This is a genomic window from Paenibacillus sp. cl130, from assembly GCF_900116035.1.
GTDB lineage: Bacteria > Bacillota > Bacilli > Paenibacillales > Paenibacillaceae > Paenibacillus > Paenibacillus polymyxa_B.
Map to the genome: position 1 here is coordinate 1 of NZ_FOYG01000001.1, position 115,343 is coordinate 115,343.

104 protein-coding genes (1 of these 104 running past the window's edge) are annotated in these 115,343 nt (G+C 46.2%); 18 read left to right on the forward strand and 86 right to left on the reverse strand.

Going from position 1 to position 115,343, the window contains the following annotated elements; all coding sequences use genetic code 11:
- Positions 1-1,179: 1,179 nt before the first annotated feature.
- From glpX to BM358_RS00035, 7 genes are all read right to left on the reverse strand, one after another.
- Positions 1,180-2,157, reverse strand: a complete 978-nt coding sequence (glpX, locus tag BM358_RS00005) for a class II fructose-bisphosphatase (protein ID WP_028542325.1) — start codon at positions 2,155-2,157, stop codon at positions 1,180-1,182.
- 148 nt (positions 2,158-2,305) lie between these two features.
- The gene (locus tag BM358_RS00010) at positions 2,306-3,109 is read right to left on the reverse strand and encodes a pyruvate, water dikinase regulatory protein (RefSeq protein ID WP_025723337.1); all 804 of its coding nucleotides are present in this window, start codon (positions 3,107-3,109) and stop codon (positions 2,306-2,308) included.
- 13 nt (positions 3,110-3,122) lie between these two features.
- Entirely contained in the window at positions 3,123-3,737 is a 615-nt protein-coding gene (locus BM358_RS00015) for a helix-turn-helix transcriptional regulator (RefSeq protein WP_223822107.1), read from the reverse strand.
- Between the two features lie 237 nt (positions 3,738-3,974).
- Entirely contained in the window at positions 3,975-5,186 is a 1,212-nt protein-coding gene (locus tag BM358_RS00020) for an ABC transporter permease (protein WP_023988441.1), read from the reverse strand.
- Positions 5,183-5,902, reverse strand: a complete 720-nt coding sequence (locus BM358_RS00025; protein ID WP_023988440.1) for an ABC transporter ATP-binding protein — start codon at positions 5,900-5,902, stop codon at positions 5,183-5,185. The genes BM358_RS00020 and BM358_RS00025 overlap by 4 nt, the downstream gene beginning before the upstream one ends.
- A 6-nt stretch (positions 5,903-5,908) precedes the next feature.
- On the reverse strand, positions 5,909-7,369 hold the full coding sequence (locus BM358_RS00030; RefSeq protein ID WP_028542326.1) for an efflux RND transporter periplasmic adaptor subunit: 1,461 nt from the start codon (positions 7,367-7,369) through the stop codon (positions 5,909-5,911).
- Positions 7,370-7,382: 13 nt separating this feature from the next.
- Positions 7,383-8,546: a TolC family protein gene (locus tag BM358_RS00035; protein ID WP_028542327.1), complete on the reverse strand. Its 1,164-nt coding sequence runs from the start codon at positions 8,544-8,546 to the stop codon at positions 7,383-7,385.
- A gap of 319 nt (positions 8,547-8,865) precedes the next feature.
- Between BM358_RS00035 and BM358_RS00040 the strand changes: the two genes are divergently transcribed.
- Complete coding sequence (locus BM358_RS00040; RefSeq protein ID WP_013370989.1) at positions 8,866-9,054, forward strand: hypothetical protein; 189 nt, start codon at positions 8,866-8,868, stop codon at positions 9,052-9,054.
- 156 nt (positions 9,055-9,210) lie between these two features.
- On the opposite strand, the gene BM358_RS00045 is transcribed toward BM358_RS00040, so the two are convergent.
- The 3 genes from BM358_RS00045 to BM358_RS00055 form a co-directional block, all read right to left on the reverse strand.
- Positions 9,211-9,534, reverse strand: a complete 324-nt coding sequence (locus tag BM358_RS00045) for an MGMT family protein (RefSeq protein WP_023988438.1) — start codon at positions 9,532-9,534, stop codon at positions 9,211-9,213.
- Positions 9,535-9,649: 115 nt separating this feature from the next.
- Positions 9,650-10,810: a rhamnogalacturonan acetylesterase gene (locus BM358_RS00050; protein ID WP_028542328.1), complete on the reverse strand. Its 1,161-nt coding sequence runs from the start codon at positions 10,808-10,810 to the stop codon at positions 9,650-9,652.
- 231 nt (positions 10,811-11,041) lie between these two features.
- On the reverse strand, positions 11,042-11,464 hold the full coding sequence (locus tag BM358_RS00055) for a hypothetical protein (protein WP_028542329.1): 423 nt from the start codon (positions 11,462-11,464) through the stop codon (positions 11,042-11,044).
- 168 nt (positions 11,465-11,632) lie between these two features.
- Between BM358_RS00055 and BM358_RS00060 the strand changes: the two genes are divergently transcribed.
- From BM358_RS00060 to BM358_RS00075, 4 genes are all read left to right on the forward strand, one after another.
- Positions 11,633-12,058, forward strand: coding sequence for a CHRD domain-containing protein (locus tag BM358_RS00060; protein WP_023988435.1), 426 nt, complete (start codon positions 11,633-11,635; stop codon positions 12,056-12,058).
- Positions 12,059-12,377: 319 nt separating this feature from the next.
- A complete protein-coding gene (locus BM358_RS00065; protein WP_028542330.1) occupies positions 12,378-13,568 on the forward strand; it encodes an acyltransferase in 1,191 nt (396 codons plus the stop codon).
- A gap of 110 nt (positions 13,569-13,678) precedes the next feature.
- Entirely contained in the window at positions 13,679-14,380 is a 702-nt protein-coding gene (locus BM358_RS00070; RefSeq protein ID WP_023988433.1) for a response regulator transcription factor, read from the forward strand.
- 15 nt (positions 14,381-14,395) lie between these two features.
- Positions 14,396-15,502 carry a sensor histidine kinase gene (locus tag BM358_RS00075; RefSeq protein WP_028542331.1) on the forward strand — a complete coding sequence of 369 codons (1,107 nt, stop codon included), beginning with the start codon at positions 14,396-14,398 and terminating at the stop codon, positions 15,500-15,502.
- 65 nt (positions 15,503-15,567) lie between these two features.
- Here BM358_RS00075 and BM358_RS00080 read toward each other — a convergent pair whose 3' ends face one another.
- The 5 genes from BM358_RS00080 to BM358_RS00100 form a co-directional block, all read right to left on the reverse strand.
- The gene (locus tag BM358_RS00080; protein ID WP_025724228.1) at positions 15,568-17,004 is read right to left on the reverse strand and encodes a glycoside hydrolase family 1 protein; all 1,437 of its coding nucleotides are present in this window, start codon (positions 17,002-17,004) and stop codon (positions 15,568-15,570) included.
- Positions 17,005-17,023: 19 nt separating this feature from the next.
- Positions 17,024-18,913, reverse strand: coding sequence for a beta-glucoside-specific PTS transporter subunit IIABC (locus BM358_RS00085; protein WP_028542332.1), 1,890 nt, complete (start codon positions 18,911-18,913; stop codon positions 17,024-17,026).
- 116 nt (positions 18,914-19,029) lie between these two features.
- Complete coding sequence (gene licT / locus BM358_RS00090) at positions 19,030-19,872, reverse strand: BglG family transcription antiterminator LicT (RefSeq protein ID WP_023988429.1); 843 nt, start codon at positions 19,870-19,872, stop codon at positions 19,030-19,032.
- 259 nt (positions 19,873-20,131) lie between these two features.
- Entirely contained in the window at positions 20,132-20,986 is an 855-nt protein-coding gene (locus BM358_RS00095) for a DMT family transporter (protein ID WP_028542333.1), read from the reverse strand.
- 17 nt (positions 20,987-21,003) lie between these two features.
- Complete coding sequence (locus tag BM358_RS00100; protein WP_028542334.1) at positions 21,004-22,467, reverse strand: glycoside hydrolase family 1 protein; 1,464 nt, start codon at positions 22,465-22,467, stop codon at positions 21,004-21,006.
- Positions 22,468-22,621: 154 nt separating this feature from the next.
- On the opposite strand from BM358_RS00100, the gene BM358_RS00105 reads away from it, so the two are divergent.
- Positions 22,622-23,599, forward strand: coding sequence for a LacI family DNA-binding transcriptional regulator (locus BM358_RS00105; protein ID WP_028542335.1), 978 nt, complete (start codon positions 22,622-22,624; stop codon positions 23,597-23,599).
- Positions 23,600-23,611: 12 nt separating this feature from the next.
- Here the strand turns inward: BM358_RS00105 and BM358_RS00110 are convergent, their stop codons facing one another.
- From BM358_RS00110 to BM358_RS00145, 8 genes are all read right to left on the reverse strand, one after another.
- Positions 23,612-24,367: a LutC/YkgG family protein gene (locus tag BM358_RS00110; protein ID WP_028542336.1), complete on the reverse strand. Its 756-nt coding sequence runs from the start codon at positions 24,365-24,367 to the stop codon at positions 23,612-23,614.
- Positions 24,360-25,880 carry a LutB/LldF family L-lactate oxidation iron-sulfur protein gene (locus BM358_RS00115; protein ID WP_028542337.1) on the reverse strand — a complete coding sequence of 507 codons (1,521 nt, stop codon included), beginning with the start codon at positions 25,878-25,880 and terminating at the stop codon, positions 24,360-24,362. Before BM358_RS00115 ends, BM358_RS00110 begins: the two co-directional genes overlap by 8 nt.
- Positions 25,877-26,605: a (Fe-S)-binding protein gene (locus tag BM358_RS00120; protein ID WP_025724218.1), complete on the reverse strand. Its 729-nt coding sequence runs from the start codon at positions 26,603-26,605 to the stop codon at positions 25,877-25,879. The genes BM358_RS00115 and BM358_RS00120 overlap by 4 nt, the downstream gene beginning before the upstream one ends.
- A gap of 268 nt (positions 26,606-26,873) precedes the next feature.
- Positions 26,874-27,632, reverse strand: coding sequence for a DeoR/GlpR family DNA-binding transcription regulator (locus tag BM358_RS00125; RefSeq protein WP_023988422.1), 759 nt, complete (start codon positions 27,630-27,632; stop codon positions 26,874-26,876).
- A 20-nt stretch (positions 27,633-27,652) separates the two neighbouring features.
- The gene (rhaB, locus tag BM358_RS00130) at positions 27,653-29,128 is read right to left on the reverse strand and encodes a rhamnulokinase (protein ID WP_028542338.1); all 1,476 of its coding nucleotides are present in this window, start codon (positions 29,126-29,128) and stop codon (positions 27,653-27,655) included.
- Entirely contained in the window at positions 29,125-30,345 is a 1,221-nt protein-coding gene (gene rhaI, locus BM358_RS00135; RefSeq protein WP_028542339.1) for an L-rhamnose isomerase, read from the reverse strand. The genes rhaB and rhaI overlap by 4 nt, the downstream gene beginning before the upstream one ends.
- A 352-nt stretch (positions 30,346-30,697) precedes the next feature.
- Positions 30,698-32,767: a bifunctional rhamnulose-1-phosphate aldolase/short-chain dehydrogenase gene (locus BM358_RS00140; protein WP_028542340.1), complete on the reverse strand. Its 2,070-nt coding sequence runs from the start codon at positions 32,765-32,767 to the stop codon at positions 30,698-30,700.
- Positions 32,768-33,030: 263 nt separating this feature from the next.
- Positions 33,031-34,044 carry an LLM class flavin-dependent oxidoreductase gene (locus BM358_RS00145; protein ID WP_023988418.1) on the reverse strand — a complete coding sequence of 338 codons (1,014 nt, stop codon included), beginning with the start codon at positions 34,042-34,044 and terminating at the stop codon, positions 33,031-33,033.
- A 245-nt stretch (positions 34,045-34,289) separates the two neighbouring features.
- Between BM358_RS00145 and BM358_RS00150 the strand changes: the two genes are divergently transcribed.
- From BM358_RS00150 to BM358_RS00165, 4 genes are all read left to right on the forward strand, one after another.
- Positions 34,290-34,766 (forward strand): Rrf2 family transcriptional regulator, encoded by a 477-nt coding sequence (locus BM358_RS00150; RefSeq protein WP_081327414.1) that lies wholly within the window; start codon positions 34,290-34,292, stop codon positions 34,764-34,766.
- Between the two features lie 31 nt (positions 34,767-34,797).
- Complete coding sequence (gene hslO / locus BM358_RS00155; protein WP_028542342.1) at positions 34,798-35,679, forward strand: Hsp33 family molecular chaperone HslO; 882 nt, start codon at positions 34,798-34,800, stop codon at positions 35,677-35,679.
- 155 nt (positions 35,680-35,834) lie between these two features.
- Complete coding sequence (locus BM358_RS00160; protein WP_023988415.1) at positions 35,835-36,668, forward strand: class I SAM-dependent methyltransferase; 834 nt, start codon at positions 35,835-35,837, stop codon at positions 36,666-36,668.
- An 897-nt stretch (positions 36,669-37,565) separates the two neighbouring features.
- Entirely contained in the window at positions 37,566-38,435 is an 870-nt protein-coding gene (locus tag BM358_RS00165) for an aminoglycoside 6-adenylyltransferase (protein ID WP_023988413.1), read from the forward strand.
- Between the two features lie 49 nt (positions 38,436-38,484).
- Here the strand turns inward: BM358_RS00165 and BM358_RS00170 are convergent, their stop codons facing one another.
- The 15 genes from BM358_RS00170 to BM358_RS00240 form a co-directional block, all read right to left on the reverse strand.
- On the reverse strand, positions 38,485-40,353 hold the full coding sequence (locus BM358_RS00170; protein WP_028542343.1) for an alpha/beta fold hydrolase: 1,869 nt from the start codon (positions 40,351-40,353) through the stop codon (positions 38,485-38,487).
- A 60-nt stretch (positions 40,354-40,413) separates the two neighbouring features.
- Entirely contained in the window at positions 40,414-40,995 is a 582-nt protein-coding gene (locus tag BM358_RS00175; protein ID WP_226887689.1) for a TetR/AcrR family transcriptional regulator, read from the reverse strand.
- A 66-nt stretch (positions 40,996-41,061) separates the two neighbouring features.
- Positions 41,062-41,406 carry a cupin domain-containing protein gene (locus tag BM358_RS00180; RefSeq protein WP_028542344.1) on the reverse strand — a complete coding sequence of 115 codons (345 nt, stop codon included), beginning with the start codon at positions 41,404-41,406 and terminating at the stop codon, positions 41,062-41,064.
- Between the two features lie 121 nt (positions 41,407-41,527).
- Positions 41,528-41,863, reverse strand: a complete 336-nt coding sequence (locus BM358_RS00185; protein ID WP_028542345.1) for a YolD-like family protein — start codon at positions 41,861-41,863, stop codon at positions 41,528-41,530.
- 12 nt (positions 41,864-41,875) lie between these two features.
- On the reverse strand, positions 41,876-42,070 hold the full coding sequence (locus BM358_RS00190; RefSeq protein ID WP_028542346.1) for a hypothetical protein: 195 nt from the start codon (positions 42,068-42,070) through the stop codon (positions 41,876-41,878).
- A gap of 154 nt (positions 42,071-42,224) precedes the next feature.
- Positions 42,225-42,608, reverse strand: a complete 384-nt coding sequence (locus BM358_RS00195) for a VOC family protein (RefSeq protein WP_023988409.1) — start codon at positions 42,606-42,608, stop codon at positions 42,225-42,227.
- A gap of 66 nt (positions 42,609-42,674) precedes the next feature.
- Positions 42,675-43,163, reverse strand: coding sequence for a hypothetical protein (locus BM358_RS00200; RefSeq protein ID WP_028542347.1), 489 nt, complete (start codon positions 43,161-43,163; stop codon positions 42,675-42,677).
- Positions 43,164-43,248: 85 nt separating this feature from the next.
- Positions 43,249-43,611 (reverse strand): response regulator, encoded by a 363-nt coding sequence (locus BM358_RS00205; RefSeq protein WP_023988407.1) that lies wholly within the window; start codon positions 43,609-43,611, stop codon positions 43,249-43,251.
- A 333-nt stretch (positions 43,612-43,944) separates the two neighbouring features.
- Positions 43,945-44,934 (reverse strand): metal ABC transporter substrate-binding protein, encoded by a 990-nt coding sequence (locus BM358_RS00210; RefSeq protein ID WP_023988406.1) that lies wholly within the window; start codon positions 44,932-44,934, stop codon positions 43,945-43,947.
- A 52-nt stretch (positions 44,935-44,986) separates the two neighbouring features.
- Positions 44,987-45,835 (reverse strand): metal ABC transporter permease, encoded by an 849-nt coding sequence (locus tag BM358_RS00215; protein ID WP_028542348.1) that lies wholly within the window; start codon positions 45,833-45,835, stop codon positions 44,987-44,989.
- Positions 45,781-46,488, reverse strand: coding sequence for a metal ABC transporter ATP-binding protein (locus tag BM358_RS00220; protein WP_025724201.1), 708 nt, complete (start codon positions 46,486-46,488; stop codon positions 45,781-45,783). Before BM358_RS00220 ends, BM358_RS00215 begins: the two co-directional genes overlap by 55 nt.
- A gap of 216 nt (positions 46,489-46,704) precedes the next feature.
- On the reverse strand, positions 46,705-47,727 hold the full coding sequence (locus BM358_RS00225; protein ID WP_028542349.1) for an ABC transporter substrate-binding protein: 1,023 nt from the start codon (positions 47,725-47,727) through the stop codon (positions 46,705-46,707).
- A 50-nt stretch (positions 47,728-47,777) separates the two neighbouring features.
- Positions 47,778-48,581, reverse strand: coding sequence for an ABC transporter ATP-binding protein (locus tag BM358_RS00230; protein WP_028542350.1), 804 nt, complete (start codon positions 48,579-48,581; stop codon positions 47,778-47,780).
- Complete coding sequence (locus BM358_RS00235; RefSeq protein ID WP_028542351.1) at positions 48,578-49,687, reverse strand: FecCD family ABC transporter permease; 1,110 nt, start codon at positions 49,685-49,687, stop codon at positions 48,578-48,580. The genes BM358_RS00230 and BM358_RS00235 overlap by 4 nt, the downstream gene beginning before the upstream one ends.
- Positions 49,684-50,763 (reverse strand): CobW family GTP-binding protein, encoded by a 1,080-nt coding sequence (locus tag BM358_RS00240; RefSeq protein ID WP_023988400.1) that lies wholly within the window; start codon positions 50,761-50,763, stop codon positions 49,684-49,686. Before BM358_RS00240 ends, BM358_RS00235 begins: the two co-directional genes overlap by 4 nt.
- 234 nt (positions 50,764-50,997) lie before the next feature.
- On the opposite strand from BM358_RS00240, the gene BM358_RS00245 reads away from it, so the two are divergent.
- Genes BM358_RS00245 through BM358_RS00255 form a run of 3 tightly spaced genes read left to right on the forward strand, consistent with a single transcriptional unit; the run spans position 50,998 to position 54,107 of the window.
- Positions 50,998-51,999, forward strand: a complete 1,002-nt coding sequence (locus tag BM358_RS00245) for a permease (protein ID WP_028542352.1) — start codon at positions 50,998-51,000, stop codon at positions 51,997-51,999.
- Between the two features lie 8 nt (positions 52,000-52,007).
- A complete protein-coding gene (locus tag BM358_RS00250; RefSeq protein WP_028542353.1) occupies positions 52,008-52,985 on the forward strand; it encodes a TIGR03943 family putative permease subunit in 978 nt (325 codons plus the stop codon).
- An 18-nt stretch (positions 52,986-53,003) separates the two neighbouring features.
- Entirely contained in the window at positions 53,004-54,107 is a 1,104-nt protein-coding gene (locus BM358_RS00255) for a CobW family GTP-binding protein (protein ID WP_049828476.1), read from the forward strand.
- 111 nt (positions 54,108-54,218) lie between these two features.
- Here BM358_RS00255 and BM358_RS00260 read toward each other — a convergent pair whose 3' ends face one another.
- From BM358_RS00260 to BM358_RS00320, 13 genes are all read right to left on the reverse strand, one after another.
- The gene (locus BM358_RS00260; RefSeq protein ID WP_013310118.1) at positions 54,219-54,464 is read right to left on the reverse strand and encodes a type B 50S ribosomal protein L31; all 246 of its coding nucleotides are present in this window, start codon (positions 54,462-54,464) and stop codon (positions 54,219-54,221) included.
- Between the two features lie 17 nt (positions 54,465-54,481).
- A complete protein-coding gene (locus BM358_RS00265; protein ID WP_023988396.1) occupies positions 54,482-54,952 on the reverse strand; it encodes a hypothetical protein in 471 nt (156 codons plus the stop codon).
- 95 nt (positions 54,953-55,047) lie between these two features.
- On the reverse strand, positions 55,048-55,197 hold the full coding sequence (rpmG, locus tag BM358_RS00270; protein WP_007430271.1) for a 50S ribosomal protein L33: 150 nt from the start codon (positions 55,195-55,197) through the stop codon (positions 55,048-55,050).
- Between the two features lie 68 nt (positions 55,198-55,265).
- A complete protein-coding gene (locus BM358_RS00275) occupies positions 55,266-55,835 on the reverse strand; it encodes a hypothetical protein (protein WP_028542355.1) in 570 nt (189 codons plus the stop codon).
- An 80-nt stretch (positions 55,836-55,915) separates the two neighbouring features.
- A complete protein-coding gene (locus tag BM358_RS00280; protein ID WP_028542356.1) occupies positions 55,916-57,298 on the reverse strand; it encodes an MFS transporter in 1,383 nt (460 codons plus the stop codon).
- Between the two features lie 93 nt (positions 57,299-57,391).
- Positions 57,392-57,859, reverse strand: coding sequence for a MarR family winged helix-turn-helix transcriptional regulator (locus BM358_RS00285; RefSeq protein WP_013310113.1), 468 nt, complete (start codon positions 57,857-57,859; stop codon positions 57,392-57,394).
- A 231-nt stretch (positions 57,860-58,090) separates the two neighbouring features.
- Complete coding sequence (locus BM358_RS00290; RefSeq protein ID WP_028542357.1) at positions 58,091-61,099, reverse strand: GAP1-N2 domain-containing protein; 3,009 nt, start codon at positions 61,097-61,099, stop codon at positions 58,091-58,093.
- Positions 61,096-62,361, reverse strand: a complete 1,266-nt coding sequence (locus tag BM358_RS00295) for a TRAFAC clade GTPase domain-containing protein (protein WP_023988391.1) — start codon at positions 62,359-62,361, stop codon at positions 61,096-61,098. The genes BM358_RS00290 and BM358_RS00295 overlap by 4 nt, the downstream gene beginning before the upstream one ends.
- 16 nt (positions 62,362-62,377) lie before the next feature.
- A complete protein-coding gene (locus BM358_RS00300; protein WP_028542358.1) occupies positions 62,378-63,031 on the reverse strand; it encodes a hypothetical protein in 654 nt (217 codons plus the stop codon).
- An 18-nt stretch (positions 63,032-63,049) separates the two neighbouring features.
- Positions 63,050-64,339 (reverse strand): vWA domain-containing protein, encoded by a 1,290-nt coding sequence (locus tag BM358_RS00305; RefSeq protein WP_023988389.1) that lies wholly within the window; start codon positions 64,337-64,339, stop codon positions 63,050-63,052.
- Positions 64,340-64,385: 46 nt separating this feature from the next.
- Positions 64,386-66,752 (reverse strand): hypothetical protein, encoded by a 2,367-nt coding sequence (locus BM358_RS00310; protein ID WP_028542359.1) that lies wholly within the window; start codon positions 66,750-66,752, stop codon positions 64,386-64,388.
- 3 nt (positions 66,753-66,755) lie between these two features.
- On the reverse strand, positions 66,756-70,145 hold the full coding sequence (locus BM358_RS00315; protein WP_028542360.1) for a tubulin-like doman-containing protein: 3,390 nt from the start codon (positions 70,143-70,145) through the stop codon (positions 66,756-66,758).
- A 24-nt stretch (positions 70,146-70,169) separates the two neighbouring features.
- Positions 70,170-71,972: a vWA domain-containing protein gene (locus BM358_RS00320; RefSeq protein ID WP_023988386.1), complete on the reverse strand. Its 1,803-nt coding sequence runs from the start codon at positions 71,970-71,972 to the stop codon at positions 70,170-70,172.
- Between the two features lie 300 nt (positions 71,973-72,272).
- On the opposite strand from BM358_RS00320, the gene BM358_RS26335 reads away from it, so the two are divergent.
- The 3 genes from BM358_RS26335 to BM358_RS00330 all read left to right on the forward strand — a co-directional run bounded on the left by BM358_RS26335 (position 72,273) and on the right by BM358_RS00330 (position 73,669).
- On the forward strand, positions 72,273-72,425 hold the full coding sequence (locus tag BM358_RS26335) for a hypothetical protein (protein ID WP_023988385.1): 153 nt from the start codon (positions 72,273-72,275) through the stop codon (positions 72,423-72,425).
- A complete protein-coding gene (locus tag BM358_RS00325; protein WP_028542361.1) occupies positions 72,418-73,335 on the forward strand; it encodes a hypothetical protein in 918 nt (305 codons plus the stop codon). Before BM358_RS26335 ends, BM358_RS00325 begins: the two co-directional genes overlap by 8 nt.
- Positions 73,336-73,507: 172 nt before the next feature.
- The gene (locus BM358_RS00330) at positions 73,508-73,669 is read left to right on the forward strand and encodes a hypothetical protein (RefSeq protein WP_023988383.1); all 162 of its coding nucleotides are present in this window, start codon (positions 73,508-73,510) and stop codon (positions 73,667-73,669) included.
- A 181-nt stretch (positions 73,670-73,850) separates the two neighbouring features.
- On the opposite strand, the gene fabG is transcribed toward BM358_RS00330, so the two are convergent.
- The 5 genes from fabG to BM358_RS00355 form a co-directional block, all read right to left on the reverse strand.
- The gene (fabG, locus tag BM358_RS00335; RefSeq protein ID WP_028542362.1) at positions 73,851-74,606 is read right to left on the reverse strand and encodes a 3-oxoacyl-ACP reductase FabG; all 756 of its coding nucleotides are present in this window, start codon (positions 74,604-74,606) and stop codon (positions 73,851-73,853) included.
- 338 nt (positions 74,607-74,944) lie between these two features.
- Positions 74,945-77,701, reverse strand: a complete 2,757-nt coding sequence (locus BM358_RS00340) for a PHB depolymerase family esterase (RefSeq protein WP_028542363.1) — start codon at positions 77,699-77,701, stop codon at positions 74,945-74,947.
- Positions 77,702-77,974: 273 nt separating this feature from the next.
- Positions 77,975-78,313 (reverse strand): hypothetical protein, encoded by a 339-nt coding sequence (locus BM358_RS00345; RefSeq protein WP_023988379.1) that lies wholly within the window; start codon positions 78,311-78,313, stop codon positions 77,975-77,977.
- A 135-nt stretch (positions 78,314-78,448) separates the two neighbouring features.
- The gene (locus tag BM358_RS00350; RefSeq protein WP_023988378.1) at positions 78,449-79,579 is read right to left on the reverse strand and encodes a bifunctional cystathionine gamma-lyase/homocysteine desulfhydrase; all 1,131 of its coding nucleotides are present in this window, start codon (positions 79,577-79,579) and stop codon (positions 78,449-78,451) included.
- Position 79,580: 1 nt separating this feature from the next.
- Entirely contained in the window at positions 79,581-80,504 is a 924-nt protein-coding gene (locus BM358_RS00355) for a PLP-dependent cysteine synthase family protein (RefSeq protein WP_023988377.1), read from the reverse strand.
- A 255-nt stretch (positions 80,505-80,759) separates the two neighbouring features.
- On the opposite strand from BM358_RS00355, the gene BM358_RS00360 reads away from it, so the two are divergent.
- Complete coding sequence (locus BM358_RS00360; protein WP_028542364.1) at positions 80,760-81,122, forward strand: hypothetical protein; 363 nt, start codon at positions 80,760-80,762, stop codon at positions 81,120-81,122.
- Between the two features lie 119 nt (positions 81,123-81,241).
- Here the strand turns inward: BM358_RS00360 and BM358_RS00365 are convergent, their stop codons facing one another.
- The 27 genes from BM358_RS00365 to BM358_RS00495 form a co-directional block, all read right to left on the reverse strand.
- Positions 81,242-81,541, reverse strand: a complete 300-nt coding sequence (locus BM358_RS00365) for a DUF6509 family protein (protein ID WP_023988376.1) — start codon at positions 81,539-81,541, stop codon at positions 81,242-81,244.
- Positions 81,535-83,502 (reverse strand): ATP-dependent DNA helicase, encoded by a 1,968-nt coding sequence (locus BM358_RS00370; RefSeq protein ID WP_023988375.1) that lies wholly within the window; start codon positions 83,500-83,502, stop codon positions 81,535-81,537. The genes BM358_RS00365 and BM358_RS00370 overlap by 7 nt, the downstream gene beginning before the upstream one ends.
- Before the next feature lie 291 nt (positions 83,503-83,793).
- Positions 83,794-84,798: an ABC transporter substrate-binding protein gene (locus BM358_RS00375; RefSeq protein WP_023988374.1), complete on the reverse strand. Its 1,005-nt coding sequence runs from the start codon at positions 84,796-84,798 to the stop codon at positions 83,794-83,796.
- 100 nt (positions 84,799-84,898) lie between these two features.
- Positions 84,899-85,417: an RDD family protein gene (locus BM358_RS00380; protein WP_028542365.1), complete on the reverse strand. Its 519-nt coding sequence runs from the start codon at positions 85,415-85,417 to the stop codon at positions 84,899-84,901.
- 397 nt (positions 85,418-85,814) lie between these two features.
- Entirely contained in the window at positions 85,815-86,951 is a 1,137-nt protein-coding gene (locus BM358_RS00385) for a glycoside hydrolase family 88 protein (protein WP_028542366.1), read from the reverse strand.
- Between the two features lie 56 nt (positions 86,952-87,007).
- The gene (locus BM358_RS00390; RefSeq protein WP_028542367.1) at positions 87,008-88,918 is read right to left on the reverse strand and encodes a hypothetical protein; all 1,911 of its coding nucleotides are present in this window, start codon (positions 88,916-88,918) and stop codon (positions 87,008-87,010) included.
- 28 nt (positions 88,919-88,946) lie between these two features.
- Positions 88,947-90,851 (reverse strand): heparinase II/III domain-containing protein, encoded by a 1,905-nt coding sequence (locus BM358_RS00395; RefSeq protein ID WP_028542368.1) that lies wholly within the window; start codon positions 90,849-90,851, stop codon positions 88,947-88,949.
- 206 nt (positions 90,852-91,057) lie between these two features.
- The gene (locus tag BM358_RS00400) at positions 91,058-92,050 is read right to left on the reverse strand and encodes a cation diffusion facilitator family transporter (protein WP_023988369.1); all 993 of its coding nucleotides are present in this window, start codon (positions 92,048-92,050) and stop codon (positions 91,058-91,060) included.
- Between the two features lie 259 nt (positions 92,051-92,309).
- Positions 92,310-92,579 (reverse strand): 30S ribosomal protein S14, encoded by a 270-nt coding sequence (gene rpsN, locus BM358_RS00405; RefSeq protein WP_028542369.1) that lies wholly within the window; start codon positions 92,577-92,579, stop codon positions 92,310-92,312.
- Positions 92,580-92,841: 262 nt separating this feature from the next.
- Complete coding sequence (locus BM358_RS00410) at positions 92,842-93,810, reverse strand: ABC transporter ATP-binding protein (RefSeq protein ID WP_028542370.1); 969 nt, start codon at positions 93,808-93,810, stop codon at positions 92,842-92,844.
- Entirely contained in the window at positions 93,803-94,786 is a 984-nt protein-coding gene (locus BM358_RS00415; RefSeq protein ID WP_028542371.1) for an ABC transporter ATP-binding protein, read from the reverse strand. The genes BM358_RS00410 and BM358_RS00415 overlap by 8 nt, the downstream gene beginning before the upstream one ends.
- Before the next feature lie 13 nt (positions 94,787-94,799).
- Complete coding sequence (gene opp4C, locus BM358_RS00420) at positions 94,800-95,726, reverse strand: oligopeptide ABC transporter permease (protein ID WP_023988365.1); 927 nt, start codon at positions 95,724-95,726, stop codon at positions 94,800-94,802.
- Between the two features lie 15 nt (positions 95,727-95,741).
- Positions 95,742-96,695, reverse strand: a complete 954-nt coding sequence (locus BM358_RS00425) for an ABC transporter permease (protein ID WP_023988364.1) — start codon at positions 96,693-96,695, stop codon at positions 95,742-95,744.
- Positions 96,696-96,802: 107 nt separating this feature from the next.
- On the reverse strand, positions 96,803-98,524 hold the full coding sequence (locus tag BM358_RS00430) for an ABC transporter substrate-binding protein (protein ID WP_028542372.1): 1,722 nt from the start codon (positions 98,522-98,524) through the stop codon (positions 96,803-96,805).
- Between the two features lie 202 nt (positions 98,525-98,726).
- Positions 98,727-99,662 (reverse strand): ArsR family transcriptional regulator, encoded by a 936-nt coding sequence (locus BM358_RS00435; protein WP_028542373.1) that lies wholly within the window; start codon positions 99,660-99,662, stop codon positions 98,727-98,729.
- A gap of 250 nt (positions 99,663-99,912) precedes the next feature.
- Positions 99,913-101,322 (reverse strand): discoidin domain-containing protein, encoded by a 1,410-nt coding sequence (locus tag BM358_RS00440; protein WP_028542374.1) that lies wholly within the window; start codon positions 101,320-101,322, stop codon positions 99,913-99,915.
- A 371-nt stretch (positions 101,323-101,693) separates the two neighbouring features.
- Positions 101,694-102,629 (reverse strand): dockerin, encoded by a 936-nt coding sequence (locus BM358_RS00445; protein WP_023988360.1) that lies wholly within the window; start codon positions 102,627-102,629, stop codon positions 101,694-101,696.
- Between the two features lie 187 nt (positions 102,630-102,816).
- Positions 102,817-103,974 (reverse strand): amidohydrolase, encoded by a 1,158-nt coding sequence (locus BM358_RS00450; protein WP_023988359.1) that lies wholly within the window; start codon positions 103,972-103,974, stop codon positions 102,817-102,819.
- Between the two features lie 56 nt (positions 103,975-104,030).
- Positions 104,031-105,047, reverse strand: a complete 1,017-nt coding sequence (locus tag BM358_RS00455) for an LLM class flavin-dependent oxidoreductase (protein ID WP_028542375.1) — start codon at positions 105,045-105,047, stop codon at positions 104,031-104,033.
- Between the two features lie 15 nt (positions 105,048-105,062).
- Positions 105,063-105,815, reverse strand: coding sequence for an amino acid ABC transporter ATP-binding protein (locus tag BM358_RS00460; protein WP_023988357.1), 753 nt, complete (start codon positions 105,813-105,815; stop codon positions 105,063-105,065).
- Positions 105,812-106,522, reverse strand: coding sequence for an amino acid ABC transporter permease (locus BM358_RS00465; RefSeq protein WP_023988356.1), 711 nt, complete (start codon positions 106,520-106,522; stop codon positions 105,812-105,814). Before BM358_RS00465 ends, BM358_RS00460 begins: the two co-directional genes overlap by 4 nt.
- Entirely contained in the window at positions 106,519-107,298 is a 780-nt protein-coding gene (locus BM358_RS00470) for an amino acid ABC transporter permease (RefSeq protein ID WP_023988355.1), read from the reverse strand. The genes BM358_RS00465 and BM358_RS00470 overlap by 4 nt, the downstream gene beginning before the upstream one ends.
- A gap of 76 nt (positions 107,299-107,374) precedes the next feature.
- Complete coding sequence (locus BM358_RS00475; protein ID WP_028542376.1) at positions 107,375-108,226, reverse strand: transporter substrate-binding domain-containing protein; 852 nt, start codon at positions 108,224-108,226, stop codon at positions 107,375-107,377.
- A gap of 160 nt (positions 108,227-108,386) precedes the next feature.
- A complete protein-coding gene (locus BM358_RS00480; protein WP_028542377.1) occupies positions 108,387-109,277 on the reverse strand; it encodes a LysR family transcriptional regulator in 891 nt (296 codons plus the stop codon).
- 108 nt (positions 109,278-109,385) lie between these two features.
- Positions 109,386-109,916: an NADPH-dependent FMN reductase gene (gene ssuE / locus BM358_RS00485; RefSeq protein WP_028542378.1), complete on the reverse strand. Its 531-nt coding sequence runs from the start codon at positions 109,914-109,916 to the stop codon at positions 109,386-109,388.
- 17 nt (positions 109,917-109,933) lie between these two features.
- Positions 109,934-111,274, reverse strand: coding sequence for an LLM class flavin-dependent oxidoreductase (locus BM358_RS00490; RefSeq protein WP_023988352.1), 1,341 nt, complete (start codon positions 111,272-111,274; stop codon positions 109,934-109,936).
- Between the two features lie 142 nt (positions 111,275-111,416).
- Positions 111,417-111,686: a glutaredoxin family protein gene (locus BM358_RS00495; RefSeq protein WP_023988351.1), complete on the reverse strand. Its 270-nt coding sequence runs from the start codon at positions 111,684-111,686 to the stop codon at positions 111,417-111,419.
- 271 nt (positions 111,687-111,957) lie between these two features.
- On the opposite strand from BM358_RS00495, the gene BM358_RS00500 reads away from it, so the two are divergent.
- A complete protein-coding gene (locus tag BM358_RS00500) occupies positions 111,958-112,827 on the forward strand; it encodes a DUF421 domain-containing protein (protein ID WP_028542379.1) in 870 nt (289 codons plus the stop codon).
- An 87-nt stretch (positions 112,828-112,914) separates the two neighbouring features.
- Here the strand turns inward: BM358_RS00500 and BM358_RS00505 are convergent, their stop codons facing one another.
- From BM358_RS00505 to BM358_RS00515, 3 genes are all read right to left on the reverse strand, one after another.
- Positions 112,915-114,039 (reverse strand): sensor histidine kinase, encoded by a 1,125-nt coding sequence (locus BM358_RS00505; protein WP_028542380.1) that lies wholly within the window; start codon positions 114,037-114,039, stop codon positions 112,915-112,917.
- Positions 114,036-114,710, reverse strand: a complete 675-nt coding sequence (locus BM358_RS00510) for a response regulator transcription factor (RefSeq protein ID WP_023988348.1) — start codon at positions 114,708-114,710, stop codon at positions 114,036-114,038. Before BM358_RS00510 ends, BM358_RS00505 begins: the two co-directional genes overlap by 4 nt.
- Before the next feature lie 61 nt (positions 114,711-114,771).
- Positions 114,772-115,343 carry the 3' portion of an ABC transporter permease gene (locus BM358_RS00515; protein ID WP_028542381.1) on the reverse strand. It continues 244 nt past the right edge of the window, so the window shows 572 of its 816 coding nt (coding positions 245-816); its start codon lies off the right edge, out of view; it ends in the stop codon at positions 114,772-114,774.

The following is a 115,343-nucleotide window of genomic DNA, read 5'->3' on the forward strand; positions in this document are numbered from 1 at the left end:
GGTTTATAGAAAGAGCGATAAGCTCATTTTGAAACTGACGAGATAAAAATATCTCTTGTTCGCTTCCATTTTATACAGCCTGACGGCATGTACCAAAATTTCAGCGTTGGATTTTGTAAACAAAATCCATACTCACTCGTTGTTCAGTTTTCAAAGATCAAATTTTCATGCGGCTTTTTGAGCCAGAAAAATAATATAACATTTCCATCTAATTTAATCAACCTGTAAATAATTCCAGGTGAGTTATCCAAACCTTATTTAGTTAACAATCCCTTTCGGGCTGGAATAATAATATATCAATTTAAACCGATCAAGTCTACCTGTAAAAATTCCCAGCTTGTTCGAACTTATTAAAAATCTTTGATCTTGTTCTATCGGCTGGACTAGTAATTTAACACGCATACCAAATTAATTCTACTTGAAATTAATTCCTTTTGATAGACAACTATAGATAATACACCAAAGTGGTTCATAATCCTAATAGGTGGAAATTTTGCTTAAATCTACGTTATTCTAATTTCCATAAAGATTTGCTTTGTCAATTAGTTCTTAGATGTTTTCTAAGGTTGATGCATCTTGTATTTCATTTGATTTTGATGCTAGTAATACTATTTATATTCTTTTTGGATGCATTTTTCTCAGAAGAAGTTGATAATTATGAAGAAATTTATTATAAATTTAATCCTTACATTTTTCACTGGCCTCTTCGCTATTTATTTACTTACTCGAAAAGTAGAAATAGATGGTTTAAGAGTTTGCTTTATAAGCACAGGAGTAGCAGCACTAGGTTATCTGCCTGTGTGTTTAATAAAAAAAACACGTAAATGAAAACCACATTTCTAATACGGACCAAAAAACGGCAAAAATAATTATGCTTACGTCACTCAATGAAAGTGAGGTTATACTCGATGCGTATTCCATGGAGTTGATAACTTCATCTGTTCCATGACAGTTAGAATGACCCCGAAATATGAAAAACAGCGGTATCCTTGGATGAGTCCTAGATACCGTTGTTTTTTTGAACTATCGTTCCTTGTTTGTTAAACGATAAACTTAATCTCCGTATTGTGTTTACAGCATACGAAACTTCTGCTTTGAATTCACCTCTGGACGATGCAAGGTGAAGAAGAACCTTTCGCCTACTGTGGGAACAGATTTAGGAAGCCATGACTTCAATGTTCAAGAGGATGCCGCTACCGCAAGCGTACCGGAAGAATCCGCTGTATGATGAATACTCCGCACGAAGCGAATCGTTTTTGTTTCTGAGTGCATTACGACTGAATGAGTTTCCGCTCTGTGACCAGGAAGAGAACGAACCCCCTGCAACCACTCCCCAGGTGTCACACCTGTAGCCACAAACATCACGCCTTGGCGTCCGACCATATCATCCATGGAGAGCAACGCACCGGGATCAGTAATGCCCATACGCTTGCAACGCTCAATCTCTTCTTCACCATGAGGCAGCAGGCGACCCTGGATTTCTCCACCCATGCATTTCAGCGCTGCAGCGGCCAATACACCCTCAGGAGCGCCACCAGAACCGATATGCAAATCTACACCGCTATCCAGGCATGTTTCAATCGCGCCCATCACATCCCCATGGCCAAGCAGTTTGATTCGAACGCCGCTTTCCCGCAGAAGCTTGATGATCCCGGCGTGCCGTGTACGATCAAGAATGGACACGGTAAGATCAGACAAGGATTTACCGAGTACTCGTGCAGCTTTTGACAATGTAGTTGGAATTGGGTCCTCAAGTGATACCTTTCCAGCCAATGCCGGGCCAACGGCCATTTTTTGCATGTACATATCCGGAGCGTGGAGTAGACTACCACGAGGTGCAGCAGCAATGACCGACAGAGCGTTATTCAAACCATTTGCTACTGTTTCGGTTCCCTCTAGTGGATCGACAGCGATGTCCATAGCCGGTCCTCTGCGATTGCCTACTCTTTCCCCGATATACAGCATGGGAGCCTCATCCATTTCGCCTTCGCCAATGACGACCGTGCCGTCCATGGATACCGCATTAAAATGAGTGCGGATGGCTACCGTAGCCGCCTCGTCTGCGCTATTCTTATCTCCACGCCCTGTCCATTGTGCTGATTGCAGTGCCGCTGCCTCTGTTACCCGAACGAATTCCAATGCCATTTGACTCTCCATACCTATCCCTCCACCTCTCCTAAAAATTAATTGTTACCCTTAAGCAAATGAACTATTTAGGGCAACTTTGCTGCAATCTTTCTATTTATCTATTAAACTCCTGTATCCTACGATTTTAATTTTTAGTTATATGAGCAGCTACTAGGCTCTATAACATTCTGATAATTAAACCTGCCGTCTCTTCAATCGCCTTATCTGTAACATCAATAACCGGACAATTCAGCTCTTTAAACAAAGACTGTGCATACGCTATTTCCTCTTCTACCCTCATCGCTGTAGCATACTGCACATTATTAGGAAGCCCCATAACCTTTAGTCGCTCACTGCGTATTTTCAACAGTAACTCTGGCTCGATCGTTAATCCGAACACTCGACCACGCTGAACATCCTTCAACTGAACAGGCGGTGTCAGCTCCGGTACAATCGGTATGTTGACCGTTTTATAACCTTTATGCGCGAGAAACATGGATAAAGGGGTTTTGGAAATACGGGATACTCCAAGCAATACAATATCCGCTTTGAGAATGGCGCTCACATCTTTGCCATCATCATATTGAACCGCAAAATCCAAGGCCTCTACACGGCGAAAATAGTTATCGTCCAGTCGGTGCAGCAGACCAGGCTTCTCTTTGGGATCGTTATGGAACGTATCGGCAAACGCCTGCATCATCGGTCCCATAATGTCGACAGCCCGCACATTCAGCCGGACAGCCTCCTCTTTCATCGCTTCTCTCAATTCTGGCTGTACCAGCGTATAAGCTACGAAGCCTTTACGCTCGGCAACTTCCTCCATCACCCGGCTCAGTTCGTCTTCATCCCTCACGTTCATAAATCTTTTGATCTCTGTGTCCGGTAACTCAAATTGGCGCATGGTCGCCTGTACGACAGCTTCTGCCGTCTCGCCAATCGAGTCTGAACAGATCGCTATAAAATGACTGCTCACCTGAACCATTCGATTCCTCCCATTAATCCTCTGCTACCATATCGAGCAACATTTTAATAATATTCGTTTTTGTAATGCGTCCCACAACTTTCCAGTGCTCCCCTGGCTTGTCGGAGTCGGAAGGGACGACAACAGGCAGGCTGTCGATTTGACGGGCAATAATTTTGCGCGCTGCCTCTAATACCGTATCCTCTGGGGAAACGGTGACAACATTCGCCTGTCGGGTCATCACAAGGCTGACAGGAATGGTTGCTGCATTGGGATTCCCTAACGTTACCTTAAGCAAATCCTTGCGGGAAGCTACCCCTGCCAAATCTCCGTCTTCATCGGTGACGATCAAATTGCTCACATTTTCCAAAAAGAGAGCTACGACAGCTTCCTGAATCGTGGTTGTTTCTCGTACGATGACTGGAACCCCATGAAGATCGCCGACCTTCATTTGCAACAGCCGGAATTTTTCCTCCCGGTTCGGCGTGCCCCGCTTTCCAACAAAATATCCGACCTTGGGCTTTGCATCTATGTAATTCAGAATGCCCAATTTGGATAGGTCGGTCCGAATGGTCGCCTTGCTGAGATTAAGCATTTCCGCAATCTGATCCCCGGTAATCGGGGCATGCTTTTGTACGATGTTTAAAATTTCTACTTGTCTTGCCGTAAGGTCGATGATGAACGTCCCTCCTTTTTTCTTGCGATCTAATATTGAATATAATACGTCATATATAACAATAAATCAACCTTAAAAAGCATATAAAACATCACATATATAAAATTAAGGCAGTTATTCATGTCTTTTTATCATTTAAAACACTTATTTAACACAAAAAACGGGTACTTTGCACCCTGCTCTTTCGAGTAAGGCGAAGTACCCGCTCCCTTATTCGTATCTTAAAGCATCAATTGGACGCAGCTTCGACGCCTTTCGCGCCGGATATACTCCGAACAACACTCCAACCCCCATACAGCACAGAAAAGAGTAAAGCACGGGCTCTATCGAATACACAATCGGCATTTGGACGAATTTCTCGAGCAGCTTTGCACCTCCGAGACCCACCATTACGCCAACCAGTCCACCCATCAGACTGAGAAAAACAGCCTCAGCCACAAACTGCAGCATAATATCACTGCGTTGCGCACCAATCGCTTTACGAATCCCGATCTCCCTCGTACGTTCCGTGACGGACACCAGCATAATATTCATAATGCCGACACCTCCAACGCCAAGCGCAATTGCAGCTACACCGGCCAGCAGCATATTCATAATCCGATCAACCCCGGACACTGTTTTTAAGATTTCCGTCTGGGTCATGATCTGAAAGTCATCGCCCTCTGATGGCTTTAGCTCATGTCTGGCACGTAGCACCTGCCGAATTTCAGCACTTGCCTGATTAATCTTCTCCTCTGTTGTTGCAGAGGCGTTCACCTGCTGAATACTCATATTGCCTAGCCGTTCCATCCCCGTTGTAATCGGTACATATACCTGCTGACCACTGTTACTCATATTGGAATTGGAATTTGCCAGCACACCAACCACCTTAAAAGGAAGCTGTTTAATCATGATCGTCTCACCGACCGCTCTTGAGGCATCCGGACCAAAAATATTACGGGCCGCATCACTCCCAAGCACGGCCACATTCATTTGTTTATCCACTTCATAGTGGGTAAACGACCTGCCTTGAGCTAGTGACAGCTTTCTCACATGAACGAATGCCAGCGAAGTCCCCTCAATTTGCGCGCTGACCTTATTGCGACTCCACGTAATATCTGCATTGGTCATGGCACTTGGCGCTACCTCTGCTACTGCTTTTTGCTCCTCTAGCGCATCGATATCTTCCAGAGATATTCCTTTCGTCTGACTGAACGACATGGAGCTGGAGCCATCATATGGAGCATAAGGATAGATCATCAGCAGATTATTTCCCATACTGTTGATCTGAGATGTAATCGTAGCCGTTGATCCTTTACCAATGGCTACAATCATAATCACAGCGGCCACTCCGATAATAATGCCCACCATGGTCAGCAAAGATCGCAGCATATTGGTTCGCAAACTGTTGAGCGATACACGGATAATTTCCTTAAACTTCATGCCTTCACTTCCTCTGCCGCCATTCTTCGTTTCCCAACAGGCTGATCCTCTTCAATCCGCCCATCCCGAAAATGAATCAGACGCTTGGCGTATTCCGCAACCTCCTGATCATGAGTAACCAGTACAACCGTTTTCCCCTGATCATTCAGACGCTGAAAAATCCCCATTATTTCAACACTTGTTTTGGAGTCCAATGCGCCTGTCGGTTCATCCGCCAAGAGAATGACCGGATTGTTCACAAGTGCGCGCGCAATAGACACCCGCTGCTGCTGACCGCCTGACAATTCGTTTGGCCTATTGTTCATCCGATCGCCTAGACCTACGCTAGTAAGAGCCTCCATTGCCCGCAAACGACGCTCCTTGGCAGGAATACCCGCATAGATCATAGGTAGTTCCACATTCTCCAAAGCCGTTGCTCGCGGGAGCAAATGGAATTTTTGAAATACAAATCCGATTTTCTGATTACGTATAATAGCCAGTTCATCCTCGCGGGCATCTAATATCGAATAGCCATCCAAATAAAATTGTCCCGATGTAGGTAAATCCAGACAGCCGATGACATTCATCATCGTGGACTTGCCTGATCCAGACGGTCCCATGATCGCGACAAAATCACCGTCAGCAATATCAAGTTGTACCTCACGCAGGGCATGAATTTCCTGATCTCCGACCTGATACACTTTTTTCAAATCCTCAATCTGAATGACGTATCTCATACCCTTTTAAAAACCTCCCTGCATGCCGCCCATAGCAGAAGGGTCCGGCGGAGGTTCAGGAGCAGGCACAATAAGCGTGTCACCCTCCTTTACACCTGACTTGAGCTCGACTCGATCTGGCGTGTAAAATCCGAGTTCTACGGGCTTGAATGTGCGCGCCCCTTGATTCGCAGCGTTATTAGCGGAAACATACACGCCATCCTGTCCCCCTTCCGATCTCAGCGCAGTAGCAGGTACGAACAGCACATTTTTGTGTACTCCCAAAATAACAGCCACATTCATAATCATGCCCGTTTTGAGCTTGCCTTTCGGGTCATGAACAGACAATTCCATCAGATACGTCGTCATCCCTTCATCCGTAGAGGCTTCCGGTGAGACGAATTGCACCTTCCCTGGAAATGATTCACCCGGATATGCATTGGTAGTCAACACGGCTGAAAGACTCTTCTTTACTTTGACAATGTCGGTCTGACTTACCTTCACAACCACCTTAAGATCGTTGGAATCCGAGTTATTCATGACAATGAATGGAGCCGTCGGACTGGTCCCTACATCCCCGTTCACCTTCAAGATTACCCCGTCCCAAGGTGCTGTGACCTGAAGCTTGTTCAATTCATTTTTCTTCTGCTCCAGTTCCGTCGCCTGTCTTCGAACCTCTATCCGTGAGGCTTGAATATTGGATGCATCAGCCGGAACCTGAATTTTGCGAAGCTCTGCCATTGCCGTACGATATCCGATTTCAGCTTCTGAAATGGTGCGACGTTTTTGCGACATGATTTTGCGGAACTGCAGATCCAGACCATCATAGTCCGTCTGTGCTTTATCCAGTGCTTGCTCTGCCTGCTCCAATTCACTGTTGGACACCGCACCGGCATCATGTAAAAACTTTTGGTCTTCATATGCCTTTCGCGCCTGTTCCAACTGCTTTTGGGAAGTTTTCTTCTGACTTTCGGCTTCTTCCAGCTCAAATGATTCTTGCGCTGTATCAATAGCCATTTTGGCCCGAAGTACATTTGTTTTCTGAATTTCAATGTCCTCTGCCTTCGGACCTTTCTCCAATTCAGCCAGCTTGGATTTGGATATTTCCAAAGTATCAGACGCAGTCTGAATTTGCATTTTAATTTCTGAACTGTCCAGAAGAGCCAGCACCTGTCCTTTTTTCACCTTGTCCCCGGCTTTCACATTTACCACTGCCAGCTTGTTATCACCTGCACTCGTGAAGTTTAACTTCACTTCCTTGGACGCTTGCACGGTACCGGACGTGTCCAGCTTCTCACTCACATCGCCGCGCTCTACTTTAAGCGTCTCATCCTGAACCAAAGGTGCCGCCTGCTCCTTGGGCAGACTCAGATATACTGCTGTTCCGCCTCCACCTACAACCAGTAGAACAATTGCAGTCCATATCCACTTTTTTCTCCGTTTTTTCCGTAACTTGATTAAAGCATCATTTAAAACCGTTTCTGCCAACGCCTTTTCCTCCCTATGTGCTCCATGGCTTGTTCAACGTATACTCATTTTGATCCAACTCGATCGCCAGCTCTTCCATTTGCCGTTCAATCTGGTTCACTTTCAACTGATTATTTTTCAATTCCATCTCGATAATTAGACCTCTGTCCCACTTTTTGCGTGATAACTCCAAGGCCTCTTTTGCCGTACGCAAGCTTTCTTCCAGTTGTACATATTTTTTTTGGTTTTCCTTAACCGTGGCATACAAATTGCGGAGTGATTCGGCAAAATCCTTTTGACCTTTGTCGAGCTCCTCTTTAGCCGTATCGACATCCATTTTAGCTAGATCGTAAGCACCTGCTCCGCTGTTAAAATCGAAGTATCTCACATTAAGTTCCGAAGTTTTGATACTATCCTCCAGCTTCCATAAATTTGGATTCATGTCTGTCAGCTGTTGTATATGTATTTCGATATCCAGCTTCTTCGGTTCCTTGTACACGGGCCGATCAACCAATTCATAGGCTGTTCCGTTAGGCTGTCCCATGAGGAAGTTCAGAGCATCCCTAGATTTTTGCAACGCAATTTTCCCCTGCTCTACTGTTTGCTGAGCCTGGCTTCTGGTCTGTGTACTCTCGTTTTTCGCATACTCAGACAGCTTGCCGCGCGCAAATTTGGCAAGTGCAATCTTTTCCTCCGCTTGGGCAATTTCAAGCGCTTCTAGATCATTTTTCACTTGATTCTCTGCCACGAACACACTTTGATAGCTTTTCATCACATTAAAATAAATCTGGTCTTTGGCGAACTGCGCCTGCTTTTTGCTGGCTAGATAAGATAGCGTCGAAGAGTTATAACTTCTCCAAGAGGTATTATCATCAACATATTCACCGTCTATAAAATCAACAAATGCATTTCCCAGATCCTTTTCTGCATTTTTCAGTTCCATTCTGCGACGCTCTACGTCCCGTTCGGCGGTACGCGTATTGTAATTGTTCGTCTGTGCCCATTCCACGGCCTGCTTGAGTGTTAATGTAGGTAAAGCCTGACCCGTTACGGATGATGTCTTCGATGTAGCCTCAGTAGATGGACTAACCGACGTACTTGATGCTACATTTCCTGATAAACTCTCAGACTGTACAGTGGAGGCCAATCCTGATGATAAGGACAATACAAGCAGCACGACAGCCGCTTTTTGCTTCATAGATGAATCTCTCCCCTTTCGGTTCATTCCCCGAATCTTTTCCATTTTTTTCGACATAAACTTCCACGAACTCTTTGCATTCTAATTGTACTTTCAGGTTTATGTTGGTACAAGGTGTCAAAACAATACATTTTTGTAACCTTTACTTCCTGATTACTCGCTTTATACTACTTTTCGTCCAATGAGATATTGATTCAACCTATTTTTACCTGAACTTTACCTAATTTTCAGCTAATTTTAAGGAAACCAACAGCATCTATTAAGGTTTGGAACATATACTAGAGAAAGAATTACAGCCGCTCACTGGGAGGGTTAATAGATGATAAAAGAATCTCGCATGACAACCACTAACGAACCGTCTGATTTGTGGATGACCCGCTTTTTACGTGAATCAGAACAAAAAAAGAAACAACTGATCCGGGAAGCCCGGAAAAATAACGATATACCGCTGATGAACAGCATTTCTTTTCACCTTGCCCAACGGGATCAGCAGCATCTTATCGGATAAAATGACAAGTGAATCTTATGCTATAAATAACAGATTACCTCTAGTTATCCGCTTCGTATGCTAGATGAAAAAAATCCGGGACAAATCGATAATTGATTTGTCCCGGATTTTTGTGATCATCAAATCTAATATAAAACCGCATAGCTTGTTCCGTTCCTATTCTTCCATCTCCGCCTGCGGATCATAGAGATATTGATCGAGTGGAATACGCCCGCTTTCATTAAAACGTATGCCTTCCTCCTCCAAGTACAGACGCTGCAGGGATGCGGACTCATCCTCCTGCAAAGCAATCTCCCCCAAACGGTTGACTACTCTATGCCAAGGAAGTCGGTGTTTTTGGCTCAATGTATGCAAAATTCGCACCACCTGTCTGGCACCTCTTGGGCTTCCGGCCTCTGCCGCAATTTGACCGTAAGTCATTACTTTTCCCTCAGGGATCAACAGTATAATTTGAAGCACACGGGCAGTGAAAGGCTGCATGTTCTAATTCCTCCGTATTACTATTGCTTTTTCAATAATTATAGCACCCTGAACAGAGGCTAAAAACCCCTGCTCCTACGAATGTAAGAAGCAGGGGAAAACCCATCGTTTAAATTTAGAATCCGCTCAGACCCTGCCTTTTTAAATCCTGTGCTACCAATCGGGCCAGTTCCCTTGCACCTTCATAGTTTGGATGGAGTGTATCGCCGTTCATATACAAGGCCAGTGTAGCGTCTTTACCAATAGAAGTGAAATAAGCTGAGCTAAGAACATTCAGGTCGACTAAAGGCGTTTGTTCCTCTTGAGCCAGTGCCAAAATAGCGCTTCTATACCATCTATTTTCTGCGTTGTGTACATTGTTAGCATTAAAGTCAGTGGCTCGTCCTTGCGGAGTTGACAGGATTACCGTCGCCCCTTTAGCCTTAACCTGCCGAATCATATCCTTCATCCAGTCCTTAAACTCGGCTTCGCTTTCGTTATGCTTTGGATTGGTGTCATTAATGCCCAATTGGAGAATAAAATAATCCCCCGGCTTGATATATTGGACGATGGCCTCCAACTGACCGTCCTGGTGGAAGCCTCTAGCAATTTGGCCTCCTGACGCCATATTGCGAATTTGAAAAGTATTCGTGTTCACAAACTCTGGCAGCAGTTGACCCCATCCCGCCTGTACGCTGCTATCTAGCGGATAATAGTTACAAACCGTAGAATCTCCACCGATATAAATCGTTCGATTCGTAACCGGATTGCTAGATAATTGCCTGATTTCCAATGCACTGAGTGTGAAGACCGCGCCCTCTTTGCCTTCAGTAACCAGCAGATTTAGCTGTCCATCTGTCACTGGAATTTGAAAGCGATCCTTGGCCCCATTCCCTGTCATATTAATGACCTGATACACCCCTTCAGCCGCAATACTCGAACGAGAGGTATCTCCTAAAGTAACCGACACCTCATACAAACCAGGAGGAAGATCAACGTCAAAAGTATTCTCGCTTTTCGTACCTGTAGCCAGGAACCGTACCGCATCACTTGCCACTCCAGTCCCCGAAGCGCTGACATTACGCATATTCTCAGGGGTACGAAAGCCATATCCACGTGCTGAGTCATAGGACAGCGAAGCACTCACACCGGTATAACCCGTTTCGACCGTACCTCCGCCAAAATCAAACTTGTACTCACCAGCGGATGCATGTGCCGGCGTAGCTATGCCCATACCTGGTGCACCACATAAAAAAGCTGCTAAAAGCATACCAGTCAATCCTTTTTTCCATTTCATTCTTCATTCCTCCTTCAGATTTTTAATTGTACGAAGCAAAGAATATTTTATTTTTGTAAGCGCATACATAAAATTCTACCAATTGTTGCAGGGTTATGCCTATGTGATTATTATGCAAAAGAAAAGTAGTTTATTCGTTAAGCTAAAACTTGTACTTGTACACAAAAAAGCCTCGCAGTTACAACTGCGAAGCTTTATGAAGCAATATTTCTTCATATCAAAATCACTACATTAATCCGCAACCAAAATTCCGTCAAAGCTCTCTGGACCTACACGTATTGTACCCAGCAGGTTAGCAGAAACAAAAGCAGTGTACACCAGTTGTGGCGTAATCGGCGGATTGAAATCATCTGCTGAGAACGCAATAACCTGTGGAGCTAATAAACTCAAACTAAAAGTGGATGTAGCCGAATAAACAACAGGGTCAGTTACCACAGTACCTCTTACAATAGTGATAGTAATTCCTACTAAAGCAAGCGGAAGTTGAAGCGATATGGTTCCTTTAAGCAGAACCCGTGGCGTACCTGTAGCTCCCTGTGTGTTTAATCCGATCTGTCCAAACAATTGAGGTGTATTCAAAACCGTGATCGGAATGGCAATAGAGTTGGCTGTCGAAGCATTTTGGGATGTTCTTCCATCAATAAATGTCCCCATGGTTTCCCCTCCTCTCTCTACCAGATACTCATAGACTATGAAAAAGTTTGTTTTGTGCTTGGACTGAATAACTTGTAAAACACACAACTTCTGATGAATAGGCTAATGTGCAGCCCTTTCTCTGGCCCTGTGAATACACTAAACCAACACTGGGAAAGGAGGGATGTCATGTCTAATAAGTTTAGAGCCACCTTAAGGGGGGCTAATGAAGTGCCTCCTGTCAGAACAAATGCTACAGGAACAGCCGAATTTCGTTACCGTCCAACGAGCCAACAATTAAGCTTTGAACTGACTGTGCGCAATATCTCACGGGTAACCGAAGCGCATATTCATCTGGGACGAAGAGGTGAAAATGGCCCTGTTGTTGCTACACTGTTTGGTCCTTCGAAGTTTGGGATAACCGTTAGAAGAGGCGTCGTTAGCGGCGTGCTCCGTGCATGTGATCTTACCGGTCCGCTCAGAGGCAGAACCATTTATGATTTGGTGTGTCAAATTAGAGAGGGCAATGCCTACGTCAATGTCCACACCATCCGTCATCCGAACGGTGCCATTCGTGGACAAATTAGACGCGCACCTATCAAACGCTGCAAATAACGAATGATCATGAGTATAAAAAAGAACTTCCATGCCACTCATTTTGAGGCTATGGAAGTTCTTTTCTTAATTCAGGATTTTGCAAAATTCGATTCCAGTCGCTCCGAAGTGCATATATAGACGGACTAAACCATTTCAATCTATATCTTGTTCATTGGAAGTCGCTTATGGGATTTTTGCAAAATCCTCAATTCTTAACAAAAGTTAAGAAGTTCATAAGCGTTTCTTAAGCCCTTCCCTTCAGGGTTGTTAAGAACTTTATCTTTTAATAGAAAGAGTTCAACAAGATACAGTTCACTCCTGAAAGGAAATGAAGCTTATGAAGCCTAAGACCAAAGAAAAAATTCCCGAATTGCAGTTGGTCAGAGCCATGGCGATTTTAGCCGTCTTGATGGTACATGCCACTTCTTATGCAACGGTTCAGCTTACAAATTCCAGTCTTTATGTTGTATACAATGCGCTCAATGTGTTGATGAAGTATGGAACCCCCGTATTTATCGCGCTTAGCAGCATGGTACTGTTCTACAACTACAAGGATCGTCCGATGGGACGACAGCTCTTAAGCCGCTTTTATAAGCAGAGGTTGCTGTACATCCTCTTACCTTACGTCATGTTCTCTCTATTTTATTTCATCCTGTCCCTTATGGCTGGCAGCTCCGAACCATGGAATATAATCACACTTGCGAAAAGCTTTGCTCTGAAGCTGGCCACAGGCAAAGCGTATACTCATTTATATTATATTTTTATCATGATGCAATTCTATCTTGCATTTCCATTCGTACTGTGGCTGTTCCAGCGTTGTCGGCAACTTCCACAATGGTCTATTGTCCTTGGGCTGTTGGTACAGTGGTCATTTGTTATTGGAAATAAATTTCTATTTCAGGTTCAAAATAAGGGCAGTTGGGCACTGTCTTATATAGCCTGCTACATGCTGGGTGCTGCTCTCGGTTACTACTACCCACAGCTGAGAACGTGGTTTCTGATGCGTAAGGGGGAACGAAGTGTTGCCGGAGTGCTGACATGGATCGCAATTTGGGCTTTATGGCTGATTTCAGCCACCATGCATGTCTATATGTGGTACGAAAATAGAATGTACGGAATCTCGTACAATTCGCTAGTTTTTGAACTTATGTATAATATGTACAGCCTGTCTAGCACGCTGGTAATACTACAGATTTCCTTTTTAATGTACAGACGACAAGATTCCTTTGTCACTCGCAAACTGGAATGTCTGGGCACACTGTCCTTTGGTGTGTATCTGATTCATCCGTTCTTCCTGCTCCTGTATCGGCAGTTTTCACCACATATCGGTTCTCCGCAGCTTATTCATGCGTGGTATGCCGGAGGTTTTTTCTTTGCACTTCTTTGCTCTTGGCTCGTCGTGTCGATCATCTCCCGTTTCCTGCCATTTGCTTGGATCTTGTTCGGTCAACTACCAGAAATAGAAAAAAGACAATTCAAGCAAGAAAACCGTATTTCTTCAACTGAAACAGCACTATCCAAAGGCTGACGACCCCAAGCAAGCGAACTGAGATGAGTGTCCATAGCCTCCATCTTTAAAAAGGTATATAATACGCCCATATTGTATACTGCTGGAAAGAACAGAAAGGGTGCACAACCATGCATAACGGAACCATTTTATTAGTAGACGATGAACCTGAAATTATTAAGCTGATGCAAATTTATTTGGAAAATGAAGGATATCGACTGCTTATGGCACGAGACGGACTGGAAGCGCTGGAGCAAGTCAGTCGGGAATCGATAGATGTGATGGTGCTTGATGTGATGATGCCCAATATGGACGGGGTTGAAGCTTGCATGAAGATCAGAGAAACCGAGCATTTTCCGATTATTATGTTGTCTGCGAAGGGACAAGATATGGACAAAATCACAGGACTCAGCGTTGGAGCCGATGATTATGTCACTAAGCCGTTCAGCCCGTTGGAGCTGGTGGCACGCATCAAATCCCAGCTGCGCAGAGTACGGAAATATACCCACTCCTCCCCTGCATTGGAGCATGAAATGATACTGGATGAACTCTCCATTAATTCTGCTACGCATGAGGTCACTCTCGCCGGAGAATCCATTAAGCTGACCCCGCGTGAATTTGCCATTGTCGAGCTGTTGGCACGTAATCGTGGTCAAGTGCTGAGCATGGAGCAGATCTATGAAAAAGTGTGGAAGGAGCAATATCTGGAATCCAACAACACGCTGATGGTTCATGTGCGTAAAATTCGCGAGAAAATTGAGGCTGATCCGAGAAAACCTAAATACCTGAAAACGGTGTGGGGAATCGGCTACAAAATGGAAAAATTCGATTAATGGAGGATTCACGTCTTGAAGGCAAAACGATATGACACATTGGGATGGAAGCTGGCAGCCCTTAGCCTTGCCGCCTTCACTTTAACCGGACTGATTTTGATGGTGTTTTATTATGGAGCATCTTTGCTACTATGGCTGAACCCTTCCCGTTCATTTTTTGGCACTCGTCTAATTCGCTGGACCGTGAATCATATTGGGTCCCCACTCATCATGCTGATTGGAGGGCTGCCTTTATATATTTATTTCTTTTTCCTTTTTACCAAAAATACGATTGGCTATCTTCGCGAAATTACGACGGGGATGCAGGAGTTTGCTGATGGAGATCTGTCCTATACGATCCCTGTTTCTTCAGCGGACGAGCTGGGTACCTTGGCGAAAAATATGAACACCATGGCGGACAAGCTCCGTCTCTCACTGGAAGAAGAACGGGCTTCCGCCAAAGCCAAAAACGACCTGATCACCGGCGTATCTCATGATCTTCGTACCCCGCTAACATCCGTGATCGGTTTTTTGGAATATATTGAAACCGACCGCTATCGGGATGAAATTGAGCTGCGCTATTATGTGAACATTGCTTATGAAAAGTCATTGACGCTTAAAAAGCTGATCGATGAGCTGTTTGAATACACGCGTGTGAGCGGTGGCAGTCTGCCACTGGAGCTGGAGCCTGTAGATCTCGGCAAATTGCTCACTCAGCTTGCTGAGGAATTTGTACCCTCGCTGGAACAGGCGGACATGTCCTACCGTGTCCGAATCGTCGAGCCTGTTCGGATTCTAGCCGATACCGACGAGCTGGTACGCCTGTATGAAAATTTGTTTTCCAACGCTATTCGATACGGAAAAGACGGCAAACGCCTCGATATCACCATAGGACGCGAAGACGACGAGGCGGTGGTAATCTGCACTAACTACGGCACCCCAATTCCTGCGGAAGATGTCCCGCACTTGTTTGAACGGTTTTACCGGGTGGACAAATCACGTTCCAAGGAAACCGGAGGCACCGGACTGGGCCTTGCGATTACAAAAAGTATTACCGAGCTGCATGATGGCCGCATTTCGGTTAGGAGCAATCGCAGACAAACAGATTTTGAAACCCGTTTTCCCCTCTACTCCTACACATAAACAAACGAACCAGCCAAAGATCGTATCTCTGGCCGGTTCGTTTCTGACTTTTATTTAATACAGGACTATATTCCTTTATTTTGTTCAAACAATACTTCCCCATTGGATTCAATAATCTTTTGGTACCAGTAGAAGCTGTTCTTTTTTCTTCTTTCCAGCGTACCCGTACCATCGTTGTTTTTGTCTACATAGATAAAGCCGTACCTTTTTTTCATTTCTCCCGTTCCCGCACTGACAATGTCGATTGGACCCCACCAGGTATAGCCGAGCACTTCGCAGCCATCCTCAATAGCTTCATGCAGCTGGATCAGATGCTTGTTCAGATAGTCTACCCGCTCGGGATCATGAATTGAACCGTCTTCCAAAATTTCATCATGACTGCCGTAGCCGTTCTCTACAACAAACAGAGGTTTCTGATATCGGTCGTACATCTCATTACACACATAGCGGAAGCCCTTCGGGTCAATTGGCCATCCCCACGGCGTTTTTTCCAAATAGGGATTGTCGAGTCCCATAATTCCCCCTGTGTTGCCCAAGATGGGCATACCTGCTTTATGTGTCGTACTTCGATAATAGCTAAATCCTAAATAATCCGCTGTATGCTCCCGCAGTAATTGTTCATCTCCGGGCTCCATTTGGACCATGATGTTATGCTCTTTCCAGATCCGTTTGGCATAGCTTGGATAATAGCCTCTAAGGATCACATCGGAATAAAATAAGGATCTTCTTCTCAGCTCATAGGCTTCAAACACATCGTCCGGATTACAGGTATTCGGATAGATCGGACTCAGGGATAACATAGCGCCCATCATCGCTCCTGGGATAATTTCATGACACAGTTTAGTAGCCAGGGCACTGGCAACGAAAACATGGTGACTAGCCTGATAAATAGTCGGCAGTTTGTGCTCATCGTCTTGAACAACAATGCCTCCTGCCGCCAAAGGAATGGTATGGAAATGGTTGATTTCGTTGAAGTTCATCCAATATTTCACTTTGTTTTTATAACGTTTGAAGACAACTTCCGCATACTTTACATAGAATCCAATCAGCTCGCGGCTTTTCCAGCCTTCGTATTTGCGAATCAGATTCAGAGGTAGCTCAAAGTGAGAAATGGTGATGACCGGCTCAATTCCATACTTCAGTAGCTCATCAAACAGATCATCGTAAAATTGCAGCCCTTTTTCATTTGGTTCGGCATCATCCCCATTCGGAAAGATTCGGGACCATGCAATGGAAGTCCGAAAGCATTTCATGCCCATTTCGGCGAACAGGGCGATATCTTCTTTATAACGATGGTAAAAATCAATCGCTTCATGGCTGGCGTAGTACTTGTTTTCATCAATCGTATCATCAAACGTCCCGCCTACTATTCCTCCCCGAAATGCATCGCTGATTGCTGGCCCTTTACCGTCCTCGTTCCATGCCCCTTCAGCCTGATTCGCTGCTATAGCACCACCCCATAGAAAATTCTCAGGAAAACTTTTGGCTATTTGTGCTGTCATAATTCATTTCCTCCTTTATTTAATGTACGGTGAGCAAAACACTTTGCAAATCAACGGATTTTTGCTGTGTCTGGGTAACCTTTTGGTAAGCAGTGCTGTTGGTAACAATAATCGGAGTGGTCAGGTCATAACCGGCTGCCTGGATTTTCGGAATATCAAATTCAAGCAGCAAATCGCCTCGTTCAATCCGTTGCCCTTGTTCTACATGCTTCGTGAAATAGTTGCCTTTCAGCTTAACCGTATCTAGTCCCACATGAATTAACAGATCCAGATGGTTATCTGAGGTGATGGCTATCGCATGGCCGGTTCGAAATACGAGCGAGACAACCCCGGAAACCGGTGAATATACCTTTCCTTCACTCGGTAGAATGGCTATTCCTTGACCCATTGCTTCTGTAGAGAACGCAGGATCAGGAACCTCATGAAGCGGAACAATTTGGCCATGGATAGGCGCATAGACATTCTCGGTGACTTCGGTATGTCCAGGTTCAGTTTGTAAGGCAGGCTCAGATTTTTCTGCTTCCGTCTTTCCTGTCTCCGCATCCGTTGCCCCGTTTCCTTCATTAAAGCCCAGAATATAAGTCAATACGGTAGTAACCACAAATGAAATGATGATACTAATCAAATAAAAAGCAATTGTATTCGTAAAGAATGCCGGAATAGTTGTTATTGCCGGGAACACATAAGCAAGCACGGTCGTTTGGAAATGTCCGGCAATGGCCCCTCCGATCATTCCCCCGATGACGGCGGCAATCATTGGTCTTTTCAGCTTCACGGACAATCCGTAAACGATAGGTTCTGTAATACCAGCGAACAGTGAAGGGAAAATAGATGACAGTGCGTAAGCTTTCAGCTTTTTGTCTTTGGCTTTCAGAAAGACCCCAAGAGCGACACCGGATTGGGCGAAGGTCGCAGAAGCCATCATAGGTCGAATCGTATCAAACCCTTTGAGGGAAAGATTGTTGATCATCGCAGGTGCAATCCCCCAGTGTAAACCAAACATCACTAGGAAGGTCCAGCCGCCTCCCAGAATGGCTCCAGTCAAGAAACCACTTTGCGTACTCAAAAATTCAATACCATCCGCAATACCTTTACCGGTGTACACTCCCAGTGGACCGATCACAATGGCGGTAAGCGGAACCATAATTAATAAGGAAACAAGCGGGACCATAAACAATTCAATGCTTTTCGGAACCACCCGCTTCAGAAACCGTTCCAGATATGAATACAGCCAAATGGCTAAAATTGCTGGAATAATGGATGTCGTATAACTCATCAGGACAACGGGAATGTGGATAAAGGAAGCAATATCCCCCGTGTTTTCCATCAGCTTGGTGAAGTTAGGCTCCAGCAGAGCGGCCATAATGGCAGCAGATACGATAGGCTGGGTCTTGAATGTTCTCGAAGCTGAAAACGCCAACATCAGTGGCAGGAAGAAAAATACGCCGTTGCCTGCGGCAGCAAGGATAGCATAGGTACTGGAGGCACTGTCCAACCACTCTAACTGTGTAAGAATAACCAGGATAGCTTTCAGCATCCCTGCACCAGCCAAAGCAGGTACAATCGGCTGGAAGATAGAGCTCATGACGGTAAAAGCACGACTGATGAAATTACCTTCCTTTGCATTATCCTCTTTCTTTTCGTTGCCGCTTTTTACCTGAAGGTTATAGTTCTTCGCAATCGTATCATAAACCTCGTTAACATGATTGCCGATCACCACCTGGTACTGCCCTCCGCTTTCTATCACGGAAATGACACTGTCGGAATTTTCCAAAGCCTGTTTATTGGCTTTTTGCTTATCCTTAAGTGTAAATCTCAGACGGGTCATACAATGGTACAGATCACGTATATTTTCTTCTCCGCCTACATTAGTTACAATGAATTTCGCTAATTCATCATGTTTGCTCATAATGCCTGCCTCCAATGCTCTCTGGTTGATATAAAAAAACCTGAGTAATCCCCGATACCAAAATGCAATTTAGTATCGAAATCACTCAGGTAATGCCCACGAATGGTAACACCCTGTTAGTTTTCAGTTCTGTTGACCAATCTGGAAATGTGAATCATAAGATACATCATTTCATCATTGGTTAATTTCTGCTCAAACTGCTTATTCACATACACCCCTATTTTTTGTACACATCTGTGCTCTTCTGGAAATTTGATTTTCAGGTCTTCGAACAAATTCATGTACTGCGGGTCTGCCGATTCGTGGGCAAAAAGCCGCTGGGCAAAAAATTTAAGATGGGTTACAAAACGGTTGTAATTCCATGAATCTTCATCAATCTCGACATTGAAGTGGTATTTTACAATATCCATAATATCCTTGATGACTTTTGACGTTTTTAGCGTCAGATCAAGCTTCTGGTTATCCAGGCGGGCGTTGACGAAATGCAGGGCAATAAACCCGGCTTCATTCTCATCGAACGTGATGTTGATCCTGTTACGAATCATCTCCAGCGCATGTTTACCGATCGCGAATTCTTCGCGATAAAACCGCTTGATCTCCCATAGAAACCGGTTTTCAATCGGTGTTCCCCGTTCATGCCGTTGGATGGCGAATGAAATGTGGTCGATCAGGGCTAGGTAAATATAGTCACTAATGTCTCCAGCCAATCTCGGTCTGGCATACTCCACGATTTCATCCGCGATTTCAATACATTCCATCTTCACATCTTTCAGCAAATCCGCCAGCTTCGCGGATAAATCCTGAGTTTTGACTACAAACAGCTTCGTGATTTTCCGCTCATCAATGGTATCCCCCGGTTTCAGGTTGAATGCGATTCCATTTCCTGTCGCAATGACCTCTTGGGCGTCCTCTTCCTCTGCTAAAACGACATTGTTGTTAAGCGCTTTCTTCAAAATCATGCGACCACCTGCTTTTATTTACTGGAAGGCCATTTTTTAAAGAGACTCTGTTAAAAAATGTGCATACACTAAAAAACCTGAACAGAATACCGCTTCATAGACGTTATCGCCCATTTACCGGAACTCCATTCAGGTTATGCCTAAAATAGTAACACCCTGAAAATTATGAAATTCATTTTTGTAATCGTTTTCTTGGCTTCATTATAATAGAGTTTCTTTTTTTCTGTCAACCCTTTATTAAAAAAAGCCTTCCATCCGCTTACTGCGGCTTCGGAGTCCCTGAACGATTCACAATCCAGATGCCCGCCAGTACTAAGAAAATGCCAAGCAAGGTAGCCGCTTTGAGCGCCTCGTGAAGAAAGATCCAGCCGGACACAACACCAATGATAGGAACCAGCAACAGCGTAACAGAAGCTTTACTAGCTTCCATTCTAGTGAGAATATGAGTCCACAGCAGGAATGCAAGAGCAGACGCCACAATGCCGGAAAATAAGATATAAAAGATCGACGCAGCGCTAAAGTTCGGCTCCCATCTCTCAAACAACAGGGAGTACAATAACAATCCGAGCGCACCGAACGCCATCTGCCAGGTCGTGAACTGGGTTTTATCGCAATGCTGGAGCTTGAGCTTGATAATCAGGTTCGAAAGTGCCCAAGCAATCGCTGAACTCACCCCAAGCAGCATGGCCCACAAATTGCCGCCCAAATGAATGTCCATAGCAAATAATAGCCCCAGGACCCCTGTAGCAATTCCAATCGTTTTGCGTGTATTCAGCCGCTCACCTGGAATCATAAAATGAGCCATAATGGATAAAAACAGCGGCATGCTGTACGTAAGCACGGAGGTTAAGCCCGCATTAATGTAGTTCAGGGATATCTGAATCGCAATATTAAAATAGGTAGTCTGGAGAATCCCGCAGAGTATATACCATTTTATCGTGTGCCTGTCAGGGTTCGGAACCCGTTTCCACATCAGAATTCCGAACAGAAGTAGCGTCCCTGTGAGAAACCGGAGAGCCGCAAATTGAACAGGTTCAAAGGCTCCATTGCCCAATTTCATGATGACAAAATTAAAGCCCCAGATCAGGCATAAGAGCAGGCTCAAGCCTTTCATGCATCATACGCCTCCGTTTAGAGCACTTCTCCGCCCGATTCAATCACTTTTTTATACCAGTCAAAGCTTTTTTTCTTGTAGCGGTTCAGTGTTCCGTTGCCCAGATCATCCTGGTCGACGTAGACGAAGCCGTATCTCTTGGATGCCTGTGAGGTCGAAGCACTGATCATGTCGATGGGACCCCAGGCGGTGTAGCCGAACAGGTCCACTCCATCCTCAATGGCTTCCCTCATTTGCTCGATATGTTTTTTCAGATAGTCGATACGGTAATCATCGTTAATGGTCCCGTCAGGATTCATTTGATCTGTCGCACCCACGCCGTTTTCTGAAATGAACAGTGGCTTTTGATAGCGGTCATACAGGTTATTCAACGCATAACGTAATCCTTTAGGATCAATCTGCCATCCCCACTCGGACTGCTCCAGGTAAGGATTCTTCACGCCACCAATCAGATTTCCGCTTGCTTTGGCATGCTGATCGGCAGTGGCACTGGCATTGTTGGACATATAGTAGCTCAGGGACACGAAGTCCACGAGGTTATCTCGCAAGATTTCATCGTCGCCAGGTTCTTTATGCAGAACAACACCCTTTTCTTTGAACATACGTGCGGTATAGGACGGATAATACCCTCTAGCTTGTACATCACTGAAAAAGAAGGACACTCGTTCTTCCTTTTGGCATTCAAGCACATCATCCGGATTGCAAGTATTCGGATAAAGCAACAGATAGCTGATCATACACCCAATCTGGGAGTTCGGTATAATCTCATGACAGGCTTTGACTGCCAGCGCGCTAGCTATAAACTGATGATGGGCAGATTGATACTTGTCCTGCTCCAGATTCGGGTGATTCTCTTCAATGATCCCCGCGCTGACAAACGGATGGTGTTTGACACAGTTCATTTCGTTAAACGTAATCCAGTACTTTACTCTATCCTTGTAACGGGTAAATACAGTCTCGGCAAAACGGACGAAAAATTCAATCAGTTTCCGGTTTTTCCAGCCACCATATTCGGTGACAAGATACAAAGGCATATCGTAATGGGTCAGCGAGATGACAGGTTCAATTCCTTTGGCCAGCAGGGCATCAAAAACCTTGTCATAGAATTGCAGCCCTTTCTCATTGGGTTCTGTCTCGTCGCCATTCGGGAAAATACGTGTCCAGGAAATGGAAGTGCGGAAGCATTTAAAACCCATTTCGGCCAGCAGATTAATATCTTCTTCATAACGGTGATAGAAATCATTTCCCCGACGTTTTGGATAATTTTTGGTGCTGTTTGGGTCCAATGCTTCCTTGACCTGCGCATGGGTCATCATATGCCACTGATCCAGCCAATGCTTTTTGTCGAGTGCTGGATCAAAGGTAAATACATCAGAAATCGAGAGTCCTCTTCCATCTACGTTGTAAGCCCCTTCAATCTGCATGGCAGCGGCTGCCCCGCCCCATAGAAAGTTCTTGGGAAAACCTTTTGCCTGTTCCATGTTGCATTCCTCCAAGTAGGTTATAATTTGTGAAGAAGTATGCGGAACCCATGTCCTTCAAATGCATCCCGGATTGCTGCATACGCTTTATGCTTTCATGCTACAATCTGGGATGCATTCCAGGTCAAGAACTAAATTTTTGGAGTTGAATGTCATGCATAATATAAAAAGAATTGCTGAAATTGCGGGGGTATCGACAAGTACCGTATCTCGAGTGCTTAATCATCATCCATATGTCAGTGAAGCAACGCGGACCAGGGTGATGGAAGTCATTCGGGAACTGGATTATATTCCGAATATTAATGCGGTGCAGTTGAAAGTAGGCCGTACCAAGGTTATTGGGATCATGACCCCAACGATTAATAATTATTACATGCAAATCATCAAGGGAGTATCCAATGCGGGTAAAGAGCAAGATTATCAGGTTTTGATCTACCAGACGGAGGAAAATCAGGATTTGGAAAGCGCGGCGTTAGAGCTTTTGAGGCAGAAAAAAGTGGACGGGATCGTCATTTTACGGCGTATGCTGGATTGGTCTGCTGTGAGGCATTACACCAAGTATGGGCCGATTGTGACCTGCGAGCCATTAAAAAATAAAGAGATTTCATCCATTTATCTCGACCATTATGAAGGATTTCGGATTGGATTAGAGCATTTGGCCGAGCTGGGATTTGAAAAAATCGCCTGCACCGTAGGCAGAAAAAACAGCGTAAACAGCCAAAGAAGACTCCAGGCCTATTATGACCTGCTCGCGGCAAGGAAGCTGCCAGTGAATGAGGAATGGTTGCTCAGTGGTATCCATACGGTGCAGGACGGAATGCGAGCGTTCGCCAAGCTGGAGTCTTTAAAGGAACGTCCCCATGCCATCATGACAACCAATGATTTGGTGGCATGCGGTATTATCTCAGCTGCTCGTAGTAAAGGGTGGAAGGTTCCAGGAGATTTGGCAGTGGTCGGCTTTGAAGCTGACGAAAGTCAGGTAGCCGACGCCATGGGACTGACCAATATTACGAACCCGTTGCAGGGAATCGGACAGGAAATGTTCCGTACATTATATCAGCAATTGAACGGGCAGCCTTTGGAGCCAGCCTCCCTTGCTTTTGAATTGAAGGTCCGCCAGTCTACCTGCTAATCCATCTACAAACTAACCAATCAACAGTGTATAGACGATACCCGGCCCGTGTACACCGATCGTCAGATCATTTTCAATATCCGACGAGCGGCTCGGTCCAGTAATAAAATGAATGCCTGCGGGCAGTTGCTCACGCCCGGCTTCGTCAAAATGGCTTAGAATTTCGCCCAGCCGTGTTCGCAAGCGCTCTACTGGCAGAAGAATGATCAGTACAGTTGGCAAAAGGCTGACCGCACGGCCTTTCTCCGGCGAGGATAGCACCGCTACCGAACCGGTGTAAGCAGCCGCTTCGTCGGCGATGACGATGCCGATATCCGCCTCGGCGGCGCGGGCCTTCCAATCCTCGACTGGATCGGTGTTCCACACCGATAAACGGACTTCCGGCAGCGCCAATTCCAGCTGGAGCGCATCCAGGTCCGGCTCATTCTGCCGGACGATATAGGCCGCTCCCAGCTCTCGCGCTTTGTGCGCGATCCAGTCTGCGGTCTGCTCCAAATCCGACAGACGCACGACATGCCCGCCAACACTTGTAAAGTTGGCGGTGAACTCTTCGATGCGCTGCTCCGCGCTCCATTCGAATTCGTGCCAAAATGCAGGTGCCCCGCGAAACGGCTGAACTGGCGGTTCCGTTTGTCGTGGACGCTTGAGCCGCGTCGCGATGTCGTCCATAAAGCGTACCTGCTTGGCACGGGATTCTGCTTCCATTTGATGAAGCCACGTTTCATGGGCCGCTTTTGCTTGCGCAGAAGGATTACTCTGTTCACTCATGCTGCGTCCCTCCTTTACTTCTATCTGCCAAAATCTTCTCCATTCGACTGAGAACATCCGGCTGCATCACATTGCGTTCCTGCTCCAGCTTATGCTCCAGCGTGTTCCATTGCTGACGGAAGGATTTTTTCGCCAAAGAGGGAGCCACACGGTACGTATTCCATCCCTTTAGGGGGCCCAGCTTTAGGGTAATTTCGCCCTTACGAACGACCGCTTTCTGAGCAATCTGCCCTAGCCGAATCGCCGCTGCGAATCGCTTCGAGCTGGAAACCACGGTCGCAAAACCTTTCATTCCTACTGTTTCCAGCTTATCTCCTTGTCCCGCCTCTACCTTACGTCTACGCAAATATACCAGCATATCATGCAGCGGTATTTTGACCGGACAGGCTTCATAACACGCACCACACAGACTGGATGCACTCGCAATATCGTTCCACTCTTCGATGTTGCCATGAAGGGCAGGCGTAAGCACTGCACCGATAGGGCCACTATATGTCCCGCCATACGCATGCCCGCCAATGTGTCGGTACACTGGACAGGCATTCAGGCAAGCCCCACAGCGAATGCAATTCAGCAACTCTTGAAACTCGGGATTGCCTAGCTGTAGTGAACGTCCGTTATCTACGATGATGATGTGCATTTCGTCAGGCCCATCGGCATCTTGGCTGCGCCGAGGGCCTGAAATACCAGACATGTACATGGTCAGCTTCTGTCCAGTAGCGGATCGTGGCAGTAATGTAGCCATCACCTCCAAATCCGTCCAGGATGGAATAATCCGTTCCATGCCCATCAGCGTAATTTGCGTTTTGGGCAAAGTGGATACCATTCGTGCGTTGCCTTCATTTTCAAACAGGACCATGGAGCCTGTCTCGGCGATAGCAAAATTACACCCGGTCATGCCAATATCCGCTTCCAGAAACTTTTCGCGTAGCTTTTTGCGGACAAAGCCCGCCAAAATCGTCGTATCCGCGGACAGTTTCTCCCCTGCTTCTTTGGATAACAGCTCGGCAATCTGATAGCGGTTTTTGTGAATCGCCGGAATGACGATATGAGACGGGGGCTCTCCTGCCAGTTGAATAATATATTCACCGAGGTCACTTTCAATCGTCTCGATATCCGCACCCTCCAGCGCCTGATTCAAATGCAGCTCCTCCGACACCATCGACTTGGATTTGACGACGGAGCGGGCTTGGCTATGCGCAGCAATATCCAGTGTAATACGTACGGCATCGGCTGCTGTATCGGCAAAATGAATATGCACCCCGTTGGCACGGGCATTTTCTACAAATAGATTTAAGTAATAGTCCAGATGGGCAATGGTATGCAGACGAATTTGACGGCCCCGTTCCCGCCATTCCTCCCAATTTCCGTGCTGTTCTGAAGCCACCCGCTTGCCGTTACGAAGCCGCTCCGTAGTGAAACGAACTGCATTCCGCAGAAAATCATCATTTAGGGCCAGCTCTGCGCGTTTTTTGACCTTTTGGTTCATGGAATGTGAGTGTACGGCGGTCATGCGTGCTTCACCCCTTCGTACAGCAGCTCAGCCAGATGCATCACCCGAACTGGCTCCTCCCGATACCGAAGATTTCCAGCAATGTTCATCAAGCAGGCCATATCTAGTCCGACCAGTACCTCGGCTTCGGTCTCCCTGATGTGGTCCACTTTTTCAGTCACCATCGCTCCCGAAATATCCGGCATTTTCACCGCGAAAGTCCCGCCAAAGCCACAGCAGTCCTCAGCAAAGGGAAGTGGTACTAATTGCAGCCCCTTTACACTGCCAAGCAGCTTCATCGGTTCCTCCTTCACGCCGAGCAAACGTGTGCCATGGCAAGACGGATGGTAGGTTACCGTATGCGGAAAAGACGCGCCCACATCGGTCACGCCAAGCACCTGCACCATAAATTGCGTAAACTCATACGTCTTTTGCTCCAGCCTCCGTGCCGAATCGAGCCATTCGGGTTCATCCTTAAACAACTCCGGGTAATGATGAATCATATATGTGCAAGAGCCGGAAGGAGATACGACAAAATCGCTGTCGTTAAACGCTTTCAAAATCGTTTTAGCCGCAACCCTCGTTTCATCCCAATAGCCGCTGTTATAGGATGGCTGTCCGCAGCATGTCTGTATCTTCGGAAAATCCAGCTGAACACCATATCTGACAAGCAAGCGTGCCATCGCTTCCCCTACCTTGGGATAAATCGCATCACTTAGGCAGGTAATAAATAAAGATACCTTCATACGGAACACCCTTCCGTCCATGGAATAGCTATTACTTTATAACTGAAAGGTTACCTATAGTGCCGCTGCGCAGTCAGATGGTGCTTCCCATCGCTGTTGCCCCCAGATTCTTTACTCAATGCTAAAAATCCGGGGGAAGTGATACTTTAGAAGCTTGCAGTGGGATTCTCACTTATAACTTTTTTACATCATCAAAGAATCCCACTGCAATAGCGATCGTAAGACCAAATGAAACGCAAAGCGGCCTTCACCTTGGAAACTCCCCGCTTCACACAACCGTAACTGGAATAGCCAGCTCCGCAAGTTGACTGCGAATCGGGTCCGACAACCGCGAATCCGTAATAATCTCGGATACCTGCGACAGGTTCACGACATGCGTAAACGCCTGTTGCCCAAATTTGCTCGCATCCGCCAGTAAAATCACACGGTCTGCAATGCTGACCATTTTCTGCTTCAAACGAGCTTGCAGTTCATTTGATTCGCTAATACCGCGATCCAGATGAACCCCCTGGCTGGAGAAAAACAATTTATCCACATAATAGGTTTCTAGTGAACGCTCTGCGAGCGGGCCTACAAATGACAACGAGCGTTGAAGCAACTGCCCGCCCGTCGAAATGACCTCGATTTTTTCCTTACCCGCCAGCTCTGTAGCTACCCGAATTGAATTTGTTAATATTGTCAAAGGAATATCCGGTAAACTTGACGCCATATACCAGGCGGTTGTGCTGGCATCCAGCAAAATACGATCATTCGGCTGAATCTGCTTGACCGCTTCCTCGGCAATCCTACGCTTTTCCTCTGCGTTCATAATTTCCCGTACCGCATAGGGCGTTTCAGGCTGCTCGTTTTTGACACTGACCGCTCCCCCATGCGAACGGCGCAGTCGTCCCGCCTGCTCCAGGCGGTCCAGATCACGGCGGATCGTTTCCTCCGTTACTTTGCACAACTCACTCAATTCGGACACCCGTATGCTTCCTTTTTCATTAACGAGCTGCACAATCATCTCATATCTTTCTGCGACCAGCATGGCAATCTCACTCCACATCTTTAATGTACAAAAAGTCCCGCCACCCGCCGGAATTGCCCGTAGGCATCCTCCCACGCTTCTGACTCGGCAGGTTCATATTCCTCCACGGAAATAGAATCCGCGATGACCCGGCGTGCTTCCCATATATCGGCGAACTTTCCCTGTGTCATCCATTGTACCGCAAGATTGCCGATTGCGCTCGCTTCTGCAGGTCCCGCCCACACTGGTTTTTGAATCGAATTGGCCGTCCATTGGCACAGCAAGCGATTTTGAATCCCTCCTCCGACCATATGCAAACCATTAAACCGTTGTCCTGACACCTGCTCCGTAAGCTCCAAAATGTAACGGTACTTTAACGCCAGACTCTCCAAAACACAGCGCGTGATTTCACCCGGCGTCTCGGGCAATGGCTGCCCGGTGTTGCGGCAATATTGGCGAATACGTGTTTTCATATCCCCGGCGTGCAGAAACAGTTCATCGTCCGGGTCAATCAAAGAAGTGAATGCTGGAGCCTGTTCTGCCATATGAACCAGTTCGGGGAAGGAATAGGAGTATCCCTGCCGCTCCCATTCTCTGCGCGCCTCCTGTAAAATCCACAAGCCCATAATGTTTTTAAGCAGCCTGTAAGTTCGACCGACCCCACCTTCGTTCGTAAAATTAAAACGAAGCGTATCGTCATTGATTACAGGCTGTGCCGTTTCCGTTCCCATCAGGGACCATGTTCCGCAGCTCAAGTACGCAAACGAGTGCTCCAGCGCAGGCACGGCAGCCACAGCAGATCCCGTATCGTGCTCTGCTACTGCAATTACAGGAATCGCCCCAATACCCAGATCGGTCATGACCGACGAGCGGATAGTTCCTGCAACATTTCCTGGCTCCAGTACCTCACCAAACCAGGAACGGGGAATATTGATTCCAGACAAAAGCTCATCATCCCATTTTTGCTGCAACGGATTATATAATTGCGTGCTGGTCGCATTCGAAAACTCATTGTACATTTCACCTGTCAGAAAATACCGCAGCAGATCTGGAATCATCAAGAAATGCTTTGCCTGCTCCAGCAACGGTGAACTCGCATTTCGCATAGCAGCCAGCTGATAAATCGTGTTAAACGTCAAAAACTGAATGCCTGTACGCTGAAAAATGGAGTCTTTTCCCAGCCGTCTCTGTATTTCTTCCATCACCCCGTGGGTGTGCCAATCCCGATAATGATAAGGGTTCCCCAGCAATTCTCCGGTTTCCCCAATTAATCCAAAATCGACCGCCCAGGAGTCAATCGCAAGACTGGACGGATTCACTCCCATATGCTTGGCTTTGAGCAATCCTTGCTGAACCTCGTGATACAGACGCAACAGATCCCAGTGCAGACGCTCCCCGACCTTGACCGGATCATTCGAAAAGCGATGAATTTCCTCCACCACTATACGTGAATCTGTCAATTCTCCGAGTAGAACCCTGCCGCTGCTTGCCCCCAAATCATAAGCGAGGATGCTCACCAGCTTGCACCACCCTTGCCTCTTTGCAAAATCTGCGTGCCATACTCAGACGCTAAATAGGCTTTCATCGGGTCTGCCGGTAACCCTTGCTCTTCACGGATCGCTCTGAGCAATGGTGCCACATCGAACTCAAACGCTTGGCGCACGGCATCCTCCGCACCCAGCACATCCTGGCGACTCGCCGCTTCCTCCACCTCTGCATGATTGATCAGAAGTGCCTTCGCATATTGAGTCTGCACATTCAGCACCGAGCGAATCATCGCCGGAATTTTGGGTTCAATATTGTGCGATTGGTCGATCAAATAAGCAATTTTATCGACGGTATGGCGAATATCCGCATCCGCATCCTGAGCCGCATTCAAAATCTGATAAAAAATCAAGAACAGTTCATACGGATTCGCGGAGCCCACGATCAGATCATCATCCGCATATTTGTAGCTATTAAAATGAAAACCACCTAATCGCTTCTCATCAATTAGAAACGCGACAATATGCTCCACGTTGGCTCCCGGCAGATGATGCCCTGTATCCACCAGCACCTGTGCCTGCGGCCCCAGCTTGGTTGCGAAATTGTACGCCATGCCCCAATCGGCAATATCCGTATGGTAAAAGGCTGGCTCGAACGCCTTGTATTCAATCAACATGCGCATGTCAGGAGTAAGCGCCTTATACATTTCACTGAGCGCTTCCAGCATCCAATTTTTCCGTTTGCGAATGTCTCCCTGACCGGGATAATTCGTTCCATCTGCGAACCATAAGCTAAAATCGTTAGAGCCCGTTTCCTTCGCAATATCCACGCATTCCAGCAAATGGTTGATGGCCTTGCGGCGGATGGCCGGGTCTACATTGGTGACACTGCCGAGCATGTAGTCCTCGTCTTGAAACAGATTGGGATTCACGGCCCCAATCTGTAGTCCCAAGCTTTCGGCATGACTGCGAAGCTTGCCGTAATTGTCTACTGTATCCCACGGAATGTGGATCGCAACGGATGGACATAGGCCTGTCACGGCATGAACTTGCGCGGCATCCTCCAACTTTTCGAACGGGTCACGCGGCACGCCTGTTTTCTGAAAGACTTTAAATCGTGTACCTGAGTCACCATATCCCCAGGATGGTGTTTCTATGCTAAGCGCTTTCAGCTTTGCCTTTACTTGCTCCAGGTCAATGCCCCGTTGTTGCTGTTGCTCCTCGAATAAGGCGTACGCTTTGTCACTCATCGTGGTTCCTCCTTGGAAAATGAAGTGAGTTACGGGAGGCCGCTTCGCGTGCGGATTGTTCTTCCGATCGCTGTTGCAACGGGATTTTTCATTTTATAACACATGATAAGGTTAAAATCCCGTTGCAAAGGCAAACACATCGTTTCTTCAGAACAATTCCGCCCGCTCTGCTGCTGACCACCCATAAAGTCACTTCTATATTTAAAGTGTTAGTGTGTATAAGCCCTTCGAAACTATCGTCATGTGGCTTGGTTTAGTGAAATAGATTAGTACATTAAATTAGTTCATTATAATCCTAAGTGTTGAGCCGTTGAAATGAGTCTATCGCTTACATAGGTTCATTTTAATTCGGCTAGCGTGTAAATGCTGCGGGAACGCCACCGTCGATGGTCAGCATACAACCTGTCGTTTTCTCTGCCTTGGACGAGGCGAAAAAGGCAATGCCCTCGGCGATATCCTGCGGGTAAATGTTGACCAGCAACGTCGTCCGTTTGCGGTAATGTTCCTCCAGCTGGTCGGGCTCAATCCCGTAGGCGGCAGCGCGCTCGTTGCGCCAATTGGAGTTCCAGATTGCCGAGCCTTGCAGAATGGCATCCGGCAAAATGGTGTTCACACGGATACCATATTCACCGCCTTCTGCGGCAATACAACGGGCTAAATGCGCTTCCAGCGCCTTGACCGAGCTGTAGGCTGTTACATTTTTTCCTGCGTAGACCGAGTTTTTGGAACCGACGAACACCATGCTGCCGCCAAGTGTCTGCTCCTTCATGAGCTTGAACGCTTCTCGTGCAACCAGAAAATAACCCGTTCCCAGCACATTCACATTTAAATTCCATTCCTTTAACGATGTTTCATCGAACGGACTGGATGTAGCAAGCCCTGCATTGTTGACGATGATATCTACACCGCCATAGGTCAATGCCGTTTCTGCATAGGCAGCCTGAATTTGCTCCTCCAGCGTCACATCCATTTTTACGGCGATGGCACGATTTTCTCCGTAGCTGCTATTTATCTCTGCGGCTACCTTTTGCGCGCCTTCTAGATTCAGATCTGCCAGTACGACATGTGCGCCTTCATCCACCAAACGACGTGCGGTTGCACTGCCAATTCCGCCTGCACCGCCTGTAATGAACGCAATTTTACGGGAAAATTCAGCTTCTGCTGGCGCGAGTGACAGCTTATAAAGCTCCAGCGGCCAATATTCCACGTTATATGACTCGTTCTCGCTGAGTGAAACAAACTCTCCTAACGCCGTTGCTCCTCGCATGACAGCAATAGCCCGATGATACAAGGCGCCGCTTACCTGCGCGTTGCTCCAGCTTTTTCCTGTGTTGATCATACCAATACCCGGAATCAAAATTACACGTGGCGCAGCCTCAAACATAACATCTCCCTCATGCCGATTGCGCTCGAAATAAGCTTGATACTGCTCCTTATAGGCTGCTATACCCTCGGCAAGCTTAACTTTCAAGCCCTCTACATCCTCCACATCCGGTGTCCAATCTACATAGAGTGGCTTCATCTTGGTATGGACCAGATGATCCGGGCACGCAGCCCCGACCTGGGATAAAGCAGCAGAATCCCTGCCGTTCACAAACTCCAACACATCCTCCGCGTCATCAAAGGTGAGGATCATCTTTTTCTCATCACTGACTGCACCACGGACGGATGGCATGACCTGGGATGCAATGCTGCGGCGTTCTTTATAAGTAAGCGCTTTATATTTTGTGCCTCCAAATGCCTGCTTTTCCTCTTGACGAGCTTTAATATAGCTTTCTGCTTCTTGAATGATTTCGATTGTTTTCGCATAAGCCGCTTCGGATGTCTCTCCCCACGTAACCAGACCATGCTTTTCCATCAATACCAATTCAGCTTGTGGATGATCGAGTACACCTTGGGCAATCATTTTCGATAGCTTAAAGCCAGGACGGATATAAGGCACCCATACAAAACGGTCACCGAAAATTTCCTTAGCGATTTCCTTGCCGTTGTGCGCACAGCACAAGCTAATAATCGCGTCCGGGTGTGTATGATCCACATGTCTAAAAGGCAGAAAAGCATGCAATAGCGTCTCAATTGAAGCCCGTGGATGCTTGGCATCTATCATACAGTTCGCCAAATATGCGACCATATCCTCGTCAGACATATCTTCCCTTTCAAATAAAGGACGAATATCCTCCATACGAAGCCCTGTGAAGTTATGCGCTTTCATTGTTGCGAGATCGGAACCGCTGCCCTTAACGTACATCACTTCTACTTCACGCCCACGAAAATCTTGTATCATCGTTTTGGCCGAAGTGTTGCCGCCTCCCCAGTTGCACACACTCCTATCTGTGCCAATCAGGTTAGAACGGTATACGAGCTGTTCCAGCGTGCTTTTCTGCTCAGATGCTTGTGAAGAAATCCACAGACTTTGTACCATAGGAAAAAGACCTCCAAGTTTAGTTTTAGTTTTGAAAGGCTTTATTAAAGTGGTTATTCTTTGTTTATGGAGACTATAACACTTTTGTTTTAATTTGAAAATAAGTAATACAAAAATAATCAAAAATAAATTTTAATTTTTACCCATCTATAAAACGGATATATTCATTGTAAAACGATCATTTCCACGCAGAAAATAAAGGCCATGTCAGAATCGGTTATAAGAACCTTTCTGGCACAGCCTCATTTGTTTAACTCATCTAATTACCCAACTATACGCATCACTTTGGCTAGCAGCTCGTACGAGCGCAGGCGCGCTTGATGGTCATATACCTGAGAGGTTGTAATCAGCTCATTGGCTCTCGTCTGGTCGATTATCAAATCCATCTTTTGCTTGACGGTGTCAGGACTGCCGATGGCTGAATACCCCAGCATATTACCACGAACCATCTCCTTCTCGTGCTCACTCCAAAGCTTTTCCATGTCATCCACTGGTGGCTTCAGTCCTCCGCTGTGCCCGCGCAGCACATTTAGAAACTGCTGTTCTTGTGAAGTAAAGAGCCATTTTGCTTCCTCATCAGAATCTGCAACAAGCACATTAACACCGACCATCACATATGGCTTATCCAGTGCTTTGGATGGCCGAAAATTGCGATGATACAACTCTAAAGCCTGTAGCAAATGAGCCGGGGCAAAGTGGCTGGCGAACGCGAACGGCAACCCAAGCTGACCTGCTAGCTGTGCGCTGAATCCGCTTGATCCCAGTAACCAGATGGGAATGTCCAGCCCCTCTCCAGGAATCGCTCTTACTCCCGGAACGGCTCCGTTTAGCGCTGGATTCAGGTAAGAACGCAGCTCATTCAATTGCTCGGGGAAATCTTCCCCAGTACTGTGAAGCCCTCGCCGCAGTGCCCTCATCGCGGGTTGATCCGTGCCTGGAGCCCGGCCAAGTCCTAGATCAATTCGTCCCGGATAGAGCGACTCTAGGGTTCCAAACTGCTCTGCAATCATGAGTGGAGCATGGTTAGCCAGCATAATACCGCCTGAACCGACCCGAATCTTGTCTGTATGTGCAGCTACATGCCCGATGATCACGGACGTAGCCGCACTGGCGACCGCCTGCATGTTATGATGCTCCGTTAGCCAGTACCGATGGTACCCCCATTGTTCAGCATGCTGGGCAAGATCCACCGTGTCGCGGAAGGAATCGGCAGGAGTGCCGCCTTCAATGACAGGTGCAAGATCTAATATAGATAGTGCAACGTTACGCGTAGTCATTATATATAAACCCCCTGTCAAAATATTATTTTACATATTTCCCTCAACGTCTTAATTCTTTGACCCATCAATTGATACGTCAATTATGATAATGTGTTCCGTTATGAATTGCAAATGATTTAAATTTTTAGTTTTTATCAAAAAACAGTTTACTTTTATAATAAGCTCATCTATTATGCAATATATGTGGATAATGTTTATCCACATTAGCCTGGTTATAAATATTGAGGTGATTGCTAGTGCATATGAAAACAGGTGTCGAACAATCTGTCTACGCTCTTCTTCTACTCACGATGCTGCCGGACAAAGCCGTTTTACCTGGGGAGGCCATCAGCCAGCAGTTAGGTGCTTCACCTACTTATTTTCATAAACTGTTACGAAAATTGGTTAGTTCCGATTTGATTACTTCTGTACCTGGTGTCAAGGGCGGGTTCAAATTAAAGAAAAAACCTGAGGATATACGGGTATTTGATATTTATCTAGCGATTGAGGGACAACAAACCCTTTATTCTTCCAGTGGTATATACAACGAAATGCTTGAATTAAAGAAAGACGATGAGTGTTGTTTACTGGCAAATTTGATGGAAGAAGCGGAAGCCTCCTGGAAGGCCGTTCTGAAAAGAGAAACCATCGCGTCACTATCCGCTGACTTTTTTAAAGAAGGATATGATGACAAAATTACTTCTTTGGAGAACTGGATTCAGGAAAAAATGGTCTTGTAAAGAACTCTAATTAACAGAAAGGAATATGAACATGAACGATTATTTAGTAAAAGCTCTTGCCTACAACAATCAGGTACGGGCTTATGCCGTGAGAACAACGGAAACGGTAAGTGAAGCCCAACGGCGTCATTATACCTGGCCCACAGCATCGGCTGCATTGGGACGTTCTATGACGGTCGGCGTCATGCTGGGAGCCATGCATAAAGATGAGGATAAACTGACGATCAGAATCAACGGTGGCGGACCTATCGGCACCATTCTTGTCGATACCAACTCCAAAGGTGAAGTTAGAGGTTATGTAAAAAATCCACAAACCCATTTTGAGCTTAATCAGATAGGGAAATTGGATGTCGCCAGAGCTGTAGGAACAGATGGAGCGCTAATTGTATCCAAAGATATCGGCTTAAAACACCCGTTTGTTGGACAGGTCCCTCTCATATCGGGTGAACTGGGCGAGGACTTCACATCTTATCTCGTCCAATCCGAACAAATTCCTTCTTCTGTGGGAGCGGGAGTTATTGTTAACCCGGATAACTCTATACAGGCGGCTGGAGGTTTTATTATTCAGCTGATGCCAGATACACCAGAAGAGGTTATCAGTTTTATCGAGAGACGTATTGAGAGCATTCCAAGCATCTCCACAATGGTCATGGAAGGTCTTACACCAGAGCAGATTCTGGGTCAGATTTTAGGAGAAAGCAACATAAACATACTGGAAACCATGCCTGTACAATTTCATTGTCCCTGCTCAGAAGAGCGCGTTACCAATGCCATTATCAGCTTAGGGAATAAGGAAATAGAAGATATGATCCATACCGATGGAGAGGCTGAAGCTCATTGCCACTTTTGTAACGCACACTACCATCTTACCAAAGAAGATCTCGAGGGCATGCTGGAAACAAACATCATTTAAATATGGCTGTTCCCAAAAAATAGGTTTAGCTACTGGGGAACAGCTTTTTTCTTTCCCAATGCTTCCGATGGTTTCTTAATCCTAAACACGGTAGACTTGTTCATGATGTAAGTGATAATGTTATATTATTCCAATCACTTGAGATGAGGTGCGCTATGCTCGAAAAAGATACGCATGAAATTCTGGCTTATTATGATGGCGGTGCAGAAATAGGCAGGTTAGAGCGAGGCATAGGAAAAATAGAACTGGAAAGATCAAAAGAAATCATTTCACGTTATCTCAGGGAGTCTACTCATGTTATTTACGATATCGGCGGCGGTGTAGGGGTCTACTCTTCGTGGCTGGCGGAGCTGGGATACGAAGTTCATCTATTTGATCTATCTTCCCAAGCCATTGAATTCGCTCGTCAGCAGCAACTGAATAAACCCATCATCAGCAAGCTGGAAACCGCGGATGCCAGAAATCTTGATCGTAAAGATGAAAGCGCGGACATCGTGCTATTGATGGGACCTTTATATCATTTAACGGAACAGAAGGAACGAGTAAAAGCACTGCAAGAAGCGGCGCGTGTCTTAAAAAAAGGTGGAACGCTGATTACTTCAGCTATTTCCAGGTTTGGCTCGCTACTGTGGGGGCTATCGGTGTACGGTGAGTACAATACCATTGTGGAGGAAGATGCGTTCATGGATATGGTCAGACAGGAGCTAACAGATGGTCAGCATGTGCGCCCTGCTGCTTCTCCCTCTTTTCTCACACGCTCCTACTTCCATACACCGGATGCCTTGCGCGCAGACTGGCAGGCGGCTGGATTGCCGAAGCCTCGTGTACTGGGCGTGGAAGGACCCGTCTGGATTGCACCCGGATTTGAGGAAAAGTGGGTGCTTCCTTCCCATCGCAGCCGCTTGCTGGATATATCACGGCAGGTTGAAGAGCAGGAATCCGTAATCGGTATGAGCCCGCATATGCTTGCGGTAGGTACCAAGTCTTAAAACTCAGCACCTCTACAATTACGGTCAGATGCCGCTGCTTTAATAGTTCACGATCTATTGCTACGATATCCTCTCCAAGCGGATTAGCTATACCGTCCAAATGCTGATTAAACGTCATTCGTCCACTCTTCATAGGCCGTAAATCCTTCATCACGGTTTCAAGAGCAGCTTCCCACTTCTCATCTGCCGGGTAATATAGCACGTAGTCTAATTTTCCTTTAGATGCAAGTTGAGGCAACAGGATTTCTTGAAGCAACATGTTGATTTCTTTTAAAAAGGCTTTATTGTCCGGACTTCCTCCCAGAAAAATGCCTTGGGGGTTGCTCAATACAGCGGTATCCCATTATTAGATAAAAAAATTCTACCCGGTATGGTGCCGCTAATAACACCTTGAATCGATATGTGATGCTTCATTGTAATAAAAAGACCGAATGCCTTATAAAAATAAGATTCCGCGAGTTCTATTCCTTTAATCATGTGATGAGCACACATCTGTCCGATTTGCCTCCCATAAGCCTATGAGAGATTCTTTCTTATTCATCTAAAAACATAAATCTCTCATAAGCTTTTTGATTTGTTTGTTCGTATTCAAACATCATCACTCCTTTAAACGTATTAGAGGATTAGGCTCTAAGATGGTCTGTACTTGATGCCTCGCTTCATTATGGATAAAACATACAATTCGGTCAAGTGTACTTCTGGTAATGAAGAAGGCCTCGGCAGCACAATTGAATGGCTTCTGTGTATAGGCTATTGTAAGGATAGGAGACTTTTCCCAGATAAAAGAACTTACAGGAGGTTGTTTTCCTTGATGATCCTTGAGCTAGTGGCCATTATTTCTATTGCTTCCTTGTCCACGTTTTTCTCCTTTAGATACCGCTTGTTGAGACAACTATTATGAGAAGTGAACATGAAATGCTTCATACCATTCTCCATTTTGCTCAAGAGGACGAACGGGTACGTGCCGTGATTCTGAATGGTTCACGCGCCAATCCACATGCTCCACGGGACATTTTTCAGGATTATGATATCGTCTTTCTCGTATCCTCCATAGACAGCTTTATTCAGGAACGTCGCTGGATCAACCATTTTGGTGAATTGATCATTATGCAGACGCCTGATGAGCATATGGAACCTGCTCCGATGCCCCGTGATCGCTTTGCTTTTCTCATGTTATTTACAGACGGCAATCGCATAGATCTTACACTCTACCCTGCGAATAACATCACCAATTGCACCCGAGACAGCTTAAGTGTACTGCTGCTGGATAAAGACGGGCTTGTGCAGCCTTTCCCACCGCCAAGTCTTCAAGATTATAAGACGATACCTCCAACTGCCCAAGTCTATGCGAATTCCTGCAACGAGTTCTGGTGGGTCAGTACCTATGTGGCTAAAGGATTATGGCGACAGGAACTGCCCTATGCCAAATTTATGCTGGATCGGCCTGTGAGAGATGCGTTTCACTTGATGCTGGAATGGCATATTGGTATACGAACAGACTTCGCGGCAGACCCGGGTAAACAGGGAAAATATTTTGAGAACCACCTTGAACCTGGACTTTGGGCACTCTACATCCAAACGTTTGCGGATGCAGATTATGAACATATGTGGCAGTCTCTTTTTATCATGGGAAATTTATTTAGAGAAGTTGCCTTGGAAGTAGCGAACCATTATGGTTACGAATATCCGACTCTGGACGATCAACGTGTTACGAACTATCTCCATCACGTAAAAGCTCTCCCAGCAGATGCTAAGGACATTTATTGATAAAAAACCAGTCGGCACTTGATTTATATGTGCTAGGCTGGTTTTATTTTTATACACTAACGTTATTCTGTCGTATGTGCTGCTTTAGATATTGCGCTGTTCGTTCCGGTTGCGAGATCGGAAAATGATGAGCTGCCGGAATATTCAGCGTATGCAGGGCATGAAATGGCTCGGGCAACTTATAGATCTGATCCTTCACACCCCATAGAATCGAAACCTCCTCTTTATCCACTCTTTCGGGTATCTCAGGGACCGACCGGAAGCTATCGGACTTGGTTAGCATGGCTAGGGCTTGCGCAGTCGTCTTTCTTACGCGTGGGGAACGCATTTCTTCAAGAACATATGTGATGTATGCTGGCGGGATATCGTCGATACTTTCAAAACAAGTCTGCGCAAGCAATTGCTTGCGTAAGCCTGACTCGCTGAGTCTGCCTAGCATACTCTCCGTAATTCGTGCGCTCCGATATCTGCGCGGAGCAGTATGCAATACAGGCTGCAATAGGTGTAAGCTACTGATACGCTCAGGTACGCGTTCCCATGCCTTAGCAGCTAGTAGTCCGCCGAACGAATGACCTACAAGGCAGATTGGCGTTTCCAAAGCCTGAATAGCCTGCACTAACGATTCAATGTGGCCTTCTAGTACATCCTCCTTATGATGGTATGGGGAACGGCCAAAACCAGGAAGATCCACCAAGCAAACAGAGGATTCCGGAAATTGATTTGCCAGCGGTATCAAACAATCTGCCCCGCTGAAAGTACCGTGAACTAATACGATCGTTGGATTTCCATTCTTCACCCTTCGCTCCAGGGTAGCTAATGGCCCACGTCTGTTGCGGACATATCCATCTGTATCTATGGTGGAATGAGCAATCCTGAAATCAAGATCAGTAATGACAAATGGGAACACGCTTTTGTTCATCGCCTGTGACAACCCGTATTTACGTTGAATCTCTCGTGCTGCATCCATTGGGTAGTCCACATCCACGATAAAATCGAGTGATTCCTTCGGAATACCTAACTTTTGGCCCAGAGGAGTACCCAGTATACTGGTTAGCCAAGCTGGCGAGATCGAACCGAGCGGTTTACAGACACGAAGCTCCTTCGCCATATTCGTTCCCAGCTCTATCATCGTTGGACTCTGCTGCCTGTCATCCATCAAGTAGTATGTTTCACTAGCAGGATGTGATTCCTTCGTAAGAACACTGATCAATTCGGCTGCATGATCTACATGGACCAAGGGAAGCCAATGAGATTTTCCGCCGGGGACAAGTCCCATAAGCTTGCGCGCTGTAGAACCTACGAGAATGCCTAGCCCACCAGTTTGGGGCGTATCCCCAGACTCTGAGTCACCCATGACAACGCTCAAATGGACAACCGAAAGCGGAAACCCTTCCTTGTGTGCTCCTTGACGAATACGCAAATCAGCCAAAAATTTCATCCTTTCATATGGAGGCGCTTGTTCCAAATGATCGATGATGGGCTCGGGAGTAATCCAATTATGATCATTAAAAGGGCTTTTGTACCCAACCAAATGGATAAAATGTCGTAACCCTTTGCTCGCATGAATATGTGTAGCCAACGTTATCATTTCTTCTGCTGCTTGTAGAAAAGCTGCTCTCGCATCCTCCTCTCCCAGCAGAATATCCATCGGACCTCCTGCATGAATTATCACATCTGCTGTCTCCACGAGTTGCCTGTCAACAGGATTTAATCCTAGAGCAGGTATACTCAAATTGCCAATAACCGGTGTTAATTTCCCGATATGCCATGCTGTCTCCAAATCCATTTGCCTGCATATTTGTTCCCACTTCTGCTGCGAACGAACCAGGACGGTAATAGTGTGTTCCGCCTTTGAAAGTTGTCGTAACGTATGCATGCCGATAAACCCTGTGCCGCCCGTGATAAAGATATGTGCCATATACGAAACCTGCCTTTTTTAATTTTTAGTACTTCGTAGTACTAATAAAGATTAAAAAAATCACTTTAGCAGAAGTGCTAAAGTAAATTTTAAATTTTCGAGTATGCTCGGGTCCTGGCTTGCATGCTGCAGAAAGAGCGCACCTTCAATGGCCGAGACGATGAATTGGGCCGTCGACCTCGCAGGAAGTTCAGCCTGAATCTCTAATCTTTCCCTTCCCTCGTTCAGCAATATTTCTACGGTAGTGATTTGGCTTTGGAAGAACTGGCTTATTTTATTCCGAAACAAGGCGCTATCTTGAGGCATTTGCGTATAAAGAGTAATAAAGGGACAGCCTCCCAAACAATCTGTCTCTTGCTCTGTCAGCAATTGAAGAAGGATTTCAAAACGTTCCTGAACAGACTGATCCTTACGCGAAACAACTTCATAAATCATCTCATTATACGTTTGAATCAGTTGATCCAGAATGGCTGAAAGTAGCTCTTCTTTACTTTTAAAATAATAGTAAATGTTCGTTTTGGACACATTGCTCACAGCCACAATTTCATCCATACTTGTTGCATGATATCCTTGGGTAAGAAACAATGAGGTGGCGATGCGCAGAACAACATCCCGATTCGTGATTTTATTTTTTTTCATCATATTTAGCACTATACGGTACTAAAAAAGACTTGTCAACCTTCGCTGGAACATGTCTACTCCAAAATATTATTTTTCGGCCAGAACCCGGTCACCTCTGCTCGCAGGCTGAGAAATAACCAAAAATTCAACATCCTGATTCGTTTCATTAAACATTTGATGAGGCACCATAGGAGGAACCTCACACCCTTCCTGAGATCCTAATTGGATTCGTTCACCATCCACTTCAAGTACCGCTGTACCTGATAAAATAAAGAAAAATTGGCGCGCATGATGATGATAATGTCTGACCTCATGTGTATTTCCGGGCATCCGCTCATGAATAATGCTCAAATCATTATTTTTCACCAAGCGCCAACCATCACATTGATCTCCCCATATATAATGTTCAGCATTATTTTTACTTATTTTCATATTGAACTCCTCCTTTTGCAATTACAGTTTTATTTTAAATATGGATTCATAGAGCTACAATCTTAATTTTAAAAAACGGCGGGACAAATGTAAAAAACACTCCGACTTAGTCAGACTGTTTTTATATATGCGCCTCGATAATTTCCTCCAACTTAATCCAGCTAAAATCCTCTTCCCCACGGGATAGCTTCACTTCTCGCCGACTTGTGTTAATTACTGTGACCAGTCCACGCAGCTCCTCATCATCAAATGGATTGAACACTTTTAGCGTAATAGGCTTACGTTCGTTATAGGATACGATAATGGCCTGTTCAATCTGCTGCATTTCCTGATCGTCCAGTGCTGGCTTGCCGCGCCTTCCTTGCTCCTTCATCAGTCTTAAATATGCCTCCCGATGCTCAGGCAAAATCATGCGTGAGCTTTCCCATATGCCATTTCCTTCAAGCTTTTTCCCCATCGTAAGCCCCTCCTATGCTGTTCTGGTTACCGGATGCCATGCCAATACATGATCTAATCGAAAAACACGTGGCTGGCCTGTCTGTAAACAGATGGCTCGTATCAAGCCATTCTGCACACGATGCACCTCGATACGCCGATGAGACAGTTTGCCCTTCCGATCCAAATACACGATTTCCACGATCTGCCCCACGTATTTTTCCAACATGATCCTTCACTCCTTATCAGAACGTTTGTTTGTATTATATGCGAACATGCGTTTGATTATCAATGTAAAAAAATCCCCTGAGGGATTTGACTCTCTCAAGGGATTTCGTAACAATGTAATCTGAACTTAAAAATTTAACTTCTACAAAAATTTATTATTTAGTTCGTTCCCTTACAGCAAAGTAATTTTCTTCATTATCTGCAAAGTTAAACACTCTTCCGAAAGGCATAGTTACAATTTCTCCAACTTTGACATTTTTATTTGATAAGTCGTCATATAATTGATCAAGATTTTCCGAAAAAAACATTAAAGAAGGTGTACCGAGATTTAATTCAGGTGACATTTTAGCAACGAATTCCTTATTGTGGAGAATAATGCTTGTTTCTGCACCCTTTGCAGGAGCAATTTCAATCCATCTCATTCCTTGACCATTATTTTCTTCAGAAATTACTTTAAATCCTACTTTTTTTGTCCAAAAATCCAGTGCCTCATCCTGGTTATTTACATACAACATAATTTGACCGACTTTACTAATCATTGATTTTTCAACTCCTTTGTATAAGTAATTACCAAACCTCGATGGCCCTAATCCCATCTCCTCACTTTAAAATTCATAGGTGGATAGCTTAATATCTTCTTTATTCAAATCTTTCAGCGGATAGACAGGGCCATTCCAATAAGTCAGAATATCAAGCGGCCCATTAGTACCATGTTCTTTTAAAGAAAGAGATAATTCAAGTAATAAATGTGGAAGTTGATAAGAGCTTGTTAAAAACTGATATTCCTCTGGACTTTCACAGTCTTCTGCTCGATAGAACACAAAGTATCCCTCGGTATGATCCCCAATGAGTACAATATAGCGAGCAAGAAACATAATTTCGCCATTGGCAAAAGGAATGGAATGTGTCGAAGCAGAGATCAAGTCGGTCTCTAATCCCTCAATACGAAGGGTAAGTTCATTGTTAAGAGCATCCATTCTTTCCCTTTGTTCGCTGACGAGGTGTTCATAATTTACAGGGACAAGCCCTCCATTCTTGATCGTAGCGATCAGTTCGTCTATAAATACTTTTTGAGACAACACTCGATTGCTCATCCTATTCATCTCCATATTCGTGAAAATAAGCATGGAATTCTCGCTTTAACATGTTCAATATTTATGTATTAAAAATCTTGATTCCTTAACTCCCCAGCATTTTTGTGACTGCATTCACGACCCTTTCCATCTCAAATGGTTTAACAATAAAGTCTTTTGCACCTGCCTGAAATGCTTTTATAATCGCTTCCTGCTGCCCCAAAGCAGAACACATCAAAATGTTGGCTTGGGGATCAAGCTCTACAATCTTTTTAACAGCCTCAAGTCCGTCCATCTTAGGCATATTAATATCCATGGTGATTAAATCGGGACGAAAGTGTGCGTATTTCAAAACAGCATCATACCCATTTTCTGCTTCCGCAATAACAGCGTGACCTAAATCCAAAAGAATATCCTTAAGCACAGAACGCATAAATAAAGAGTCATCCACTACTATAACTGTTGCCAAATTAACCTCTCCAATCCGTTGTCAAATGATATGCACGCCCAAACTTCAATATCGGTGAATAAACTAGTAATATTAATAGAAAGAATCTGTAAAAATAAAAACGCTACCAATGAATTATAAAAGAAATTTGAAACTAGCTACTACAGAATTAGTTTTCAAAAAAACGTTTCACAATGACGTAAATCATTTCTGAAAAGCAAATTACAAAGGACTATATATCTACTGTATCTAGAGCACTAGCCCAGAAAGTACAATCTTCTTAGATAGTTATAAAAAAACTGACGCCGGTATCATTCCGACGTCAGTTTTTAAACTTATTCGTTTAAGAATTCCTTATTCATTCAGAGCTTTTTTCAAAGCCTCCAGATTGTTTTTCATCACACCAAGGTAATCCAGGTTCTTCTGTTTGTCTTCATCCGTCAATCCTTCGAGCGGATTCAGTACATCGGTTTTTGAACCGATTTCAGTAGCTACGGTCTCAGCGACCTTCGGATCAACAAGAGTTTCAAAGAAAATCGTTTTAACATTATTTTCTTTAGCAAATTTGATAATACCCGCCAGCTTGTCTGGTGTAGGCTCTTGTTCCGGAGATAATCCGGCAATGGGTACTTGGGTCAGACCATATTGCTTAGCCAAATAACCAAAAGCAGCATGCTGCGTAATAAAGTCTTTACGTTTTACATCTTTCAGACCTGTTTTGAACTCGTTATCCAGATCCTTCAGCTTGGCGATATAAGCATCAGCGTTTTTCTCATAATCAGCTTTGTTTGCCGGATCGGCTGCCACAAGCCCTGCTTCAATGGACTCTACTTCTTTTTGGGCCAAGACTGGATTAAGCCATACATGAGGGTCCAGCACATGATCGTGATCATGGCCTTCCTTTGCGTGTGCTTCTTCTCCTTCTTCCTCCTCAGCCGTGCCTTCCATCAGGTTCAATCCTTTGCTCGCTTCAACTACAACACGCTTATCGTTGGACGCGCTGCTCAAAGCCTGTTCTGCCCAACCTTCGACGATACCGTTATAAACAAATACGTCAGCATCCTTAACCTGTGCCATATCTTTGGCGCTCGGTTCCCAGTCATGCGGCTCAGCACCGGCAGGAATCAACGCGGTTACGTTAGCATGGTCTCCAGCAACTTGCTTGGTAAATTCATACATTGGATAAAAAGTGGTGACCACATTCAGCTTGTCTGCTGTTTGTGCCGCATTCGGCTCGGTTTGGGAAGCATTTGTAGCTGTATTATCAGATTTGGCTCCGCAGCCAGACAAAATAAGTGCTAGTCCCGCAGACAATACAAATGATTTTTTGAACCATGTATTCATATTCATTACTCCTTTATGTGTTAGTTTTTAGTCACTCTCACTGTAATTACACTCACTGGCCTGTCGCATTCTTCCGTCGGGAAGCCTGCTGCTTGCCCAGCTTACGGACCAGCTTTTGAATACCAGCTCCTACGATCAGGAATAATAACAGCACCATGGCAATTGTCCCCCCTGGGGGTGTACTAAGTTCATACGACGCCGTTAAACCCATAAATACGCCGATCAATGCAGTGATCATAGATATCCAGATGGCTGCCGCGAAGCTCGGTGCGATTCGAATCGCCAGCGCCGCAGGGAGCACGATGAGTGAGGAGACAAGCAGCACACCGACAATCGGCATTGCAGCAGCTACAATCATCCCTGTTAAAATACTAAATGCAAATGAGATGGACTTGACAGGAAGTCCATTAGTCTTCGCCGTTTCTTCATCAAAGGTAATCTGATACAATGGACGCCGGAATACAAAAAAGAAAATACCTCCGATCACAGCCACTACAATCATCAACATCAGCTCTGTCTGATTGACCGCTACTACCGAACCGAACAAATAAGCGGAAAACCCTTTGTTGATGCTCTGATTCAGATTCATTAAAATAACGGCCGTCGAGAGGCCACCTACCATAATAATAGCCACAGATATCTCACTATATGTTTTATAAGACCTGCGGACGTATTCAACGATAATCGCGCCGATTACGGCAACAATAAATCCAGTTATCGTTGGGTTAATGCCTAAATAGGCACCCGCTGCCACCCCTGCCAGCGATACATGCGATAGCATGTCCGCCATGAGAGCCTGACGCCGTAGCATCAGATAAACTCCAAGCACCGAGGCCAGCAGTGCAATTACCCCACCGGCACAAAATGCCCGCTGCATGAAGTCGTAGTGCAGCATTTCCATCCGCCATCTTCCTTCCTCTCAAGCTCAATAATTCGATCCAGATAATGTTGCACTTCCGATAGTCCATGGGTCACCATGACCACAGTTCTTCCATATTCCTTAACCTGCTGATTCATCAGATCGTAGAAATGATGGCGGCTTTCCTGATCCATTCCGGTCGTAGGCTCATCCAAAATGAGCAGATCCGATTCCTGAGCGAGTGCTCTTGCCACACAAATACGTTGCTTCTGTCCACCCGACAATTCTCCGATTTTACGGTGACGCAAATCCCACATGCCTACCTGACGCAGCGCCTGCTCAGTCAGATCATGATCCTCAGACCGCATACGGCGTAACCAAGAGCCATGAGTATATCTTCCTGAACGGACAAATTCCAAAATCGTACTTGGAAATCCGCCATTGAAAGCAGCAATTTGTTGAGATACAAATCCGACAACGAGCTTTTTGCCTTCACCTGTACGGTTAGACATGAATACCTTGCCCTTCCAAGGCTGAAGCAAGCCGAGCAACAGTTTGAGCATGGTTGATTTGGAAGCACCATTCGGTCCGGTAATGGCTACAAATTCTCCCGAAAAAATTTCAACATTGGCATCCACCAAGTTAGGAACATCTCCGTAGCCAAATGTGACCTGTTCCAATGAGGCCAATAACATGAGTAAGTCTCCTTTTCCTTTAAAAAGCCTGGAGCCATCTGAGCGATCATCATTTGCGCAGATTCTCCAGGTCGTTTATGATCATTAAACCATCTACCGTAATTATTACGATTTGGTAATAAAAAAATATGCGTTTGATAAACGTAACCTTTACGCATTAGCAAGTTTAACAGTTTAGGCAAGGTTCGTCAATGTTTTGGCAACTCTTTTGTTTGTTTACTTCACTTTGTTCGGGTACAAGCCTGACGCCAAGGTTTTCAACGCGATCGGAGCGCGCACGCCTTCAGCCGCTGCGGATAATGGCAGTACTATAAACCGTTTGTTTTTGATCGCTTCCACACCAGCCAGCGCAGGCTTGCTCAGGAGTAGCTTCTCTTTATCCGCCAGTGAAGTATCACCATAGTCGAGGATGACGATTACATCAGGGTTACGGTTCACAACCTCTTCCCAGCTTACCTCGGTAAAACTTTTGTCGATATCATCAAAAATATTTTTCGCCTTCACAATTTCAATCAAAGATGTTAGATAATTGTTGGCAGCCGTAAAGGCTTTGTCTTCTCCGCTGTCATAGACAAACACCTTGGGTGCCTGTTCAACAACACCAATTTGAGTCTGAATGGACTTCACTTGTTCACGAATGTCATTTACCAGCTTTTCTGCACGCTCCTCAACTCTGAAAATACGCCCAATATTTAGTATATCCTGATATACATTTTCTAACGTGGGACCCGGTTTATTGGAGGACTCCTGTACATAGGTCAGCACCCCTTGTTTGGCTAGCTCCTCACGGGAACCCAGATTTTTATCATTAAAGGCACTCTTCCAGCCCGCATAGGCAAAATCCGGTGCAGCAGCCATAAATACCTCTTTAGACGGGTATTGTTTAGCCAGTACCGGGATTTTGTCATATTGAGCCTTATATTTTGGCAAAATCTGATCATCCAAATATGCTGTTCCCACCATAGAGGATTCCAGCCCAAGGGCCAGCATAACCTCAGTTGCATGCTGGTTCAATGTAACCGCGCGTTTGGGCGCCTCGGGAAATACCATTTTAACGCCCATGTTCTCAAGCTCTACCAACGTCTTATTGGTTGCCGATTGCAATGCGGCAGGTTGCTGCCCGTTTGCCAATGGATCGCTTGTTTGAGCTGTGTTTCCTGCTGCGCAGGCTGATAACAACAGCATCATCGCCAAAGCGAGCATAACCAGCGGTAACGCGGGCTTGCTATATTTTTTCATATGTACCGTCTCCTCTTTTATTTGTAGTATATCTTACCTCATCGTATCACCTATTCTGTTGACGTTATTGGATAGCCTCCTCTCCTGAGAGAATCCGGTAAAAAGGTAATATTCGGCTTCCCGGTTTTTGGATGAATGCAGATTTCTGTCTCCACACCGAATACACTCCACAGCAGGTCTGGCTGAAGCACATCCTCCGTTATGCCAGAGGCTACCACTTTGCCTTCTTTTAATACATACATTCGATCACAATAAAATGCCGCCAAATTCAAATCATGTAGTGCAGCTAGCGTAGTTATCCGAAGTTTTTTGACCAAATCCAAAATTTGCAACTGATACCTGATATCCAGATGATTCGTCGGCTCATCCAAAACAAGAAATCTCGCCTGCCCGGCCAAAGCTCTGGCGATCAATACCCGTTGCTTTTCTCCGCCGGACAAGGTGGCAAAGCCCTGATCTGCCTGAGCATCCATGCCTACCCGCTCCAGCGCCTGCTCGACCAGTTCATGATCGACGACAGTATCTGCTTCCAGCAGTTTCTTATGCGAATGGCGCCCCATCAGCACGATGTCCCGTACTGAAAAATCAAACGTTTGCGGCGCATCCTGACTCACCACTGCCATTTGTCGGGCCGTCTCTTTATACTTCATCCGCAGCATATCCTGGCCATCCAACGTAACCAAACCACTGTCAGGCTTTAGCACACGATACATATTTTTGAGCAACGTCGATTTCCCGCTGCCATTCGGACCGATCAATCCGACCAGCTCCCCTGCTTTTACCTGGAGACAGATGCCGTCGATCAGCCGTTTGTCGTGAATACTGAAGGTCACGCATTCGACTTCTATATTCATTTTTCGCCTCCAAACGAGTAGGAACTACGACGCAGCAGCCACACAAAAAAGGGTCCTCCGCACACAGCCGTCACAATACCAATCGGCAGCTCCTGTGGAGCCAGCACGAGCCGGGCACATACATCAGCCCACACGACAAAAATAGCTCCCGCCAACAGACTGACAGGCAGTACACGCCGATGATCTGATCCCACTATCAGCCTAACGATGTGCGGAATCATAAGCCCGACAAAGCCAATCGAGCCACTAACTGATACGACTGCCCCGGTTAAAAGAGACGCCACAACAACCAGTAATACGCGGAACGTCTGTACGTTCACACCTAGCGTTACTGCGGTTTCTTCACCCGTTAGCAAAGCATTCAGCGAACGGTATCGGGTCAGGAGCACAGCCGTTCCAACGGCTACAATGAGGCTTGGAATAAAAAGTGTATCCCATTGAGCACCTGCCAGACTTCCCATCATCCAATACATCGCGTCACGAATGCCTTTTTCATTCGGGGCCATCGTAACGATAAAGCTAGTCACTGCCGACAGCATCATAGACACCGCCACCCCTGCCAGCAATAAGCGGGTCGTCGATATGCTCCCAGCCACACGGGCTAACGCGAACACCATAAGCATTGCAGTTAACGAACCTATAAAAGCAGATAAAGGCAGCGCAAGTCGTCCTAAAAATCCGAAAGCTCCGAACACAATCACCAACGTGGCTGTTACCGAAGCCCCAGACGAGACTCCTAAAATATAGGGATCTGCTAACGAATTACGGATTAATGCCTGTATAGTCGCTCCTGTAACAGCAAGTCCTGCTCCTACGACAACACCTAGCAGCACGCGTGGAAAGCGGATTTCCCAAACGATATATTGCTCAGGCTTGGTCCATGTCACGGGTATCCACTGGTCCAGCCAGGGAAGATGGGACAGTGCAATTCGCCATATCGTCCCCGGTGTGACAGCTACAGGACCCAGCATAACCGCGAGTGTGACCGAAAGCAACAGTCCAGCAGTCAGCAGCAGAATTGTTGTAAATCCCCAAGTAGGCTTGCCCGCTAGGTGTGCGCGAGAATTATGTTGTGATGGATTAAGGTTGCTCGTTCTCGAAGTCATGAACTACTCAATGGCTTTTCGGCCGCTTCCAGCTTTCTCAATTGTCCCTCGATCTCGGAAGCAGAGAAATTCTCACCCATGACAACCGCTACATCGTTCACTGGCTTTTGCGGGCGGATCGGAATGATTTCCAGCTCCCGATAGGCAAATTGAAACATCATCTGGCCCTCTGATTCCAGAAACCGCACAATTCCTTTGGCCCGGTAAATTTCAGCTGGCAAACTGCGGAACAACTGTTCAAACTCGGAGCGTGGCACAGGTTGTCCAAAGAAATGCGTGTGAACAACTACATGGTCGTAGGAATGATAATGCTCCCCATGTTCGTGGCCATGGGCGTGATCACGGTGATCATGATCATGATGATCTGTATGGTTATCATGATCATACGTCTGCAAATGATTTTCCGAATGAGAATGTTTACTCTTAATATCAACTGCGGATTCCTTATGCCGCGAAACGTCCATACGCTCCTCTCCTTGAGTGGAGAAAAAAATACCCGCGTCCACGTCACTTCGTTGCGTGCTCACAGTCAAAGCATATGGATTTAACTCTTTTACGAGGGCCTGTACTTTCTGCAACTCGCCCGCAGCCAATAAATCGGTCTTGTTAATAATCAGTTTGGAAGCGCACCGAAGCTGATCCTGCATCAAACGAAGCGACTTGCTTCTCTCGTTCCCCGAGGCAAAGTCCAGAAATTGATGCGCGTCTATGACCGTGATAACGGATTGTAAAATCATAGAGGAATAGATGGAGGCGTCTGTCACTGCATCTACAATCTCCATCGGGTTAGCCACTCCGGTACATTCTACAATAATCACGTCCGGCTTATATTCATCAGCAAGATTCATGAGCTCGACGCCCAAATCCCCGCGAATGGTACAGCATATACAACCGCTGAGCATTTCCTTCATGGGTGCTTGGCCATTCACCAAACTGCCGTCCAGATTAACATCACCCAACTCATTCATCAAAATGGCTGGCTTGAGGCCCTTCTCCTTGTAGTAAGCCAGCGCATGCTGAAGAAGAGTGGTTTTACCGCTACCCAAAAAACCGGATAAAACAACAATCGGTATCATATAACCCCTCCTTGTCTTTGCAACATTTAATATGGATCGTACCGTAAAAGTTTCCTTCTTGCAATCATTTATCGAAATTTAATCGTAATAATTACTAATAACAAACATAAATATATATGACCACTCTTTGAATTGTCAATATAGGAGGTGAGACAAGCACAATCCAGCGGGCATGATTGTCCCTCTACAGACATAGGATGTAGATAAGAACCCTTATTCCCAAGGAGACGTGGAATGAAAAACAGTACGCTGTTGAAGATGCTGCCTTTTATAATTCCGTTTGCCTTTCTCATCCCTGTGCTTGTCACGCTATCTCCCCAGTGGCTTCGTTTGTTAGATATGGGCCAGCTGCAACCGTTAAAAACGGTATTTATGGGCATTTTTCTGGAAGCTGTTCCGTTTCTCCTTATCGGTGTACTCGTCTCATCCCTTTTGCAGTGGCTTGTACCGGAGACATGGATTCGCAAAATAGCGCCTGCGCATCCTGTACCGGGTGTCCTGCTGGCCTCCTTACTAGGTATGCTATTTCCCATCTGTGAATGCGGCATGATCCCTGTCGTTCGGCAATTAATGCTCAAGGGAATGCCTGCCTATATGGGTATCACTTTTATTTTAAGCGGGCCCATTATCAATCCCGTGGTACTGGCTGCGACGATGATGGCTTTCCCTTCCCATCCCGAGGTCACTGCCGTTCGAATGGGTTTGGCTTTTGCCGTCTCCGCGATCATCGGGCTGATCGTGTATGCCTTTGTACGAGTGCATCCGCTCAAACGGTCGTTGCTCTCTTTTAACCAGCAAAAGCAGAACAATCAGACTCATCGGCATAGTCGCACATGGCGGGGCTTTTTTGTACATGCTGGTGACGAGTTTTTGGACATGAGTAAATATCTCACTATCGGCGCATTATTAACAGCCTGCATCCAAACCTTCATCCCACGTGATGAGATGCTTTCGTTAAGCAACGGAACGGTCGGATCGTACGCCTTTATGATGGGTTTTGCCTATATACTGTCGCTATGTTCCACCTCCGATGCCTTTGTAGCTACTGCTTTTTCACACACCTTTACACTAGGTCCGCTGGCAGCCTTTCTTGTACTCGGCCCAATGCTAGACTTCAAAGGCACGCTCATGCTGCTAAGCACCTTCCGCACCAAATTTGTCGCCATCCTGGGCTTGCTCATTGTTTCACTCGTCCTAGTGGGTTCTATAGCTGCTGAATGGTTATTAGGGAGGTGAATACAAACGTGAATTCAACCTTTAGCATTCGCTGGCAATACGGCATGCGCTCCTTGCTCCTGATCGGATTGGCTGTGTACATCGTCTCATTAAGCCGCACGAATGCACTTCATTACTACTTGGCTCCCCATATGCAAAAGCTGCTCCTACTCTGTCCTGTACCACTCTTGTTCATCGCATTGGCGATGGCATGGCACGGAATCATCGGGGAGCGGGACGGTGAGGATGTATGTGATTGTGAGCATCCGTTGCCGCAAAGCTGGTTCAAAAAAACACTCGTATATGGAATGCTGCTCATCCCGCTCCTGTTCGGTTCTCTGCTGCCCAATCAGGCACTTGGTAGTGATATGGCCGCCAAAAAAGGCATGTCCTTCACGTATCCCAACCCGGATATCCGACGAAAAACGGATACACAGATCACAAAAGCATCCACCTCCTCCCTTTTATCAATTGCATCTTCTGTCCCAACTTCGTCCCCTCCAGAGGGAAAATGGAGTCAGGAAACGCTGGATAAGCTGTTCGTTCCGCCTGATAAGTACAATGTAGAATTCGCTGAGCTGGCGAAACGCCTGTATCAGCAACCTATCATACAGATCAAGCCAGAGATTTTTTCCGAAACTATTGGAGCCATTGAATTATATAAACAAGCTTTTGAAGGAAAAAAAGTACAGGTGACTGGCTTTGTCTATAAAGACGACAACCTGCCGGGTAAAGGCCTATTTGCAGTAGGAAGATTCCTCGTCATGTGTTGTACTGCCGATGCCATGCCATTCGGGATCATCGTCCAATCCCAGAAAGCCCCGTCCTTTGACAAGGATACCTGGGTGACCATTGAAGGAACACTGCATGCCACACAAAAGGGCAACGCTCCCGTACTTGAAATTCGATCCGAAAAAATAACCGCTGTCGAGCAGCCAGAATCCCCTTATGTCTATACCCAAGCAGACTCGGTAGCTACCTTTGATCGCTTGAACACAGCACACTAAACCCACCAAGGAGGAAAAATGATGAATAAAGTTCCTGTTATTTTAATCAGTGGTTTTCTTGGAAGCGGCAAAACAACACTACTTTTGCGCCTATTAGCCCATACTCGCCAAATCCCCCTTCGTGCTGCTGTTTTAATGAACGAAATGGGCGAATATGATGTAGACAGCGCTATAATTTCAGAGGAAATGCCTGACGTAACAGTAGAAGGATTGCTAGAAGGCTGCATTTGTTGCAGCAAAAGAAATGAGCTGGCAGGGGCTCTGCATACCCTGCTCAGCCAGGAGCCAGATCTGATCTTCATGGAAACCACCGGGGTAGCCAACCCCGAACAAGTACTGGAGGAGCTTCGCTCCCCTCTACTGGCAGATCGGCTTTATCTGGTTCACAGCATCAGTGTTGTGGATGCTGAGCTGTTCCATGAATACAACAGCCGCTTTACGGCTGATAAAGAACTGGTTCGCACCCTGCACGGACAGCTGCGCACCGCAGACTTCATTGTGGTGAACAAGACGGATACAGCAAGCAGCCGTGAAGTGACGAAGGTCGTCAAGAGCATCCGCAAGCTCAACGATACGGCCAAGCTGCAAACTACTGAATATAGCCGGGTTGACCTTGAACCACTACTAGAGCCTGTTCTGGCCTCCGCATCCGTTGCCGCGAAACCTGCACAGACACCTCAACCAGCACCTGCACAGGTCCAGCTCACTGATGCAGATGCACCGTTCGTCCCCATTCCCGTCAAAAGTATCGGAAGCACCAGTAGTGTCTCCAGAAGTACGGCTTTCAAAGTTATTTCGACACACAGTCATAACCACGATCCTAAGCAGCCTCATTCGTTCTCCCGTCTGGAGAGCATAACGCTGCATCAATATTCTCCTCAGCCACTCGAAAAACAACGATTAGAAAACTTTCTAACCGGGTTAGGTTCCTCACTGCTTCGAGCGAAAGGTTATTGCGTACTTCCTCAGGAAGGTACAATGCTTTTGCAATTTTCAGGAAATCACTTGGAGTGGCAGCCTACTGCACTTCCCGTGAGTCAGGGATATGTCACGCTAATTGGGGAGCAGCTCGACAAAGCATCCATTACCGACCAATGGGAACAGTGCTTCATTTCGCTATAAATGACAGGTCTAGATTAAGACAAAAAAACCTCCTGCATCTGCAGGAGGTTTTTTAAAAAGCGATGTTCACGGATTATTAGCATAATCCATAAACATAACGCTCGACTGTTCTTACTTAAGGTTATATTTTTTGTTAAAGCGATCCACACGGCCACCGATATCCACGTTTCTTTGTTTACCAGTGAAGAACGGGTGGGAAGCGGAGCTAGTATCTACACGGATAACTGGGTATGTGTTGCCATCTTCCCATTCCATCGTTTCTTGCGAATATTTAGTGGAAGCACTCAGGAAAGTAAATCCACAGCTAGGGTCCAAAAAGATAACTTTGTTCAATGTTGGATGAATATCTTTTTTCATTAGTTTCACCTAATCTTTCATATTGTTTTAGTTTCAAACTCAAACGTACTGGCGCAATACTCCATCAGTTGGCAAAAGGAACGGTTATGTCCCAGAAAAAAAGACGACAGATCATAACGGTTGCGCTCAAGCTCGTAAACGACAAGCAAACGATGCCGCATATATCGCATCGCCCATTGCACGAACGCTCCGGATCTTTCGTCAGCCTTCATCGTTATATAAGCATATAGTGAATGGTCCTCCGGCTCGTCCCAAATGCTGACACCAGCACAGGAGAACTCGGTAGCCACGTGCTTTCGATTCAAAAGGCAAAGCGTGCCATGTAGCTCGGCATCTATCATACAGCCTTGAAAAAAAGCCGTTTTCTTAGGTGCAAGCTTTAACTTTGGACGCTCTGTCCACTGGACTAATTCAAGTTTTCGCCGGTTCCATAACGCAGGCTTTTGCAAACTTAACACGATTTCTTCATCGTTAACTGGAGAGATCATGCCGCAGCTCCTTTCATGAAGCCCTATATTCATTAGAATTACAGGCTCCGTTCAGGATGCAGGATCATTCAGGTTGCTATATAGCAAGCCTCAAATTATCTAGTTTCACGATGGATCGTGTACTTTTTCAGACGCGGAGAGTATTTTTTCATTTCAAGACGCTCCGGATGATTTCTTTTGTTCTTGGTTGTTGTATAGTTGCGATCACCGGATTCGGTGCATGCCAAGGTAACAATTACGCGCATTTCTCTTCCTCCTTAATTGGAATACATGGTATACAATTACAATAGTAATTTTTACGATTAGTTCTATTCTATAATTCATGCTCCGCTTTGTCAACCTTAGAGTCACGGTTTGTCGCTTCTTCTACCGTGTTCCAGCGATTACGGTACTGTGCAAGCTTCGGATGAAGTTCCTGGGGTTCACTCGAAAGCAGCAATCTGACATTTCTAATCCATTCTCCAAACGATGCATAGGAAGCGCACAAATTTGCAGTTTCAGGACTCATGTACAAAAAAAGTGGGGTCGTATACTTTTCCGCCAAAAAACGGATGGCTGCTTCAATCGGCGTATACTTTTTACGCTTACCTTCCCAACTCTCAATCACAACAGCACTCCAAGCCTGCTCCCGCTGCCACTCTCCCAGCTCATCCACCCGCTTGTAATACGAACGTACCGGCTGCTTCCACATTCTTCTGACGGTTTCTTCATGTAGCGGATACAGCACCAGCTTTGTAAAAGATAATGCAGCCCCCGTTTCGGCAAAAAGCTCCAGCTCTCTGGCTGTAATCTGCTCGAACGTATCATAGTAGACCATGGTCCCTTTATGCGTCTCGATCGGAGGCTCATAACCATAGGGTACATATTGAAGGTTTCTTGTCATGCCGGACACTCCGTCCTTCCATAGATGAACTTTTCCTTCTATATTATACCCTTGTTTTGGCATGAGTTTGCATCAAATGTTTATCCTTGTTCAACAGCAGGCGTATTACGGCGTGAACCCCTTCGGAATTGCAACGCATAAAGTCCCATCGTCACAAGCGCAATCAGTGCAAGCACCGTAAATATATTGCTAAAATTGAACACCTGCACATTAGATACGACAGGATTCAAATGAAAGGACGACGAACTATCCAGCGTTTTGCCCAAAATACTTGTCGTGATCGCGCCGGCAATAAAATTCAGCAGAGATAGCAGCCCCATTCCAACACCAATCTGGTCTTTCGACAAGGTACGAGAAATCGTGTTGGACATGGCAATTTGCATGAAGGTCTGACCTACGTTTCCGAAAATAAGCAAAAATAAAATCAGATACGGAGATGCACCCACAAACGTAGACAAGCTGATAAAACAGATGAACAAAAGCGATACAGCTGTATAGACGAGAAACGAATTTCCTTTACTATCCGCCAAACGCCCCCCTCTTTTACCCAATAGAGCCGAAGCAATAGCAGCCGGAAACATAACCAGTCCAATTATTGCCGGCGTAAGCTGATTGAGACTGTTCAGAAACTGCGGTGCCAAGTACGGCAATCCAAAGCTAATCCCCGTCCCTAAAAAAGCGATAAGGAGCCCGTATGAATATTGCTTGTTACGGAACAGCTTCGGCTGGATGAATGGATCATGCGCAGTGTTAATGCGCCATATAAACAGTGCAAATAACACCATACCGAGCAGAAAAAACATCATATTGGTTTGCGAAATCGAAAGTAACAAGAAGGCTACTGTTCCACCCAGCAATAATCCACCAAGAAAATCGAACTTCTGATCCTCTCCACGCTGATCGTCCAAATATTTGCGGAAAAACGGCAATGCGATCAGTGGTAGCATGGAAATGACGAACAAAAAACGCCAGCTTGCAAAGCCTGTGATCAAACCGGAAATAATCGGAGCCAGTGCAGTACCTAACGCCAAGCCGATTGCTGTGACGCCCAAAGCACGTCCTCTTTTTTCAGCCGAGAAATAACGGACTGGGACGATCATAGCAGTTGCCGGAATAACTGCAGCCCCTGCAGCCTGAAGCAAACGAGCTACAATGAGCATCCAAAATTGATTGGCCAACAGTCCAATAAGCGAACCCAGTGCAAAAAAGATAATCCCAAACGTCAGCAAATCCTTAAGACGATATTTATCTGCCAATTTGCCGTAGGTCACTGAGCCAACCGCATACACAATCATATAGCCAGTCAGCAACCAACTTACATCGGAAGCACTAATATGAAACTCCTCCCGAATCACAGGCATAACGACATTAAACATAAAAGCGTTCATCACTGAAAAAACAAGTGTGAAAGCCAACACACGCATAAGCTTATCCGCATTGGGATAAGTTTGTTCATTTATCATTTGGTTTTCTCCCTCTCCTGTAAACCTCTTATCTAAGATCGTATTTCACTGCTTTTGAATATCCCTATCCGGACAGACTCTCTATATATCCGCTCAAACGCGGGTGTTCGCATAACGGTAATCGTGGAGAATTTTTTTAAGCAGGCCGCGCAGCGTCTCCGATTCTCCGACAGATAACGTTTCACCTACCGAGCTTTTAATTGCCTCAATGGTACGTTCAGCTATCTTGTGAATCTCCAAACCTTCCTCAGTCAAATAGATTTGCTTCATTCGTGCATCTTCCGGGTGACTTTTGCGTACTGCCCAGTTTTTCTTAACGATCCCGTTAACCAGGCTGGTAACGCTTGATTTATCAATAAGCAATAGCTTTTCCAAATCCGTATTGGTGACTCCAGGCGACATCGCCAGTATATAGAGCGTCTGCGATTGTGGGGAGGTGAGCCCCAAAGGGCGCAGTGCTGTTTCAATTTCGCGCCGGACGGTAGTGAAAATCCATTTAATTAAATACATCGTACTCTCTTCCTCCCAAGGAAGACAAACGGGATACACCTCACTTCCCATCTCACTACTAACCTCCATAGCTATCTAATTTTAATAGTTTGAATTCCAACTAATTTTAATCAGCTGCCTACTTGGTGTCAATACTTTCGTAAAAAATGATGTTTTATTAGATAAGGTGAATTTCAAATTTTGAATTCATCCTTTATGGAAATATAGGCATAATAAAAGACGAGCCCTTGAAGGAAACCCGTCTTTTACTTCATTCATCATTCATTTCTGTTTTATGATTGCTTAGTCTGCAGTTTTCACTTGAACTAGCGGATATTCTTCTCCATCAACGGTAACCGTACTAGCATCATTCAGCTCCAGCCGTTGCCAAATGGTCAACAGCGTACGATAAGGATACTTCTTCAGATCATACTCCGATGGTGCGTCAGTGTCTGTGTTGGTTCCATTACCACTACCCTCAGTAGAAATCTCTGAAGTCGAGCCTCCGTCCGTATTGTCTGTCACTGTTCCAGACTGATCGCCGCTTTTTCCGCTGGATGTACCACCACGAGCTGTGGAACCACTGTCCGTGGATTGTCCATCTGCTGTCGTGCTTTTTGTAGTGGGATTCCCAATGTTTACGTCACTGGATGTATCATTGTTCGCTTTAATGGCTGCTTCCTTGTCGTTCTGTTCAGCAAGCGTAAAATTTTCGTATAAGTGCTCCTGTTGATCCGCCCCGACAATGACGAGCTTCTTCGGCTTAAATTCTGCCTGCTCTGTCGATGTCTGAAACGCAAATAGCAGCTTGACCATTTTCGTAGTGGACTTGGTATTAGGCACATGTGTCACTATGGCCGTAGGCTCCTCTTTTACGGGCACTGTAGGCTCTACAGGCTGTTGTACAGGCTTCGGGGCAGCAACAGGCGCAGGTGTGTCACCAGATCCGATCACCCCGGTTGCTTTAAGGCCACCTAGCGTACCTGCAATGACAATCAGCACAATCCCGGAAATCACCCCACCTTTACGGAAACGACGAAGTGTTTTGACCAAGGGCGTGTCCGTCTCCCGCTTTGCTGCCAAATAGAAATTTTTAAAAGCAGGCTTTGCAGGTTCAAAATATTGACGCCACAGCGTTTTTTTGTGCAATCCCTCTCGTCCTTCCTTTTGGAAGAATAGAAGTAGCGCACGTCGATACGCCGGTTCGAAACCGCCACGTGGAGTAGCAAACTCGGGGTGTTCCTCTGACCATCGGATAAAACGGTACATCGTATCGTTATCCTTCGCCCATTTGCGGATCGAACCGACTAGGCGAGCGAAGTCCAATATTCCTTCTCCCGGCCCGTCAGAACGATAGAAAGCAGGCAACAGACGGGCAAAATGGCCTTCCGCAAGCTGCTGGGGCAGCCAGCCATAAGCCCAATCCTGTACCTTTTCTACTTCGCCAGGCTCCAGGCCGTCCAGCACCGCCGGTTCCGGTTCCTCCGTATTAAACCAATCGTAAGCCGCAATCAATCGCACTGCTTGTCCCTTGAGAGGAGCAGGCAGCTTTCCAACCCACTGCACCAAATCGGGCCGTGTGAAAAAGGGAATCTGTACGACCTGATCGGGTGATATTTCTTTTAGCTCTACTTCGGTAAGTAAATACCGATCCGACGCTTCCTGCAAGCGCTCTGTTAGTCCAGATTGCTCCAGCGGGGACAGTTTGCCTACGGCAGAGCTGCTGTCCCATTGACGCAAGCGTTGGTGAATGGCAGCCACAGCCTCTACTGGTTTTCTTTCGGCACGCAGTCTGCCCATCAGCGCAGATTCTGCCAAAAGCTGAAAATCGGCATTCGCCGACACTTCGATATACCGACTGCCCCATTCGTGCACAACAGCCAGCAGTCCCTTGGCATCCGGTGTTCTTTTCATCTGACTGTCCATGTAGGGAATGAACAGCATTTTTGTAAGTGCTGGATTACCCAACACTTTCGTAAAATATGCCTTGCCTAATGATGGATTTTCTTCAATCGTATGATAAATATACGTAACTGCTTCCGTATTTCTGGCAGTATAAGCATTGTTTAGCGAACGGATTAAATATTCCACCAACCGATTTTCGCTGCTGCGTGCATGAACTTTATAATAGTCCTTGAAACTATCGACTAGACCTACGTCTGGAATATATCCATCCTTCACCCGATCAAATTCATGATCAAAAAACGACAGAAACAGATCATTCAGCCTCATTTTACGTGGCAGCGCATCGGGTGGCGATAAATAATCAGTCAAGCTTCGTAACACAGCGATTCGTTGTTCGTTGTATAATGCCCGCTCTCCCTGCTCAATTCTGTACAACGTAATTAGCTCATGATAGCTGGATGGCGTCAAATCACGCCCGGCCTCCATACCCGTCAGCATTTGCTCGGCAAATTTGAAGAAATCGTCCGGCGTCTCACCATTCAGCAACGTACGAACAATCCAGTCAAAATACGGCTGTCTCACCTGCTCTGCATCCACATTAAGTATTCGACTATGGTTAGACAGGTCAAATACAAAGTCCTTTTCCACATTCCGATCACCGGGACGCAAACTAAAAGGCTCAACGAACATCAAGTGAATGCCTTTTCTGCTGTTCGGTTCCTGTGCATATGTAAGAAATCCGAGTCTGTTACGAAATGCATAAGGCAGTGCCGCATACAGCACACCCAGTAGCTGCTTGGCTGAAGATCCGACCGCTTCTACAGGAACATTCAGCGCTACATATACCTTTTTGCGACCTGCTGCGGACATCATGACTGCGTATAAAAGCTGTTTGAACACTTCTTCGCTCAGCTGTAATTGAGTCAGCACTGTAGACGGGTCAACAGCCGGAAATACACTTCCACCCGGTAGACGCTCCAATTCCGGCAAATCCGTTCCCTGCTCAATATCATAGGTATCAACAAAGGATGTGTTCAGCCACTGCTTATAGTCAGACGGAGATTCACCATGTCCGGCTGGAATCACATAGTTGTGCGTGAAAAAGGCGCTCCGCAGCCCAGTAAAATCCGCGGCCTTATAAATACTGCGGCCAAGCACTACATCCCCGGACTCCGTCCGTACCAGATGTATAGCTTCCGGATAGACGCTTTCCTGTTTCTCACCACGCGCCGTCAAAGCAGCAGGCGCATCATATACACATAAGGGATGGAGCACCTTTTTAATAAAAGAAGCATCCAATCCTTTGGAATTAGCCACTGTATCGAAGCCTTCCGTAGAACGGAAAATACCACGCCGTTCCCGTGTGTACATCTGCTGTTGTATTAAATGAGAGGTAGAATAACTCACTGTGATTCTCTCCCCTCAATGTACTTCAACTTATAAAGCAGCCAAATGAATGGCTCATCCACACGGATCGGACTAACCAACCCTTGCAGCTTTTGCTCCACCGGATTGCTACCCAGCGCGGAAACTGCGAAATAGGCCGTATCCGTAAAATATACATCCATCGTGCCCTTGAACGGCTTATCCACCTTTTCGATGAAGCGTCGAACTTCGCCATCAATGTTCGCGAACTCATCCAAATCCATATATTTGCGATGCTCCATCGGATTAAAAATATTGCTGTTCGTCTTGATGTATGTGCCTTCTTCATCTGCCAACGCAGTAAGCATATCACTTTTGGTCAGGACGACAGCGGTCGGAATATCCGTTTTCCCTTTTTCCTGATAAGCGATAAAATCACCGAACATCGTAAGTACGACATCACGCGGTTCATCGTATTGCGAGACCCATTCACCCGGCTTATCGCCAAGGTTAATCTTAATGCGCTCCCGAATAGAGCGGATTTGCAGTGGATCGACCATAAAGAGAATACCTGCAGAATTCTTAATATGCTGTCCATGCAGTCCCAGATAGTCCTGATCTACCATTCCCTCACCGGCGACATCAAAAAATACCAGCGTCAGTGGCGGCTTTTCCTCATCCTTAAATACAAACTGGAAGATAAAAGGCTCCTGCATCTTTTCTTTTTGTGTCGATGTAAGCAGATCCCCTCGTTCAAATAGGGGTTCCTCATACATGGTGCGGAACTTTCGGCTGATCTCTGCATTGAGCGGCATGCAAGCCGCGTCAAAATGATCGGCCGTAACATGCTGCAACGTGTGAATCAGTGAGGTCATATAAACAGATTTCCCCGCCTGCGAAGCTCCAATGATCGAAATGATATTGCTAGGCACCTTACCCGCGGTCACGGGCAGTTCGTTATGGCAGTGCGGGCACAGTCGGTGACGCGTCAGCTCGCCATAACGGTCCGTCAGTCCTGTCAGTACATGATCAGAATACAATCGATGTTCCTCAGGGACATCATGGGGATGCAAAATCGCCTCCATATCATGCACACTGTCCAAACCAAAACGCTCCCGATATTTGTTCAACAGCTCATCTTCACCCAAAGCGTAGTCCTCGTCATCTTCACGGTGATGAGAAGCACGGAATACCACTTCCTCCGGGGAAAATTTACTAAAGCAATAAGGGCACACAATATCATAAAATAACGGCCTTGGCGCTGCCTGTGGCTTTCTTCTGAATAAATTGCTAAGAAAACTCATCGGTTGCGGCCTCCTTTCATTCAGGGACTAATTCATATACCGTGCCATATTTCTGGCCATCCGTAAAAAACAGCCGCACATATTCATCTCCCCCCACTTCAACAGCGGGTAAAACATTCCGTCCCGCGGCAAAAGGTGCCGTGAACGGATACAAGGTTCCATCGTCCCGGTCTGCTGGATAACCCCCGCGCTTCTTCACGTAGCAAAGCGCCTCTTGCGGGACAGGAACTTCGGCTGTCACCTGAATCTGGACGGTTTTGCGGCTGCGAAACCAGCTTTTTTTATGGTGAACTGCATATCTGATTTTAGCCCTCCCCGTGCTCAACTCCAGTTGGTTGGCTCCGTCTTGCTGACGGATCACGTAAGTGTCTCCATCCTCCCGAACAGCTGGATATACGATATACCGCACGCGTCCAATGCTTTCAATTCGGTCACGATAGCTGCCAGCAGCCTTATACTCCTCGCGTGTAAAAAGTTTTAGGCTTGAAAAAGGCGGTAAAACTTCACCTTCATTTTGCCCATTCACACCTGCATCGGCTGATTGTTTCGCAATATATACCACGGCTGCGCCCTCAGGCCACTGCCAGCGTAACACAACCCGGTTGTCATCAATTTTGTGGCTCAGCTCCGAAATAATAGGATCACCGGGCTGTGCTTCCCTATACTGCATAAGTTCCAGCCTCCCGTTCTAAAATCCACTGCTGCGTCGATTGCGCGTCGGGGCTTCCGGTGCCCCTCTCCGGCGTCCTGATGGCGCACCCTGACTTCCTCCACCGGAAGATCGGCGAGTATTTTCCGCAATCGGCAGAACAAGCGAAAAGACAGCAATAAGGGCTGCCAGTACGAGCGCTGCCACCAAACGAATCATCAAGTCGCCTATAGGCGAGCCAGATAGTCCCTTTTCCAAAATAAAACCAGCGAGCAAGCCTGCCGGGACTCCTCCAATCGCAAAATTCCGTGCGAGAAAACGGTTATCGAACATCAGCCCAAGAGCCAATCCCAATAAAGCGCCGATAATGACCAGCGCCGTTACGCGATAAATAGCAAAATACAGACTGTCGGCATACTCACCTGTCCGCTCCGTTACCAGTGTGCGATCACCGATTTTGTTATATATTTTTCCGAACGCCTGAGTAAGTCCTTGGGCATTGGCTACATTAGAATAAGTTCCGCCCGTCAGGTCAGCAATATTTTGCAATAAGGCTATACCATCCGACTCTGCCAGTTTCAGCCCGATCGTATTAATCGGAATCTGGCGGGCGATATAAGGAGCCAATGCTGTCTGGGTATCCAGATCGCTAAAGCCATCAGAGAGCATGATAACGAGAGAACCTTTTTCTGCATTACCTTGGGTTTCAATCTCTTTGATCGTCTCGTCCAAAGCAAGCCCGATCTCTGTACCGCCTGACATTATAGTCTGCATACTATCGATTTTGGAATAAACCGCTTGCTTCTCTGCATCTGTGCCAATGGGAGTAAATGGCTGAACCAACTGCGCAGCAGATTCAAATGAAACAATGGCTACCCGCTTGTCTCCATCCATTTGGCCAATCAGACTCTTGGCAGCCGTTAGGCGCTCATTATCGGGATCTGTTTGCTGCATACTCCCGGAATTATCAATCACAAGCACGAGGTCCTGTACGCTCTTGCGCCCTTCAGGGTTAACCTGATAGCCCAACTCCAATAGCAGACCTGCCACGAACAACATCACTAGTGTAGCAGGCACCAGTAACTTCCAGGATAACCCGGAGTAGCGCTGCCGCCATGAATGCCCATTTAACTGTGGCGAAATTAGTTCGCCAATCAGACAACCTAGGCCAATGCACAGTGCCATGATGCCAAAATACAGCCCAATCACGACGATATGCGGCCAGTGCCCTATCAATTTGTGAAGAATAAGCTCTCCCAAGATGAAGCCTACTACAGCACCCAACAAGCCGAACAGTAATAGGAGAACGTTAAATTTACGTTGCTTCATAAGAATCGTTGCTTCCTTCCATCATTAAAGTAGGATGAATATGTGGCTACCGCAATTCCGGCAACCGGTCCACGTCGATTCCGTGAAACACGAAACCATTCGCAGTATATGTCTCATAATACGTTTTGCCGTTGCGGTAAACCATCAGATCCTCCAGATGGAAGCCGCCCATCAAATGCAGCTTTTCCACCCCGCTGCTGCGACGCTCATGTACAAAACCCAGCTTGTAAATACGCGAAGTAATGTCCACATCCATCGCATAAGGAAGAAATTCGCCTTCGTAGTCACCAAAGAAGTACTTTTCTTCATACCGATGCTCATGGGTATAGTCGAGCAAACGTACGTTAATTCCACCATGTTCCTCTAACGTTTGATACAGTTTCTTAAACAGCTCATCCTTCGGAACGACCAGCCGATTTTCATATGCAGCAGCTACATTGGCACGCCGCAATAATTCTTCTTCGAAGGTCTGATTAAACGGCTGTGAACTGAGAATCAAGGTTCGACAGGTCTGCGTAAGTCGATCCACCAATGCGGACAGGCCCCCGTCCAGCAATCCGGATACAGGCCCCATATGCCGGGTATCAAAGAATATAGATTTTCCCCGCTTGCTCTCCAGCTCACGCATGACATCCTCCGTCACACGCTCGAAATACTCGAACAGGTTTTGACCTGTGTAACTATCAGCCTGCCGAATACTATCCGTTGCAGCTTGATGCAGTTCACGCTCCAGGCTGGAAAGCTGTACTGTAATATGCTTCGCCTGTGCATGCCATTTTTCTAGTGCCAGTTCATAGCGACGAAGCAGCTCCAAATCGGCTTGAATTCGCAGCATGTGCAGTTTGTGCCCGTAAACCGTCTCGGTCAGGTAACGAATCAAGCTGCGCACATTATGCTTATCCATGAGTGGCAGTCGTTGAAAAGGCTGGTCCTCCACCTGACCGCTATACAGGGCGTCCAGTTCAGCGGTACTAATCTGCAAGTCATTGGACGTATCCCGAATCAGCCCCCGAATGGCCGTAAGCACATTTCCTGTTTTATTTTCATCCGTCCAGTCTGTCAACTCGAATAAGCCGATTTCAGGATATTCCTTGGAAGCTGCATTCACAGCCAACTGCAGACCTGATTCCGCCTGAAAATCTCCCAACCGTTTGTGCATAATCCGTTCACAGTTATCGCGGAAAAAGGCTTCGCAGCCCTGACCGAACAAGGCTCCCTCCGCCTCACGTAATGTCATTCGCTTCAAGGAGCCGTAGCTGGCTCCGCTGGTCATCAGTGCGCTCATGTCCGTGATCGCCTCATTACCAGGAACGAGATCATTTCGCGTGCGACCGCGCTCAGCAGCATCTAAACCAAAATAATTCAGCTTATCGCGTATGTCCCACTCCTGCTCTGTTCTCATACGCTCTAGCAGCTTCACATAAAAATGATACAGCACCGTAAGTGCGATTGACTGGTTAGGGCGGTTGACTCGGGAAAATCCAGCCGACACATAACCCTGCCGCCCGGATTCCGTCATGATGTTGTTTTTAAACGATGTATTGTTGTATCCCCCATCCTGTGACCGATAGGAATCTCCTGCCTGATAGCGGTTTTTAAGAAGCTGAATGTGGCAAATGATGTCACAGCTTTCCCGCAGGCTATTCGGCACCGTTACGCCGCGTTCGTTCTTGTCGGACAGCACATAGACGAGATCGAACAACGGTGATGGAGCATGGGATACTGGAATGGTCAATTTGTCCTCAGTCATATGAAGCGGTGCCGTAAACGTATACTCTGGACTCTGGATATAGTCCAGCTCCCGCATAAAAGCAACGGACGTTGCACTACTGTAGCCGAATTGGACAGCCTGATCGCTTTCATTCACCAACACATACAGATCCATTTGTACCGATTTAAAAGACTGTGCAAAAATATACTCCGCCAACAGCGTAATTTCAGGGATTAATACGTTCATGGGGTCATCCGCTGTCGTCAAAATCGACAAATGAACACGCTCGAACGAAGAATACAACCGACCGTAATCTGCCAGATGTCCACTAGCCCGGCGCAACGCGGTGTTAAGCTCAATTAGCTGCGATTCATGTGTATAAAAAGCCTGGTGCAAGTCACGGCGTATCGTTTGGTGGCCACTTTCCTCCGGTACCGCTATCGTATGAACAATAGCATCCACCGAACGATCTACAGCCGCATGTTCTTCCTGCGAGCGGATCTGAATATACGTTACTCCCGTGCTGTTATCCCACTTGGTCCGGTTGATATCTGCAATGGTGTTCATCACCGGGTTCATGCGATCACCGATAAAAAGAAACACGGACGGGAAATGGATGCTACTGCGTCCATCTCCGCTTCCGATTAATTGGTCCTCTGCGACTGCATAGTCAGCCGCATAACGTAACAGCTGCTCTCTCATACTTTACTTCAACTTTCTGCGGATGTCGTTTAATTTTCCAGCCATTTGAGCATAGAATGCATAAAGTTCCGCTCCGTTAGCGAGCTCCACCTTTTCATATTCCAATTGATTGCGGGCCTCTGTGTAAGTTGCAGCCAGTTCATCCAGCTTCGCCAGCAATGGTGTAATATCCTCAGATGAAGTCAACACAGCATCACGGCGATCCGCCTTGCGCATTAGAGCAGCAAATTTCTTTTCTTCCAAACCACGGAAGTTTGTAAACACTTCAAACTCCACATAATTACGGCTCTTCATGACATTGGCAAACGGCTCCCAAGCCTCTTCCTCTTCGTCGCGATCATAGACGTACAAAGCACCTTTTTTCGTAATCGTGTCCGTATAGAGTGCCTGAATGAACTGATCCAGCCATTTTTCTTCATCCTGATATTTGCCCAGCAAAGCTTCCAATTCAGCGGCTTTCGCTTCAATTAGTGTATATTTCGCCAGTTCTTCACGAACCACCTGTGTTAATTCTGGTGAACGGATCAGGTTTTCCTTCGCCATCTCTTCATTGATGCTGCCAAAGATGTCCTTGCTTCCGGCCTGCTCCAGCCCTTCAGCCAGCAGACGTTTCAACTCAGACCATGCTCTTTTGACTTCACCCAAATTCGGCTTGGATTCCTGCAAGCGCATATCGTAGCCTGCCAGCATCGCATTCAGATCTAGCGCATGTGAACGGATTACAGTGAAGCGGCTGCTCGTATTCTGATCGACATCCTTTTCGCGAATCACGCCAAGTGACTTGGCACGGTCAAAATCATTACGAATGCGGGCATTGTAAGCTTGCACACGCGAATTGACGTAAGTTTCGCCCCATGACTTTTCAGGAATCGGCGACGGCAGATTAGTCCAATTGTTCTGACCTGTTTGCACCAGATGACGGCCAATACCTTCGCGGTCAAGAATCGTTTTTTCATAGCTTTCTTCATACACTTTGAGCGGCGTATATACAAACAGAGGAACACCATTACGCGTATTGAGCCAGAAAATCCGGTTACGAACTTCACTCTCTTTAATAGTAAAGTGTGATTTGCCAATTGCATTATTTTGATAATTGCGAACGCCTTTCAGGATATTAGGCGACTGTACAGGTACTGAAACGAATCCCCATGATGGGAAGTACAAGTTGCCAGAGCTATTGCTCAAATGGAACACAGGTACAGCTTCCTCATCCAGTTTACTCGCAATGTAGCGCTCCACAAATTTTTCAATGGCTTCATCTTGCCCGTATTTCATGACGAGGAAATCCTCCATGGAACGGGTAATGAGATCACCGAACTTATCAGTCAAGAAGTTGGAGATTGAGCTAATGATGTCCATATCCTGATCCTTCACCCATTGATCTGAATTTTCCAGCAATTCTTGGGCAAAATCACGAATCAAATCATCACCGTTGCGGTTGTCCAGCAGCTTGGTCACAACTTCAGAAATATCCGGTACACTTACCAGATTCCAATAGTACGTTTTATTACCTTTGTGATCGGACTGTTCCTCGCCGTTAATCAGCAGATCGCCATTCTTCTCGAAAATTGCGCTCAATGCGTTCAAAATTTCAGTAAATACATTATAAATGCGGCTATTTTCCTTGTTCAACAGGTCATACAGGTCTTCATAAAATTCAATGAGCTGCTCTGTACGTTCCACATCAGCCCGCAGCCAATATTCGTTAATTTTCGCTTCAATGTACGCATTTTTCTTTTTATCCTTGGACACAAACGCGCTCTTGGCATCGCCCAGCTTTTCGTTCGCCTGCTCACGCGCCCATTCAATGTCCGTTGGAATACGGTGCAGTGATTCACGCAACGTCTCAACATATGAAAGCAGCATTTTCAGCAAGCTAAATCCTTTTTCAGTATAAATCATGCGGGATACATAAAACGGCCCTTGCTCAGGATGCAGAAACATCCGGCGGATTTGGTCCGTAAACTGTCCTGTAATTTCGCCAGGAAGCTGTTTCTTCGCTTTGATATACTCTTCGCGGGCACGCGTCAGGAACGTTTGCTCCAGCTCGGTGTCCATATTGACAACTTGCATTTTAACAACATTGCTATAACTCAACCGTTCACTGTTTTCAAAGCCCGGAAGCGGCTCAGGTACACGGGATTCAAAGTTTTTGATCATGCTATCCAGATCCACGCCCAGCTTGCGGGCAAACTTCTCTACATCCTCTTGATTTGGCGATTGCTTAAACATTTTGGACATTTTGCCAAACATTCGATAGGCCAGATATGTCGTCATTTCCTCCATTGGCAGTACCGCCGAGGAAGCCCCGATAATATTGTAATCGTAGTTTGCCGGATAGGCCTTATTCATTTGTGCGATGTTGGTACGGATATTGCTGATATAGTCATGAATGGCAAACTCTTCACCTGACTGTTTTTCCTCACTCGCCATAAAGTTGGTGATGTTCTCGGCGGTGACATTCATGCAGTAATCATAAGCATTTTCCAACAGCTTGCCTTCCGTATTCGTGGCCGAAATGAGATGACACAGATTAAACGGCGGAAGCGGCGAGTTCACGGTCAAAATATTTCCGTACTGTTGCTTAAAGCGTTCACCACGGCTGTCTACATTCATCCAATAGTCCAGCTCTTTCAGTGCAGCATAGCCGTTCTTTTTAATATATTCACGTGTATGCTCGCTCAGGCTTTTGTTCGCTAAATTAATATCCGGTGTAAACAGATAACCTAATGTATTTACACGGTCTACACCTGCAGAGCCATAGTCACGCTCAATAATTCCTCGGACGATATATGAGATATCGAGGAAAGTACCGCTTCCTGTACCGCCGGACAAACCGGACAGCAGGAACACCATAAGCTTCTTGTTGGTGCCTTCAGACAAGGTTTTGATTTTTTTGTCAATGCTTTGTACGACCTGATTGATTTTGGTGAACAACAGCAATCGTCCTGCCTGACGTACCCCTGCCGCCCCGTTCATACCATCGGTAATGCTCAGCTCTGGAGACAGCCAATCGGTAATGTACGGCTCAAGAATGCTGCGGTTTTGCAGCAATCCGCCGATTTCCGCATTGGATAGCAGTACAAACTCATTGATGGGGTCCAAACCAATCCCCTTGTATTTTTTGTTGCGGTCTTGTTCATTCGTTTCAAAAGCGAGAAATTCCACATTGTCCGGTTTATCGCTCTTTTTCTTGGAGATCGGATCTGCTGGAAGCTTGAATCTGCGGTTAATTTGATATTTCAAGCGGAGAAGGGCATCAATTCCCGTGCCTCCGAGTCCGATAATTAAAATAGGATTATCAATAGTATCAACTCTGATCTTATCGCTTACGATCCCCCCGCCGAGTGATACGTCTAATTGTTGGATATGCTCTCTAACTACTGGTTTCATAGATATGACCTCCTAAGGGTTCGTTTAGCTGTTTACTGAAATAAATTCCAGTAAAATGGTTTTGTCCACACTGGCTAACGGGATGGTCAGACGATCACCGTTTTTGAGTTCAAGACCGTTGCCTGTGTCTACAGCCCGTCCGGATTTCTCAATCGTAATCTCGGGGGTACTGCGCACAATGATACGATCCTGATTGGCTGGTGTGAACACGACCTTGTCGGTTCCAGCAAATTCCGGTGCCAGTTGCAGCAACTGGTGCAGATTAAATTTGCCCCGGAAGGTGTTCAGCTTCTTGTATTGTGGATACGTTTTTTCGCCAGTGTTCTCATCCCGGATTTCCAGTACGATTTGACCGACAAAGCCACGGTTGGCCTTTTTGACAGCCTTCCAGATGAAATATGCGGCAACCAGCAGAATGAGCAGTCCCAGCCCTAAAAGAATGAGTGGCATTAGCTTGGACTTTTCAGCAGGTGTTGTTGGCTGCGTTGTGCCTGTATTCGTACCGCTCGTCGCCCCTGCTTTAGCACTGATGGTTACAGGCTGTGTTTCACGGTAGAAGCTCTTCTCCTCTGCTCTAACGGTTAGTTCGTAGTCATGCTCATCTGGAATCGTATAGCTACCGGTAAAAGAATCCCCTGCATTGGTTAACGGCACCTCATTCGTTGTACCGGAATCCAGATCCTTGACCTTCAGAACAGCATTCATATTCGCATACAATTCCTGATCCTGAAGCTGCTGGCTATTGCTCGTCAGGTAGGAACGAATTTGAACTGCATCGCCTTTTTTGTATGATTTGGCGGACGGTGCGTCCATTTTCAGCTCCAGATCGTAGTTAAACACCAGATTAATATCAATCTGATCCTGCTGGACTCCCTTGACTTGGAGCTTCCAGTCACCAGCCACAGGCTTGAGCAGTTTAATCAGCGAGTAGCTTTTGGACTTGGACAGCAGCACATCGCTCGAAGGAATCGGCTTGGTGTTGCCCGACGGGTCTATCAGTCTCGCATCCACCGGTTTCGAGGACATGATCGAAATGTTAGCCTCCAGCACACTATCATTCGGTACGGTTACCGTTACATCCTGATAGTCGCCGTTTGCCGTAATGGACTGCAAAGGCACCACTTTCAACTTCAAATTGCTGGCGAAAATTTCACTTAAAATGTTCGGCAGGTCATCCGCTGAGCTTGTAATAAAGGACTTGCCGCCCGTTTGCTGCGCTATGTCGGCAAGCTTGTTTTTATTCAGCTTCCCATCTGCATTCAAGCCGATGGTGTAGATCGGAACGCCGCTATTTTTAGCCTCGGCTACAGCCTGTGCCATATCCTGATCTGATTGGCTTTCGGTTCTGCCTGTCGTCTTATTAAAATCGTTGTTACCGTCGGCCAACATGACGATCATAGGCGCATGTCCAGCTGTTTTACCATCTTGCAAAATGCGGATCGCTTCCTTGACACCCACGGAGGTGTCAGTATACGCCCCCCGGTTCAGTCCGTCAATAAACGTCTTCAGTTCCTGCTTATCCGCTTCGGATGTAATATTAAGCAAGGCTTTCTCGCGCTGTACGACATCCGTATACGCTACAATCCCGACCTTGTCATTTTGCGTCGACAGCATATCAATGAACATTTTCATGGCTTCATTGCCAATTTTCCCAGGATCACTGGTGTTCATTGAATTACTTACATCGACGACCAGCACCGCATCCACCTTAGAAGCAGAGGGCGAAGCGGCATTCGCCATCTGTGGCTGCCATGCCAAAATCGAGGTCATGATCATTGTACATATGATTCCGATGACCAAAAACCATTTTCTGTCTCTACTAAACATCGCTTGTACCCCTTTGCCGGTTAATTCTCATTCTAAATTACAGTTGTACTCCCCTACTATTAAATTATAATGAGTTTTACATGAACGCCAGCTGAAAATACTGCCCAAATGGTCTGAATCCAACCAAAAAGCCTGTCATACCGCGAGATTTTACCAATATCCTGCAGTAATGATATAATTATACCCCAACAAGGGCAATCGGGCACCAGCCTTCTCCTTTATACGACAAAAATGACAGTAGCGAAACCCGCCCATGTAAAATATTGAAGTAAAAATCCAAGCAGAAAGAGGAAGTACACTATGATCTCATACGGATGTCTGGCGATTATGTTTCTTTTTGTCGCCATCAAATCACTAATTTACTATATACATAAAAAACGCGCCCCGTCGATTACACAAATCGACACCGAGCTTCTGGCACTGCTGAACCGGAGAAGTGAGCGCAATGAATAGTTCCAAACAAGCTGTACAATTTCGCCCATTTACCCGCACAGAGCACGCCTTCCAAAAGCTAAGAGTCTGCAAGCGTTGTGGACAATTCACCGCCCTTTGGGAAGAGAAATGTACATCATGTGGTCGGGATACACTAGTTCCTGTAGAGCAATATGCCAAACTTAGAGCCAAACGTTATTTTCGTAAAGACCTTGCCGTCGGCGTCATATTGCTGGCCGCTACTGTTTTTTTCGGCCACTCGCAGCAACAAATGTTTCTATGCGGTATCGTCGGTGCGTTCTTTCTGCTGCCCTTGGTGCTTCTACAGCAGGGTGTTTATCCTTATGAACAGCGTAGGCAGCTTATACGTCTGTTCAGAGGTCGTATAGGGCAGATCCAGGAAGGACTAAACGTTAATCATAAAAACGCGGTTGCCCTGCGGCAGCTCAGTGAGCGTGTCTCCTATGAAATGCTGCGTGAGATGGCTGTACTCATTCACAATGATCGGATAAGGCTCCAGCAGGTCGCCCTGCTGCAATCTTTTGTTCTCCGCAAAGACATGGAATTAACGCTCGATCCTCTCCTGATCAAGAGCTTCGAGCCGCTTATGGTCAGATATATCGGAGAGATTGCCAGACTCAATCGTGAGCTGATCAAGGACCGGACATTCCGATACGTAGTCTTTTATGAGCGCCGTATTCTGGAATTGGCAGGGGGCGAAGATATTCTCGTCCGCGTAGCCAGTGCAGCTGTCCGTAAAAAGCGCTACGTAGTCACCCATGCCGCTTTCATTTCCAGATATGTACGCAAACTGCCAAAGGAACGAGTCCAGCGTTTATATCATATCATTCAAGAGAATCCGTTAGAACCCTTTGGAGATTTGGCCGATGAAGTAAAGATCATGTACCTGATGGAGCAGTATAAAAACTGATCTGTCCTAACGCCCTTCTATATATGACGTCATTACCATGACAAACCACTGCAATAAAGCAGCAAAAAACCGTCAGGATCGCCTGGGTGGTATCATCCCCTTCAAGTAGACACTCTAAAAAAACCTTGTGTGTTACCATGAGGGTATGAGTGAACCTGGAGGGGATTTTCGTATGGCTAACCAACTCAAAGTTTGGGTGAAGAAGGTTCGAAATGCTGAACCGCTCGATTGGCGCAAGGGTTCATCCAGCCCGATGAAGGGGCGTACACGTACCTCCTTTTCCAGTATCAAAGAAGAACGAGATTACTTGATAGCTCAGGGGTGGACTACTTAAAAAGCGATATTCAAATCTGGTGACGGAGCGAAGCTCAGCGGTTTCAGGATAAACTCAAAAAGCGCGCCCCGATCGAGTATCGGCACGCGCTTGCAGCTTAGCTTTTTTCATTCGTCTACTTGACAGGGGTATGACTACTTGAAGGATTCATTTTATTCCTCTTGGTACAAACTTGTTTTTATTAAGATTCAGGCAAGCTCTGTCCTCCGTCAATAATAATTGTTTGTCCCGTGATGAAGCCAGCCTCCTTAGAGGCAAGAAATGCAGCTGCATGTCCCATTTCTTCAACGGTTCCAAACCGTTTCAATGGAATAGATGGAAGCATGGTTTCAATGTATTCTGGGAAGGTTTGTATCATTTCAGTCATTGTATTACCGGGCATGATCGCATTGATTGTAATACCAAACGGAGCTAACTCAAGCGCTGCACTGCGAATAAAACCGAGTTGGGCAGCCTTACTGGCACCGTAATGCGACCATCCTACAAATCCTGTCGCCGGCCCCGTAATCGAAGATGTTAACACCACTCTTCCATATTCAGCTTTTTTTAAGAATGGCAGACAAGCCTGTACAGAAAATAAAGCTCCACGCACATTAGTATTCATCACGCTATCCCATTCTTCAGCAACCATTTCTTCAATTGTAGTCATAGGGGCAATACCTGAGTTAGCACACAACACATCAATGCCGCTAAAGGCCACCGATACTGAATGTGCCATCATTTCCATAGAAGATCGATCCGTGACATCACCTCTAAAGCCTTGCGCGTATCCACCGGATGCTCTGATTTCGGCAGCGCATATCTCGGCCTCATCTAGGTTACGAGAAATAATGGCTACTTTAGCTCCCTTTTCAGCAAAGACTTTGGCGATTCCTTTACCAATCCCCTTACTCGAACCAGTTACAATAACCGACTTGTTTTCAAATGAATTTTCCATTATGTTTTCCCTCCTTCGGAGAGAGAGCATTTGCTCTCTAAATAGATCAAAAAAAATATCTTATAATAATATTAATAGATTGCATGACTAGATTAATCTTTTCCTGTGCACTTAATGTGCCTTTCCCTGGATAGAAGAAGGATTCAAAACGTTTATGATGATATTCACATTTTTTAGCTTTGTCAATAAAGTGGACGCACAAGGCTACTTCCATATCTCGACATGGTTGAGCTCTCTTGAAGGAGTTTTGATTTGTCTCACGTTAAGGGGTCAGTCCCCCTCCCCAACTCCGGACGTTTTTTTATTTTAGGATTATCGTGTCTAATTAGCTGTCTTCTTTATTGGCCTTGCAGTTTTTGCTGCGCATGTCTGATGGAAGTAAAGTTAAAAGCACGCACTCCCTTGCTGTCATACACAATAATCTCTTTATTCAAATATGGGTGTAAACCATTAAAATATCCAGGCATAATCAGTCTGCGCATAAATAGGTTTTTACCCAACATACGGGGGGAATTGGTCGCTACGACTAGCATTTGCTGGGTTGCAGACCATGGGCTAGGTTGAATATATGACAGACAATACTCGCCTGCCGTAAAATCGCCGCCCAATGTATACCCTTCCTCCGTACATGTAATTTGCAGATCAGCTTGGTGCTTCTGAAGCAGCTCATGTCTGGATAAGCCCGAAGTGACACATATCACGTTGCTATCAGCCAGTGCTTCCTCTGTAATATCATTGGAAGACACCACCGGATAATGAACACCGATATACGGATTCCAAGTCGCTGTTCGTGGGCTAGCCAAGGCGTTCGCCGTCCGTCTCACCGCCTGCTCTTCCTCCGGTGTAGCATAGCTGGATGGAAGGACAATGTGAAGACGATCCATATAAACGTCAAGCACACCCATACCATGGCTCAAAACGTTTCTTCCCACGCTTTTCGAATCCACAATTTCCTTTTTGGCATCCGATTCTTTTGAAAAGCATTCACTGCTTTCTTCCTCCCGTTCGGCAATCAAACGGTATTCAGGTGAGGGACGTTTATGTGAGTGTGTTTTAACAAAGCGAAAGCGGCTGTATTCCCGCAAGTCCAACACGAAAATACGGGCTCCGATACGAACTTGGGCCAATTCCAAGGGCATGACCTCTTGAGAAAGATGAATGATAAATTCTTCGGCGTGAACTGCCTCAATATCCAACTCACCTGTGGCACTCATTTCACCGTACAACTCGGCATATTCCTCATTTTCATCCATTCGCGTCAGTTCCAGCCAGTAAGCCCGGTTATGTCTACCCCGTTCCGTCCGATAGGCAATACGCTGAGGTACGACATCCCTTTTCCATTGCATAAGCCAACCCAGTACGCCGTCCAGAAGTCTCAGCTCATGCGTATCCCAGTGATTAGACTGCCGCTCTACGACACCTTTAAAATGATCAGATGGAAGCTCTGTGACAGGGGCTGTGTATGCTTGTGCAAATAAGTAATCCTGATCTCCGCATACATTCAATATTGGCATATTCAACAGATTTATCAGATGCTTGGGATGTGGCGCTCCAGAGATAACCGCAATAGCCGCAAACCGAGAAGGATAAGCCTGTGCCATCGCCCAGGCCGCATATGCTCCGTTCGAATAACCCGTCAGATAGATCCGCTCTTCGTCCACTCGGTACGCTTGCAGTATGACATCCAGCGCCTCCAAAAAAGCAGCTTCTCCAATATAACTGCCCAACGTTACACCACGGCATGAAAAAGTAACGAATATAGCTTCCTCTTCCCAGCCTTGCCCAAAACCTCGATTCTGAAAATCCGGCAAGCCCAGTTCATATCGCTTGCCTGGCATCAGAACGATCAGAGGATACTGTCGGTCAGTCGAATAGCTTCTGGGAAGCTGAATGGTATAGCGTTGCAAACTATTATCCAAACGGGAGACAAAAAATCCTTCCCCAATTCCGTCATTAGACAAAAAGATGTGTTCTTCTTGAAGTAAGGACGGGGAGTGTGACTGTTCGGCATGTCCACACGTGAAGATTTGTTTTAATAGCTTGATATATTCACGTACAACCCGGTAATCCCAGATTTCAAAAGGATCTTCCGGCAAATCCGTTAACCTTTTTAATTCCTCAAGCAGGCCCTCTATTTGTATTTCCTGCGCAGAATGAAGAATATCTATAGCGCGGGCTTGAATGTACCGGTCATACTCTTCCTGCAAGCCCTCCACGACGACTGACAAAGGCCGCACAAGTGCCGAATACACAAAATGATGCTCCACAGCCTCATGATCCCGATATGTAACGGTGAAGTGCAGCATTCCCGTATTCCTGGCCTTTTCCTCGTCCCAGTCATAGCTTTGCTCCTGCTCCCAATGTGCTGGAAAGCGATCCAGCTTCATGCCTTCATCATTCGTTACCTCGACCCATAACGTTTGATCTAAGGGAAGATCTATCCGATCCTTACGCAGTAAATAAAATAAGATCGGGCTGTCTTCACCCTCCCTGCCAGCACTTTTCTCAACCTCTAACCAAGCCATATGAAAACGTATATTACGCTCTACAAATTCACGTTGCAGTTCTGTCACATCTGGTTCGTCGCATACCTGATTTCCACTGATACGAATAGAGCGGGCCTCCTCGGGAATAAACGCAGCAATGATAACTACCGTGTGATCGCCTTCCTCCAGATACAAGCGAAAAGGACCGGATTCCGCATATACCAGTGTGCCATCTATCCAAATTTGTCCCGTTCCTTCAAAGGGTCTGAAAATCACTTCCTGTGCAGCCATACAACGAAGATTTGAAACCAGCAAAAGCCTTTCTTGTTCGGCCAAAGGCGGAAAAACACCTAGATTTAGTTCGGCAGTCCGAGGGTCCAGCTCGGTCAATAATCGGCAAGTTGCCTTTCCTCCGGCTGAAAGCTCTACTCCTTCTTCATCACAAGCCTTTTCCAAATTCCATTCCTCATGGGCAAAATAACTTGTCCATTCCCTGCCCACACCGCAATTTTCCGGGAGCATGACCGGACCGACTGCATAAGCAGACCTCAGACGTACCGGATGATCCGACAGCACAGTTGTTGCTTTTTCCAGATGTGTGAACCTCATAACATTCCCCCTCCAGGTTTTTGTTTCCTCAGAGACGTAGTCGCGGTTATATTCCGTTTAACATTCAATTTAACTATATAAAACTATTCGTTATTACCTCTACGTACTCCTCTGTTCTTCTCAAAAAAGTAGCTATGATAAAACAAAAAAACGAAGAAAGCAGAGTGCTTCACTTCGTTATTAAAAATTTCTATATCTAAAAACCTATTTAATGCTGCCATGATTGTTGCTAACAATACTAGGGTATAGTATGTTTAGGGTGAAGTTACTATTTTAAAAATGTGCATAACTCGCTTGAATTTGCTTTTCCAACTTAATGCGTTCTAACTTTAGCTCCCAAATCTGTTCGCTCCACGAGTTTCGATCCGCCGCGTTATTACTATTTCGTAAGAGATCAAACAACCTCAGCAATTCATCGTTAATCTGATCAAAATGCCGCCACAGCGTATTAATCTCAGAATCTTTAGTCTCTTTGCCATTCTCCAGCAATTGATGCCGCAGGGCTTCTTTGAGCTCCTGTTGCCACTCTATATCGTTCAATTGTTTCGCATAATTAAGAAGATCCAGATAGTCATCTACCTGCAGGTAACTGCGTGTTTTTATCTGTTTCATAGGGTCTCTCTCCTTATGGCTCAATCTATTACCAAGTATTATACTCGGTTATTAAGGGAAAGCAATACTTTATTCTACAATACACAAAAAAAGAGGCAGCCTCAGCTACCTCTCTTGAACATTACGATTATTTTCTTACAATGCTGCCTGCAAATCTTCGATCAAATCTTCCAGATCTTCAATCCCAACCGAAATCCGCACCAAACCTTCGGTAATACCTAGCTCTGCACGACGTTCTACTGGAATAGAGGCGTGCGTCATACGTGCCGGAACACTAATCAGACTTTCAACCGCTCCCAAGCTTTCAGCCAGTGTAAAATATTTCACCTTTTTCAGAAGTGCAACCGCGTTAGCGTCGCTACCTACATCAAAGGAAATGATGCCGCCAAAGCCTTCGGCCTGGATTTTGGACAGTTCATGCTGTGCATGGCTTTCCAGTCCAGGATAGTACACTTTGCTAACCTTCGGATGTTTTTCCAAAAAGGCTGCAATTTCCTTTGCATTTTGCTCAATCGCTTCCATACGCAGACCCAATGTTTTAATACCTCGGATCAATAACCAAGAATCTTGCGGGCCGAGAATAGCACCAATGGCGTTTTGCAGAAAATGAAGTTGTTCTCCCAGCTCGTCGCTGTTCACAACAGCCAGACCTGCTACAACATCGCTATGGCCGCCCAAATACTTGGTAGCAGAGTGAATGACGATATCAGCCCCAAGTGTAATTGGCGTCTGCCAATAAGGGGTAGCAAATGTGTTGTCGACGATCAATAAAAGATCATGTTTTTTTACAAGCTCCGAAACAGCGCGGATATCCGTAACCTTCAAAAGCGGGTTCGTTGGCGTTTCGACATACAATGCCTTCGTATTCGGACGAATTGCATTGGAGATGGCTTCCAGGTCAGTCGTATCCACAAATGTGGACTCAATTCCGATACGGCTGAGGACTTTGCTTACAATACGGTAGGTGCCTCCGTATACATCATCGGTCAGCAAAATATGATCCCCTGCATTAAACAGTGAAAATACCGCATGGATTGCTGCCATACCCGAACCGAAAGCAAAACCACGCTTTCCTTCCTCCAGATCCTTAATCAGCTCCTCCAGAGCAAACCGGGTCGGATTGCCTGTACGCGAATATTCGTATCCCTTATGGACGCCAATTTCCTCTTGCTCATAAGTGCTTACCTGATAAATAGGAACGTTAACCGCGCCTGTATGGGGATCGGTAGGAAGCCCGCCGTGAATCAGTTTTGTTTTGCGTTTCATTTTATATCCCGCCTTCATATATTTTTTTGCTCAGATAACGTTCGCTGCTATCCGGGAAAATGGTAACAATATGTGCGCCATCCGGTGCATTTTCGGCTTCCAGTAAAGCGGCATGTAAAGCAGACCCTGAAGAACTGCCAACGAGAAGACCTTCACGTGCAGCCAGTTCCTTGACACGGTCAAAAGCATCAACATCGCTAATGGTGTGAATGGCATTAAAATATCCTTTATCCACAAATTCAGGGATTAATTCCATGCCAATTCCTTCCGTTTTATGTGGACCTGACTCGCCGCCATTCAAAATGGACCCTTCCGGCTCCACGATGACCGTTTTAAGGGCTGCATTTTGTTCCTTAAGATAACGCGAGGTTCCCATAAACGTTCCCCCCGAGCCTGCACCTGCCACAAATACGTCCACTTTGCCGTCCAGATCGTTCCATATTTCAGGTCCCATTGTCGTATAATATGCCTCGGGATTATCCGGATTACTGAATTGCCGTGGCAAGTATGCATCTTTTATTTCAGCAGCCAATTCTTTTGTTTTTTCGATAGCTCCTTTCATCCCCTCACTTGTCGGGGTATGAACGATGCGTGCTCCCAATGCCTTCATCAGGTCCTGCTTCTCTTGGCTGAACTTCTCAGGCACAGCAAAAATAACCGAGATATTATAATGAAGCGCCGCCATCGCAAGACCAATACCTGCGTTGCCTGCTGTTGCTTCAATTAATGTCCCACCTGGCTTCAGCTGACCTGTTTTTAATGCTTTTTCAATTAGAGCCTTACCTACCCGATCCTTTACGCTGCCGCCGGGATTCATAAACTCCAGCTTCGCAAACAGGCGAATTCCTCTCGGTAGAGAATAGCTGTTCAGCTCCACTAATGGCGTACGTCCGATGAGTTCAAGGGTATTTTGATATACATTCATAATTTCAAGCTCCTTTTAATGGCGAATCCAAAATAAACCAATGGTCAAAAATTAACGCCTATTGTCGGAGAAGTTCGCTATCATCTCCGAGAAAACACAGTAATACGGTAAGTATTGATGCAATAAGATTTTATGTGTATTTGAAGCTTTTGTCAAATGGACCAGTCACAATACCCACACACCCTGCCTGCTTGCTCGATATGATAGAGAAGATGTCACAAAATATCCCCGTGCAACATAAGGAGGAGTTCATATATGGGAAAGCAATTTCTGAAGATAGCTGCCGTATATTTTGCCCTCAGTGTGCTGCTTAGTGTAATTATTGGCGTGTCGGGTGATTACAGTCTGTCCAATGTTCAGTCTCATATCCATTTGTTAGGTTGGATTGCACTTGGAATTATAGGTCTGATCTATGTGACCTTTCCTGCACTTTCAGTTACTATTCTGGCACATATCCATTTTTGGATGCATAATATCGGTCTGCCTGTGTTGATATTGGCGATTATAGGTGAAAATTACGAGGTTCCAGAGGCTGGAGTGTGGATCACCATAGGGTGGGTGTTACTCGCGGGGGGGACTGTGCTGTTTATGGTGAATGTGTGGGATAGACTGCGCTAGAGCAAATAAGTTCTCTTCATTTGACCATAAAAAAAGGAGCCTGATCATGTCAGGACTCCTTGATATCTTCATTATATGTTAGCTATACACCAGCTGTGCTAGCTAAGTGTTCTATACTGTTACTTCACTGTTTCATCCTGTACATGTTCTTTACAGAAGTTCTCAACAGCTTGCAGCTCATCATCTTCAAGTTCAAGATCAATGTAACTATTCGTTACTTTTTCAATTAATTCATACTTTAGCAGTCCCGTCTTTTCTTCGTCTACTAAATAAAGACAACGGATATACAGTCCGTTTTCAGTGTATAGCTCGTCGTCCTCCTCTACCTCTACATCAATGATAAATTCATAACGCTGTCCAGTCAAAATACCAAAAGCATCTTTAATCTGATCTACTGTGTACGTTGTAAAATTCAACATGTTTTTATTCCCTCCGGGTTTCCTTCAATTACGGTGCATTCTACGCCCGCAGGCAGTAGTTGTTCAACTTGTGTGCGTACTTCTTGACGTCTCAAATCCTGGCCCATGATGGATATCCAGCCTCGATCATTACGCGAGCGAATTAAACGCCCTATGCCTTGTCTGAGTCTAAGTGCCATGTGAGGCATATCTATCTGAATAAACGGATCTGCTGCATCCTTGCGCAGAGCCGTAAAAACCGGATCATTCGGAGGAAATGGCAGTGACCAGATAATGACGTGCGACAGAGAAGGTCCAGGAATATCCAATCCTTCCCATAATGTAACAGCGCACAACACACTTTCCTCATCATTCTGAAAAGCTGAGATCAGATGGCTGATTTCAGCCGAACCTTCGTACAGAAAACGATAGGCTGATGCCTCCGGGTAAGCAACGAGATCCTTCTTGAATGCAGCCAGTTCCTCCTGTGAAGGAAACAGGATAAGCGCTCTTCCCTGCGATTTCTCCAGCAGTGTCAGCGCTCTCTGGATTGGATCATGCCCCACTTGCAACGGGTACAGTGCAGCTTGCATCTGATCGCTGTAGTCATAAGGTGAAGCAACAGAAAACGTTAGCGGATTTTCAATACCGAGACTCTGTGCCATATAGTCAAAAGAGCTCTCTACGGAAAGCGTAGCTGAAGAGAATACGATTGGTATATGCTGCGCAAATACTCGTTCTTTGAGAATCTCTTTTACCATCTTCGGCATAACCACAAGCGTTAACCCATCCTGATCCTCCATCACCCACGAAATGAGAAGTTCAGGACGCTTAAACAAAGCCAATGCGGTTTGAATCATTTCCAAATGTTCTTCCACAATTTTGACTTGATACTCATCCAAAGAGAATAGCCCGCTTTCAAATACAAGCTCTTCTTCGATCGTGCCGATCAATTCACCAAAGCGGTTTACCTCTCGAATCAGCGACTCATTCAGGATGAACTCCTTGCGATTAGAACCCTGTACAGGCTGACTGTTCTTATCAAGCGCAGCGAACAAAACCTCACTTTGGGAGATCGCATCTTCGATCGTCATTGCCAAAGATTCTCGCACTTCCCCCTCGAGAAGTCGGGTAATAATAGACTCAAACTGAGCGTGCTTAAGCTTGTAGGTAAGTGCATTTTGTGCCGCTGTCTCCAGCAGATGCCCTTCGTCAAAGACGACAGAGCTGTGCTCCGGCAGCAACGGCAGCTGACCCTCGCGCTTTCTCGCTTCGTAGGTCCATACATGCTCCATATAAAAGTCATGAGAGCAAATGACCAGATCTGCCGCTTTGCGGTAATGATCACGAGACAACGTCTGACCGCAACGATGGCGCTGATGGCAAACGAGACAGTCTTGAAATACATCCCATCCGAGTCTGCTCCACTGTCCATCTGTTAGCTCGGGATACTCCTTCCGATTTCCGTAAGGAGTGAAGGACTGTAACGTATCTGGAAAATGAACAAAATCCGGCAGTTCCTGATAAATATCACGGAAAACATCTGCGTCCTCATCCAGTCCGCCTCGCACCTCATCCAGCTTATTCAGGCAAATATACTGATCCGGCGACTTCCCCAATCTGGCATCAATCGTCAGACTCAAATGCCGTGCCAGCTTGGCGATATCCCCTTCCGGCTTTACCAATTGTTCAATTAACGATTCATCCGCACAGGCGATAATCGCCGGTTTTCTCATGTATCGAGCATATGCAATAGCGTACAGCAGGTATACCAGCGTTTTACCAGTGCCCACACCTGCTTCTGCAAAAATGGTCTTTTTTTCCTTATAGGCACGTTCTAGCTGGAATGCCATATAAATTTGTTCATCCCGAACCTCAAAGCCGACTTCAGGCAAAACTTCATAAAATACATCCGCAATCCAGTCACTTGCCTGCTCAATAAACGGCTTGGACGGATCAAAGGCAAAAGGGTAAGTAGTCAATCGGGCTGTGCCTCCAATTCGTTCATAATGTGCATCCTTTCATTATAACGCAAAACAAGCTAAAAAGAACATGAAAACTGTAAGAACAGCTTACATTTTTTATTTCGCCATGAAATTCTATAAATAAAGGACATCAGGGTTCGTTTGTGTGAGTACGCTACGAGGAGGATTTGGCGAAGGATTTGGTGGAGAAAGCTTGATAAGAGATAGGTTAAGCAAGGGAATTATTCATAGCATAATGAGAAAACAAAGAAACCAGCTAATGCTTTCAGGCACTGGCTGGTTCCATGTTTACTTTTGCTTCATCAAATCTGGAATTTGTTCAAGAAGCCGTTCTCTCGTGATGGCATCATCAAAATTCCATGAGCTGTCGAGTGTATATACCCGTTTGTTTTGAACCGCGGGAATGGTCTTCCATATTTCACTGTTCATCAGATTATTAGTAACTGCAACTGTTTCTTTACTCTGATCCGACAGAATAAATAGTTCATCCCCGATAAATGCAGGAAGCACCTCGTTAGAAATGGTAGCAAAGCGCTCTTTTTTATCAATCAGGTCTGTTTGTACCTTGGGAGCCGGTTTAAAGCCAAGCACATCATACAAGGACACGGATGCACCCTGATGTCCCATAACATACAGGTTCTTCCCCATAACTAACAACACCGTCGCTGTCTCTCCTGGCTTAATGTCAACATCCAGCTTGGCCTTCATTTGTTTGGCCTTCTCGTCATATAAGGTTTTGAATTGGTCTGCCTCTTTAGTTTTTCCAAGAAGTTTACCTAGCTCCTGCATACGTTCAAAAGTTGCCTGGTCGGAATGAAGAGCCACGGTAGGTGCAATTTTAGCTAACGTATCAATCGCCTTTTCATCCCAATTGTCGTGAAGAATAAGGTCCGGTTTCAGCATCGTCACTTTTTCCAGATTCACTGGGTAGCCTACATCGGTAATATCCTTGGTAAGGTCCGCATACACAATTTGTGACTGAATGACACTCAGACTCGCACCTGCTGGACGTACACCCAAGGCAAGCAAATCCCCCGGATCACTGCCTACATAAACGATCCGCTGTGGATTTACCGGAATCGTTACTTTACGTTTTTGAGAGTCTGTATATTCTCGGGTGGTCGGCGTTGTTGATGCCTCTTCCTTTTGAACCGTGCTGTTTGCAGCCTGTCCTGCTGTAGGGGAAGTTTGGGCAACATTTCCTTGAGAGCTACAAGCTGATAGTACAACGGCTATAATGAGCAGTACTCCCGCCAGTATAGGGAGTTTGGTCGATTTTTTTACATGTAGCATATGGATGTATCCTCCAAGTTATATAGTCTATAGAAAATGATAATCATTATCATTCACTTAATATTACATAATAGACCCATCTTCTGCAACGGAAATTTCCTTAATTCATGATATTAGAAGCTACTGGAGGGAAGGGCAATTGTTGATCATATCGCTGCAATTCTTTTTTATTCACAACAAAGGTGTTGGTACAAAGATCGTGGAGTCCCTGTTTTTTGGCAGTAAAAGCAACCACAATATAAATAATATGAGCAATTACAAAAGAAATGGCTTTAATCCAATAACGTCCTGAGGCATGTAAGAATCCAAGACGATTTCCTTCCTTGTCTACAACAATTAAAGAGAACACCAGCTTACCCGGTGTTGCTCTTACCTTCGATGATTCCCATAACACACAGTACAACCATGGCACTACGAGCCATAAGATCAGCGGCCACAACATAAGCAGTACTTGTATGAAACCCGTCTCCTTTATGCCCAGAATATCTGGGATAATGTAAATTGCGCCCCCTACTAAAAGGACTATGGCAGTAAGGATGATCAGATCAATCACAAACGCTGCCGTTCTTATCCAAAATCCTCCGTATATTCTTTTTGTACAATCACTTGTTGCTGTCATGATATGTATAACTCCTTTTGCAAATGAGATTTAAAATCCAGTTTATTCCTTTACCCAAGAAGATATCATACGGTTCCCCACCTATATTGTCAATTTACGAGTAAATGCTCTTAAACAAGTAAAAGGACCTATTTCCATGCATCAAAATGAAATTTTTCATAGGAGTTAAGAGCTTATATCAATGATTTTTCTCTGATTGGGTACAAAATAAGCTCAGCCACAATCTCTTAACCCCCTATAAGTAGTACTTTGGCATCGAAATAAATCCAGCCTTTTCATGCATAAAAAAACAGCGTATATGTAAATGAAATTACACACACGCTGCTTCACAATTCATTCCGTAAATCTGACAAACGACCGTATGATTAAAATGAGTTCGTTCTTGCACGCTTATACACTATATTTTTTTGCATTCAATACTAAACAAACCTTCTTCTCCGCGCAGCTTTGCCAATGCCTCGACAAAGAAATAATCGCCATAGATAATGGGAACGTTGATGTATTTTTGCTCAGGATAATGTACAGTCCCGTTCATCAGCAATCCCTCATGCTCCTCGCCCCACGCTGTACATGTATGATGCAAGCCCTCGAGGATAGATGCTGCAGCTTCTGTAAAATGCTCTGCACGCGTCGAATATTTTGCCAGCTCCAGCAAACCACTGGCCGCAATTGCCGCCGCCGATGAATCCCATGCCCCGCGGTGCTCTTCTTCTGCTCTAAAATCCCACACAGGCAGGCAAGCATCGCCCAGCTGGGACAGGAAAAAGTCAGCCGTGTTCTCGGCCACCTTCAAATAACGCGAATCGCGCGTGTACCCATACGAAAGCGTAAAACCATACAAAGCCCAAGCCGTGCCACGTGCCCAGGCAGAACCGGGAGCAAATCCCTGTCCGCCATGCTCGGCGACCTTTTTTCCAATCTCTGGATCGAATTCGATCACATGTGCGATAGAACCGTCCGAACGGACAAATTCACGTGCTACGGTATCTGCATGCTGCACAGCGAGAGCGGCAAAACGCGGATCTCCGCTTTCCTCCGAAGCCCAATAAAGCAGGGGTAGATTCATCATACTGTCTATAATCGCAACGCCCCGTGTATCCATGTCCTTCGAGGGGAAGTTCCACGCACGAATAAAACGGCCATTCACGTTAAAACGGGCAGCCAGCAGATTGGCAGCCAATAACCCACGTCTTCTGGACTCAGAATCTCCGTTCAATCGGTGGGCGGCCACGCCGCTGAGCAGCCAAATAAAGCCAAGATCATGGTCTACAGCTTCGCTATTATAGAGTATTTTTTCCAAACGACCCTCGCACCGCTGTGCAATCCCGGCAGCCACACTGTCAGGACGAGCCCGATTGGCTAGCCATAGCAGTCCCGGATAAAAGCCTGCTGTCCACCACGCTTCTTCACGATTATCATAACGTCCACCCTCTGCAACATGTGGAAAAGCGTCCCCCAGTCTTGCCGCCAAGGCAAGCGTTTTATCCAAAGCCAGCTCCCACGATTGCTCCAGCCACGCTTCTGCTTTCGTCATTTCTTTTTCCTCTCCTTTTTCCACATGTTAAACCATATTTATGGCTCCAGCTCTATCTATTCAGGTAACCGAATGATAAAGGAAATGCGATTACCTTCACATTCCAGACGCGCTCCCTTAAGTAAACCATTCCGACAGGCCACAGAAGCTAATTCTTCCGGCCAGACCACATTCGTTCCTTCCGTCGTCGGGATGACTTCAAGGCTTGCACCTGCGTATTCTACTCGAATGCTTTCCGTTTCTTTCCCAGCTGACATGACATGATGAATAACACTGCGCTCCCGACCGTCGTACGCCATTAGGGGAATAAGTGCCCCTACATTCTGAATATTGCCTTGAAGCTCATACGCCACTTCAATTTTGCCGGGTACCTGACGATAATGCGTTCGGATTTCCCTCACTCCCGGGAATGGGCCTTCCCACAGGAGTGTAAAATCCGTTGCTCCGTCAGACGCTGAGCTTTGTTCCATCTGTACGGTTCCTCCACCATCCTGCGGGTCAATCCCTCCATCCCGGTCGAACTCCAGCGTACCGGGAATGCCCTCCGACAAGCTGTGCCACTTTCCGTCCTCCGTTTGCCAGGCCGGGGTATAGCTCAACGGGAAAATATCTCCCTCCGCGAAGCCTGTAAAGCCGCGGTCTGCATGACCTGCTGAGGACGGACCGATCAGCGACGGCAGCGCAGACTGCTGAATACGCACGATGCCCGGAATATTGTACGGGTCGTTGACCGATGTTTGCACAAGCATTTGCTGCCCGTCTACGGCTGCAATGACAGTCTGGAACCAGCCATCCGTTGCCAACACCCGGCTGCCGATCTCCGCCGGGATGAAGGTTGGGGAAATGCGATCCATCTCCTCACCATGTAGAAGGGTGTGGGCCAGCACAGCCGCCGTCCACAGACTGTAGCAGGTATGATTCGAGTACACCTCAAAGCCATGCCGTGCCTCGGACGGATAATGGTTGCGGACGATATGCAGCTTGCCGTCATCCGTCTGCCAGCGGCTAATCGCTTGCCAGCATAGATCTGCTGCCCGTCGGAACGCACCTGCGAGCCCATGCTCTCCTGCTGTAAAAGCCTGCTGTGCATGTGTTGTAAAGACAAAGGCCGCCGCCGATTCGTTCCACTGATGCTGGGCGCTTCTTCCACGCGGCGGAATTTCCCCGTGCGGGGATAGCGCCAGTAATGTGCTGAGCGCCCCCTTGCGAAGGTGGTCACGCAGTTCGAGTGCGCAGCTGCCATCATATCCGTTCTCCAGCATCACGCCCAGATGAAAACGTGTAACGATATCGTAGGCAAATGGGCTATTGGGCCGATCCAACGGACCATCCTGATACAGGCCCAACCTGGTAAAACGAGGCAAATGGTAGCTGCGGATATACGTCTCCATCCATTCCGAATCGGCTGCAATTCCTTCCGTTGCACGCAAAAACTCGCCGGAAATCATAATCGCATTCCAGTTGATCATCCGGTTCGGATTTTTCATTTTGCTCATCGTAAAAATGTAGGTCTGCTCCGGCTGAATTCTGCTCAGTTGCTGCTTCCATGCCATGGCTTGTTCTGGCAGCAGATTTTTAAGGAGCCGATACGCTCCCATCATCATAATTGGAAAAAAGTCTGGGTGGTGATCTGGCGCTTTTTCCTCCACTACACAAGCTATGCTATGCGTCAAGGCCGCAGCAGCAGATTCCAGTAAATCATGCCGGCCTTCTTTGACCAACACCGCCGCAGCCAACGCATAGGAGGGGGTGGAGTAGTACCGTTCACTTTCAGAATGGGGGTCAATGATAGCTCCGGTTTCGTCCTGATGCAGGGCATATGCGCGAACCAGCTTTTCCAGCACAGCCAGCTTATGTTGGTGAGTCCAACCGTCATTCACTCGATTTGGCGCGCTTTCCACCTGTTCAATAAATCTCTCCAGCTCCGTCTGCCAAGGGTACACGCTGCCTGTCTGCAGCTTATTCATCCTGTCTGCCTCCCATTCAAAATGAAAATTAATGTATGGTAAAAAACAGATTACAATCTACGCTTGCAGAACCGTTCCATTGATTGGAGTCCAGTTGCAGCGATGTTTTATAAAACACAAAAGGAACTCCGTCATGATCTATGTGCTTCACAGCCTCCAACCCCGCCCGCAGCACGCTGGCATCATAATCTAACCTGACCCCTGCGTTCGCTCCCTTCCATTCCACGAAGCCTGCTCCCAGATTAGGCTGAATACGACTGATCAAAAGCTCCTCCACATCCCGTGACTTCATGCTCACGCCAGACGTTTCAAACTCAAAATGATCTGTGACGGTAAGCCTTGCCCCCTCGTTTCCCTCCAGCACATTCCATGTAAAGGAGCGGGTGAAGACTGCCAATTCTTCTACAGGATAAGCAGATGTCAAATCAAGCTTAAGCCTTGTGCCCGTCTGTACCTCCTCCTGCTCATCCAAAGCAATATCCAGCACAGCCGCCTTTGCCTGTGCGCCCGATTGCTGCATAGTCCCATTGATGACAGGCACGGAATGACCGCCGGAGGAGATATTAATAATCGACTCTCGTCCCGATGAAAAATAGGCTTTCGTGTACAAGCCTGCTCCCAGATCGCACAATATATTTTCGCCACCGCCATGAAGGATGAAATGTCCAAGATCGTTATGATTGTGCGGTTCATTGTTATGCCCAGCCTTCGCTGAAAATGCAAGCATGACACCTGGTTCACCCTTTTGGCTTTCGGGTCCACTATGGCTGGAACTGCAGCTGCGGCACATCAGCCAACCGAGTTGCGGCAAATAATTGGTAACGGTCTCACCGCTCCCGAATGCCAGAGGATTCGTCCAGACCAAGTTGCGCAATACATGAGCCCAGCGGCGACAGGGGTCTTCCAACAGACCAGGTACGCGGAAAGGGAGTGTAGATGGTCGTCCTTGCAAAGAATTCAAATGAGAAATGAGTCCGGAAGGCAATCGTTCCGTTTCACTACTGTCCGAATAATTAGCGAAAATGCCATCCGACAGATGAACCCGCTCTGCAAAGGCTGCGATTTGCCTAACCTTTTCCGAGTTCAGAATATCCACAGTTCCCTCGGTAAACTCACGCAGCATATCGGCAAAATAAGTGAAATAACCAAAGCCGTATACCCAGTAACCTACGCCTTCGGGACATCCCCCATCCTCTCTGTAGCCTGCCAAAAAACAATCCAGCGCGCCCAGCATACTCTCGATGGCTACCGCTCTGGAAAAGTCGTCTTCTACCAGCAGCAATGCTGCAATTCCGCAACCGGAAGCACATACTGCCGACCAATTATGATCTGCGGTTTCCCATCCAAAATGACGAGGCTTCCAAAAAACGGGTTCCAGCACACGACGTTCAATCTCTTCGTGCACCTGAGCGACCACATGGCTAGCCAGTTGTTCTCCTAGCAGCAATAAAATTTCAACCAGCGTTTGTGCTGTTTCGGACGCGAATAAATCCACCTGCTGCCAAGGCGGTGTTACTGTGTCCTCTTCATTGACATGTGCAGGAAGCGCCCATGTGTACTCGCTACATATGTCCAGCAGACCGCTTTCCACCTCTTTCATCTTTCGAGGCTCCGGCTTGACAACAGCTTCAAGCACTATAGCAACCAGTCGTCCACGCCGTTCAAAGTACACATCCTCATACGGCTTGCGCTCTCCTGTATTAGTAAATTCCCGAAACAGAGACAACGGCAGTTCAGGCCATGATGTTTCCCGATTATCTTTACAGACACGCACAATATCCATCCAAAGTTCGGCGTATATCGGCTCAGAGACAGTCGTCCGCAGCCTTTTTGTCCAATTACTCCTTAACCGTTGCCTTGCTGAATCCTGCATGCCGCCAGCCAGCGCCTTAACGAGCCGCGAAGCAGGCCAAGCCTTCCTCAGAAGACTCATTTGCATTTCCTCCCCATGAGAAGCATTTGTTTCACCTTCTTTTTTGTTAACGCTTTCATTGTATCTAACAATCATCCTAAATTCAAAGGGGTAGTAAAACAATTGAGAAAAAGTAAAAGAACCTCCATGCCCCGTTGCTGTGGTCATGGAAGCTCTTATTTTACACTATTGCCAATCCCCGTCCAGATTCGCTTTGATCATTTTTTCTAAACTGTGGGTTTCTCTTGTTTCCACTTTCTAATCCCGTCATCTTCCAGAATACCCAATGCTGCATCTGAGATATTAGGATCACGTAGCAAAGCGTCCTCGACTCTAAATTTAATATCGTCAGCATCTGCCAGCGTCATGCCCGGTGTAAGCTCAATCAACCCTTCCACGTGATAGTAGCGTCCCTCCTGTAAAATACGCATTTGATAAATATCCGTTACATGTGTATCTGCTAGAATAATGGAAGCCACACGTTCTTCGATATCAGGAGGAGCAGATACACCAATCAAGCCTACCATGTTGTCGTAACCGACCCGGAAAGCAACACCGACCATCAGACAACCGATGAGTATACTCGAAATTCCGTCCAGCAGTTTAAAATCTGTCAGCGATGTGACCACCACTGCTAGCAGAGCAAGTACTCCACCCGTTGTTGCTACCAAATCTTCATAAAACACCAGCCGGGTTGGCGGTGCAGCACGCCCCACATGGCGGAACGCAGTGGTGAAAATGCTTAGCCCCTTCGCTTCTACTCTGGATTCATGCAGCACTTCTTTCATCGCTTTGCTCCATACAAATCCGTCCACCACTAGTGACAAAATCAGCACTACTACATTAATCCAAAATCCATGTGTAGATTCAGCCGGATGCTGCAGCAAATGAATGCCTTCCAATGCGGTTTCATAGGCCATAATCGTTACAACAATAACGGCAACCATACAAAACAGGTTAATCACTCGTCCAAAGCCGGTAGGAAAGCGTTTTGTCGGTTTTTTCTCTGCCAGTACACTGCCCGCGAATACAAACATTTGATTCACTGCATCCGCAATGGAATGCATCATCGTAGCAAACATAGAGCCGCTGCCTGTCAAGGCAAAAGCAATCCCCTTAATCAGAGCAATGCCGGTATTACCTAACGCCGCCGAGCCCGAGGATTTGTTTCCTTTTTTGACCATACTCCAAAAGGAGTCCTCTCTCTGTTTCACTTCCATCTTGTAGCTCCTCCTGAGGTATACATAATCTGATATATCCACATTATGTAATCGTTTGTTATGTATATTTTTAACCCGTCCATATTCTACCTAACCATCTAAGGAGAATCAATACAAACGATAATATTTTCCATGGAAAAGGAATGCCCCATGTCCCCCTACGACATGAAGCATTCCCGTTACAACCTTCTATAAGACATATCCTCAGGTTAACAACACAGATAATCTCCATGCGCTAACGATCGACATAAGTGCCTGTTTACCAGCTTGATTTCGTAATTCCTGGAATTTGGCCTTTATGTGCCAACTCGCGGAACGCGATACGAGACAGCTTGAATTTGCGCAAGTATCCTCTAGGTCTGCCCGTCAGCTCACAACGGCTTTTCAGGCGGGTTGGAGATGAGTCACGCGGAAGCTTTTGCAAAGCTTCGTAGTCCCCTTTTGCTTTCAATTCACGTCTCAGGTCCGCATATTTAGCTACAATTTCCTGGCGTTTCTTCTCTTTTACGACTTTTGACTTCTTGGCCATGTAAAGCTCCTCCTTGTGATATATGCCAATCATGAAGGTTCACCATCACTACCGCGAGATTGATGAACACGGATATGGACATGATTTTATACCTTAAATAGTAATCATTACGATTACTATTTAATATAACGCTGCTCCAGGTGTGTTGTCAACCCAAGCTGTTTGAATCACGACATTAAAAAGCCGTTGAAACAGCAGCCCCCTTCACTCTTGTGAACGGTCTGCCGTTTCAACGGCTTTAAAATTTGCTGACTGACTTTGTTCATTCAGCCAAATGGCAAGCTACCCAGTGATCTGGACGAGCCTCACGATAGAGTGGAATCTCTTTGGAGCAACGGTCGATTGCAAAGGGGCAGCGAGTATGGAACTTGCAGCCCGAAGGCGGATTAACCGGACTTGGAATATCCCCCTTGAGCAAAATACGTTCTCTCTTCAGCTTCGGCACCGGAATAGGTACAGCCGACAGCAACGCCTTCGTATACGGATGCAACGGATTCCCGAATAGCTCGTCACGCGATGCCGTTTCGACCATGGAGCCTAAATACATCACGCCAATACGGGAACACAAATGTTCCACCACGCTCAAATCATGCGAGATGAACAAATATGTCAGACCCCGTTCGGCCTGCAATTTGGCGAATAGGTTAATAATCTGCGCCTGTATGGACACATCCAGCGCTGATACCGGCTCATCAGCGATAATTAGATCCGGCTGAAGCGCCAGCGCTCGGGCAATGCCGATCCGTTGGCGTTGACCTCCCGAAAATTCATGGGGAAAACGGTCGATATGATACTCTGACAATCCACATAGCTTGAGCACGTCCAGCACAATCTGCCGGACCTCCTCCTTCGTTGCTATACCGTGATCCAGTAGCGCCTCACCAATGGCATCACCAATCCGTACACGCGGATTCAGCGAGCTATATGGGTCTTGAAAGATCAGCTGAATTTTGGGACGAAGTTCCTGCATCCCTTTGTCAGACAAGCTGTGCAGATCCACCCCTTTGTATTTTACGGTACCGTCCGTTTTATCCGTCAATCTAACAATCGTGCGGCCCACCGTGCTTTTACCGCTCCCCGATTCCCCTACCAATCCGAAGGTTTCACCCTGACGGATCGTAAAGCTGATATCGTCTACCGCCCGCACATGTCCTGAAGTACGGTTCATAAACCCGGACTTCACCGGAAAGTACGTTTTTAAGCGGTCTATTTCCAACAACGGCTCAGCCATGAACAACCGCCTCCTCATATAACCAGCAGGATGCTTTCTGCTGAGCTGAAACTTCTTTTAATGTAGGCTCCTTTACACGACAAATGTCCATGCACTGCCCACAGCGGTCATGAAAATAACAGGAAGTCGTCAGCTCCAGCGGATTAGGTACCTGCCCGGGAATGGAATACAGTTCCTCTTGGCGCTGGTTAAGCACCGGTTTGGATTTTAGTAACCCTTGTGTATAAGGATGCTTGGGATGATTAAACAGCTGTACCACTTCGCCTTCCTCGACGATCTTGCCTGCATACATCACAATGACGTAATCGGCCATTTCAGCGACAACACCCAGATCATGGGTGATTAGCATGAGCGACATATTGGATTGGGCTTTAAATTCACGCAGCATATCGAGGATTTGCGCCTGAATCGTTACATCCAGAGCGGTGGTTGGCTCATCCGCGATAAGCAGCTTGGGACCACAAGAAACAGCAATTGCAATCATAATTCGCTGCAGCATCCCCCCGCTCAGCTCATGCGGATAACTTTTTAAAATCTGCTCCGGCCGGGATATACCGACCTGTTCGATCAGCTCCAGTGCTCGCTTACGAGCTTCCTTACGGCCCATTTTCAAATGCTCAATCAGTGGTTCGGATAGCTGTTCACCAATGGTCATGACCGGATTCAATGAAGACATCGGCTCCTGAAAGATCATGGATATTTCATGTCCGCGAATCGTGCGCATCTCATTTCTGCTAAGCTCTATCAGATCGGTTTCCTCAAAGCGGATGCTTCCGCCTGCCACTTTACCACCGGGACTCTGGATCAGCCCCATGATGGACATCGCAGTAATACTTTTGCCGCATCCCGATTCACCGACAATGCATACCGTTTCCCCTGGCTTCACACGGAAGCTGATATCATCCACCGCTTTAACCGTTCCTTCTTCTGTATAAAAATGAGTGCTTAAATGTTCAATAGAAAGTAAATTGTCCATGGTGTATGATCACCTACCTCTTATGTTTCGGGTCAAGTACATCCCTCAGCCCGTCACCAAAAATATTAATAGCGATGACTGTAGCAAAAATAGACAGTCCTGGCGGTATCCACAACCACGGACGTTGCTGAAAATCCAGTACATTGTTAGCGGCATCAATCATGTTGCCCCAAGTCGGTGTTGTGGGCAGCACGCCAAGGCCAAAGAAGCTGAGCACAGATTCACTCAGGATGGCTCCGCCAATATTCAATGTAGCGATAACGATCAACAACGGTAAAATATTCGGCAGCAGATGCTTGAACAGCTTTCGACGATTCGAGAGTCCCAGTACCGTCGCGGCTTGCATAAATTCACGTTCCCGCAAACTAAGCATCTGGCCCCTCACCATCCGTGCAATCCCCGGCCAGTTGACCAGACTAAGCATCAGCATGACAATATACATCCGTTGATCGGGTGGAACCTTCCAGTCAGATAGCAGCGCGCCCATAATAAATAGCAGGGGCAAACTGGGAATCGTCAGCAGCAAATCAGCAACGCGCATAATAATCTGATCCGCAATCCCGCGAAAATATGCGGATATGACCCCCAGCGTAGCCCCCAAAAAGACTGACAATACCATTGAAGCCAAACCCACGGTAAGAGAAATTTGACCTGCTTGCATCACACGTGTCAACACATCCCGCCCCAGCTTGTCTGTTCCTAACCAGTGATGGATATTTGGCGCCTTGTTCATCATTAATATATTTGTTTTATTATCGGAATAAGGAGAAAATAGCGGACCGATAAAACAGAGCAAAAACATAAATACCACGACAAGCAGACCAGCCATAGCAAGCTTGTTTCTGAACAGCTGCCGGAGCGCTTGCTGCCACATTGAAGATTTAACAGTTGTTCGCAGTCTGCCGCTGCTCTTGCTCAAATTACTGCTCACGGATGACATTCCTTAGCCCCCTTCTTACACTTTCACACGCGGGTCCGCGATGCGATACAAAATATCGGACAACAGTGTTCCGATAACGCTCAATATGGCAATTAGCATCGTAAAGCCCATAAGTAGTGGATAATCCCGGAGCGAAAAGGATTGCATGTACAACTGACCGATTCCTGGCCAATTAAAAATCTTTTCAATAATCAGGGACCCGCCAAACAGCGCAGGTAATTCGAAGCCAACGAGCGTAATGGCAGGCAGCAATGCATTTCTCAATGCGTGCGTAAAAAGTACCTTTCTTTCCTTTAAGCCCTTTGCACGGGCTGTGCGTATATAATCCTGCTGGATCACGTCGATCATATTGCTACGGAAGTAGCGGGTCAACGACCCCAGTCCCAGCAACGTCATAACGATCACTGGCAAGGTCATATGCTGGAGAACCTCCTTCACATACTCCATACCTGTAGCGTTACTCCCCGTATTAAGCATGCCACCGGGTGGCAACCACTTCAGGTCAACTGCTGCGATTTTAATCAGATACAACCCGATAAAAAATGAGGGCACAGACATGGCAGCGAAAATCACCACCATTACCAGAGTATCAAACCATGAATACTGCTTATAAGCAGCAACCACACCGATAATGACCGCGATAAACCAGGTCAGGAAGGTCGATACAACTGCCAGCAAAAACGAGTTCCAGATATACTCATTAAATAAGGTCAGCACCGGCTTTTGCTGGGCAAGCGAATAACCAAAATTTCCATGCAGCGCATTGCCCAGCCAATTTCCATAGCGTTCAAGAATAGGCTTATTCAGGCCGTAAATTTCCCTCAGCTCCGCCTTTCTCTCTGGCGACAGCTTCAGATTGCCGCTAATGAAATCTCCCGGTGTCATGGCATACAGGAAAAAAATCATCATCGAAGCGGCCAACAAAATAATAACCATATACGTCAGTCTTTTCGTTAAAAACGAGCTCATGACAGACTCCTTTCAATTCAAGGTCAGGCTACTCATTACGTTTCCCCTATTTGGGAGGCCCCTTGATCCGAACCTGATGTTCTTCACAAGGGGCCCGCAAATGTGGCTTATTTAAGGGACCATTCGAACAGATTACCAGACAAGCCAATGAACGGACTGACCTTTACATGTTCCATCCGACCATTGTAGGCATACACCGTCTTCTTATAGTTGGTAAAAATTACGGGCAATTCATCGTTTAGCAGCACATATAATTCTTGATATATTTTCTTGCGTTCTTCCATATTCGTCGTAGACAAGCCTTTTTCATACAGCTCTTTTACCTTTGGATTGTTATATCCCTTGACTTCTCCATTGACGAATTGCTCGATTCCATCTGATGGATCTGTCAGCATGCCTGTCGAAAAGGCGGCAAGATCATAATCCTTACCTTCTACTTTGGCGACCATTGCATTAAAGTCTGCAAAGATTTCCGGCTGTAGGTCAACACCAATCGCTTTGTAATTTTCAGCCGCAAGCGCAATAAAGGTATCTGTTTCTGGACGTTTAGAGGTCAGCAGGTGAATGGTCAGCTTCTGACCGTTTTTCTCACGGATGCCATCACTACCTTCTGCCCAGCCCGCTTCATCCAGCAGCTTTTTCGCTTGCTCTGGGTCGTAGTTATATGGATTGATTCCATCGGTCGTGTAAGACCAGAATATTGGGGAAGCTGGAATGTTTGCGACCGCCCCTGCTCCCTGAGCTGCGTCGACATAAATGCTTTTCCGATCCAGTCCATAGGTCAATGCTTGACGAACCTTTTTATCCTTAAGCTTTTCATTTTCAAGATTTACTTGCAAATATCCGTAAGTGCTAGGGGTATACGGCAAAATGTTTAAAAAGCCAAGCCCTTTTAGTTTGTCGATATTTTCCTGAGTTGCGGTGAATTGAGCAAAATCGGTATCGCCTGTTTCTATGAATTGCCAAGCGTCGCCTTCTGCTGTTTTGTAAATGAAATGCTGTGTTTTCGGTTTGCCTTTGAAAAAGTGATCATTCGCCTCCAGACGAACTTCTTGCCCTGGAATGAACTTTTCCAACTTATAAGCCCCATTTCCCAGAGGGCTACTATGTAAATTTTTAAAATAATCCAGCTGTCCGAACTTGTAATCCTTGCCGTAGTAGGCTTTGGACAGTACATAGTCACCCAGAATCGGCAGAGCCAGCGCGTTTGGTTTTTCTAACGTCGCAGAAATGGTCTGCGCATCAATCACCTTGATTCCTTCAATTTGTTTTGCCTTGCCTTCCGTATAGTCTTTGCCGCCTTTAATGTTCAGCTTTCGGATTTGGCTGTCACCAGGATAGGCTTTGTCATAGATCAACGTCCAGGTAAAAGCGACATCCTCTGCTGTCAAAGGAGAGCCATCACTGAATTTTGTACCGGGAACCAGATGAAACGTGTACGTTAGATTATCCTTAGAAATATCCCAGCTCTTAGCCAGATTGGGCAGCGGAAGCCCCTTCTCGTCTACCGTGACCAGCGGAGTCCACAACTGCGAAATCACGTTGCCGTCATAGCCGCTTTGGTTAAAATACGGAGTAAACACCCCGGCTGGGTCAGTCAGACCAACAATAATCGTGTCGCTTCTCTTTTTGGACACTTCCGGCAATTTGGATAAATCTGAAGCTTGTACCAGACTTGTTAATGGCTGCGCTGTAGCGGCTGTCTGTGCGACATCACTATTTTGCGAAGTAGCATCATTAGCGCTATCTGATCCACCACTAGAGCAAGCTGCTAATAAGGTAGAACTTGCCAGAAGTAGACTGCTGAGTAGAATAATTCCCTTTTTCAAAATAATCCCCCCGAGTTAATTTAGTAAATTCCGATCGAACAAGTTGTAATTAATAAGATAAATCTCATTATAGGAATCTATTCCGGTTCTGTAAAGAGAGAACTCCATTTTTTATGTAAAAAAATAGACGTCAACTCATCTGGATTCCAAATGATCGACGTCTTTTTGTTTAAAGTGTTAAAGTCTAACTGGTGCGTACAGCCTAATTTCGCTCCATATAGCCAAGAATGCTTCGATGCATTTCATCCACAGCCGAAAGCCGTGCGCTATATCCGAGTAATGTTTCGCCATCAAAATGTGCATGGATGAAGCCAGAGGCCCGGAGCTTAAAAATATGGTCGTGGGTGATTCCCTTGGACAGCTTGAGATGACGGACAATCTCAATAAAGGTTCGTGGAGACTGGCTTTGATACAAATATTTTAAAATCTTAAGCCTGCTCTTCTCCCCCAAACTTCGGATCATTCGATATTCCTGTGGGGATAAAAAATCGTCCTCCTGAACATAAATCCCTGCCGAATAATGGCACAACAGGAGCGACCCAAATCGATAAATGATATTAATCGGCTGAAAATGGTATTGAGGCACCAGCAACACCCGTGTCAGCCCTTCGGAAGGCTCGAACCGGAAGCCATTAGTGGTACGATCCACCCACTCCATAGAGCTATATACGCCCCTCTCCTTATTTCTCCGTTCAGCTTCCTGTTCCAGACCGCTTAGAATACTTGTATCCACATGGCGGAAATACTCCTCGTCCCAGCCAGATAGCAGTTGCAAAGCAAGTTTGCGAAGCTTCTCCATGTCGTCAGGCAGCGAGACCCCATAGGCTGATGCCTGTTCATTTAATTCCTGTACAGTCCGGTTCTCCAGACGATCTACGACTTCTTTAACGTTCCCCTGATCAGAAAGCATACAGACGAGTCCATAAATAACCTTCCAATCTGCATTGATTTCCATGGACTCCAGCAATTTGGACAAACCTGGAGACAGCGTTCTACGCACTTGCTCCGCCCACCCGGCTGATAAATCGGTCTTCTTGTAAGCCTTGCGGCAAATAAAGGTGTGTAAGCTGCTGAGCAGCTCAAACACCGGTCCATATGCTACATGTACATCGTAAGGAGCATTCACGTCGTGACTCATCGCTTTCTGTCCTCTTTTCTTTCATGTCTGATGTCCATTATACATACTATCGTACACCCGTTCATTCTTAGTGATCCATTCATACGAGAATTTAGCAAAACACAGATACAAATATGAAGGAAACAAGCATCATAATCAAGACGAAAAAAAAGCCTGATCTCATCAGACTCTAACTGTTCAGCTATGAATTAAAAAAGGTTGTCTCCCACAAATATCGCAGGAGACAACCTTTGGACAAATAATATGATGCTTAAAGTTTGTTAGCTGCTACTTTCCACTCTAATATTCCTGTGGATGCTGAACCTTTGGATACCATTTCAATTCTTAATTTCGTTGTTTTTACAGGCGTAAAAGTGGTCGTATTATACTGGTCTGCCGAAGTACCCAATCCATTAGCCTGCTTGACATTGGACCAGCTACGACCATTCCAATACTTAATCTTGTAAGACTTAGGAACATCAATGCCAGCGCCATCTTTAAACCAATAGACATCCGTTTGGGATATCGTATATTCTTGATCAAAATCATATTGGACCCATTGTGTACCTGTCTCAGGCCAGTTACCATATACAGCATGACTTCTATCGTTGGAATTGGCAGGTTCAAATCCATCGTTTAGCGCGCTTACATTTTCCCAAGATGAAGTATAAGAGCTGCTAGCCGTTGCCGCAGGTGCTATGTTCACGATTTCATCAGGATCTGTTTCAATTGGGCCATCGTCGTCTTTAGTCGTGATTGGGAAACGAGCCGTATCCTTTTTGATTTGACTCCAGGTATAACGCAGCATCCAAACATCCCAGTCGGTGATATGATCGGAATTGCCGGCCCACATAATGGTGTTCGTTGGGAATCCACCTGGTGGACGCTCATGTTCTTCATAAAAATCGTTTAACCCAAATCCGTGACCAATTTCATGTTCAGTAATCTCAATCTCATCAGCGTTCACCGTACTCAGAACGTATTCATCATTCATACGCTGTCCCCAGTCGCCGCCGGCTCCCCCGCCAAAATTTTCTGTGGCCCAGAGATACATATCAAAGCGTTTATCCAATCCACCCGGATACGAATAGTTCGGGTCCGAAAAATGCTCAAACCGGGATATTTCATTAGGCGCAACTGGAAGCGCAGCAGGAATTTCCGGTTTTTCAGAAGCTAGTGTATCTGTAATGGTATCCGTATAAATGACCTCGTCAGGCTGCTTGTTCAGGAGCAGTGAAGGATCGGCAACAGCCCAGCCTACCACTTTTACTTTAATATTCTTATAGGGCCAACCGTCATATCCTTGAAGATGATCTGTCCAATGGTTCATCTGCCGATCTATCATTTTAGCAATATCCTGGCGTTGCTTCAGTGTGACGGGCTTAGAGGATTGCCAGCGTATAACATAATTAAGAGTCCCTTTTCCCGCAAAAATTTGATCAAAAATCGTATTTTTACGAACCGTCGAGCCTTCAGTCAACATCCTATTCTTCCAAACCCATTCCACTGAGGATTTGAGATAAGCTGGCATATCAGCTAACGTCGAATCACCCGTTGCCGCAACCACAGAATCCCCGTTTAGATGAGAATCCGCTGATACAAAACTAGCGTTTCCCATCAGTAATGAACTAGCAATGACTACTAAAAAAGAAGCCATCATCATTCCTTTTCTGTTCAACATGTATGTACCTCCATATCCATTTGTATTATTGCAATAGTTTTCTTGAAATAACTATCTCTATCACCTCTCTTTTCGTGTTTGCGAACTAATCTAGGAGATTAAGAGTACACTATCAAATCTCCTTGTCGTTTTTTGTAAATAATCACAAATCATATTATCACTGGATTATTGCATCGTCAATATTTTCCTTAATGATTTAAATTAGTCATTTTAATCGTATCTTGGAACATATACTTGATCTTTGCATGCACAAAACTGGTATTTTATAAAATGAAAAAACCGTTTATTCACTAAATCAATTCCACCATAGAATTTGATTTTGGAACAAACGGCTCTATTTATAAGCTTTTTTCACACTACTCTAGCATTTTTTAGCGGTTAGGAAAACGAGAGGTATCCTTCTTAACCTGGCTCCAGGTATAACGCAACATCCAGGTATCCCACTCTGTTATTTTAGGGGAATTTCCGGCCCACATAATAGTTGGCACAGGAAACCCACCGGGTGGACGCTCATGTTCTTCATAGAAGTCAGGCAAGCCGAATCCATGCCCCATCTCGTGCTCTGTAATCTGGATTTCATCCGAATTCAAGGTGTTCAGGATATAATCATCAGGCATACGTTGCCCCCAATCCCCGCCGGCTCCGCCTTGAAAATTGGACGTTCCCCATAAGTACATATCAAACCGCTTGTCCAGGCCACCTGGGTAAGAATAGTTAGGGTCCATAAAATGTTCAAATCTCGATAGTGCGTTAGGAGCAACTGGAAGTTTAGCTGGAATATTCGGGTCTGTTTTACTTAAGTCATCCGTAATGGTATCCGTGTAAACGATTTCATTAGATTGTTTGTTAAGAATCTGTGATGGATTCGCAACGGCCCAGCCTACTATTTTTACTGTAATATTGTTATAAGGCCAGCCATCATACCCTTTCAACTGCTTATTCCAATTATTGATTTGGCGACTCAGCATGGAAGCCATATCTTTACGCTGCTGAAGAGTGATATTTTTAGAGGATTGCCAACGCACTACATAATTTAGCGTTCCTTTTCCCGCATAGATTTGATCAAAAATCAAATTTTTACGGTTGGTGGAGCCTTCTTTGACCATTCTATTCTTCCAAACCCATTCTACCGATGGCTTAAATTTAGCAGGTATATCAGCAGCAGCCAAATTAATATTTGTCGACGCTATATCAGAAGTGCTTTCCAAATCTGAGGCTGCTGAACCAACGTTAGCCCCGCCAACCAGTAAAGAAGCAGCCACTACTAATGAAAAAGAAGCCATGATCATTCCATTTTTCTTCGGCATTTATTTAACCTCCATACCTTTTATTTTTACGAGACATCTAAAAGGACAACGCCTACTCTCTTATTACACCCACTCTCGTTTTTGAATAAAATTACAATTTTATACTATCATTGGAATGATATAGCGTCAAACAAAAATATCCCCTCTACAAGGAGGGGATAAGTATCCATAGACTAGGCTTGCACTCCTACTCTATGGATATCAATGCCGATTCTGCCAGTGAAGCCAGTAGCTTCGCTGTTCCGGGCAACGCGCGTTCGTCCAGATCAAAGGCAGGATGATGCCATTCCTGGCTTCCCGCAGTGCCGACAAAGACAAATACACCGGGGATGTTCTTCTGATAAAACCCAAAATCCTCGCTCGCCGAGGATGGTATGGGACGAACTACGTCCAGACCGACCGCTTCTGCCGCCTCCTCCGCGATGACGGCCAACTTACCGTCGTTCAGCACAGGCGGCGGACCCTCGATCCAGCGGATGGATGCTTTCGTGCCGAAAGCATCCGCAACGCCTTTTACGACCTGCTCGAAGCGCTCAGTCACCTGGGCGCGAACATTTTCGTCAAATGTGCGAATTGTTCCGTCCAAATGGGCGCGGTCAGGAATGATGTTCCAGGCGTTACCACTGTGCAGCTTCGTGACGCTAATGACCGCGCTATCCAGCGGATTAACGCTCCGACTCACAATGGATTGCAGCGCCGTAATGATATGTGACGATACCACGATGGGGTCAATCCCTGCATGCGGCACTGCCGCATGTGTGCTCAGACCCTCCACCTCGATGTAAAAACCATCCGCCGCTGCCATTAGCGGACCTTCTTTGATGCCGACCGTGCCTACGGGCAGGTCCGGCTTGTTATGTAGGCCAAATATGGCCTGCACCCCTGCCAACGCACCGCTGTCCAGCACTTGGGCAGCGCCTTTGGCCTTTTCCTCAGCTGGCTGGAACACCAGCCGAACCGTGCCTTTCAGCTCCTGCTCCCGCTGCTTCAACAATACGGCTGCTCCTAACAGGGATGCGGTATGAAAATCATGCCCACAGGCATGCATCTTGCCGGGATGCACCGAAGCATAAGGCAATCCCGTCTCTTCCTGAATAGGCAACGCATCAATGTCTGCACGAAGCGCGACAGTTGGTCCCTCCTGCTGTCCGCCGATTTCCGCTACTAATCCGGTACGCAGCGGCACATCCAGAATGGTTATGTTCTGTTCTTCCAGCAGACGGCGGATAAAGGCGGTAGTTTCAACCTCCTCGTTAGATAACTCGGGATTTCGATGCAGATGGCGGCGAATGTCCACCAGCTTCTGCTCCAAAACCTGCTCCTTCGTCCCGGTTGATCCACTCATCCCTATTCCTCCTTCGTGAACCCAAAATAGTTACAATTCTCTCAGACCAACAACATCTAGGACTGCACAGGCAACCCGGCAAAAGCTTCATGCAATAACTCGAACGAGCGCACGCGCTTGTGTATATCCCTTATTCCTGTCGTAACAATTAGCTCATCGGCCTGATACTTCGCTTGAATTTCCGTCAACACAGCATAGATTTCGTCTTTATTCCCTTTGTTAATTTGCGCTTGTGTAGCTTCAATTGTATATTCTTCACCTGATTGCTTGCCGAACTCTTCTGCACTTTCCAGCGTGCCCACCGTAGCCGTCTTGCCACTGGCCAGATGAATTTTGTACAACTTGTGCTCCCCTGCTAACTCCGCAGCTTCCTCGGAAGTGTCCGCTACGATGACTGAAAGCGCAAAAAGAGCTTTCGGCTCACGTCCATAACTATAATCGAAAGACTCCCGATACGTACGGAATGATTCCAATGCAATCTGCTCATTACTATTGATAAATTGCGAGAAAACGTAGGGCAACCCCAAACGCGCAGCAATTTCAGCACTGTCTGTACTTGTACCCAAAACGTAAATATCCGCTGGTGTTTCTGGAATCGGATTCGCCTGTAACCCGGCTAACGGTCCTTCTTCAGACGGAATATTATGAATATAGCGACTTACTTCATCAATTTTTTCTTCGAGAGAAGGCGCGTCATGAACGTTTCGTTGTAACGCCTGTGTGGATTTCGGCAACCCGCCCGGCGCGCGTCCAATTCCCAAATCTACGCGACCCGGTGCAAGAGAGGACAGCACATTAAAGTTTTCAGCTACTTTATAAGGGCTGTAATGCTGAAGCATCACTCCACCAGAACCGACTTTAATACGTTCAGTGCGTGCCAGCAAATGGGAAATGAGTACCTCTGGCGAAGAGCCCGCAACCTGCTCGGAATCGTGATGCTCTGATACCCAGAAGCGCGTAAACCCCAATTCCTCTACACGCTGTGCTAGCTTAATCGTATTACGAAGGGCCTGCGCTGCCGTTTCCCCCTCGTGTATAGGGCTTTGATCCAACACTCCGATTTTAATACTCATGTCTCCCTCTCCCGTCTAAATTGAATAGTTATATTCCGGTGTAATCCGTTTCAGGAATTGTTTGGTACGTTCCTCTTTGGGGTGGTTAAAAATGTCGTCCGGTGTGCCTTCCTCGATAATATGACCGCCATCCATAAATACCACATGATTTGAAACATCGCGCGCAAAGCCCATTTCATGTGTAACGACAATCATTGTAATGCCTTCCTTCGCAATCTTGCGGATCACCGACAGCACCTCACCCACCAATTCAGGGTCCAGCGCCGAAGTCGGCTCATCGAACAAAATCACTTCCGGGTTCAGCGCCAAGGCACGCGCTATGCCGACACGCTGCTGCTGCCCGCCGGATAGCTGGCTTGGATAATGATTCAGCTTTTCACCCAGACCGACCTTTTCCAGCACTTCAATGCTAATTTTTTTCGCTTCCTCCTGCTTGACCTTACGGACAACGACAAGTCCCTCCATGACATTTTCCAGCGCTGTTTTATGCTTGAACAAATTGTATTGCTGGAAAACCATAGCCGTCTTTTGACGTAGAGCCAAAACATCCCTCTTCGCAGGTCGCTTGCAGTTCACTGTAAAATCGCCAATGCTGACTTCCCCATCATTCGGCTTTTCCAGATAATTAATGCAGCGTAGCAGAGTCGTTTTTCCTGAACCGCTCGGGCCTAAAATAACGACGACCTCGCCTTTGTTCACGGTCAAATCAATGCCTTTGAGCACTTCATGTTTGCCGAACGACTTCGTAATATTTTGCAGACGGATCATGATGCTCGACCTCCATTAAACACATTGATTTTTTTCTCCACCAAGCCGGATATTCGCTCAATTAATACCGTCAAGCCCCAAAATAGCAGTGCAGCCGCGATATATACCTCTAAATATTTCCAGTTGGTAGATGCCAGAATTTCAGCCTGTGCCTGGATTTCTGTGACCGAAACCGTGAAGGCCAAGGTAGAGCCATGAAGCATCCCAATAACGGAATTCGTCAGGTTTGGCAAACTCACCACGAACGCCTGCGGAAATACAATCCGTCTCAGCACTTGCCACGTCGTCATACCAACGGCATAAGCCGCCTCGATTTGCCCCTTGTTGACCGATTGGATTCCAGAACGGACGACCTCAGACATATACGCGCCACTGGTAATGGAAAACGAAATGAGTGCAAATACCATATAAGGAACATCTTTGGAATGCAGAGGCCAGCCGAAATGCTTCGCTCCCGCATCAATCAACAAAGGCAAACTGAAATAAATAAGCAGCAAATGCATCAGCATCGGTGTGCCACGGATAAAGGTAACGTAACCGTGAGAAATTTGGGACAACACAGGAACCTTATAGATTCGCGCCAGTGCCGTTATAATACCGATGACCAACCCTGCCAGTACGGAAACCACCGTAATAATTAAAGTGTTGGGCAGCGCGGAGAACAACCCTAAAAAGGCAGTATATATAAATCCAAAATCCAGACTCATATGCCTTTACCTCCTTTACTAAGACGAGGACTTCTCAGGTAGCGCACCACAAAACTTTTTCGTTTCTCGGGTTCTTTCTGTACTGCATCCCGATGCTCGTGCCGGAGAAGCGTATTTTCCAGCACCTTGAACAATTTTTGTAAAATCAGACTGATCACCAGATAGATAAGGGATAACGCGATATAGGTTTCAACAAAATGCTGGGTAGCCGACCCTAATGTCTGTGATTTCCCTGTCATCTCCATCGCTCCGATCGTAAATGCCAGCGAAGTATCCTTCAGATTGCCAATCACCAGATTGGAAAATACCGGAACCACCACAGCCAGCGCTTGCGGCATTATGATACGTGTAAAGGTCTGGTAGCCTGACATGCCGACGGACTGCGCAGCCTCGATTTGTCCTCGATCTACTGCCTCTACTCCTGACCTGATAATTTCGGAAATAAAGGCTCCACTATTGAGCGCGTAGGTCGCTACGGCAAACCACAGCACATCCCATCTGGAGGAATTGATATCCACCAGCTTTAGTAGCTCTGGCAGGCCGTAATACACCAGAAACAATTGGATTAGAATAGGTGTTCCGCGAAAAAAGGAAACATACACTTGAGAAACACGTTTGAGAAATGGAATGTTATACATGCGAGGCAGCGCAACCAACAGACCAATGATAAGCCCCAATACAAGCGAGCTTGCCACAATAAACAAGGTGATGTGTAAGTAAGACAGCATTTTCGGGATAAAGCTAAAAACATAGTCAATATTGAACTCTCTGCTCATATGCCTGCCTCCTTTCTATACATCAGCGGTCAGAATACATAGAGTACCCTGACCGCTGAAATGTCCAAGTCTATCCTTACTTCTTACTGCTGCTACCTTCTTTTTTCACATCTTCCAGAGACTTAGTGAAATCCTCTCCAAGCCATTTAATGCTCAGCTTCGACAGCGTACCGTCGTCCTTCACTTCCTGAATGGCTTTGTCTAGGTCATCCGCCAACCCTTGCTCATTTTTGTTCAGTACATACAGTACATCCGATTGAGTCAAAGGATCACCAACGGTTTTCAGAGCTACTTCTCCTTTTTCATCGGTGTTAAAACGGTTCGCAAAGTCTGTCGTAACGGTAGCATCTATACGGCCGCTCGTAATTTGTTGCACCGTATCATTGGCTGCACCACTCGTATAAACGATATTCAGGGCATCTCCGTGGGTTTTGTTATACTCTTTCAGCACATACGCCGCATTACTGGTTGGGCTGGTGAGTACCTTTTTCCCTTTCAAATCATCAATTGAATGAATGGTATTGTTATCCTTCGCTACAGCGACTCTGTTCAGAAAAATGCTATACGGATTTTTGTTGAACAGATACTTGGCTTCGCGCTCCGGGTTTTTTTCCATTTGATGCGATACCAGATCAATCTTGCCGGCATCGAGACTTAGCAGCAAATTTCCAAAGTCCATCGTTTTGAATTCAAATTCGTATTGAGGCAGGCGCTTGTCCAGCTCCTTAATCAGCTCCACATCAAAACCTGTTAAATTTCCGTTTTCGTCAATAAAGCATACATTTTTGAATTGAGTACCTGTGCCTACGATAATTTTCTTCACGTCTCCGCTTGAACCTGACGCGCTAGACGCGTTATCTGAGGAACCGCAGCCTGCCAACACCAGGATGATTGCCATAACAGACAATATTGCAAACCACTTTTTCATATGAATCCCCCTCATCTCTTTGTATATCAGCAGTTTGCGACATACATGGTAGCTACAACATCCAATAATTCATAATTCCTATAAGCTTAATTGGTTTTAGGATGTGATTAATTTAACACCTGGAAACCTATACGTCAATCCACCAAGCTATAGAACATTCCTATAACAAAACAGCACCCCGGAAACCTTCTGTCAGTGCATCTGCAAAATCCGAGGTCACTGCACAGTCTTCTTTGGTCGCTATTATGCTAATCTGCATAGACACCCCAGCTACCTCTGGAACATGGATACGGAACAGTTTCTGATCTTTCACTTCACGGTTCACACAGACATCCGGCAAAAAGGCAATACCCGCTTCTTCCAATACCAGCTTTTTGGCCGTGACCACATTGTCTACCTGAAAAGCAATGTCCGGTGGCTGCTCCAGTGATTCAAAAGCGCGATGAATCCTCATCCAATCTAGTGATCCGCATTCGAAAAATACCAGTGTTTCACGTTGAATATCCTGTATGCTGGCCTTTCCTGTTTTCATAAACGGATGGCCGTTGTATACATACAGGGAAATCGGATCTTCATAAAAAGCAAGCGTACGGATAGCCGGATGCATCACTTTACGGACAAAACTAATGTCTACCTCACGGTTCAACAGTTTATGTACCAGTTGATCCGTCGTAGCCGTCACAATTTTGTAGTTAACCTCTGGATAACGGGCACGAAGCTGCTTTAATATCTCAGGAATGATGTAGTTCGACACCGATATCGTGCAGCCAATTCGAATTTGCTGAGGGGCTTTCTTACGCTGTTGGAGCTTTTGCTTCCCTTTTTGCAGCACCTGAAGCATCTGCTCCGCATAAGGAAGAAACTTTCGTCCATCCTCCGTCAGAACCGTTTGCTTGCTTTGGCGGTCGAACAGCTTGCATTCTAGCTCGCGCTCTAGCGTCTGAATCCGTGCTGTAACGGAGGGCTGGGACAAGAACAAGGCTTCTGCCGCCTTGTTAAAGCTCCCATAATGATTCACGTATACAAAGGCTTCCATATTCTCGATATTCATACGTAAGTCCCCCAGTAAGTTTTATATACATTTATCCAATATGTTAACTTGGTTTTTTTGTATCATAAAACTCACTGAACGACCTGTCAATGGAAATATTGAAAATATCTATAATTTTAATAGCTCATTTAGTTCTTTAACAGAACGTTCCAACCGTGCAACCAATTCTTCGGACAACCCGTATGCTCCATCTGGTAGACGTTCGACCCACTGATCCACTGCATACACCCCGCCAAGAATATGTCTTCCGCCCAGTGCATTAATAACCGGCTTCAAGGCATAGTCAATGACCAGCAGATGAGCCAGCGTACCTCCGATAAATAAAGGCAGGACAGGTTTCCCTCTTAGCCCCTCCTGCGGAACCAAATCCAGGAATATTTTCAATAATCCTGAATAGGACGCCTTATAGACTGGAGAAGCCACAATAACGGCATCCGCTGCTGCAATCAATGCAAGTGATGCTGTGACGTCGGGGCTGTTAAAGTTAGCTGTGACCAGATCCTCAGCTGGCAAGTCAACCGCATTCAGTAATGTAACCTCCGCTCCAGCCTGCTGCAACTGCTCCGTTGTATAGTTAATCAAGCCGTATAAACGGGATTGTGTAGACGGACTGCCTGATAGGATGACAACCTTGGACATATTTTTTCCTCCTTCTGTTATGCGTCAACCTTCACTTTAGATTTGGCTGCTGTATAGCGGTTCTCAGGAATAGGCACGCCCAGGTTTTCACGTAGTGTGCTAAATTCATAATCCTGACGGTAAATACCGCGTTCCTGCAAAATAGGCACAACCAGATTTACGAAGTCATGCAGACCCGATGGTACATCAGAACCAATGATGAATCCGTCTGCTCCTTTTCTTTCAAACCACTCCTGCACTCGATCCGCCACCTGCTCAGCGGTTCCGATAAAAGAGGTTCTCGGCGTAGCTGAACGCAACGCAACCTCGCGTAAGGTCAAGTTTTGTTCCTTGGCTACTCGTTTGATTTTATCTGTACCGCTGCGGAACGCATTGCTGCCAATACCATCAAGCTCAGGGAATGGCTCATCCAGCGGATATTGTGAGAAATCATGATGATCGAAGAAACGTCCCAAATATTTTAACGCAGCCTCAATCGTCACCAGATTAGTGATCTCTTCATACTTACGTTCCGCTTCCTCCGTCGTGCTGCCAATAATCGGCGATATGCCCGGCAAAATGACAATATCCTCTTCGGATCTGCCATAGCGTACCGCACGTTCTTTCACATCACGATAAAACTGCTGCGCTTCCTCTAACGTTTCATGTCCTGTAAATACAGCATCCGCTTCCTTGGCGGCCAGGTTTTTGCCATCCTCCGAGGAACCTGCCTGAAAAATAACCGGCTGTCCCTGCTTGGATCGTCCAATGTTCAGTGGACCCTGCACAGAGAAAAACTCACCTTTATGGTTCAATGTATGCAGCTTTTCAGGATCAAAGAATACGCCGGCTTCCTTATCACGAACGAACGCATCCTCTTCCCACGAGTCCCACAGTCCTTTGGTAACCTGTAAATATTCCTCTGCAATTTTATAGCGCTGCGGATGCGACGGGTGCTCGCCTTTGCTAAAGTTAAGGGCAGAGCCTTCCAGCGGAGAAGTTACCACATTCCAACCTGCACGACCTCCGCTAATATGATCAATGGAAGAAAACTGGCGTGCTACCGTGAACGGTTCGCTATAGGAAGTCGACAGTGTGCCGACCAGTCCGATATGCTTCGTCACCCCAGCCAAAGCGGACAGAATCGTAATTGGTTCAAAACGGTTCAGAAAGTGGGGAATGGATTTTTCGTTAATGAACAGGCCATCTGCGATAAATACGAGGTCAAACTTTCCTTCCTCTGCCTTTTGCGCCTGCGTTTTATAAAATTCAAAGTTAACACTCGCATCCGCAGGTACTTCAGGGTGACGCCAAGTCGTCATGCTTCCCCCAACACCGTGAATAATCGCACCAAATTTAATTTGTCTATTCTTAGCCATAACTCTTCCACCTCTCTTGAACATAATTGTTATCCTACGGCTATCATTTTTTTAGGGTAGCTAGGCTGCTAATGGTTTGTAGGGCAGTCTCCGCTACTTATTTTGAATAGGCAGCGGAGCAACTGATCCTTTTCCTATTGGCCTATACTACTTGATTGTAACTTTCCAGCACTTTACCCAACTCTTCCAGATCCGGGTTGAGCAGTGCTTCATATTTATTATCCCCGCCTACCTCGACGACAGGGACATAACGAATACCATATTTGGTCTCCAGCACGTCACGCAGCGCATCATTTCCGTCCACTTGGATATTTTCATACGGCTGATTTTGGGATTCCAGGTACGATTTGATCTCTCCACAAAAATGACAGCCGGTTTTACTCCACAATACAACTTTAGGTTTGGACGACATATACATACCTCCGTGAGCTTAATGTTTATAATCCCGATGAATTAAATAAGAATTATATCTATAATGTATCCTCCCCCCTCCTTTCCGTCAATCGCTTGTGCAATAGACAATGATAATTCATCGATAGAAAATTTTAATTATATATTGTATCTCATCGCTTATTGGCAGCTTGGTTATTTAAATTTAGGGGAATTGGAGTTTAAATGTGCCTTGACGCGGATATCCTTGGAATAGTAGCGTCCTTGTGGCGAAATGAAATGAGGTTGAGCAAATGCAGGATTGGGCCGAGGTTGCTATACGCACATTGATGGCTGTCGCTATATTATTTTTAATCACCAAAATTCTTGGAAAACGTCAGGTATCCCAGCTTTCCTTGTTCGAATATATAACAGGAATCACGATAGGTAACCTGGCTGCTACCATTCCTATGGAACGTGAATCCACCTGGTATCTAGGCCTCATAGCCTTGTCAGTATGGGTACTGACAACACTTGGCATTGAATATTTGCAAATTAAAAGCAAGAAAATCAGAGATATAACAGATGGAAGGACAACAATCCTGATCAAAGACGGCAAAATTTTAGAGGATAATCTGAGAAAAGAACGGCTCACCCTGGATGAACTCATGGAGCAGCTTCGAAGCAAAAATGTATTCAAAGTATCTGACGTGGAATTTGCTCTTATGGAAACCAGTGGCGAAGTCAATGTGCTGTTAACCAAAGACAAGCAGCCTGTGACACTTAAGGATCTGAATATGCAGCAATTACCGGAGAAGGAACCAACAGCAGTCATTATGGATGGACAACTTATGGAGCAACAAATGGCATATATGGGGATCACTCAACAATGGCTGGATGCCAAGCTAAAGGAAAAGAGTCTAACGGTCAAAGATGTATTTTTCGCGCAGGTGGACCCGCAAGGAGAACTGTACATTGACCAATATAGTGACAATGTACAGCTAAACAAGGTGCAGGATTCGAATCAAGCCGTGCTGACTTTGCTGGAACAATGCACAACGGAGTTGCAAAAACTCGCATCTGGTTCCAGTGAGCAACAAAGAAAACAGCTATATGAGCAATGCTCACAAAGCTTGAAAGAAGCTATACAGGAGATGCAGCCGGTAAATACATCTAAGTCCTGAGCACATACGCATATGCCATAAGAGTATGAGTATGGGAACTAAAAAGGAGCGTCCTTCAGCCGTTTGTGGCTTTGAAGACGCTCCTTTTTAAATTACTGTGCCGTTGTACATTTCACAGTTGCTGCTGCCTTTCATTACTTTCTGGCGCAGCGGCAGCATAACTGTAAATACCGTTCCTTCTCCCACCTTGCTGGATACAGAGATAGAGCCGGTATGCATCTCTGTTATTTTATAAGCAATGGAAAGTCCCAAACCACTGCCTCCTGCAGTTCGGGCCCGTGACTGGTCTGCTTTATAAAAACGTTCAAAAATGCGCTGCCGATCCTGTTCGTTGATGCCCTGTCCCGTATCCGCAATGCAGATAACCGCCTGATCACCGTTACTTGAAAGAGAAACAGATATGCTTCCACCCTGTGGTGTAAATTTAATGGCATTGTGAAGAAGATTCACCCAAACCTGGCCCATCAGATCCTCGTCCGCGTTGACCTCAACTATATCCACCTCAACAGTCATCTCGATTTTTTTAGCCTCCCATTGCGGTTCGCAGGCGAGAATAAGCGAAATCAGCTGCTTGTCCAGCCGATAAAGGGACGGACGAAACGGATACCGCTCCGAATCCAGAATCGCCAGCTTCATGAGATTATCGCTTAGCTTGGATAGACGAATACACTCCGTCTCGATGATCGTCAAATACCGATCTCGCTGCTCACGATCCAGATTCTCATCCTTAAGCGCCTTGGCGAATCCGATTATCGAGGTCAGTGGTGAGCCGATTTCATGGGATACGTTCGAAATAAACTCCTCCCGCAGTTTTTCCATAGCCTTCAGATTTGCAGCCATATCATTGATACTGTCCACCAACTGTACATAAGGATGCGGCCTCCGATGTTTTCCGTTCCGCCCGCCGAGGTCCCAATCCAGATTAATGTGAAAGTCTCCTTGCGAAATACGTTTTAAAGCATCGATCATTTCGGTAAAAGCGTGCTGCTCTCTAGGCTGGATGAAGCGTCTTACCGTCATACTGATAATACCGAAGAAGAAAAAGCCAAGCGTCGCATTAATAAGAAAGACGAACAAATCATGAAAAGCCCATGACATGCGCGAATAGATCGCCGCCGTAATAAAGTACGCGGCAGTCCAGCTAAGATACAGCACCAATAACACCAGCATGAGTCTCGCAAGGATATGGAGGAATCCCGGTTCCCGCTTCATTGCCTTACCTCCAGCCGATAACCCAATCCTCGGATCGTACTGATCCGGAAAGAGTGCCTTGCCTCCGGAAATCGTTCCCGAAGGCGCTTGATATGGACATCAACTGTTCTTTCGTCTCCCTCATAATCATAACCCCAGATCTGTTCGATCAACTGGTCGCGGGTAAAGGTTTTGCCAGGATAGCTGGCCAGCTTGAAGAGCAGCTCAAACTCCTTGAGCGGCAGGGTAATCTCCTTCTCTCCAGCCCGACACTCAAATGTATCGCTGCGCAGGACAAGATCTCCGACAGTCACTGATTTTGAAGCCATGATACGATAACGTTTTAATAAAGCCTTCACGCGTGCGACAAGCACCATGGGGTCGAATGGTTTGACAAGATAGTCGTCCGTTCCGAGCGCGAAGCCTTTCACGATCTGTGACGTCTCGCCTTTGGCTGTAAGCATAAGCAGCGGCAGGTCGGTCTGCTCTCGCAGCTTACGGCACAGCTCCCAACCATCCATTCCCGGCATCATGATATCAAGAACAAGCAAATCGACCTTGATTTGATCAAAAATGCGCATCGCGTCCAAACCATCCACCGCCTCGACTACCTCCAGACCTTCCATTCTCAAAAAGTGTCCGACCAGTTCACGAATATGCGGATCATCATCAACGACTAATACACACGTCATTTCAATCCCCCCTAACTAACTCTGCCTTAAATCTCTCGTCCTCGTCAAGAAGACCGCCATCTTATGCTTTACGCATATAAGCACGCACCGTAAGCGGCGCGAAGATCGCCACAATGACTGTAGCGCCAAGCAGTGAGATCGCCAGTTCCTCGCCAATCGTTCCCGTATTCGCAAGCTCCCTGACTGCGTTCACAAGATGTGAAATCGGGTTGACGTTTACAAACCACTGTAGCCAACCAGGCATGGTGTCCACAGGCACAAATGCATTGGAAACAAAAGTGAGCGGAAACAGAACAATCATGGAGATGCCCTGTACACTGGAAGCAGTGCGGGCAATCACGCCAAAGAAGGCGAAAATCCAGCTGACTGCCCAGGAACACACGATGACCAAAAGCGCGGCGATAGCGACACTCAGCAGTCCTCCCTCTGGCCGATACCCCAAAATATACCCCATGGCGAAGGTAAGTACAGTCGCAATAGTATACCGGATACTGTCAGCCAGCAGAGCTCCAGCCAAAGGCGCAATGCGTGCGATTGGGAGTGACTTGAACCTGTCGAACACTCCTTTGTCCATATCCTCACGTAGTTGGACGCCGGTAACGACGGAGGTCGAGATCACCGTCTGCACGAGGA

Coding starts and splice junctions, on each gene's coding strand:
- BM358_RS00490 (WP_023988352.1), bottom strand. CDS start 111,274: ATGGCTAAGAATAGACAAATTAAATTTGGTGCGATTATTCACGGTGTT.
- rpsN (WP_028542369.1), bottom strand. CDS start 92,579: ATGGCCAAGAAGTCAAAAGTCGTAAAAGAGAAGAAACGCCAGGAAATT.
- BM358_RS00440 (WP_028542374.1), bottom strand. CDS start 101,322: ATGTTGAACAGAAAAGGAATGATGATGGCTTCTTTTTTAGTAGTCATT.
- BM358_RS00010 (WP_025723337.1), bottom strand. CDS start 3,109: ATGGTTCAGGTGAGCAGTCATTTTATAGCGATCTGTTCAGACTCGATT.
- BM358_RS00255 (WP_049828476.1), top strand. CDS start 53,004: ATGATGAATAAAGTTCCTGTTATTTTAATCAGTGGTTTTCTTGGAAGC.
- BM358_RS00465 (WP_023988356.1), bottom strand. CDS start 106,522: ATGAGTCTGGATTTTGGATTTATATATACTGCCTTTTTAGGGTTGTTC.
- BM358_RS00300 (WP_028542358.1), bottom strand. CDS start 63,031: ATGCAGTATAGGGAAGCACAGCCCGGTGATCCTATTATTTCGGAGCTG.
- BM358_RS00145 (WP_023988418.1), bottom strand. CDS start 34,044: ATGACTACGCGTAACGTTGCACTATCTATATTAGATCTTGCACCTGTC.
- BM358_RS00045 (WP_023988438.1), bottom strand. CDS start 9,534: ATGCAGCCTTTCACTGCCCGTGTGCTTCAAATTATACTGTTGATCCCT.
- BM358_RS00510 (WP_023988348.1), bottom strand. CDS start 114,710: ATGACGTGTGTATTAGTCGTTGATGATGATCCGCATATTCGTGAACTG.
- BM358_RS00350 (WP_023988378.1), bottom strand. CDS start 79,579: ATGAAACGCAAAACAAAACTGATTCACGGCGGGCTTCCTACCGATCCC.
- glpX (WP_028542325.1), bottom strand. CDS start 2,157: ATGGAGAGTCAAATGGCATTGGAATTCGTTCGGGTAACAGAGGCAGCG.
- BM358_RS00435 (WP_028542373.1), bottom strand. CDS start 99,662: ATGAGTCACGACGTGAATGCTCCTTACGATGTACATGTAGCATATGGA.
- BM358_RS00280 (WP_028542356.1), bottom strand. CDS start 57,298: ATGATAAATGAACAAACTTATCCCAATGCGGATAAGCTTATGCGTGTG.
- BM358_RS00455 (WP_028542375.1), bottom strand. CDS start 105,047: ATGAGTATTAAAATCGGAGTGTTGGATCAAAGCCCTATACACGAGGGG.
- BM358_RS00470 (WP_023988355.1), bottom strand. CDS start 107,298: ATGAGCAGAGAGTTCAATATTGACTATGTTTTTAGCTTTATCCCGAAA.
- BM358_RS00445 (WP_023988360.1), bottom strand. CDS start 102,629: ATGCCGAAGAAAAATGGAATGATCATGGCTTCTTTTTCATTAGTAGTG.
- BM358_RS00230 (WP_028542350.1), bottom strand. CDS start 48,581: ATGAATATAGAAGTCGAATGCGTGACCTTCAGTATTCACGACAAACGG.
- BM358_RS00365 (WP_023988376.1), bottom strand. CDS start 81,541: ATGTTGAATTTTACAACGTACACAGTAGATCAGATTAAAGATGCTTTT.
- BM358_RS00410 (WP_028542370.1), bottom strand. CDS start 93,810: ATGGCTGAGCCGTTGTTGGAAATAGACCGCTTAAAAACGTACTTTCCG.
- BM358_RS00330 (WP_023988383.1), top strand. CDS start 73,508: ATGGCTAACCAACTCAAAGTTTGGGTGAAGAAGGTTCGAAATGCTGAA.
- opp4C (WP_023988365.1), bottom strand. CDS start 95,726: ATGTCATCCGTGAGCAGTAATTTGAGCAAGAGCAGCGGCAGACTGCGA.
- BM358_RS00450 (WP_023988359.1), bottom strand. CDS start 103,974: ATGAGTGGATCAACCGGGACGAAGGAGCAGGTTTTGGAGCAGAAGCTG.
- BM358_RS00320 (WP_023988386.1), bottom strand. CDS start 71,972: ATGTTTAGTAGAGACAGAAAATGGTTTTTGGTCATCGGAATCATATGT.
- BM358_RS00120 (WP_025724218.1), bottom strand. CDS start 26,605: ATGAAGGTATCTTTATTTATTACCTGCCTAAGTGATGCGATTTATCCC.
- BM358_RS00325 (WP_028542361.1), top strand. CDS start 72,418: ATGAATAGTTCCAAACAAGCTGTACAATTTCGCCCATTTACCCGCACA.
- BM358_RS00310 (WP_028542359.1), bottom strand. CDS start 66,752: ATGAGAGAGCAGCTGTTACGTTATGCGGCTGACTATGCAGTCGCAGAG.
- hslO (WP_028542342.1), top strand. CDS start 34,798: ATGAACGATTATTTAGTAAAAGCTCTTGCCTACAACAATCAGGTACGG.
- BM358_RS00185 (WP_028542345.1), bottom strand. CDS start 41,863: ATGGGGAAAAAGCTTGAAGGAAATGGCATATGGGAAAGCTCACGCATG.
- BM358_RS00315 (WP_028542360.1), bottom strand. CDS start 70,145: ATGAAACCAGTAGTTAGAGAGCATATCCAACAATTAGACGTATCACTC.
- BM358_RS00285 (WP_013310113.1), bottom strand. CDS start 57,859: ATGGGAAGTGAGGTGTATCCCGTTTGTCTTCCTTGGGAGGAAGAGAGT.
- rhaI (WP_028542339.1), bottom strand. CDS start 30,345: ATGAGTGACAAAGCGTACGCCTTATTCGAGGAGCAACAGCAACAACGG.
- BM358_RS00400 (WP_023988369.1), bottom strand. CDS start 92,050: ATGGAAGTGAAACAGAGAGAGGACTCCTTTTGGAGTATGGTCAAAAAA.
- BM358_RS00295 (WP_023988391.1), bottom strand. CDS start 62,361: ATGAGTTTTCTTAGCAATTTATTCAGAAGAAAGCCACAGGCAGCGCCA.
- BM358_RS00225 (WP_028542349.1), bottom strand. CDS start 47,727: ATGAAAAAATATAGCAAGCCCGCGTTACCGCTGGTTATGCTCGCTTTG.
- BM358_RS00265 (WP_023988396.1), bottom strand. CDS start 54,952: ATGATCTCTCCAGTTAACGATGAAGAAATCGTGTTAAGTTTGCAAAAG.
- BM358_RS00195 (WP_023988409.1), bottom strand. CDS start 42,608: ATGATTAGTAAAGTCGGTCAAATTATGTTGTATGTAAATAACCAGGAT.
- BM358_RS00425 (WP_023988364.1), bottom strand. CDS start 96,695: ATGAGCTCGTTTTTAACGAAAAGACTGACGTATATGGTTATTATTTTG.
- BM358_RS00140 (WP_028542340.1), bottom strand. CDS start 32,767: ATGGTACAAAGTCTGTGGATTTCTTCACAAGCATCTGAGCAGAAAAGC.
- BM358_RS00305 (WP_023988389.1), bottom strand. CDS start 64,339: ATGAAGCAACGTAAATTTAACGTTCTCCTATTACTGTTCGGCTTGTTG.
- BM358_RS00065 (WP_028542330.1), top strand. CDS start 12,378: ATGAAGCCTAAGACCAAAGAAAAAATTCCCGAATTGCAGTTGGTCAGA.
- BM358_RS00210 (WP_023988406.1), bottom strand. CDS start 44,934: ATGAATACATGGTTCAAAAAATCATTTGTATTGTCTGCGGGACTAGCA.
- BM358_RS00200 (WP_028542347.1), bottom strand. CDS start 43,163: ATGAGCAATCGAGTGTTGTCTCAAAAAGTATTTATAGACGAACTGATC.
- BM358_RS00240 (WP_023988400.1), bottom strand. CDS start 50,763: ATGATACCGATTGTTGTTTTATCCGGTTTTTTGGGTAGCGGTAAAACC.
- BM358_RS00085 (WP_028542332.1), bottom strand. CDS start 18,913: ATGAGCAAACATGATGAATTAGCGAAATTCATTGTAACTAATGTAGGC.
- BM358_RS00395 (WP_028542368.1), bottom strand. CDS start 90,851: ATGAGTCTTCTGAGGAAGGCTTGGCCTGCTTCGCGGCTCGTTAAGGCG.
- BM358_RS00160 (WP_023988415.1), top strand. CDS start 35,835: ATGCTCGAAAAAGATACGCATGAAATTCTGGCTTATTATGATGGCGGT.
- BM358_RS26335 (WP_023988385.1), top strand. CDS start 72,273: ATGATCTCATACGGATGTCTGGCGATTATGTTTCTTTTTGTCGCCATC.
- BM358_RS00360 (WP_028542364.1), top strand. CDS start 80,760: ATGGGAAAGCAATTTCTGAAGATAGCTGCCGTATATTTTGCCCTCAGT.
- BM358_RS00275 (WP_028542355.1), bottom strand. CDS start 55,835: ATGACAAGAAACCTTCAATATGTACCCTATGGTTATGAGCCTCCGATC.
- BM358_RS00190 (WP_028542346.1), bottom strand. CDS start 42,070: ATGTTGGAAAAATACGTGGGGCAGATCGTGGAAATCGTGTATTTGGAT.
- BM358_RS00150 (WP_081327414.1), top strand. CDS start 34,290: ATGAAAACAGGTGTCGAACAATCTGTCTACGCTCTTCTTCTACTCACG.
- BM358_RS00415 (WP_028542371.1), bottom strand. CDS start 94,786: ATGGACAATTTACTTTCTATTGAACATTTAAGCACTCATTTTTATACA.
- BM358_RS00260 (WP_013310118.1), bottom strand. CDS start 54,464: ATGAAAAAAGATATTCATCCAACATTGAACAAAGTTATCTTTTTGGAC.
- BM358_RS00345 (WP_023988379.1), bottom strand. CDS start 78,313: ATGAAACAGATAAAAACACGCAGTTACCTGCAGGTAGATGACTATCTG.
- licT (WP_023988429.1), bottom strand. CDS start 19,872: ATGATTTTGAAGAAAGCGCTTAACAACAATGTCGTTTTAGCAGAGGAA.
- BM358_RS00170 (WP_028542343.1), bottom strand. CDS start 40,353: ATGGCACATATCTTTATCACGGGCGGCACAGGGTTTATCGGCATGCAT.
- rpmG (WP_007430271.1), bottom strand. CDS start 55,197: ATGCGCGTAATTGTTACCTTGGCATGCACCGAATCCGGTGATCGCAAC.
- BM358_RS00050 (WP_028542328.1), bottom strand. CDS start 10,810: ATGAAATGGAAAAAAGGATTGACTGGTATGCTTTTAGCAGCTTTTTTA.
- BM358_RS00115 (WP_028542337.1), bottom strand. CDS start 25,880: ATGACCGCCGTACACTCACATTCCATGAACCAAAAGGTCAAAAAACGC.
- BM358_RS00460 (WP_023988357.1), bottom strand. CDS start 105,815: ATGATCCGTCTGCAAAATATTACGAAGTCGTTCGGCAAACATGAAGTG.
- BM358_RS00080 (WP_025724228.1), bottom strand. CDS start 17,004: ATGACAGCACAAATAGCCAAAAGTTTTCCTGAGAATTTTCTATGGGGT.
- BM358_RS00055 (WP_028542329.1), bottom strand. CDS start 11,464: ATGGGGACATTTATTGATGGAAGAACATCCCAAAATGCTTCGACAGCC.
- BM358_RS00175 (WP_226887689.1), bottom strand. CDS start 40,995: ATGATGAAAAAAAATAAAATCACGAATCGGGATGTTGTTCTGCGCATC.
- BM358_RS00100 (WP_028542334.1), bottom strand. CDS start 22,467: ATGGAACAGGCAAAAGGTTTTCCCAAGAACTTTCTATGGGGCGGGGCA.
- fabG (WP_028542362.1), bottom strand. CDS start 74,606: ATGGAAAATTCATTTGAAAACAAGTCGGTTATTGTAACTGGTTCGAGT.
- BM358_RS00125 (WP_023988422.1), bottom strand. CDS start 27,632: ATGCTGGTCGCAGAAAGATATGAGATGATTGTGCAGCTCGTTAATGAA.
- BM358_RS00505 (WP_028542380.1), bottom strand. CDS start 114,039: ATGAAGCGGGAACCGGGATTCCTCCATATCCTTGCGAGACTCATGCTG.
- BM358_RS00110 (WP_028542336.1), bottom strand. CDS start 24,367: ATGAGTGAACAGAGTAATCCTTCTGCGCAAGCAAAAGCGGCCCATGAA.
- BM358_RS00095 (WP_028542333.1), bottom strand. CDS start 20,986: ATGAAAGGCTTGAGCCTGCTCTTATGCCTGATCTGGGGCTTTAATTTT.
- BM358_RS00375 (WP_023988374.1), bottom strand. CDS start 84,798: ATGCTACATGTAAAAAAATCGACCAAACTCCCTATACTGGCGGGAGTA.
- BM358_RS00480 (WP_028542377.1), bottom strand. CDS start 109,277: ATGAATATCGAGAATATGGAAGCCTTTGTATACGTGAATCATTATGGG.
- BM358_RS00165 (WP_023988413.1), top strand. CDS start 37,566: ATGAGAAGTGAACATGAAATGCTTCATACCATTCTCCATTTTGCTCAA.
- BM358_RS00500 (WP_028542379.1), top strand. CDS start 111,958: ATGCAGGATTGGGCCGAGGTTGCTATACGCACATTGATGGCTGTCGCT.
- BM358_RS00380 (WP_028542365.1), bottom strand. CDS start 85,417: ATGACAGCAACAAGTGATTGTACAAAAAGAATATACGGAGGATTTTGG.
- BM358_RS00180 (WP_028542344.1), bottom strand. CDS start 41,406: ATGAAAATAAGTAAAAATAATGCTGAACATTATATATGGGGAGATCAA.
- BM358_RS00060 (WP_023988435.1), top strand. CDS start 11,633: ATGTCTAATAAGTTTAGAGCCACCTTAAGGGGGGCTAATGAAGTGCCT.
- BM358_RS00105 (WP_028542335.1), top strand. CDS start 22,622: ATGCATAATATAAAAAGAATTGCTGAAATTGCGGGGGTATCGACAAGT.
- BM358_RS00245 (WP_028542352.1), top strand. CDS start 50,998: ATGAAAAACAGTACGCTGTTGAAGATGCTGCCTTTTATAATTCCGTTT.
- BM358_RS00025 (WP_023988440.1), bottom strand. CDS start 5,902: ATGAGATACGTCATTCAGATTGAGGATTTGAAAAAAGTGTATCAGGTC.
- BM358_RS00340 (WP_028542363.1), bottom strand. CDS start 77,701: ATGAGGTTCACACATCTGGAAAAAGCAACAACTGTGCTGTCGGATCAT.
- BM358_RS00390 (WP_028542367.1), bottom strand. CDS start 88,918: ATGAATAAGCTGCAGACAGGCAGCGTGTACCCTTGGCAGACGGAGCTG.
- BM358_RS00035 (WP_028542327.1), bottom strand. CDS start 8,546: ATGAAGCAAAAAGCGGCTGTCGTGCTGCTTGTATTGTCCTTATCATCA.
- BM358_RS00220 (WP_025724201.1), bottom strand. CDS start 46,488: ATGTTATTGGCCTCATTGGAACAGGTCACATTTGGCTACGGAGATGTT.
- BM358_RS00355 (WP_023988377.1), bottom strand. CDS start 80,504: ATGAATGTATATCAAAATACCCTTGAACTCATCGGACGTACGCCATTA.
- BM358_RS00020 (WP_023988441.1), bottom strand. CDS start 5,186: ATGAAGTTTAAGGAAATTATCCGTGTATCGCTCAACAGTTTGCGAACC.
- BM358_RS00385 (WP_028542366.1), bottom strand. CDS start 86,951: ATGACGAAAGCAGAAGCGTGGCTGGAGCAATCGTGGGAGCTGGCTTTG.
- ssuE (WP_028542378.1), bottom strand. CDS start 109,916: ATGTCCAAGGTTGTCATCCTATCAGGCAGTCCGTCTACACAATCCCGT.
- BM358_RS00475 (WP_028542376.1), bottom strand. CDS start 108,226: ATGAAAAAGTGGTTTGCAATATTGTCTGTTATGGCAATCATCCTGGTG.
- BM358_RS00070 (WP_023988433.1), top strand. CDS start 13,679: ATGCATAACGGAACCATTTTATTAGTAGACGATGAACCTGAAATTATT.
- BM358_RS00495 (WP_023988351.1), bottom strand. CDS start 111,686: ATGTCGTCCAAACCTAAAGTTGTATTGTGGAGTAAAACCGGCTGTCAT.
- BM358_RS00040 (WP_013370989.1), top strand. CDS start 8,866: ATGATAAAAGAATCTCGCATGACAACCACTAACGAACCGTCTGATTTG.
- BM358_RS00235 (WP_028542351.1), bottom strand. CDS start 49,687: ATGACTTCGAGAACGAGCAACCTTAATCCATCACAACATAATTCTCGC.
- BM358_RS00215 (WP_028542348.1), bottom strand. CDS start 45,835: ATGGAAATGCTGCACTACGACTTCATGCAGCGGGCATTTTGTGCCGGT.